This is a genomic window from Chryseobacterium geocarposphaerae, from assembly GCF_002797535.1.
Classification (GTDB): domain Bacteria; phylum Bacteroidota; class Bacteroidia; order Flavobacteriales; family Weeksellaceae; genus Chryseobacterium; species Chryseobacterium geocarposphaerae.
The window spans coordinates 288,358-401,999 of record NZ_PGFD01000003.1; the positions used below are offsets into that span (position 1 = coordinate 288,358).

A 113,642-nucleotide genomic window follows, 5' to 3' on the forward strand; every position below is an offset into this window, starting at 1 on the left:
AGCAACCAGTGAAGAAAGAAGCTCCTGCGCAATCTGCTCCGGCTTCTCAATCTACAACTCCGGTAGCTCCATCTAAATAAAAGATTTCATCTTAATATAAATAAAAAAAGCAACTCTGAATAGAGTTGCTTTTTTTATTTATTATTTTTAACAAAAGAATTCCAATATTCATTTTGATCTTTAACAAACAGACATTCTATAAAAGAATCAAGAGACATCATATATAATACTTCATCTTCAATTTTCTCAAATTCTGAATTAAAAAAATCCCGATCCAGTTTTATATGCGTGCGATCAATAATAAAAATATTGTTGGGATTATAGAAAGGATAATTTGTAATGTCAGAATTGGTTGTTATCAATTTTCTTCCTGATGCTAATACTTCAAAAGTTCTTATTGTCAGACCATCCTGAAATGGCTTATTAATATCAAGTACTGATTTTGCCCGTCTATAATAATCAATAATTTCGTGGTGGCTCAGTGTAGTAAAACTTAATTTTTTATTGTCAAATTGTTTTAGTTCCTTATCTACAATTTTTCTTAATCTAAATGCAATTCTCCCCATTGCATAGTAATAAAAAAAGCACTTTAATTTTAACTTTTCGGCAATAGATCTTACATTTTCGCCCACGATATACCTATCTGTATGTGCACTACCAATAAATATGATATCATAATTAAGATCGGAAATATCAGATGCCAAATGTTTATATTCATTAAGGTAAAATAAGGGTCTGAAACTCAATCCATATCTTAGGGCATCATTTCTCTCGAAAGTAAATTTTTTGTCAAAATATTTTAAATTTGAGATAAGAACCGGATATTCTTTTAGAGGATCAAAATTATAATAGATCATCTCTATTTCAGGGTTCAGCAACCTTACTTTCTCAAGAAAATAAGCGGGAACAGCCTCTCCTTTAATTAAAAGAAAGTAATCATACTTTTTATTTTGAATTTCATCAATAATACTTCGATAATACCTATTAATAATCGATTGATAAATTTTTTTATTGAAACGGATCACTCCTTTTGCAAAGTTGGAATTAGAAGGCCTCTCATCATAGAAATCAACTTCAGCACCTAATTCCGAAAGTCTTTGAGCAATCGCTTTTTCATATTGAAAGAAACGGACAGCCAGAAAAAGAACTTTTTTTCCTTTGATATTTTTCATTTGAAAAAAACTTTGATTTTCATCGCTTTATCAACTAGTTTCACTTTGTATTCAGATTATAGTAAAATTGCCTGCATAACAAAAATAGATATTTAGCCTTATAAAAAAACCTCAACGATAAATATTGTATAGAATTAATATTTTTTAATAAATACATTTCCTTAAGATTTTTTATAAACCCTTTTTCCATTGCTGAAAGATTGGAAGAAAGTCCTGAAACTCCAAATGTTCTTTTCCCTCCTCCTACAAAAACCAAACTTTCATTCAATATATACATCTTATTCTTTAATGAAGCTCTCATCCAATAATTGACATCTTCCGCATGCCTCTGGTTATCATCAAAAAACCCTGTATTTTCAAGAACTTTTCTCTTAAACATGACCGTGGGAGCCAAGATTTCATTCCTCAATAATAGTTTCCTGAATGTGATCTCCGCAAGATTATTTTTTCCTATGCTGTACGGATATAAAATTTCCTTATCATTTCCCTTTGTTGCAAGAAAATCAATATTCAGGCTCGTATTTTTAAAGTAACTAATTTGTTTTTCTGTTTTTTCGGGCATCCACTCATCATCTGCATCCAATAAAGCTATATATTCTCCTTTCGCGATTTTCAAGCCAGAATTTCTGGCGCTAGAAACTCCTTTATTTACCTGATTCAATAATTGAAAGTTCATTTCGGGATTTTGCTCTATATATTCTTCTACCAGGCTTTGGCTGTTATCGGTAGAGCCATCATTAATAACAATGATTTCAAATTCTTTTATACCTAATGTCTGTACTTTAACTGAATTTAAAGCACTTATTATCGTATTTTCAGAATTATATATGGGAATAATTACCGAAACCATTATAAAAGCTTTTATATAATATATTAAACGTTTCCATCATTATATGGCAATCGGTTCATAATAGACCTGCCTAAAGAAATTTCATCAGCATATTCCAGTTCATCGCCTACAGAAATACCTCTTGCAATACTCGAAAAATTCACTTTAAAACTTTTGAATTTCTTATAGATATAATAAGCGGTGGTATCACCTTCCATAGTAGCGCTTAAGGCAAAAATAAGTTCTTTTACAGTTCCTTCATTCAGTTTTCTTTCAATACTCGGAATATTCAACTGATGGGGACCGACTCCTTCCATTGGAGATATTTTTCCTCCCAGAATAAGATATTTCCCTGTGTATTTTCCTGTATTTTCAATGGCAATCACGTCCCGGACATCTTCAACAATGCAGATTGTCTCATCATTACGTTTATCATTACTGCATATCTCACAGATTTCAAAATCAGAAAAGTTGTGACAGTCCTTGCAATATTTTATTTCATTGACAAGATTAATCAGAGAATTACCCAAACTCGTCGCTCTGGAAGGTGGTTGTTTCAATAAATGAAGGGCTAGTCTCAAAGCCGTTTTCCTCCCTATTCCGGGTAACCCGGAGATCTCATCTACTGCCTTCGCTAAAACTTTACTAGGATAATCCATAACTACAAAAATAAAATAAAAAGCCGAGTTTTTATCCCTTATGAAGCTTAAAAATAGATTTCATTTATTATAAAAATTTTATCTTTGACCCGAAATATGAAAAAAATAAACTAAATGGTACTTAACAATCTAAATTATCCATTAGATTTTAAATTTAAAATCACAACTTTAGCCAGTGACTTCAACATTACAGACAAAAACGGAAATTATGTAGCGTATGTCCGTCAGAAAATGTTCAAGCTAAAAGAAGATGTAATTGTTTTTAATGATGAAAGCAAATCAAAGGAACTTTTCAGAATTAAAGCTAATCAATGGATAGACTTTAATGCATCTTACTCTTTAAATGATTTAATCGAGAATAAGAACTTCGGGAGACTGGCAAGAAAAGGAATGCGCTCTCTTTGGAAAGCAAGCTATGATATTTTGGATGCTCATGATCAGCCGAAATTTAAAATTCAGGAAGACAGTGCCTGGGTGAGATTCTGGGATGGTTTTGTAGGAGAAATTCCTATCATAGGAATGTTTACGGGATATTTTCTGAATCCTTCTTACACTGTAACGGGAGTAGATGGGAAAGCTTACTTCAAGCTGAAAAAGATGCCTTCATTCTTCGGAAGAAGATTCCAACTTGACAGACTTATTGACATTGATGACGAGGAAGAAAGCTTAGTTATTCTGTCCCTACTCATGATGATTCTGCTAGAAAGAGCCAGAGGATAATCAAAATATACAATTCACATGAAATATTTTATCATTTTCTTTTCAGCATTCTTATTAGTCGGATGTAAAAAAGATAAAGAAGCTGTTTCTTCCCAAACATCGCGAGATTCTTTAACCATCGTTCAGGATTCTGCTCAAAGTGAAACTTCTTCAGGAACAATTTCTGTAGAAGCATTTCCTTTTCCTGCTGAGATTAAGGAATGTTCATGCTATTTTGCAAAGAACAAAACAGATTTTGAAAACGAAAAATACATCTATGCAGATGATGCCGGAAAAACGGCCTATATGAAACTCAACGGCAAAAGACTGGCTATGAATCTTATTTCTTCCAGCGATATGGAAGCAGATGAAGAACTTAGCAAAGAAATAGAAAGTGGAGACTATAAAATATCTGTAAAAGGTAAAAAAATAAAGAACGAAGAGGCTTTATTATTTCAGGGAACACTGACCATCGAAAAACCAGATGGTACAACAGTTACAATGCCTATTTACGGCGAATGTGGATGCTAAACTGACTTCCGAAAAAATACAAAAGAATGCTTCCGATTTACCGGAAGCATTTTTTATTTCGTAAATTTGAGAAAAATAAATTTCATGGAATTATCTAATATAGAACCGCAGATAATCTGGAAAAACTTCTCCAAATTAAATGCTGTTCCAAGACCTTCAAAAAAAGAGGAAAAAGTAATCGCTTTCATCAAAGAATTTGGTGAAAATCTAGGACTAGAAACTACTGTAGATGAAGTAGGAAACGTAATCATTAAAAAACCTGCCACTTCAGGGATGGAAAACCGTAAATCTGTTGTTTTACAGTCACATTTAGATATGGTTTGCCAGAAGAACAGTGATGTTAACTTCGATTTTGAGACTGAAGGAATTAAAATGGAGATTGACGGCGATTGGGTAAAGGCAAAAGGAACAACTTTAGGAGCAGATAACGGATTGGGAGTTGCTACTATTATGTCGATTCTGGAAAGTTCAGACATTCCTCACCCTGATCTGGAAGCCCTTTTCACTATAGATGAAGAAACCGGAATGACAGGAGCTTTAGGCTTGAAACCGGGCAAATTAACCGGGCAAATCTTATTGAATCTTGATACTGAAGAAGATGATGAGATCGATATCGGTTGCGCAGGAGGAATTGATGTGACGATCACCCAAAACTACGAAACTGAAGCTCCAAACGGACAAATGGTAAGACTTGAAGTAAAAGGATTACAAGGTGGTCATTCAGGAATGGACATTCACAAAGGTTTTGGAAATGCAAATATTATCTTAGGAAGACTTCTTTACAAAGGCTTAGAAAAAGAAAACATCCAATTAATTTCTATTGATGGAGGCGGATTGAGAAATGCAATCCCAAGAGAAGCTGTAGCCATCGTTTCTGTAAGAAATGCTCAGGAATTCATTTTGGAAGTTACAGATCTTAAAAAAGAGATTTTAGAAGAATTTGCGACTATAGAAGCCGGAATTCAAATTAATATTGAAAATACCACATCTTCTGAAAAATCACTTTCCGAAGCAGATTCAAAGAAAATTATCCTGGCATTAAAATCTCTGCACAACGGTGTTTACAGAATGAGCCCCGATGTAAAAGATTTGGTAGAGTCTTCAAACAATGTGGCAAGAGTAGAATTAAAAGGCGGAGCTTTAAAAATTTTAAATCTTTCCCGTTCTTCTGTAGAATCTTCTAAATACTCCGTAGCTGAGCAATTAAAATCTGTTGCAGAATTAGCAGGAATGAATGTAGAATTCAGTGGTTCTTATCCTGGATGGAAACCAAAACCAGGTTCTGAAATCGTTCAGCTGATGGAAAAAATCTATGTTGAAAAATTCAGTGAAAAACCACACGTTGTGGCTTGTCACGCGGGTTTGGAATGTGGAATTATCGGAGCTAACTATCCGGAAATGGAAATGGTAAGTTTCGGACCAACGATCCGAGGAGCACACTCTCCGGATGAAAGAGCTAATATTCCTTCTGCTCAGAAATTCTGGGCATTTACAAAAGATATTTTAGCGAATATTCCTTTAAAATAAGATTTTAACAATTATATTATTAATATCCAAAGTCATTTGATTTTGGATATTTTTAATTTTAACCCTTCATTAAATTACATTCAAAATAATTATGAAAAGTATCACAGTATTTTGCGGTTCAAGTTTCGGTACAGATGATGTTTTTAAAGAACAGGCAACTTTACTTGGACAGACTTTGGCGAAACAAAATATTCAGCTCGTTTATGGCGGTTCAAATACCGGTTTGATGGGAGCTGTTGCAGACGGAGCTTTACAGGAAGGTGGAAAAGTTGTTGGGGTTCTCCCCCTCTTTTTACAATCAAAGGAAATTGCTCACAAACAATTAACCGAGTTGATTCTGGTAGAAACCATGCACGAAAGAAAAACCAAACTGAATGACCTTTGTGATGGTGTGATCGTTCTTCCCGGAGGCTACGGAACCCTGGAAGAGTTTTTCGAAATGATAACCTGGGCACAGCTCGGACTTCATCGCAAGCCAATTGCTGTTTTAAATATTGACGGGTTTTATAATGATTTGATCAAGCTTGTTGGAACCATGGTTGACAAAGGATTTTTAAAGCCAATCAACAGAGACATGTTACTGATCAGCGATACTATTGATGAATTGCTGGAAATGATGAAAAATTATAAGGCTCCGACTGTCGGAAAATGGATTTCAAAAGATGAAGTTTAATATATTTGTATCAGTAATTTTTTCACACACAAAAGAAATATAAAAATGAAAACTATTTTTCTGACTGCAGGACTATTTTTAAGTCAAATAATTTCTGCACAGTACAATTATCCTGTAACCCCTGAAAAAGCAGTTGTAGATGATTATTTTGGCACTAAAATAATCGATAATTACAGATGGCTGGAAGATCTTAAAAACCCTGAAGTAGAAAAGTGGTTTAAATCACAGTCAGATTTTAGCCATAGTATCATAAATAAAATTCCGCATCGTGAAGACCTGTATAAACGTATGAAGGAAGTACAGGAAATGAACGGTGATTCTTTCGACGCGATATTTCAAAGGCAAAACACTTACTTATATACAAAAACCAAGAAAAACGAAAATCTTTCCAAGTTATATTCCAGAGATCTTTCTTCCGGAAAGGAAACATTGATTTTCGATCCTGAAACCCTTGGAAAAGACACCCAGATCACCAATTTCGCTGTTGATTCTAAAGCAAAAAAAATTGCTATTTTATTTTCAAAATCTGGTGGTGAAATTTGTCATTTGAGAATTTTAGACCTTACGACTCACCAACTTTTAAAAGACGAAATCGGCCCTATCTGGAGTGAATTTGGTTTTGAATTCACGCAGGATGATAAAGGAATACTTTACACCAAAATGAGTACTTCCGATCCCAACAGCAATATGCTTTTAAAAGATATGAAAGCCATGCTTCATGTAATCGGGACGGATACAAAAACCGACAAAATATTAGCTTCAAGAGAAGAATATCCGGAGCTGAATGCCTTGACTGAACAATTCACAAGTGTTTATTTCACTGATGACTATAAATATATTGTTCTGAGGTTAAGCTCTGTAAAATCAGAAAGTCCGATTTTTGTTGCCCCCTATTCAGAATTAAAAAATAAAAAGGTAAAATGGCGACAGATCGTAAAACCTTCGGATGATATTACAGATGTATTTATTTCCGGAGACAAGCTTTTCCTGCTTACCCATAAGGATACTCCAAATTACAAAATCACCCTTACCAACCTTTCAAAGCCCGATTTTAGCAATGCTAAAGTGGTGGTTCCGGAGAGTAAAGACAAAGTAATTATCAGTATCCATAATTCTAAAAATTACCTTTACTATTCTTTAGGAGATGGTATCGTGAGAGACAAATATCAGGTAAATATCAATACATTGGAAGGAAAAAAAGTTGATTTTCCAACCGGAGTCAACAGCTCATTATCCCTTAGCCAAAGAGAAAATGATAATATCTATTGTAATAATGTGAACTGGCTGACTCCATTAACCACTTATGAATACAATCCGGAAAAAGGGGATGTCATAAAAAGCAAATACCTTAATTCCGAAACAAATTATCCTGATTACAATGCACTTTACACGGTAAAAGAAGTTGAAGTAAAAAGCCATGACGGTGTAATGGTTCCCCTTTCTATCATTTACCCTAAAAATATAAAAATGGATGGTAATAACCCGGCTTATATTACAGGATACGGAGGTTATGGTTTTTCTTATGAACCTCGCTTTTCAGCCAGGCTTTCTGTATTATTGGAACAGGGCGTTATCCTTGCCGTTGCTCACGTAAGAGGAGGTGGAGAAAAAGGTGAAAAATGGCATCAGGCAGGAATGAAAGCAACAAAACCCAATACCTGGAAAGATTTCATTGCCTGTTCAGAATATCTGGTGAATCAAAAATACACTTCTCCTTCAAAATTAATCGGAAACGGAGTAAGCGCAGGCGGAATTCTTATCGGAAGAGCGATTACGGAAAGACCGGACCTTTATGCTGTAGCTATCCCAGAAGTTGGGTTAACCAATGCTTTAAGAACAGAAATAACAGCGAACGGACCTAACCAAATCCCTGAAATCGGAACATTAAAAAATGAAGAAGATACAAAGCATCTGATTGAAATGGACGCACAAAGCAAAGTAAAAAAAGGAGTAAAATATCCCGCTGTAATTATACGCGTCGGAATGAATGATTCCAGAGTTGCTCCTTGGATGCCTGGTAAATTTGCTGCGGCTCTACAAAACAGTTCTGCTTCCGGTAAACCTGTATTATTGTATGCAAATTATGATAACGGCCATTTCACCAGTGATTATGATGTGATCTTTAAAGAATATGCAGATATTTTTGCCTTTGCATTATGGCAGGTTGGACATCCTAATTTTCAGCCTTCGAAGAATTAAGAATCAATAAAAACCTTCCTGATAGTTTAGGAAGGTTTTTATTTCATTAATTAAGCTTAAAAATAAAAAAATTCGAGTGGGAAATCAAAAAATTGAATTAAAAGAAATTCATAAGGAAAATTGGAAATATATTTTATTTGAATCTATTGACAGAGAGCTTTATATTGAAATTCCATATTCACCTATCAGCTTTTTTCAAGCATCAATATTTATAAAATTAACCAATGAAGAAGTGAGACAGCATTTTGAAGACAACACTTTTCTTATTAAACTTTCGGAAGAGATATCATATCATTTTAATCGCTATATGAGCCGATCTTTAAGTTATTGTGATTTTAAATTGCTATATACAAAAAACTCCTAAAGAAAATCTTCAGGAGCTTTTTGTATCATTTAAAATTAATTTTTTAAGGATAAGGAGCAATTTCCACTTCCAGCCCTTCCATTTCAGGAACGATATGCAACTGACAACCCAATCTGCTGTTGTCTTTTACATGGAACGCTTCTGCTAACATTGCATCTTCTTCTGCTTCCATCTCATTTAGGCCTGGATCATTGATCACGTAAACCTGACAAGAAGCGCACATTGCCATTCCTCCACAAACTCCGATCGTTCCTTCTTCTGCCAATTCATAAGAACGGATAATTTCCATTAAATTCATGGACATATCTGTAGGCGCTACAATATCATGAGTTACACCTTCTCTGTCGGTGATTTTTATATTAATATCTGACATAATTTTGCAAAATTAGTCAATTTTTTTCACAACAGCCTTCTCAGCTTCTTTTCTACTTCCGTCGAAACCGTCTACTCCACTTACCGTTGTATATTTCAACACAAATTTTTTACCCGGATTCAATCTGTTGTAAACACTCTGACACATTAAAGTTGCCTCATGGAAACCGCAAAGAATTAATTTTAGTTTTCCAGGATAAATATTGATATCTCCGATTGCGTAAATCCCATCTATGTTTGTTTGGTAATCTAATGCGTTATTTACAACGATTGCATTTTTCTCGATATTCAATCCCCAGTTTCCAATTTCGCCTAATTTTGGAGTTAAACCGAATAACGGGATAAAGTAATCTGTTTCAATATCATAAGGATCTTGTCCGTCTACAGCAACCGTGATCGCCTCAACTTTTCCATCTCCTTTGATCGCTGTAACTTCAGCCGGAGTGATCAATTTAATTTTCCCCTGATTTTTTAAATCCTGAACTTTTTCTACAGAATCCAAAGCTCCACGGAACTCATTTCTTCTGTGAATCAATGTAACTTCACTCGCAACATTAGATAAGAAGATACTCCAGTCAAGTGCTGAATCTCCTCCGCCTGCAATCACTACTTTTTTATCTCTGAAATGTTCAGGCTCTTTTACGAAATATTCAAGACCTTTTTCCTCGTAATCCGCTACATTTTCAATCGTTGGCTTTCTAGGCTCAAAAGTTCCTAAACCTCCTGCAATAGCAATAGCTTTCGCTCTGTGAACAGTTCCTTTGTTGGTAACCACTTCAAACCACTCATCATCTACTTTAGTATAAGAAACTGCTGTTTCCCCTAATGTAAAGCCTGGCTGAAACTGCTTGATCTGCTCCATCAGGTTATCTACTAATTCTCCTGCGTTTACAGAAGGATATCCCGGAATATCGAAAATAGGTTTTTTAGGATAAAGCTCTGCCAATTGTCCTCCTGGTTGAGGAAGTGCATCAATGATGTGACACTTCATTTTTAATAATCCTGCTTCAAATACAGCAAAAAGCCCCGTTGGTCCTGCTCCTATGATCAATATATCGGTAGTTATCATAATTATAAGATAATTTAATTATACTTGTAGCTGCAAATTTACTAATTTTAATGCGAAGCATATTTAATTCATTCTAAATAAAAAACTGAGATTTGTCAAATACGAAGAAAAACAGACTAAAAATTTGGCAACCTTTTTGTAAATGTCTAACCATGAAGAAAATTTTAAACCTTATTGCAGTATGTATATTCTGTCTGAGTTTTGCTCAGATAGACAATATTGCAAACGGTGAATCCATCACACTTAGAATTCATTACGGGTTTCTGAATGCAGGAAATGCAACTCTTACCACTCAAAAAGTAAACTATAAGGGAGCCCCTCATTTGTATGTAAAAGGCACTGGGCAAACAACCGGAGCTGTAAGAGCTTTCTTCAAAGTAGATGATTTATACGAAAGTTATATCAATATCAACACGGGATTGCCCAGCTTTTATGTAAGAAACGTAAAAGAAGGAAGCTATCGCCAGCATTTTGAAACCACTTTCAATCATGATAATAATACTTTAATCTTAACAGATAAAAAAACGCCTGCAAACGGTTCTAAAGTCCTAAAATCAGTAAAAGGAGTTCAGGATATGCTTTCCTGTTTTTATTATTTAAGAAGTAAAACTCCTGCCGAGTTAAAAACAGGTACCATCATCAATATGAACGTTTGGATTGACGATGAAATGTTTCCTTTTCAGCTGAAAGTAGTTGGTACGGAAAATTTAAAGACAAAATTCGGAACCATTAATTGTTTGAAAATCATCCCATCTGTAAAAAGCGGTAGAGTTTTTAAAGAGAAAGAAGGTGTTACGATGTGGGTCTCTAACGATTACAACCATATTCCAATGTTGCTGAAAGCTGAATTGGCTGTAGGTTCTTTAAAGGCAAGTCTCGATGATTTTAAAAATGTAAAATACCCTTTAAAGTTTGCTAAATAAGATCATCAATTTTGATATAAACGGTTCCGGCTGCCCTTTGGGCAGCCGAAACCGTTTCCAAGCCACATTAAACTGATTTACGCTTCTGATCGAATAAGGTGGAAGCTTTTCATTATTTCTGATTACGAATGTAATACATTTTAAACATCGGTTGTCATGAATATATAAGCCTAAGAACATCATGAAAACCAAATTGCTTTTCACCTTATTATTATTTTCCTGCTTCATGTATTCGCAGAAAAAGGAAGACGACCATATTGTAAGAAAAAAAATACTCATTACAAAAACCTCATCTTCACCAAAAATTGATGGAATTTTGGATGATGCAGTATGGCAGAATGCTCCCATTGCAACCAATTTCATCGAGAGAAATCCTAATAACGGAAAACCACAGGCGGACTCCATAAAAACAGAAGTCAGAATTTTATATGATGATACCGGTATTTATTTCGGAGCACAAATGTATGATCCCACTCCCAATAAAATTGCTAAGGAACTGACGGAAAGAGACGGAATCAACAACGACGATTTTTTTGGTGTGGCACTGAACGGATATAATGATAAACAACAGAGCTTAGAATTTGTGGTGACTGCAGCAGGAGTTCAGTTTGATGCGAAACTCACCACAGACGGCGAAGATGATACCTGGAATTCCATTTGGTACAGCGGTGCAAAAATCAATGAAAAAGGCTGGGCTGTAGAAATAAAGATTCCATATTCAGAACTCAGGTTTCCTAAAAGCAATGTTCAGGAATGGGGAATGAATATATTCAGAAGAATACAGAGAATTAAAGCATCTTATGACTGGAATTTCGTAGACAATGCCAAAAACTCTTATACTCTTTTTGACGGTGTTTTACAGGGAATTGAAAACATCAATCCTCCTACCCGATTGTCTTTTACTCCCTACTTTTCCACCTATGTCAATAGTTTTGACGGTAAAACCACGTCAAGCTTTAACGGTGGAATGGATGTAAAATATGGAATCAACGATGCTTTCACTTTCGATATGACTTTAATTCCCGATTTCGGACAGGCTAATTTTGATAATTCCATTTTAAATCTAACTCCTTTTGAGCAGCAGTTTTCCGAGCAGAGAACTTTCTTTACGGAAGGAACTGAATTATTCAGCAAGGGAGGAATGTTTTATTCGAGAAGAGTTGGAGGAGAACCGTCACGTTATCCCGTAACCAACGACAATGAAGAGGTCACGGAATATCCTGCAAAAGTAAAATTATTTAATGCTTTCAAAATTTCGGGAAGAACGAAAAAAGGACTGGGAATCGGCTTTTTCAATGGAGTCACTCAAAAAATGGAAGCTTCTATTTTTAATCATGAAACCGGGGAAGCCAGAAAAGAAGTGGTAGAACCATGGACGAATTATAATGTATTGGTTTTTGACCAAAGGTTTAACGGAAATTCTTCCGTGTCATTAATTAATACAAATGTTACGAGAGACGGAAATTTCAGGGATGCGAATGCAACAGGACTTCTCTGGGATCTCAACAATAAGAAAAATACGTATAAAACTTTCGGAAGCGTGAAAGGAAGCTGGGTAATGGATGAAGGAACAAAATTCGGAACAAAAGCAGAAACCGGACTGGAAAAAATTGCAGGAAAGCACCGTTTCAGCCTTAATGGAAATCTCACAACCAAAGACTGGGATATTAATGATGTTGGATTTTCAACAAAAACAAACTTCGCGAATTATAATGCCTGGTATGGATACAGAATTTTGCAACCTACCAAAACATTCAACAATATCTATTTAAATTTCAACCTGAATTATTATCATAGATTAGAACCTTTTATCTTCCAGAATTTTATTTTCAATCATAATAATAGTTTTACAGACAAGAGCTTTAGAAATTTCGGTGGCGGAATTGAATATACACCTTTCGGTCAGAATGATATTTACGAACCCCGTACTTTTGGTAGACATCTTAAAGTTCCCGGATATTTTGATTCCTGGGTTTGGTTTGAAAGTGACAGCCGAAAAAAACTGCAGTATAATTTCACGATAGATTATTATGCGTTTGACGAAAAGGGAAGAAATCAGGTATTTACCAATTTAGGACTTCGTTACCGGTTTTCCGATAGATTCAATGTAAACTGGAGTTTTAATCCTAGTTTTAGTAATAATGAAACCGGCTTTGCAGGAAAAAGTGACACCGATATTTTCATCGGAAGAAGACAAAGAAACACCTACGAAAATGCATTGACTTCTAAATATACTTTTAATGAAAAAACAGCGCTTACTTTAACATTCAGACATTATTTTTCTGATGTTACCTACAAACAGTTTTATACTTTAAATCAGGATGGAGGTTTAGCTGAAACTGATCTTTTTAATAAGAATTTAAACGGAACTTACAACGCATGGAATGTTGACCTAAGATTTTCATGGTGGTTCGCTCCGGGAAGTCAGCTGACTTTATTATACAGAAATGCGACTTCAAATTATCTTGAGATGTCCAGGCTAAATGTGACGAAAAACTACGATATGCTTTTTAGCGAACCTACTGTAAATAATTTTTCACTGAAGCTTACTTACTTTTTAGATTATAATCGCGTGAAGAGCTGGACAAAGAAAAAGAATATAAAAAGCTAATAATAGAAGTAATTTTTATGATATAGTTTTTAATTACGTTTTGTTTCTTAGGTCAGTAATTAAAAACAAAGCCTCCGAAAATTTCGGAGGCTCATTTTTTTTCTTCATTTGTGTATTCGATCTTGATTTTTTCTCATCATTTGTGTTTATAGAATCAAAACAGTATCAAATACATTCTTACAATATAATTTTCTTTCTTTATGTTGATACAAAGATAACAACAGCAAAAAAGAAAACCATCACAAACAATGTAGATATATTTCGTATGGCTCGTAGATATTTATCTACAAAACTATTACTGATTGTTTTTTATCAGTTCTATAAGCTCCACGAGGTTTTCAATTTCAAGTTTGTCAAAAATTCTTTTCTTAACCGTACTTACCGTATTTTGCTTAACGTCCAGTTTCCCTGCTATTTCCAGATTTCCCAAGCCTTCAGCATACATTTCGGCAATCTGCAGCTCTCTTTCTGTTAAAGCTGACAAAGGGTTGATCAGCTGAGGATTTTTTATTGAACTCTTTAATAATGCTTGAGTAAGCGGAGAAATGTATTCTCCAAAGTCAAGCATTTTCCGGATGGCCTGTTCTATTTCTTCTTCCTCATTCATTTTACTTAGAAAACCATCCGCTCCCGCATTTAAATATCTAAGTGAATATGTACTTTCATCAATACCCGTAAAAATCAGGATTTTCATTTCCGGTCTCATTTTTTTGAGTTCTTCCAAGATAGAAAGACTATTGCCATCGGGAAAGTGAGCATCAATAATAGCAAGATCTATAGAATTCATTTTAACAGATTCCAAGAGTTGTTGCAGATTGGATGCCTGAAAAATTTCATGCTCTAATTCAAAATCTTCCAACAAAAAAATAATACCCTGCCTTATCAGACTGTGATCGTCTGCCAATAGAAAACGGGTGGTTGTAATATCTGGTGGATTCATGCAGTAAGATTTAGATTAACTGTAAAAACAACCGTCGTGCCTTTCCCCAGTTCGCTGGATACTGATATGTTTCCGTCGTACAATTCAACAATTTCTTTACACAAACTCAATCCAAGACCTGCACCCAAATTTTCAACATCTTCGGATAAAACTCCCTGATAATAAGGTTCAAAAATTTTCTCTATGTCAGAAGGGGAAATTCCACTTCCGGAATCTTTTATTGCAGCAGTTAAAGAAACTATATTTTTATTGATTGGTTGTTCTACCCTTACTGTAACTTTAATCTCTCCATTCTCCGTAAATTTATTTGCATTCCCCAGAATATTCATAAAAACCTGATTGATCTTTCGGTGATCAGAAAAAACAACAAGATCCGGATTGATATTCTCTTCAATAATTAATTTATTATTTCTCGTTTCGATATAAGGTTCAATGGCATTTAAAATGGATGTGATTTCGTTTTTAAGATTAAAAACTACCGGATTCAGCTTATTTTCCACTGCCTGATTTTTAGTATATTCTAAAATCTGGTTAGCCTGAATAAGCAATGCATTGTTGGTGAAACTTATAGATTTAAGGTATTCCTTGATGTTCTTATCATCTGTTTTCTTATTAATTCTGTTAATAAAAAGGTCAATTATTTTTAACGGAGATCGCAGCTCATGGCTCAGCATTCCTAAAATTCTGTTCTTAAAATTCAGGTTTTCCCTTATCTGCTGATTAGCTTCATTCAGTTTCCGTTCATAAATAAATGCGATTCTTGTCAACAACATTATTAAAATTGAAACAATAAACATCAGAATCATCGCCCCGAATATCAGATATTTTCTGACCTGATTATTTTTTGAATTCTGTTTTTCATATTCCTTCTCAAGACTCGATTTAGACTCTTTAATAGCAGATTCATAAATATTCATCAGGCCATTGTTATACATCAGAAGGTTGCTGAACATTTTATAAATTTTATCACGGTCAGTCTTGCTGTCAGTCACATTCACCTGAATTTTTTTCACTTCTCTGGAATAATGATTGTTCACTACATTCATGATACTGTCAAACTCAGATTTCATTAATGAAGATACTGGGGCTTTTCTCTGTTTCAGCGTAACCACAGTACTGTCTTTACGAACTGTTTCCTTGCCGGATATCGCGTCTCCCAATCTTCCAAACAATCCTTTCTTTTTTACAGTGTCGGTATATGTTTTGGTTTCTAAATCAAACTTATCAAAATGATATTCCGGAGTGTATTTCTGTATTTTAAACGAATTATTGGGCTTAAGATTAGATTTAGTAGAAAAATTATAGGTAGAGTCAATCAACACTTTTAATTTTTTGATCTGTAATGAATCTTTTTTCTGTAATGCTAACGTATTTTTTAACTTTACATACTTATTTTCATAATAGCCAATGCTATCCAGATTTTTCCCCAGCTTACTTAATGATGTAAGGTAAGAATTTAAAAAAGTACTGTCATTACTCGTTACATATTTTTGAAGATAATCCTGCGCATTCAGAAGTTCTTTTCTGGAATTATCCGTTAATCCTTCTAATACCCGAACATCCTTTAACTGGTTTTCAATAAAAGCCAGATTTTTCTTATGAATAAACTCATTATAAAAATATCCTGCTATCAGGAGCTGTATCAACAAAATACATATAATAAGCGCATAATGAATTGTTTTCCTTGACTTAACGTTTAACGATTCTACAAGCATTTTTTCCCACTGTTTTTTTGTAAAAATAAAATTAATAAAAAATCCTGTAAATTAAATTTTTACAGGATTTGATTTATTTAAGTTTAATTTTTTTATAATGTTTTAAACTGCTCCAAAGTTCTGATATCATTCTCAAAGAACATTCTGATGTCGCTCATTTGGTAAAGAAGCATTACAATTCTTTCAATACCCATTCCGAAAGCATACCCTGAATATTTATCAGCATCAATGTTTACGTTTTTCAAAACGGCAGGATCTACCATTCCGCAACCCATAATTTCCAGCCAGCCTGTTCCTTTGGTAATTCTGTAATCCGTTTCCGAATTCAGTCCCCAATATACATCAATTTCAGCACTTGGTTCTGTAAAAGGGAAATAAGAAGGTCTCAGTCTGATCCTAGATTTGCCGAAAAGTTCGGTTGTAAAGAACTGAATGGTTTGTTTCAAATCTGCAAAACTTACATTCTCATCAATATATAAACCTTCGATCTGATGGAAAATACAGTGTGAACGTGAAGACACCGCTTCATTTCTGAATACTCTTCCAGGAGATAAGATTCTGATTGGCGGCTGATTTTCTTCCATATAACGGATCTGTACCGAAGAAGTATGCGTTCTCAATAAAATATCAGGGTTCTGTTCGATGAAGAAAGTGTCCTGCATATCTCTTGCCGGGTGATATTCCGGAAGATTCAAGGCTGTAAAGTTATGCCAGTCATCTTCAATTTCGGGTCCGTCCGCTACAGCAAAACCTATAGATTTAAAGATTTCAATAATTCTGTTTTTCACCAAATTGATCGGATGTCTTGAACCCAGATCCAATGGAAAAGCCGGTCTTGTTAAATCTTCTTTTTCAACAATAATAGAGGATGCTGAAGCATTTTTTAAATCCTCCAACTTTACATTCACAGCCTGTTTTAAAGTATTGATCTTCTGTCCGAATTCTTTTTTCTGGTCGTTCGGAACTTCTTTGAATTTTTCAAAAAAATCGTTCAGAATTCCTTTTTTACCATTAAACTTGATTCGGAAGTTTTCAATTTCTTCTTTTGATGTGGTACTGAAGCTGTTTACTTCAACTAGTAATTCTTCTATCTTTTCTATCATTGTTTTACCCTTTCAAAATGTTTTGCAAAAATACGATTTTTCAACGGAATAATTTTCCTTAAACTGTTAAAAAAAATCTGCCACTTTTTGGAGGCAGACTATAATTTTATTTCTCTTAAATAAAAATTTATTTTTTTTCTAAAGCTTTTACATTAATCTGTAGTGTTACCTCATCTTTAATCACCCCGTTTTCAACTGGCGCCTGAAATTTTATCCCAAATTCTTCACGCTGTATATCTTTAGGTTCGGTTGCTATGCTCACTACTCCATCTTTCACGGATACGTTCGCTTTAAAAGCGATAGGTTTGGTAATTCCTTTAATGGTTAAATTGCCATCCAAAAGTGTATTATAATCCCCTTCTGCCAAAGGAGTAATTTTTGTGATTTCATAAGAAGCGGTAGGGAATTTTTCAACTTCAAAAAAATCGCCGCTTTTGAGATGTCCGTTTAATTTTTCCAGCTGATCGGCATCATCTTTTAAATCAACAGACGTTAAAGAATTCATATCTGCTACAAATTTCCCGCTTTCAAGCTTTTCATCTTTTATCGTAACATCTCCGCTTTCAAATTTTATCGTTCCGAAATGACTTGTATTTTCAGATTTTAAAATTTTATACCCTTTCCATTCCACTCTACTGTTCAATGTATCCAGAATAAACTGATGACCATCTTTTGTAGTAGTGATTTCATTACTCTCACTTGCTAATGGTTTTTCTTTGTTACAAGATATAGTAACAGCGGTGATCAAAAAAGTGGGAATTGCCAATAAAAACAGCCTTTTCTTCATTTTCATAAATTTTCTTTACTACAGCTAATATAATAAAAAATCTTTGCTCCCTAAAACATATCATTTCATTACATTTGTAGTATGCTATTAGAAATAAACAATTTATACTTCTCCCATACAAAAGAAAAGCCTCTGTTTCAGAACCTTAATCTGAGATTTGAAGCCGGCAGAATAATTGCTCTGGCCGGGGAAAGCGGATGCGGAAAATCAACATTGTTAAGTTTGATGTATGGCCTTTTGGATTGGGAAAGCGGAGAGATTATTTTTGATGGCAAAAAACTATTTGGTCCTAAAGGAAACCTGGTTCCCGGAGAAGCTGATATGAAGTTTGTTGCTCAGAACTTTGACCTGATGCCTTACGCAACCGTTGCCGAAAATGTAGGAAAATTTATTTCCAATATTAATTTAGCACAAAAGAAAGAAACGGTTGCAGAACTTCTTGAAGTAGTCGGACTTTCTGAATACGCTGATGTTTTACCCAAATACTTAAGTGGAGGGCAGCAGCAAAGAGTTGCCATCGCAAGAGCGCTTTCCGTTTTACCAAAATTATTGATCTTAGATGAACCTTTCAGCAATCTGGATTTCCCCAGAAAAATTGAACTTCGTGAAAAGCTGTTTTCCTATGTAAAACAGAATAATATTTCTTTAATTATTTCTACGCATGAACTTCAGGATATTATTCCCTGGCTGGATCAGATTATTGTGCTCCAAAACGGACGGTTGATCCAAAATGATAGCCCTGAAGAAACATTTAGAAGTCCTTACAATGCCTATGTTGCCAAACTTTTTGGAGAAGTGAATATATTTAATGAAAAAGAAATCTCCGATTTCAGTCTAAAAAAATTCTCTTATTATCCGAAAGAAATCAGTATTTCCGAAAATGGTATTGAGGCAGAAGTTCTAGAAAGCAGATTTGCCGGAAATTACTATTGGAATAAAGTAAAAGCGAAGGATAAAGAAATTATTTTATATACAGATGAAAAGCTGAGCGCTTCTGTCAATATTTCATTTATTTAAACATTGCAACCATCACATTTCCTTCTACTTATACTGTTAAAATTTTAATAAAAAAACTACAAATACAAGAATCGGATTTAAACTTTTCTTACATTTGTAGTTCCACAGCATAAGGAAATTTTTGGTTAATTCTCTTTCTGCCCTAAAGACAAAATTAGCAGTCCTGCAATGAGTCTTTGAAAGATTACACTGTCCAATTCTTTCCTTTTTTTTATGCTTTCTTCACAAATTCTGATTTCAAAGCCATAGCTCCGAAGCCATCAATTTTACAGTCAATATTATGATCGCTGTCTGGTCTTAGACGGATATTTTTCACTTTAGTTCCTGCTTTTACCGGTTTCGGCGCTCCTTTTACCGGAAGATCTTTCATTACGATCACTGAATCTCCGTTTTGCAGTTCATTACCATTAATATCCAGAATTTTATCATCATTTCCGGCTTCTGCAGGATCCCATTCGTGGAAACACTGGCTGCAAACCATCAAACCATCCTGCTCATAGGTAAACTCCGAGCTGCATTTCGGACAAAGTACAGTATCACTCATATTTTTAATTTTTTGCAAAGGTAGGATTTTAAAACGAGTTGTGAGTTTCGCGATACGAGTTTAAACACTGTTCTTAATGAGAATCCCGAAACCAAAAACACAAAACCCGTATCTCAACTTAAATTCGTATTTTTGCAGATTCAAAATAGCAGAACCCAATTTATGGAACTTATTCACAGAAACTTAGCAATCGGAATTCACGATGCTTTACAGGAAACATTTTTCGAGAAAAATAAATATGCCGATAAAGTAATCGAAAGGCTTTTAAAAGCCAACAAAAAATGGGGCAGCCAGGACAGAGCCGTTGTTTCTGAAATTTTCTATAATATCATCCGTTGGAAAAAACGTCTGGAATACTATATGGGTGAAGGAGTAAAACCTAATAATATCTACAAGCTTATCATCGCTTATCTCCTTTGGAGCAAAACCAATTATAAGAAATTTGAAGAATTTGACGGAATCAAAATTGCTGATATTCTAACTAAGCTTAAAAAGAATACTGTTCCTACGAAAGCAATAGAATACTCCATTCCGGATTGGTTGGCTGAAACTTTAGAAAAAGAATTAGGCTCAAGATGGGAAAAAGAAATGCTTGCCTTAAATGAGCAGGCTCCGACTGTATTAAGAGCTAACTCTTTAAGAACAACTACAAAAGAGCTTATTTCAGATCTTTCTGATGAAAATATCGTTTCTTATCCTATCAAAAATTATCCGGACGCGGTTCAGCTTGAAGAGAAAAAGAATGTTTTCCTTACAACAGCTTTCAAAGAAGGATTATTTGAAGTTCAGGACGCTTCTTCGCAAAAGATCGGGTATTTCCTTGATGTAAAAGAAGGACAAAGAGTTGTGGATGCATGCGCAGGTGCAGGCGGAAAAACACTTCACTTAGCTGCTTTAATGCAGAATAAAGGTCAGATCATTGCTTTGGATATCTTCGACTGGAAACTAGCAGAATTGAAACGCCGTGCAAAAAGAGCCGGAGCTCACAACATTGAAACGCGTTTGATTTCTGACAATAAAGTGATCAAAAGACTTCATGAAAAAGCAGACAGATTGCTAATTGACGCTCCATGTTCAGGACTTGGCGTTTTAAAAAGAAATCCGGACAGCAAATGGAAAATTGACCAGGCTTTTATCGACAGAATTAAAGTTGAGCAGCAACAAATTCTTCAGGATTATTCTAAAATGCTAAAAAAAGGAGGAAAGATGGTGTATGCAACCTGTTCTATCCTACCTTCTGAAAACAACTTACAGGTTGACGAATTCATTAAAAATAATCCGAATTTTAAGATGATCAAGGATGAAAAAGTAATGCCAAGTGAAGGCTACGACGGATTCTATATGGCTTTGATCGAAAGAGTTTCTTAAAATAAACGAAATACAATATATAAACTACTCTATTTTTTAGAGTAGTTTTTTTTGTTAATACGTAACATTTCTAAATTTTTTATACTAATTAGGTTATAAGTATAAAATTCACAAAGAATAATCTTCATATCAATTAAAAATTATCTTTGTGAAAATTCCTGTTTTTAATTATGTATCGAAGAATTTTATTAAGTTTTTTCACCTTTTTATGTTGCCTTACTTTAGCGCAGACTTATGAAGTACAGTATATGAGTTCCTACAACGGAAAGACATTAACTGATCAGTCTCCGACATTGGTTTGGGCCAACGAAAAGGAAAATTTCATTTTAAATAATAAAATCCGTGAACAAAAAGCTGATTATCCATTTGAGCTTACTAAAATTGAAAAACCTTCAAATACAATTGTTTCTTATGCTTTTTTAAAACCTAATGAAACGATTTCAGCTTCCGATACAGAATCTGTAGGAAAACAGACTTTTGAATTCACCAATGAAACAAAGAAAATTTTAGGCTATACCTGTAAAAAAGCTGTTACTAAAATCAATTCCAATACCATTGAAGTTTGGTATACCAATGAATTAAAAATCCAAGGTGGACCTTCCACAATAGGACAAAATCTGGGATTTGTTTTAGAAATTGAAAGAAATAAAAACTCTTTGATCACAGCAAATTCCATTAAAAAAGTAAAGAAAACTGATATTAACAATATTATTAAAAGTTCTATTACTTCCACAGATCAATTAGGATATAAAGACCTTCTCTGGAAAAGCAGGTTTACTACTTTAAAAGTTTTTGACAATGAAACCATCAATTTTTCTGACGCTTCAAAGTCTGATAAAAACATAAAACGATTTGCCAACGGAACCATTATTCTTAAAAAGATAAAGTTCCCAAAAATTACTGAAGGTGAAAATATTTTCGTTGAATTAAAACAACAGTCAAACGGCGATGCCTACGACAGGACAGGAACCGTATTTTTTATTTCTCAGGATAAATCTCAATCTTTCTTTGACGGATTAGAGAAAGGAGCAAAAACACTTCCTGTTTATGATAACGGCAATGGGAAACAATATTTCGGAGTCGTTGCTACTGAAAATTATAATCCCGCAGTTGAAATGATGAGATTTTTTACCGCTTTCGGAATCAACAAATTCAATCATATTCAGTTAAAAGATAAAAACTGGCAGACTATCAGTCCTTATCGCCAGGATATTACAGATCTGAAACCTTCTTTATCGGAAAAAGAGTTGTGGATCGGTACATTTATTGGAAATTATGACAAAGGAGGTCACAAAGTGAGTCTGGAAATCACCATTCACAAAAGCGATCAGACGGTTTATAAAAACAATACGGTGATTCCTTTGTTTAATACTTTGAATATTATGGAAATGGCAGGACAGGATTATTCTACCATGTTCAATCAGGATAAAGGGCTATTTGTAGAATTTACTTTGAAAAAAGATTTGAAAAATGCTCAGTTGAGATATATTACAACGGGGCATGGAGGTTGGGAAAACGGTGACGAATTTGTCCCTAAGACTAATTCCATTTTCCTTGACGGTAAAATGACCTATTCTTTTATACCGTGGAGATCAGATTGTGGCTCTTACCGACTCTACAATCCTGCATCAGGAAATTTTGCAGACGGGCTTTCGTCTTCAGATTTAAGCAGATCAAACTGGTGTCCGGGAACGGTTACCAATCCCAACTTTATTCCGCTTGGAGATTTAAAAGCCGGAAAACATACCATTCAGGTAAAAATTCCACAGGGCCCCACAGAAGGAACCAGCTTTAGCTCATGGAATGTTTCAGGAGTTTTGTTAGGAAATGAATAAAAAAACCTTCTTGCAGGAGTCCCTGCAAGAAGGTAAAAACACAAATGATGAAAAAAAATTATTTCGAAGAACAAATAAACAACAAAAAAATATTAAATTAATTATCATAGATTAATTTTTTTTTAGTTTTTATTTCGTAAATATTAACAGCTTTCAATTAAAATTTTTCTTTAAAATAAAACAAAATTTTATTTACGTAGTAAATTTTAAATTTTTTAATTTAAAATTCAATAAAAAATAAATCAATTAAACTTTTTTATTTGTTATTTTTAAACAACCCATTTACATTTGTCACATATAAAAAAAATTAAAAATGTGTGGAATTGTATGCTTGTTTGATGCTAAACAAAAAACTGAAATTTTAAGGCCTCAGGTTCTGGAAATGTCTAAAAAAATCCGCCACAGAGGTCCTGACTGGAGCGGTGTATTTCAAAATGATAAAATAATTTTCTCTCACGAAAGATTAGCGATTGTAGATCCTACTTCCGGGAAACAGCCATTATTTACTAAAGACGGAAAAGTTGTTTTAGCGGTAAACGGAGAAATTTATAATCATCAGGAATTGAAAAAAGAATTTCCTGATTATGAATTTCAAACCCAGTCAGACTGCGAGGTTATACTGGCTCTGTATAGAAAATACGGGAAGGATTTCCTTGAAAAACTCAACGGAATTTTCGCGTTCTCTTTATACGATATCGAAAACGACATTTACCTTATTGCCAGAGATCATATGGGAATCTGCCCGTTGTATCACGGTTGGGATAAAAACGGAAGTTATTATGCCGCTTCAGAATTAAAAGCCCTGGAGGGCGTTTGTAAAACCATCGAAACTTTTCTTCCCGGACACTTTGTATACAGCCAAGACGGAGGTGACCTTCAACAATGGTACAAAAGAGATTGGGAAAGCTTTGATGCTGTAAAAGACAACGAAACTGATATTGCACAATTAAGAAAGGGACTTGAAGATGCGGTCCACAGACAATTGATGAGCGATGTTCCTTATGGAGTTCTACTTTCAGGGGGACTGGATTCTTCTGTAATCTCAGCAATTACTGCAAAATTTGCCCGACAAAGAATTGAAAGCGGAGATACGCAGGAAGCATGGTATCCCAGATTACACAGTTTTGCAGTTGGCTTAGTGGGGTCTCCGGATTTAGCAGCAGCAAAAAAAGCTGCGGAACATATTGGTTCTGTTCATCACGAGGTAAACTTTACCATTCAGGAAGGTTTAGATGCTGTTCGCGATGTGATTTATCACCTAGAAACTTATGATGTTACCACGATAAGGGCATCAACTCCTATGTATCTTCTGGCGAGGGTTATTAAATCTATGGGAATTAAAATGGTGCTTTCAGGAGAAGGTTCTGATGAGTTATTCGGCGGGTATTTATATTTTCATAAGGCTCCGAATGCAAAAGAATTCCACGATGAAACAGTAAGAAAATTGGGAAAACTTCACCTTTATGACTGCTTAAGAGCCAACAAAGCCTTAATGAGCTGGGGAATTGAGGGTCGTGTTCCTTTTCTGGATAAAGAGTTTATGGATATTGCCATGACTATCAATCCTAAAGATAAAATGATTGATACAGCTGAAGGCAAAATTGAAAAATGGGTTCTAAGAAAGGCTTTTGAAGACATTCTTCCTGAATCGATTGTATGGAGACAAAAAGAACAGTTTTCTGATGGAGTGGGCTATTCCTGGATCGACACCTTAAAAGCAGTTGCTGAAAAAGAAGTTTCTGACGAAATGATGATCAATGCAAAATTCAGATTTCCTTTAAACACTCCTCAGAATAAAGAGGAATACCGTTACAGAACGATTTTTGAAGAGCATTTCCCGAGCGAAACAGCTGCCGCAACAGTACCATCTGTTCCATCAGTAGCTTGTTCCACTCCTGTTGCATTGGAATGGGATGAAGCATTCAAGAAAATGAACGATCCTAGCGGAAGGGCCGTAAAAGTACATGAAACATCCTATGACAACTGATGATGAGTTATAAGTTATTAAGTATGAGTTAAATTAACCTAATTTTTGACTTATAAATTTCAGCTTTAGCATAAAAATTTATCAATCCTGTAGCAATACAGGATTTTCTTTTGAATTTACGTTAATAATATTGTCAGATTTTAACCGTTAATCAAAAATAATATCTAATAAATAATTATATTTGGAAATCGAAAAATTCAATTATAAGAAAATGAAAAGAAACATTACTATCTTTTTTGCTTTATTATCCATGAGTTTTGCTTTTGGACAAGGTAAATTTGCCAAATATTTAAACTCAAAGAAACTTGCCTTAGCGTACAAAACCGTAAAGGATAACGAAAAAGATGATTATTATCAACAATATTACTGGTTGGCAAAAGCTGAACAACTTAAAACATATCCACACCTTAAAGATGTAAAACCTGTAGTTTTATATGAGTTTGTAAAAAAAGTAAATCCTCAAAACCCGACTAAGAAACTGGATGCAAGAGGAAAGGAATTGAGAGCTACTGCAGAATTATCTCTTAATCAATACTTCAAAAACAAAAATGTTGAGAACAATTCCGTATTGATGTACAATCTTGAAACTTATGTAGATCCTTCTCAAGGTGAATATTTTACAAAAGTTGACCCTGAAAAGATCAAGGAACTAGTGCCGAAAGAATTATTTGCTTTTAATTCACTAAACAAAAAAACAAAGGAAGAGAAAACATACTACCTTTGGATCGATAAGAAAAAAGATGATTTCAATATTGTAGATATCATTCCTGATGAGAAAGAAGATAAAGCATTCTATACAAGACTAAGACAATATCTTCCAAATTATAAGTTTTCCAAATATGTTCCATCTGTAAAAAAAGGAACAAAAACGGATAAAACAGATGCAGATTATTATTACATCATGCCATTTGAGCAAAATACAGATAATATAGAGTACAAAACAAAAGATTTCAAAACTTTCATATTAAGCCAGTACAGAAAAGCGGGTGATGAATGGAAGGGAGTAGAAAAACCTAGAAAATAAATTAAAAAGTCTTGTGAAATTTCACAAGACTTTTTAATTTTATATAGATTTCTTTATCTAAGTAACTGATCATATCTCCTACCGTATTTTATCAGTATAGTAGATTTTCGCAGTACAAATAGCGGAAGCCCACAATTAAAGGGAAATCTAAATCTTAAAAAATGTCAGACGTAATTTCACAGCCCAATTCAATTAAAAAAATTCTACCGTTGATTCTTGCTACCGCAATTTTCATGCAGATGCTTGACTCAACCATTTTAAATACATCTTTACCCTCCATTGCCAAAGACCTTCAGGAATCTCCGCTCAATATGCAGAATGCCATCATCAGCTATGTTTTGACACTGGCTGTTTTTATGCCTGCAAGCGGATTTTTGGCAGACAGATTCGGAACAAAAAAAGTTTTTATTTTCTCTCTAGTCCTTTTCAGCTTAGGTTCGTTATTTTGTGCTTTGTCGCAAAACCTCACCCACCTTGTTATTTCAAGGGTGATTCAGGGAGTCGGAGGAAGCCTTATGACGCCCGTTGGAAAATTAGCTTTAATTAAAACTTTCGATAAAAACGAATTATTAAAAGCGATGAACTTCGCTATTATTCCGGCACTTATCGGGCCGGTTTTAGGACCTTTGGTTGGCGGATACATGGTAGATTACCTTTCATGGCACTGGATTTTTTTAATCAATATTCCTATTGGAGTTCTGGGAATTGTTTTAGGCCTTAAATTCATGCCTAACTATACTTCCAAAGATGTAGATTTTGATTTAAAAGGTTTTTTAATTTTTGCTGCAGCCTCTCTCCTGCTTTCCATTTCTCTGGAGCTTTTTGGTGATATGCAGAACACGACACCCGTTTTAGTTATTTTTATTCTAGGCTTTCTGTTCATGTATTATTATTACAGACATGCAAAAAGAGACGAAAGTCCTATTTTTCCGCTGAATTTATTCCAGGTGAGAACTTTCCGTGTAGGAATTATTGGAAATCTGGCGACAAGATTAGGAATCAGTTCAGTTCCTCTACTATTGCCGTTAATGATACAGATCGCCTACAAGCAGTCGGCAGTAACTTCGGGATGGATCATTGCACCTATGGCTATCACTGCCATATTCGGAAAATCTTACGTTATTAAAATTTTAGATAAATTCGGCTACAGACAAACCTTAATGACGAATACTTTTATCATCGGAACATTAATCTGTCTACTTGCCATTCCAGATATTAATACTTCCTTATATTGGTTTATTCCGATCATTTCAGTGTTAGGTTTTTTCAATTCTATTCAGTTCACTTCCATGAATACTATTTCCATTGCTGACCTGAGAAATTTCCAGACCAGCAGCGGAAATTCTTTATTATCTGTTAATCAACAGCTAGCCATCGGTTTTGGAATCGCTTTCGGATTAATTGTTCTGAAAATATTCGAAAATACAGACCTTATTAAAGGTGAAATTCACAATGCCTTTCGGTATACTTTTCTTACCGTGGGAATACTTACAATTATTTCAGGATTTATTTTCCGGAGACTCCACATTTCAGATGGAAAAAACATGAAATCCAAAGAGGATTAACGCCTTACACTACTTACCACAGATCAATGCATTTGATTGTTAACTATTCTACCTTTGTTATATAAAAATACAATAATATGGCAACTAAAAAAGTAGAAATGGTAGTAGCTCCAAAACCAGCCCATTTTGTAGGCGACGGTTTTAGAGTTCATAATTTCATCCCCGGAGTAAACGGAATGGATATGAAAAGAATGGACCCTTTCATTATGCTTGATTATAATTCAAAATTTCATTTCAACGGAACTGAAACACCAAGAGGTGTAGGAGTACATCCACACAGAGGTTTTGAAACCGTAACTATAGCTTACCAAGGGAAAGTACAACACCACGACAGTGCTGGTGGTGGCGGAATTATCGGCAAAGGAGATGTACAATGGATGACCGCAGCAAAAGGTGTTCTCCATAAAGAATATCATGAAACGGAATGGGCAAAAGAAGGCGGAATTTTTCAGATGGTTCAGCTTTGGGTCAATCTCCCTTCAACAGATAAAATGAGTGATCCGAAATATCAGTCCATTAAAAACTCTGATATGAAAAAAGTAGATCTTGGTGAAAATGGATTTGTAGAAATTATTGCCGGGACCTATCAAGATCAGCAAGGTCCTGCAACAACTTTCAGCCCGGTACATATGATGAATGCCAAGCTGAAAAAAACAGGAAAAGCAGAGTTTAATTTTCCTGCAAACTTTAATACGGCAGCTTTAGTCATTGAAGGAAGCATTCTTGTAAATGGTGAAGAAAAAGTTAAAACAGATCATTTGGCTTTGTTTAAAAACGAGGGAGAAAGCTTTACCATTGAAGCAACCGAAGATGCTGTAGTTTTAATCATAAGCGGACAGCCGCTGAATGAGCCTATTTATCCTCACGGTCCTTTTGTCATGAATTCCAGAGAGGAGATCATCCAGGCTTTTGAAGATTATAACTTAGGAAAATTCGGTTATCTGGCTGACTAATAAGAATTAAACAAAACTTAAAATCGGTTTATCGCTTTTTTTCTTAACTTTATATGATAGCATTATAAGAATATGGTCATTCTGAAAAAAGTAAAATCCGTTCTTTATATTAAATGTTTATTTCAACCATTAAGAAGTATTAAGGTATTAAGTTAATTAAGAAAAAATCAAAGATTTTTTATGAGCAAAATACTGTAGTGAAAAGCTGCCTTATTATTCTAAAAATCTTAAAACCTCTTAATGGTTCTAATTCATAAAAATAAAATTTTATATAGCTAGGTAATTAAGGTTGAAATTAAATTCATTAAAGATCAGCTTCCAAGCGGATGCCAGAATAACAAAAAGCTTCAAGGCACCATAAACATTAGAAAAATCACTACATTCGTTTAAACAAAATATAAAACCTCATTACACATCATGTCAAACATAGGACTTATCATTGAAGAAAAATCAGCAGATATAGGAAACTTTTTAGTCGGAAGACTTTTGCCTTTCCGTGAGAAAAGAGCAGTCGGACCTTTCGTTTTTATCGATCATATGGGACCTTCGGAATTGAAAGATTATCAGAATCTTGATGTTCCTCCGCATCCTCATATAGGTTTATCCACATTAACTTACCTTCTTGAAGGATCTATTTTTCACAGGGACAGTATTGGAAGTGCTTTAGAAATAAAACCGGGAGCCGTAAACTGGATGACTGCCGGAAAAGGGGTTGTCCATTCAGAAAGAACTCCTGAATATTTAAGACATTCCGATAAAAAACTTCACGGTTTCCAGATCTGGGTAGGACTACCAAAACATCTGGAACAGTCTGAGCCTACTTTTCATCATATTGAAGCTGATGAAATCCCGGTTTGGGAAGAAGACGGAATTCAGTATAAATTGATTGCAGGAGAAGCGTTCGGAAGAAAATCCCCGGTTCCTGTTCACAGCAAGTTATTTTTTATTGAAATTAAAACAAAAGATGCCCAAAAAATCAGCATCGGAAAAGATCTGTATGGAGAAGCGGCAATGTATGTTTTAGACGGAACTGTGACTACGGATGGAAATTCTTACGGTTCAAAGCAATTAATGATCGCTAAAGACACCAAACTATGTGAATTCGAGATGAGCGAAAACGGAACTGTTTATCTTTTCGGAGGAGAACCTTTTGGAGAAGAACGTTTTATATTCTGGAATTTTGTAAATTCAGACAAGGAGGTCATAGATGAAGCAAAAGTAAACTGGCACGATCAAAACCACGAAGCTTTCCCTTTAGTTCCCGGAGATGAAGAAGAATATGTGCCGCTTCCGAAAGCCATTTTAAATAGAAAGCCGTAATCCTGTACTTCATGAAGATGAAAAAAATATTATTACTGCTCCTATTGGCATTGTCCTATTTAAATAATGCCCAAACTGTGTCAGAGCCTAAAAACAACCCCGCAGAATGGTCGAAACGTTATGAACCTTTCAGGATTGCAGGAAATTTATATTACGTAGGAACTTATGATTTAGCATCTTATCTCATCGTTACAGATAAGGGAAATATTCTAATCAATACCGGTCTTGCAGACTCACTTCCAATCATAAAAGATAATATCAAACATCTTGGCTTTCGTTATAAAGACATCAAAATTCTGACATTAACACAAGCTCATTTTGATCATATGGGAGCAATGGCGGAAATTAAAAAAGAAACAGGTGCAAAACTTTACGTAGACTCTAAAGATGCAGAAGAGCTGAAAAGCGGCGGGAAATCAGACTATGAATTAGGGAAATATGGAGTAACTTTCAAACCCGTACAACCAGATTTTCTTTTAAAAAATAATGATAAAATAAAGCTTGGAAATACGACGCTGACTTTACTTCATCATCCCGGACACACTAAAGGTTCCTGCAGCTTTTTATTTGAAACAAAAGATAAAGGTGAAACCTATAAAATTTTAATTGCAAATTTACCTTCAATAATTATTGACAGAAAGTTTTCCGATGTAAAGGATTATCAACATATTCAAAAAGATTATGCGGAAACATTTCAGGCAATGAAGAATATTGATTTTAACTTATGGGTTGCTTCTCATGCAAGCCAGTTTGACCTTCATCAGAAAAGAAAAACAGGAGACCCGTATAATCCAAAATTATTTATGGATAAGGAAAACTACTTTAAAAGATTAAAAGATCTGGAAAATAATTATTTGGAAAAAGTAAAAGAAGATACAGCAAAAAAACAATAAAGAAACACGAGTAATGAAAATATTAGCATTTGCAGGAAGCACGTCTTCCACTTCCATCAACAGAGAACTGGTAAAATTTGTTCTGAAAGATTTTCAGAATGAAGAAATTAATTTGATTGATCTTAATGATTTCGATATGCCTGTTTTTTCTGTAGATCGTGAAAAGAAAGGCTTTCCGGATGAAGCGCACCACTTTTTAAAAGTAATTGAAGAGTGTGATGTAATTATCTGCTCATTGGCGGAACACAACCGGTCTTACAGTGCTGCTTTTAAAAACGTTTTCGACTGGGCATCAAGAATCAATGTAAAAGTTTTCCAGAATAAACCTATGCTTCTGATGTCAACTTCTCCGGGTGGTTATGGTGGCGGAAATATAATGAACACAGCCAAAACATTCTTCCCTCAATTTGGAGCTGATATTAAAGAGACATTTTCTCTTCCGAAGTTCTATGAAAATTTTGATCTGGAGAGCGGAGTCATTAATCCTGAAATGTTGAAAGATTTGAAAACTAAAATTGAAAGCTTTAAAAATCAAATCGGGAACTCATGACAAAAGGAAGACTGGAAGCGTTTAGTGATGGGGTTTTAGCTATTATTATCACGATCATGGTTCTTGAACTGAAAGTGCCTGAAGGAAACAGCTGGAGCGATCTTAAACCTCTTATGCCTAAATTTTTAGCATATATTTTCAGCTTTATTTATGTGGGAATCTATTGGAACAATCATCATCATTTGTTTCAAACGGTAAAGAAAGTCAATGGAAATGTCCTTTGGGCTAATCTCCATCTTCTGTTCTGGCTTTCTTTAATGCCTATTGCCACAGAATGGATCGGAGAAACAGGTTTTGCAGAAAACCCGGTGGCCACCTATGGTATTACCCTGGTTATGTGTGCAGTTGCTTATACGATTCTGGAAAATACAATCATCAAGTCTGATGGTGAAGAATCTAAGCTGAAGGAGGCTATTTCTTCCAAGTTTAAAGAATATGCTTCCATCGTTTTGTATGCACTGGGAATCGTCACTTCATTTTTTTATCCCTATATTGCAATAGGGTTTTATTATCTTACAGCTTTGATGTGGCTGATTCCTGATAAAAGAATTGAAAAATCATTAAACAAAGACTAATATGGATAAGCACGAATATATTAATGGTGACCTTACTGTTATTTGGCAACCCCAGAAATGCATTCACTCCGCAGTGTGTGTGAAAATGTTACCGAAAGTTTACAATCCCAAGGAAAGACCTTGGATAAAAGCAGAAAATGCAACGGTTCAGGAGCTCAAAAATCAAATTGACCATTGTCCTTCCGGAGCATTAAGTTATCAATTCAATACAGAAAAATAATGGCAGTCACCGTAAAAGCAAGTTTAGGAAAAGAAAAATATTATACAGAAGTGGTCGCTGGTGAAAATACACTGATCACTGATGAACCGGTAGATAAAGGCGGACAAAATAAAGGCTTCAACCCATTCGAAATACTGGCAACTTCTTTAGCGAGCTGTACAGCAGCTACTTTGAGAATGTATATCGAAAGAAAAGAATGGAATGTGGAAAAAGTAAATGTGGAGGTAGAGCTGGAAAATTTTCCTTTAACCAAAAGAGCGATTTTCAAAAGAGATATCACCTTTGAAGGAACAGATCTTGATGAGGAACAATTAAAAAGACTTCGTACTATTGCGGACGCCTGTCCCGTCCATAAAATATTAACAAACGAAATAGAAATACTAACCAAAATCTCTTAATATGATTGAAGTAAAGCAAAACAACGACGAAAAACACGGAAATTTTGAAGCATTCATAGACGGGAACCATGCAGGACTGATGACCTACACCTGGGCCGGAGAAGAAAGATTTATTATAGACCACACAGAAGTAGAAGAAGCTTACAACGGAAAAGGTGTTGGGAAGGAAATGCTTCTGGCAGCAGTGGATTTTGCAAGAAAAAACGGGAAAACAATTATTCCGCTTTGTCCTTTTGCAAAAGCTACTTTCCAGAAACACGAGGAGCTTCAGGATGTTTTAGTAAATAAAACTCAAGCACACTAACTATTTTTTAAATATGTTATGATACATAAACCTTTCAGATTACAATCTGAAAGGTTTTTTCTTTTTCAACAGAACAGAAAAAAACTATATTTGCTGAAATTAAACTTTAGCAATATATGTCTCCAATTATATTATTATCCATCATTATCGTCTATTTCGCATTGCTGCTTTGGGTAGCTTACCGTACCGGAAAAGGAAGTGATAATGACAGTTTCTTCATCGGAAACCGTAAAAGTAATTGGATGCTTGTTGCCTTCGGGATGATCGGAACTTCACTTTCGGGCGTGACTTTTGTAAGTGTTCCGGGAGCTGTCGGAAATGATAAGTTTGCTTATTTACAGATTACTTTAGGATATCTGATTGGCTATATTGTAATTGCCTACGTTCTTCTTCCTTTATATTATCGTTTAAAACTAACATCAATTTACGGGTACCTTCAACAGAGGATGGGACAGCTTTCCTACAAATCGGGAGCATGGATTTTCATTGTTTCCAGGTTAGTTGGAGCAACCGCAAGATTATATCTGGTTGTGAACATTCTACAGGTTTCGATTCTTGACAGTTTAGGCGTTCCTTTTATTGTTACCACATTGGTTATTTTAGCAATGATTATCCTTTACACGTATGAAGGGGGTGTAAAAACTATCGTTTGGACAGATACTTTACAGACTTCCTGTATGTTGTTGGGGTTAATCATCTGTACGATTTACATGTTGAATCATTTAGGATTAAATGTTGGGGAGAGTTTTGCAGCCATGAATGAAAAAGGGTATACAAAAATTTTTGATTTTGACCCCAACCAGAAAAGCTTTTTTATTAAACAGATTTTAGCCGGAGCTTTCATTACGATTACCATGACGGGAATCGACCAGGAAATGATGCAGAAAAGCTTATCCGTAACCAAATTAAAAGATTCCCAAAAGAACATGGTAACGCTTGGGTTTATTTTGCTAGGCGTAATTTCCCTTTTCCTTTATATGGGGGGACTTTTACATCTTTACGGGGCACAGGAAAACGTAACGAGCGCAGGAGACCAGTTATTCCCTAATATTGCATTGAATCATATGCCTCCGTTTATCTCCATTATATTTATTATTGCTTTAATTTCAGCATTATTTCCGAGTGCGGACGGTGCCATGACCGCTCTTACCTCTTCTTTGTGCATCGATATTTTCGGAATGAAAGAAAAGAAAGACTGGGATGATAAAAAGAAAGAAAAGTTCAGAAAAAATGTTCACTTATTGGTCGCTTTGTCATTCCTCATTATGGTTATCATTTTTAAAGTAATTAATGATAATTCAATGATCGGGCTTATTCTAAAATTAGCCGGCTTTACTTACGGACCGCTTTTAGGATTGTTCGCTTTTGGTATTTTCACCAAATATAAAGTGAAAGATCAGTTAGTGCCTTTCATCTGTATTGCTGCTCCTGTGATTTCTTTCTTTATCGATAAATATCAGGAAACATTGTTCGGTGAATTTAAGATTGGTTTAGAGCTGTTAATTATTAACGGACTTCTTACTTTCCTGGGATTATGGCTTATTAGAAAAAAATAATTTTAATTTTTGTAAAAGTACGCCTCATCAACGGGCATAAAGCTATAACAATAAAAAATATTTAATATTCTAAAACTCTGGGATTTAATCTCAGAGTTTTTGCATTTCCGTAACCCAGCAAAAAATTGTAAATTCGCGTGCAAATAAATCTTATATAATGAGTAAAAGTATCGAAGAGTTAAAATCTCTTACTACACAAATCAGAAGAGACATTTTAAGAATGGTTCACGCTGTAAATTCTGGTCACCCAGGTGGAAGTTTAGGTTGTACTGAATACTTCACAGCCCTTTACGGAAAGGTAATGAACTATAATCTTCCTTTCACGATGGAAGGTAAAAATGAAGATCATTTCTATCTTTCAAACGGACACATTTCTCCGGTATTCTATTCTACATTGGCCAGATTCAACTTTTTTCCTGTTGAGGAGCTAAGTACTTTCAGAAAATTAGATTCTAGATTGCAAGGTCACCCTACGACTCATGAAGGTCTTCCTGGGATAAGAATCGCTTCTGGTTCCTTAGGACAAGGGCTTTCTGTAGCTCTTGGTGCGGCTCAAGGTAAAAAATTAGACGGAGACAACTCTTTGGTTTACTCTCTACACGGAGATGGTGAATTGCAGGAAGGTCAGATTTGGGAGGCATTGATGTATGCTGCAGCCAAAAAAGTTGACAACATTATTTCTACAATTGATTATAACGGACAGCAGATTGACGGAAGCACAGAAAATGTACTTTCTTTAGGAGATCTTCATGCCAAATTAGAAGCTTTCGGATGGATTGTTCTGGAAGAGAAAAACGGTAACGATCTTGAAGCTGTAATTGCTATTCTTGAAAAAGCAAAAACAGAGACTGGAAAAGGAAAACCTGTAGCCATCATTCTTCATACAGAAATGGGAGCCGGAGTAGATTTCATGATGGGAACTCATGCTTGGCACGGAAAAGCTCCAAATGATGAGCAATTGGATACTGCTTTCAAGCAATTATATTTAGAAGCTCCTGCTGATTATTAATTATAGATGATAAATCATTAACGATAAATGATGATTACCAATCTTTAAACTATCATTAATCACCTATCATTTATCAATTATTAAAAATTTAAGTAAAATGAAATTTACATATACAGAAAAAAAAGATACACGTTCAGGATTCGGAGCCGGATTAGCTGAACTTGCAGATAAAAACCCTAATGTTGTAGCACTTTGTGCAGACCTTATCGGATCTTTGAAAATGGAGAAATTCATTGAGAAAGCTCCTGAAAGATTTTATCAGACAGGTATTGCTGAAGCCAATATGATGGGCCTTGCTGCAGGTCTTAGTATTACAGGAAAAATTCCTTTTACAGGAACTTTTGCGAACTTTTCTACTTCAAGAGTTTACGATCAGATTCGTCAGTCTATCGCTTATTCCGGAAAAAATGTTAAAATCTGTGCTTCTCACGCAGGTCTTACATTAGGAGAAGACGGTGCTACTCACCAGGTTTTGGAAGACATCGGAATGATGAAAATGCTTCCGGGTATGACGGTTATCAATCCTTGTGACTACAACCAGACCAAAGCTGCAACGTTGGCTATTGCTGATTTTGAAGGTCCTGTTTACCTTAGATTCGGAAGACCGGTAGTTCCGGTTTTCATTCCGGAAGATATGCCTTTCGAGATCGGAAAAGGAATTCTTTTACAGGAAGGAACTGATGTAACCATCGTTGCAACAGGCCACTTGGTTTGGGAATCTTTGGTTGCTGCTGATGAGCTTGAAAAAGAAGGAATTTCTTGTGAGGTGATCAACATCCATACAATCAAGCCTCTTGATGAAGAAATTATCTTAAAATCAGTTGAAAAAACAGGTAAAATCGTGACGGCTGAAGAACACAACTACCTTGGTGGTTTAGGAGAATCTATTGCGGGAATGTTAGCCAGAAAAAGACCTACAAGACAGGAATTCGTTGCGGTAAATGATACTTTCGGAGAATCTGCTACCCCAGCTGAACTGATGAAGAAATATAAAATCGACTCCACTGCGGTGAAAGAAGCCGTGAAGAGAATTTTAGACAAATAATTTCTTTTAAAATATATTTGAAAAGCATCCATTTTTGGATGCTTTTTTATTATTTAAACTTTCTAGCCTCTTCTTTTATCGCCAAATCATTAATGCTTGCATACCTTTTTGCCATTAAACCATTTTCATCAAACTCCCAGTTTTCGTTGCCGTAAGCTCGAAACCAATTTCCTTCTTTAGTTTGATATTCGTATTCGAAACGGACCGCAATACGGTTTTCGGTATGTGCCCAATATTCTTTTTTAAGTTTATAATTCAGTTCTCTTTCCCATTTACTACTGAGAAATTTTACGATTTCTTCTCTGCCGTTAACGAACTGATCTCTGTTTCTCCATTCGCTGTCGATGGTGTATGCTTTGGAAACTCTTTCAGGATCCTGACTGTTCCAGGCATCTTCTGCCAATTGGATTTTTTCAAGAGCCGTTTCTAAGGTGAACGGCGGAAGTGGATGTTTCTGTTCCATAATAAGTTAAATTAATTGGGTGATTATTTTTTTTGATGTTTCTATTAATTCATTCGATCTGAAAAGCTGACTTTCAATAATGCTGCTTTCAAATAATAAATAAATATGATCCGCAAGGTCTTTATTCTCAATTAATTGTGAGAAATAATTTCTTACATCTTTTTTATGATTTTGAATAACATTTAAGATTTTTACATTATCAGAAGAAATTTCAGAAAGAATATTCAGAAAGCTACATCCTCGGAAGTCTTCTTTTTGATTCATGTAGATTAAAAAATCGAAAGAAGACATCAGTTTCGATTTTGACTCTTTTTCTTTCGATACAAAACTGTTAAGCTCATTAAACCAGTATTCATGTCTCACATTAAGAAACTCGACGCAAAGGTCTTCTTTGGACTTAAAATACTGATAAAAACTTGCCTTCGCTACATTCGCTTCTGCCACAATCTGATTGATTCCGGTAGAGTTGTAACCTTGTCTGGCAAACAGTTCAAAAGTCGTAGCGATGATTCTTTCTTTGGGTGATGACATGTCGTATTTTTTTAACAAGTCAAAGTTAGATTAAAATTTTTAAAAAAGACAGACTTTTCTGTCTATAATTAATATAGCGAAATATCAATAATTCATTCATAAATAAGTTTTGGCTAAAGCCAATTTGAACGGGCTAAATTGAAAAAGCGGGCTAAAGCCCGCTCCTATTGATATTCTAATATTGTATCGTTATATTTTAATATTTCAATCTTTGAATTTTTAATTCTCTATTTCAATCAAAAACTATTTAAAAAACTTCCATTTAGGAATTATTGCTAACATTCCAAATCCTGTAAAAAGGAAAAGATTGGTAACATCCGTATACAGGAAAGTGGACAGATAGTAATTGTGCATGAAGAAGTGTAAAACTAATAGCACAGGAAATGCAAAAATGCCTATTTTTCGGTAAAAGAACATTAAAATCAGACTTACTGCCATCAAAGCATCAATTGTGAAAATAGCATAGGAATACCAAGCCGGAATATTCAGGGTTTCATGTTGCAGATATTCATCAAGATCGATCCCAAATCCCATTATTGTAAACAACATCAAGGCGGCAAAAGCCAAAATAAATCCCCATCCTTTCTTTGGATTTTCGTCAAAATAGCTATATTCTTCCATAGGTACAAAAATAAAGAACTTATGAGAGATTTCATAAGTTCTTTTATATAATTCGTTTAAAATTTGATTAAATCGAGATTGCGTTGATCAATCTGTTTTTATCGCTTAAGAATTCCTCCATAGAGATCATACTTTCAGTTCTCATTACATCCTGAATATCATCTATTTGATAAATGATTCTTTTCGCATCATCCGTATTCTTAGCTCTTACTTTACAGAAAATATTATATTTCCCTGAAATAACACTAGCTTCAATTACGTTAGGAATTGTTGACAATTCTTTCAGAACTTCCTGAGTTCTGTTAGATTTTGTTAATAAAATCCCGATGAAAGCCGTGAAATGATAGTCTAGCTTTCCGTAATCGATGTTAAGAGATGATCCCAAAATAATACCCGCATCTTCCATTTTTTTCACTCTTACGTGAATTGTTCCAGCAGAAACATCCATCTGTTTTGCAATTTCCGTAAAAGGCATTCTTGTATTTTCTACTAAGAAATCAAGAATTTTCTTGTCTATTTCGTCCAGTTGATAGTTCATATTAGTCTGATTATATTTTCTTTAAAAAACAAATATATTTTTTGCAAATTTAGAAAAAATAATTTAGTAAAAAAAATTATCACAAATATTAACAATAATTAACACGGATGATAAAAATCATTAAAATATTCTAATTATTTACCCTCTGATTTTATAGAATCTGTTTTTATTTCACTTTCAACTTCCTTCTGTTTTTTGTTCTTTTTCTTTTTAAATAAAGAATTAAAACTTTTACTCCAAACGACCCCTACTCCATATGACTGGTTTGCTGAACCATTGGCGTTAAGTCCGGTTCCCATACCTATAGTGTATGGTTTTGAATATCCTCTCAATATTAACGTACCGTCATTTTTCTTAGAAATATCATATTCTATGGAACCTTCTCCTGATAAGAAATTGTTGGTATCGGTATTTTCCGTCTTAGAAAGAGGTATTCCAAGACCTGTCTTTATGTTCACTCTCGGCGAAACTTCAAAGCTTACACCAGCATTGGCTCTGTCCCCTGTATTGGAGTTCTGATCCCCTTTTACGTAGTTCAAGTCAATCTGGAATTCGTTACTCACTGTATTTAATGCAGAACCCAATTGTTTTAAAATCATATTGTACCCGGAGCTTTCAGCAACTCCCGCAAAGTCGACCCCTACTCCTCCCGTAGTCATGTTAAAGCTATTCAGCAAGAGAACGGACCCAAACTGCAATACTTTTTCACCATCCTGGCTTAATTTGCTGTTTAAAGCTTCTTTTACCTGGCTGGAAACATCTAATGCTGTCAATCCAAGTTCAACATCAGGATTGGTCAATGTTTCGGTAATTTTAGCCTGAAGAAGAATCTTAATCGGTTGAAGACCACTCATACTAAGGTATTCCCCGGTATTCGAAACCATTCTCATATAGTTGGCCGTAATATCCAAAGTAGGCTTCATGGCATCTCCGTCCCAACGTATGCTGCTTCCTTTTTCGATCTGGAATGTTTTATTAAGAATCGCCTTAGAAATAAAAGTTCCATTGTCTACCATATAAGCTCCGTTCATAGAAATATTCCCCTGTCTGCTCATCTGGAATTTCAGATTATTCGCAGTTCCTTTTACTGAAATATTTCCGACATCATCTCCCACCAATACGTTTACCGTAGTACCTTTATCGATATCCAAGCTTAAGTCGATATTCATATTGGGTCCGGATTTCTTTTTTTCTTCCAGTACAATTTCCCCTACCTTATTTTCTTTTAAAAATCTCAGCATCTTAAATTCTTCAACATTACTGGTAGAAGCCGAATTAAAGGTAAATGTACTTCCGTTTAATGCTTTAAACGGAGTTCTAGGGCTGGTTTCTATGTCCAATGCCGAAACAGGTCCTGAAATTGTAGCTTCCCCTTGTCCGTACACCCTACCCCAAAACAGATCGTTGTCTTTTTGAGTTGAATTTAGAACCAGAAGATTATTGGCATTAAAGAAGAGGGCGACCTGCATTGAAGATAAAGTTTCAAAACGGATATATCCCGAAACTGTTCCCTGAGAGCTTGTTCTTCCGTCATGAACTTCAATATTATTAAGAATAGCCAACCCTTTGGATAAAGGAATCACCGTATCATCAAAAGAATAATCAACACCGGTAAACAAGAGCTTCAAACCAAAACCTTTTAATGCAATATCTCCACTGTAATCCAAATCGCTCAGCTTCCCACTGATCTTAAGATCTCCCGTTGCTTTTCCCCGCATATTTCCAAAAATAGATTGTACAAACTGCTGTGTAAAGGCCAGATCAAAATCTCTCATTTCAGCTGTAAGATCAATAACAGGAGACGAGGTATTGTTATTTACCGTTCCGGTAACATGTAGATTATTATTTCCGAGCACCCCTGCAGAAGCCACTTTTATATCGACATCATAAACGTTCAGAGAAAAACTGTTGGTTGCAGATATCGTAATGTCTCCCATATCATTTCCATTCATAATGATGTCATCTATCGTCATATCTACAAGCGGCTGCAACGTATTCTTATCCATTCGGATCTTAACACTACCATTAGCCAACCCCTTTATTCCCATAGGGTTTCCTCCGGACTGCATATCCAAGAGCTTCTCTATAGAAAAGTCTTTTACTTCCGCATCGACATAAAAATCTTTCGCCGATTTAAACGTGGATTCATTAATTTGCAGTGAACTGTTATCCGAATAAATTCTCAGATTCCTGATTTCAAAATCTGCTGTTTTTTTCCTGTATGTAATGGTATGATCCAAATTCGGATCTGTATCTATTCTCCAAATTACGTCATTAAATGCAATTTCAGTAGGTTCAAACCTGAATACAAAATCGCCTGCAGCATTCGTAGACTGGTTGAAGTTGATGGCATAACTTTTCAGTTTATTTTCTACATCATCTTCCGGGCTCCCATGTCTGAAGTTGGTGGAAATTCTGAGCAGGGTGTTGTTTTCATTCTTACCGGTTAAGGTAATATCCCGGAGTATATTTTTATTGTATTCTATCTTATTTATTTTGGCATACAGCTGCTGATCAAGATTGGCTGTATTGATCCTCACCATTATGCTATCCACCATGGCACTATCTTTCTTAATACTACCTCTGTCATTAATTTTGTAAGAAGGGTTGGATGCAGCCAGAGCTTTATCTGCTTCTGTTATTTCCTCTACCTTTGTCATTACATATTTAAGAGATGTGGCATCAAGATTTAAGATTAAATTATTGGAATTCCCATCATACTCTCCTTCCACTTTAGCACCTTGTGGTAATTTCAGATCAGGCATAAAATAGCTTACCAAACCTTGCTCCACATCAAAATTCATGGCAAAATTCTGGCCTCTGTATAGTTTTCTCGGCGGCGGACCAACTAAGATTTTACCCAATCCGTTTTCAACCATTCCTGCAAGATCTGCCAGGTTATACTTTCCGGAAATCTTACCGTTCACAGCTCCCGGAGCATTCACATCAATAACCCTCCCTCCATTTTCCAAAAATGTTTTCAGCTTTGCATTAGGAATTTTATAGCGTTGATCAGCGGTTGCAAAATCTATATTATTGGCTTCTACATCAAGATTTAAATCATTAATGGTAGACATTGCCATTTTTCCGGTAACCTGGCCACTCACGATCTGTTTACCGGGTTTATCCGTGAAATAATTCATGTTCAAATAATTCACGTTGGCATCTACATTGGCAAAAATTCTTGAAGTACTGAAATCTATTAAGCCTTTTATTGTTGCTTTAGCCTGTTCGTCATTAACTGTAATTAAACCATTATATTTTTTGTGATCCAGCAAACCATCCAAGTACAGATTATTGATTTCTTTATTCATAATTTCAACACTGGAAATCTGAGATTTTGTACTCAGTCTCATCGTATTGACATCAAAACTTTGTCCGTTGAGATTAAATTTACCCGATATTAATCCTACAGATTTGTTTTTGGTAATCACAGAAGTATTTAAATCTTTTATCTCTGCATATCCCACATATTTTGGCAGAGATGTGCTAAAATCCGTCAATGAGAAGTTTGAGATTTTTGCCTGCCCTATTCCCGTCATCAAATTCCCTGAAGATACATAAACCTGTTTAGGAGTTACTTTTGCTGTACCATTATATTTCACCCTTCCAAAATCATCCGCAAAATTTTTCATTTTTTTGGAAATGAAAGAAGGCATCATTTTTTTCAGCTCTACATAGGTAAAATCAGTAGAAAGATCATTCGTTTCAATTAAGAAATTTCCCTTTAGCAGATGATGCGCTTTGAGTTTTTTGGTAGCAATATTCACCTGAGGATTTCTGATCAGAAAGTTCTTTAATGTAAACTCATTTAAAGGTCCTTCCATATCTCCGGAAAGATTAAATGGAATAAAGTTATCCCAATTCGTCACAAAATAACTGATATCATAACCGTTAAGCTGACTTCCCTGATTGATATTCATCTCCCATTTTACCTTGTTGGTAAAATCAGCCCACGAACCTTTATGAAGATTAAACTTAATGTTCCCCTGCAATAAAGAATGATCTGTATTCAGAGTTAAATCTTTCAGCAGCAGAAAATCTTCTGTCATAGAAAATTCCGTGGAGAAGGTTTCCACAAAATGAGATTTGCCCCATCTTTTGGTAGTAAATGTAAAATTATTGATCTGAGCAGCAATATTGGCACCATTTACTCTTACTTTGGGAGCTCTCAGGTTAACATGAGTTGCAGTAAGCCATTTCCCGGCTTCACCCGGTGAATTTTGATTGATAATAGAAACTTTTGAATCTAAAATTTCCAGTCGGGAATTAAGCTGAAAAGGAGGTTTATTAGGATCTCTTTTTTTTCCACTATCAAATAATTTGGTAAACCGTATAAAATTAGAAATACTGTCTCCCTTGTAAGTAATTACTTTGACATCAGCATTTTTAAGAATAAGCCCGTTAAAACTTAATGAATTGTGCTTCCCGATATTTGTTGCTAAAGAAAACCAGTCCGAATTGGCAATGAATTCTTTGGCTTTTATAAATTCTAATCCTTTATAATCTTTTATTTTTAAACCTTTAATGGTAACATCCCCGAAAAAGTCGACCTCAACGCTTTCTGTAGACATATCGGCTTTGAAATCCCTGTTTACAATCTGTAAAGCCTGATCTGCGGCCCATCTTTTCGTTACGGGAAGATTAATGGCCACAAAAGCCAGAACGACGATCCCAAGAACAAACCAAAATAAGATAAGCAAAAGTCTGGCCCACCAGGAATAGCTTACGACATCTTTTGCAGCCTGCTTTCCGATTTCCTGAGCGGCATCTATAGGGTGTTTTATAGCGTCTGAGGCAAATTCAGAAGCTTCCTTTACGGTCTCCTGAACATTTTCCACAGTTTTTTGTACCTGATTACCTAAGTTTTCAGCTACTGATTTTTTGTTCTCATTGTCGTTATTATTCTCTAACTTTGCCATTATTATGAGCGACTCTATAATTTTAGGTATCGAATCGTCTTGTGACGATACTTCAGCAGCTATTATCAAAGGAAATGCTATTCTTTCTAATATTGCCGCCAATCAGGCAATTCATAAAGAATATGGTGGTGTGGTTCCTGAACTGGCTTCAAGAGCACACCAGCAAAATATCATTCCTGTTGTTGAAAAATCCTTACTCAAAGCAAATATACAACAAAATGCAATCTCTGCCATAGGCTTTACACGTGGCCCCGGACTTTTGGGTTCTCTTCTTGTAGGTACATCTTTTGCTAAATCATTAGCCATGAGTTTAGATGTTCCTTTAATAGAGGTAAACCACCTCCAGGCGCACATTTTAGCCCATTTCATTGAGGATGCAAATCCTATGCCGCCCAAATTTCCGTTTCTGTGTCTTACCGTAAGCGGAGGCCACACAATGATCGTTCTGGTGAAGGATTATTTTGACATGGAAATTATCGGAAAAACAATTGACGATGCTGCCGGAGAAGCTTTTGATAAAATTGGAAAAATATTTGACCTGGATTATCCTGCAGGTCCTATCATCGACAGATTAGCCAAAGAAGGAAATCCGGATGCTTTCCAATTCAATAAACCAAAGCTGGAAAATTACGATTACTCTTTTAGCGGAATTAAAACTTCAGTACTCTACTTCATTCAAAAAGAAGTAAAAAAAGATCCTGATTTTATTAAAAACAACCTTAATGATCTTTGCGCTTCCGTTCAGAAATCCATTATTGAAATTTTGATGAACAAGCTGGAAAAAGCAGCAAAAGATTTAAATATCAAAGAAGTGGCCATTGCAGGCGGAGTTTCTGCTAATTCAGCCTTAAGAAAAGTGATGCAGGACAATCATGAAAAACTGGGCTGGAATATTTATATCCCTAAATTTGAATACACAACCGATAATGCAGCAATGATTGCCATGGTTGCCCAACTGAAATTTGAGAGAGGTGAATTTACAGATTTAAGAACTACGGCTACGGCAAAATATGATTTGTAATGAAGATATTATTAGAAGAGAAAGTACTGGGAAAACATTCTAAAAAGAACTCAAAATATTATTGGATTTTAGAAACCGTTACAGGAAAAAACGAAGCAACAGAATTTGCAATCGACTATTTTCCAGCAAGCTCCGAAACAGGATATATTCAGAATATAAAGGAAGAGGTTTTAGAAAAAATAAATTCAGAGAATGTTTTCAGCTTTGCTTACGAACCTAAAGAAGGAGATTATTTATCCATCAAAAATAATTTAAGAAAAAACGAGTATCTTAATATGATTTTCCTTAATAATACTTGGGTTGAGGAGATTTATATGTGTTCTTACAGAAACTGTGAGGAGGATATCTATGCTACCATAAAAACAGGAGTTGCATTTTTAAGCGAAAATGAGATTTTTTTTTAAATAATAACCTTTTTCTATGAAACTTTTTTTTGGAGAAATTAATAACGAAATTGTAACTATCAATGATGAAGAACAACAGCATATTGTAAAAGTTCTTCGTATGAAAAACGGTGCGGAAATTCATGTAACGGACGGAAACGGAAATCTCGCCTCAGGAAAACTGGTTATTGAAGGGAAAAAAGCAAACATTGAGGTTTCAGAAATAAAAAGAGACTTTCCTGATTTCAGCCCAAAACTTCATATTGTGATTGCTCCGACAAAAAACATTGACCGTATTGAGTTTTTTGTAGAAAAAGCTGTAGAAATGGGGATTTCAGAAATCACCATTCTCCAGACAGAAAAGACTGAACGTAAAAACATTAATATCGACAAGCTCAAAAAACAGGCTATTGCTGCGTCCAAACAAAGTTTAAGATTTCATTTTCCAGTCATCAATGACTCGGTAAAGATTTCGGATTTTCTGAAAAAAATCAATCCGGAAAGCACATTTGTCGCACATTGCCATGAAAATCTGGAGAGAATCAAGCTTAAAGAGATTCCACATTTGGAAAGTATTACTTTTCTCATTGGTCCGGAAGGTGATTTCTCAGAAAAAGAGATTTCCTTTTTAGCAGAGCATAAGATAAAAGCTGTTTCACTAGGAAATCAAAGGTTGAGAACAGAAACTGCAGGAATTTTTGTAGCTGCATGGAATTACAATAAGATGATTTAATTGCTCTCTTTAAATCGTTTTATTGGCACGGTTAATCCAACCTGAAGGGTATTAATCGGAAAATTTTCTGCTTTTAATAATCTGAAATTGTAACCTATACTAAGCTTTCCTCTACTGCCGCCGAATCCTAAATAAGGCATAACACGCGGGATGACCTTCTGAAAATTGGTTTGAAACTGCATTTCAGCTCCCATTGAAATTCCTGCACTGGAACTGACTCCAACTTTAGGAGACATAAAGAAGCCATACCTGTTGTTAATGATAAAATCAGTTCCGGCATAATATACTTTTGATGCTCCGTGATATCCGTCATAGTCGGTGATTCTCCCAAAAACTAATTCGATAATATGCATTTGTGAAGCTCTGAAAGTCTCCGTATTATCTCTGGCATCGCCTGCATAATGATAGCCCACTAATATGGCAGGAGAAATTGTTGTCTTCATTCTTCTGTAAGCCAAAGTATCAAATTTTACCTGGGCAAAGAATACACCTGATGAAATACAAAATAATAGGAAAAACAATCTCGTCATAAAGTTTTTAATTTCAATTATAACTTTTAAAAATTAATATTATTTTCTCTTAAATATTTTTCAAAAATCTGATCACCACTTCTCATTGAATTGACTGCCCATCGAATTTTCATTCTCAGAAGTTTTTCTTCGTTAAGCTTATAATCAATACCTGACCTCATCAGTTTTTGTTTTAATTCATACAAACAGATCGAAGCTGCTACGGAAACGTTAAAACTTCTTGTAAAACCATACATAGGAATCGCTAAGGTCTCATCTGCAAAGTCTAAGATCTCTTGCGAAACACCTTCCATTTCGGTTCCGAAAACCAAGGCAATAGGCTGGGTAATTTCATAATCCGGTAAAAATTTAGCATTATTTTCCAATGATACTGCTACCATTTTGTAACCTCTGTCTTTGATCTTCTGGAAAGACTCCATATTTCGGGGAAGTTTTTCTACTTCAACCCAGGTATCCGCTCCTTTTGTCACTCTTAGATTAGGCTCAAAATTATGTTCTTCCTGCAATGCCACCACTTTATGAAAAGCACAGGCTTCTGTAGATCTGACAATTGCCGCCGCATTTCTAAACTGATACACATCTTCTAAAACCGGTAGTACAAAATCTGAACTTTCAGGAGCAAAATGCTCAATTTTTCTTAATCTTTCTTCCGTTAAAAACTGTTTGAGGTAATCGTATGTTTTTACTAAATCTTCCATTCATTTTCAAATCTTTGCAAATTAACGTAATTTTGAGGAATGAACCCTACAAAGGTCTAAATTCTTAATAAAAGTTACATGAAACGAAAAGTCCTGCTGATATATACCGGTGGAACCATTGGTATGGAAAAAGACTATGAAACAGGGAGTCTCCGAGCTTTCGACTTCGGAAATATTTTTGAAAAAATGCCGGAAATGAAGCTGATGGAATGTGAGGTTTCTCTTCACCCTTTTGCCGAACCGCTGGATTCATCTGATATGGGGCCGAAGGAATGGAGAATGATCGCCAATTACATCCGTGAAAATTATGACGAATATGATGGTTTTCTGGTTCTTCACGGAACCGACACGATGTCTTACACCGCTTCAGCATTAAGTTTTATGCTAAAAGGATTGCGAAAACCAGTGATTTTCACAGGTTCACAGCTTCCTATCGGCGATTTGAGGACTGATGCTAAAGAAAATCTTCTGACGAGCTTATATTATGCCAGTTTGTATGAAAATAATGAAGCGGTCATTCAGGAAGTTGCTATCTATTTTGAATATAAATTATTAAGAGGAAACAGAACCCTGAAATATTCAGCAGAGTTTTTTGATGCATATGCAAGTCCTAACTATCCTATTCTGGGACAATCCGGAGTGCATCTTAATATTATTAAGGAAAATCTTTACCGTTGCGATTCAGGCATAGAGTTTCATGTGGATGAGCATATTTCCGAAGATATTTTATTCTGGAGAATTTTCCCGGGAATGCATTTAAATCATTTTAAGGAAATTCCAAAGATGAAAGTTCTGATTTTACAAGTATTTGGATCCGGAACTATTTTCAGCAATGAAAAAACCCAGGATACCCTGCAGGAAATAAGAAATAAAGGAACTGAAATTGTGGTGGTAAGTCAATGTATTTCCGGAGGTATTTCTTTCGGAAAGTATGAAAACAGCAATGTTTTTTCAAGAATAGGAGCCATCAGCGGAAAAGATATGACGGCAGAATGCGCCATTACCAAAGCAATGCACCTCATTGGCAATCCTGCATACGAGGGAAGCTTTGCCGAGAACTTTACCAAAAGCCTTTGTGGAGAAATTTCTGACTAATCTTTTATTAAAATTTGCAGATTCAATAAAATACTCTATTTTTGCAGTCTCGAATAAAGAAAGGTGTCCGAGTGGTTGAAGGAGCTACCCTGGAAAGGTAGTATACGGGTAACTGTATCGAGGGTTCGAATCCCTTCCTTTCTGCAAAAACCGAAGCTAATTGCTTTCAAAATGGTCAAAAAAGTAAAAACCTGTATTCATGATGATTACAGGTTTTTTTTATTTATAGGTCTTTGCTTATTTTTAAAACACGTAAAAACGGATTTTTGAAAAAGCCATTCACTTTAATTAAGTTCAACATAAGATTCTTTGGCTACCTGCCATCTTTCTGATGAGTATTCCCAAATTAATGTAAAGAATTTAGGAGCCGAATTCCCATTTAATTCCAGATCCCGTGTCATAACAACCATTCCCATATTCCCATCACAAACAGCGTAATGAAACTCTGCTTTGGTAGAAAACGGTGTAGCTTTGGCATCGTTGTTTCCTTTAACAAAACTAACAAGCTGTTCTTTGTTCATAGTATCCACTGTGCCATCTTTACTGACTTTGACAATGAGTAAATTATCTGAATAAATTTGCTGTACGTATGGTACATTAAAATGCGTTGCTTCATAAATAAGTTGCTTTGTTAGTTCAATTAATTTTTTACTATCCATCTTTAAAATTTTAGGAAATGATTTAAACAGCCTCGATGACTATTATTATGCAAAGATGGATATAGTGCTTTTTTAAAAACTTAAACTGGTTTAAGTTTTTATGGTTTTTTTATTTTCAATTTTGCCTTGTTAACAATTATAAACAAAATTAAAATGAAAATTGTAATCATTGGAGGTACCGGACTTATAGGAAGCCAGGTAGCAAACATCCTGAAAAAGGATCATGAAGTAATCGTTGCATCACCCAATACAGGGGTAAACACCATTACCGGCGAAGGCCTTGAGGAAGCTCTTAAAAATGCTAATATTGTTATTGATGTTTCCAACTCACCATCATTTGATGATGAACCGGTAATGAATTTCTTCAAAACTTCAAACCAACATTTACTTCCGGCAGAAAAAAGCGCAGGAATACAACATCACATTGCCCTGTCAGTTGTTGGAACAGATAAATTACAGGAAAGCGGATATTTTCGTGCCAAGCAGGTTCAAGAGAATTTAATTAAAGAATCAGGAGTGCCTTTTACTATTGTACATGCTACTCAATTTTTTGAATTTGCCGGTGGTATTGTAGCTACAAGCACATCGGAAGGAAAAGTAAAACTTTCAAATGCATATATCCAACCTATAGCAAGTGCCGAAGTAGCAGCATTTGTTGCCCAAATAGCAACTGAAAAGCCTGCTAATAAAATTCTTGAAATAGGTGGACCGGAACGGTTCCAATTGGATGAATGGATAAAACAATATATCCTATCAACTCAAAAATCTTTGGAAGTCGAAACGGATGTTAATGCACCCTATTCAGGTGCAATATTGGAAAAGACAACACTTACCCCTAAGAATCCGGTATACTTGGGAACTACCGAATATTTAGCCTGGATTTCCAAACCTGAAAATCAACGATGATATTGATAAATATCTGTTGTTCCGACCTAAAATGTGACAATTAAAATCACAGATCTATTAAAACCTACGATTTAACCAATCAATAGCAATACCGATGTATATAGGTAAATCATATAATATCTTTGAGTTTCTGATATGGACAAAAGGAAAAATTTACACCTTACTCCTTGTAGGTTTTATTCCAGTATGCTTTTATCATATTTTTGGAATAAAATGGGTCGCAATTCCCTGGTCCGTCATTGCAATGTTGGGAACTGCTACTGCATTTATATTAGCCTTCAAAAATAATCTAAGTTATAACCGGTCTCTAGAAGCACAGGAGGTTTGGACCACTATTTTATCAAATAGCCGTTCCTGGGGTTTGGTAAGCCAAGATTATGTAGAGAATAATAATGAAGCCTCAAAAACTCTTATTCATAACCATTTGGCTTGGATTACTGCATTGCGCTATAGTATGAGAGAATACCAAAGCTGGGAAACAACAGATAAAAAACATAACGTACATTATCGTAAACACTTTAAAATTCCTGAACAGCAAACAAACCTTGAAGAGGAGTTGGCTGAATATGTAACACCTGAAGTGCTTGAGAATATTCTTAAGGCCAGAAATATTGCAACCTACATTATGAGTCTGCAAAGTAGAACCCTGAAATCTCTTTATGAAAAACAGGAAATCACAGTGGCACAATTTATTGATATGGAAAAATCAATTAAAGAATTTTACAATCTGCAAGGAAAAAGTGAACATATCAAACATTCACCGTTTCCACGACAGTATAATATTATTAATAATCTTCTGATACAATCATTTTCATTTTTATTGCCATATGGGTTGCTCGCAGATTTTAATAAGCTCAATGATAGTGTTGACGGATTTATGAAAGGAAATATGATCTGGTTAATCATTCCTTTCAGCTGTTTGATTTCCTGGCTATATGCTTCTATAGCGCAAGTAGGTGAAAATACCGAAAATCCATTTGAGGGAGGTGCCAATGATGTTCCAATATCTCAAATTAGTTTTCAAGTGGAAGTTGAATTGAGGGAAATGCTGGGCGAAGCGAGTATGAGAGACCCGAGCATACACGAAAATAATATCATTTTATAAAATTTATGTCAATGTCAAAAAGTATATTAAAAAGTTCCATAGGCAGGAAAATAATAATGGCATTAAGCGGCTTATTCTTGATAAGTTTTCTGATTGTACACGCCTCGGTAAATGCGCTGATTTTCTTTAACGATAAAGGCAAGATATTCACTATTGGAGCACATTTTATGGCTACAAATCCTATAATCCGAACTATTGAAGTTGTTCTGGTTGTCGGCTTTATCATTCATATCGTTCAAGGGTTTACTCTTTGGAAGAAGAACAGAAAAGCCCGGTCGATTCAATATTTTTATAAAGATAACACACCCCGTGTTACATGGTATAGCAAAAGCATGACTCTACTTGGTACTTTGATCTTACTTTTCCTAATTATTCATACACAAAATTTTTGGATTCCTAATCGGATTCATCAGTTTCAATATGATGAAGAGCTTCCCCTATATAAAATGATTATTGAAAAATTTCAAAGCCCTGTTGAGGTAGTAATTTATTTGACAGGATGCTTTTCCCTTGCGTGGCATTTGCTGCACGGATTTCAAAGTGCCTTCCGTTCCATAGGGATTACTCATGAAAAATATACTCCTTTGATTCTTAAATTTTCATATGGATTTGCAATTATAATTCCTTCAACCTTGGCAATAATGCCTGTTTCTATTTATTTTGGATGGATAAAATAGGTAGATGAAAATGAAACAAAAACAGCAAGATCCCTTTTGCAAAAAATCCTGATCAGATGATCAGGATTTTTCGTTTGAAAAATTTCAAACTACAATTTAGTTATTAGTTATATGAATGTTTGGGTTTAAAAATTAATTACAGATTGTTAAGAACTGATCATTCATCTGTACTTTAAATTTGGCTTCAGATTTTAACTTTGAGTACATCATAAGCTCAAATGCCTGAACTTCCTTTAATTTTTGGTCTATAAATTCTGCAATCTGAACTACCGAAAAAATAAAGTCCCTGTATACTGCAATATCAACGGTTTTTCCAAAAACAGGAAGATAAGCTTTAAGAAAAGGAATAGTAGACTGATGCTGATTATAGTTCACACACAATCCGGCCCCATCTCTGAAAGTAATGACTTCTTTGTCATTTATAAAATCAAACACACTGCCAGTATTCTTGATATTCTTTTTGGTAATATGTTTGTTTATTTTATCTAAAATATGCTGTGCATATTCCATCATGGTTATGGTTTTCCATTCAAAAAGGTGATTCATTCCTTTTGAAATATGTTTGTTATTTTGATCGCAATTGGTACAAAATGAAATTCCTATTTTCTCATAATACGGAAAGAAACAGTCTCTGATCTGAATAGATGCATCTGCCTGAAGTTTATCTTTAGCAAAATTGTAGTAAACATAAGGGCTGTACAAATTTACCAACTGCTTCAAATAATCAACTTCAGAGGTGTTATGGTATTCTTCAAACCATTTTTCCAAATTGTTATAGTAATGAGCTTCAAATTCTTTATAGGTAAGATAAAACGGCAGTTCCATAGCTTTGTAATTTTGATACCACAAAACTATTCTGCTAATGCGACAAAACTTGACGTATTAAAATTAATCTAAAAAAATTTACAATTCTTATTTATCGTAGTTCTTCATAATGAATTCAAAGTAGTGAATCATTCTAAGATAGTTTTCAATACTGATATATTCATTGGTACTGTGAATACTTTGCTGTTCAAAACCATTAATCTTAATGGGCATAAACCGATAAATATGGTCACTAACTCTCTGATATTTGTACGCATCTGTACCTCCTACTGTAAGGTAAGGAGTCACTACAGCCTCAGGATAAATTTGTTTCACACCCTCCTGAATCATTTTATAAGCCCGGGTATTTGTTGATGAAACTGCAGAAGCTTCACGGGTATTGTCAATTTCTTCCACTTCCACATCAAAACCATCAGTAGCTTTGGCAATATGCTGCTTAACATCTTTAACGGTATTTCCGGGAAGCAATCTAAAATTAACCACAAATTCCACTTCAGGAGAAAGAACATTCGTTCCGTCACTTCCCTTCATCATCGTAAGTGCTGTAGTCGTTCTTACCAAAGCATTTGTCGTGTTATTTTTTGTAAGCTGTGAGAGTAATACCGGTTTCAGCAGCCATGTATTTGCAATAGCCATTCTGTTTACAAATGGCATTCCACCTCCTATATTATTAAAAAACTCCTGCATTGAAGGGGTAATCATAGGCTTCATCTGATTTTTTTCAAGCCGCTGCATAATGATCGCAGCTTTACCAATTGCACTTTCTGTTGGTGGCATAGAAGAATGTCCCCCCAATCCCTTTACTTTTATTTTGGCTGAAAGAAATCCTTTTTCCGCACATCCCACAACGGCAACATCATTGTTGATTCCTGCGACATTTCCTTTTTCTAAAATGAGACCTCCTTCATCATAAACGGCATCAAATTTTAAACCTAGCTTATTAAAGTGTGCGGCAATCTGCGTGGCTCCTTTTTTCCCTCCAACTTCTTCATCAAAGCCAAAAGCCAGATAAATATCCCTTTCAGGTATTATTTTATTTTCAATGATATTATTTGCAGATTCCATTAAAGAGAAAAGCATCCCTTTCATATCCAGAGTTCCCCTTCCATAAATTTTACCATTGGCGATTGCTCCTGAAAACGGGCCATATTCCCAATCTTTTGCCACTTTTGAAACACGTGGTGCAGGTTTATCATTAAGTTGACTGACATTTTCATTCTTATTGACCACATCCGCATCACCCGGAGGAACAACATCAATATGTGATAAAAATAATATCGGAGCCAAAGAACTATTTTTCCCTTTTATTTTAAATACCAATGCATATGTATTAATTTCATAGTTTTCAGTATTTTGATACACCAAAGGATAAGATTCTTTTAAGTAGTTCTTAAATTTTTCAAACGGGGCATAATCAAAATCACCTAATTCCCCTGTAGAAACTGTAGGTATTCGTATTCCTCCCGACAGATGCTGAACTGCAATATCATTACGTACAGGATTCCAGGCTTTTTCAACAGAAGCTTCATTTTTTTTAAATGGATAAGTGAGGGTTCTTATTATTAGGAAAATAACTAAGATTACAAGTACGGCTAAGAGAAGTAATAGTATTTTTTTCATGATAATCGGTTTGGTAAATAAATATACAAAACCCTTTTCATAATTCATCTATAGAGAAGTAAATTAATATTAATTATCAGCAACTTACACTGATCTTCAAATTATATCCTCATTTTCTTTAATACAACAAAAGAGACCGCCAAATATGACGGTCTCCAAAAATAAAACATTAAGGATTTACAAATCACTTCCAGCCTCCGCCTAAGCTTTTGTAAATATCTACAACTGTACTCAGCTGTTTCTGTTTTGCTTCAACCAGCTCCATTTTTGCATCCAATGCATCTCTCTGGTTCAGAAGAACTTCCAGATAATCCGCTCTTGAATTCCTAAATAACTGATTAGCAATATCTATTGATTTCTCCAAAGCCTGTGTTTCTTCAGACTTCAGTTTATAATACTGATCAATATTTTTCACTTTCGACATCAAATTAGCCACATCCAAATAAGCGTTCAGAATCGTTTTATCATATTCGTACAAAGCCTGAATCTGTTTAGCATCCGCAGTCTGAAAATTAGCTTTAATTGCACTTTTATTAATAAGTGGTCCGGCTAACTCACCTGCTAAATTGTAAGCAATTGATTCCGGCATTTTCACCAGATAAGAAGGTTTAAATGCTTCTAAACCTAATGTTGCCGATATTTCCAATGAAGGATAGAACTCTTTTCTTGCTGCTTCCACATCTAATTTTGATGATTTCAATTCCAATTCTGCTTGTTTGATATCAGGACGGTTGGCCAATAACTGTGACGGAATTCCCGTATACACCGTTTGCGGAATCGTAGTCATAAAATCTTCCTTCGTTCTTACAATCGGTTGTGGAAAACGACCGCAAAGCGCATTGATTTCATTCTCTTTTTCCGTAATTTGCTGACGGATCGTATATTCTGTCGCTTTGGATTTTGCCAGTTCAGCTTCGAATTTTTTTACCGCTAATTCAGTTGCCGCCGCAGCTTCTTTCTGAATTTTTGAAATTTCCAGAGCTTTTTGCTGAAGCTTGATATATTGCTGAATAATATCCAGCTGATTATCCAAAGCAAGCAATTCATAATAATTATCAGCAACTTCTTCGATCAGGTTGGAAAGGACAAAATTCTTTCCTTCCACCGTCGAAAGATAATGTGCCACGGCAGACTCTTTTTCTGTTCTTAATTTTTTCCAGATATCAATTTCCCAGTTGGCCGTCAAACCGCCTTCAAAATTTCCAAGCGGATCCGGCATTTCTTTTCCTGGCTCGATTTCCGTAGTTGCGTCACCTGCTCCTTCACTTGTATAGCGTCCAGATTTTTTTAGTCCTGCCCCCACTCCGGCGGTTACAGTTGGCGTTAATCTTCCTTTTTTAGCTAAAACACCACTTTTTGCGATCTCAATTTCCTGCAAAGTGATCATCAGCTCCTGATTATTCTTTAGTGCAGTTTCTATTAAAGCAACTAAATTCGGATCAGTAAAAAATTGTCTCCAAGGTGTTGTTCCGCTATTATTGTTCGCGTCACCCTGATCTTCCTGACTAAAGCTCTGAGGTACATTTTCCTTTACCTCGTCTTTTATCACGGTCGCCATTGGCGCCTTACAACTTGCTAAAACAAGTGATAAGGCGATGGCTGCTATATATTTATTATAAATCTTCATGTTTGTCATCGTGTTGGTACGGTTCTGTTTGTTCTGTTAAAGGATTTTCTTCTTCATATCTGGCCAATCTGGATTTCTCGGCGATCGTTCCGAAGATGTAATACAATCCAGGAATGATCATTAATCCGAAAATAGTTCCGATCAGCATCCCTCCTGCTGCGGCTGTACCGATGGTTCGGTTACCAATCGCACCCGGTCCGGTAGCCATTACCAAAGGAATCAAACCTGCAATGAACGCAAATGATGTCATCAAAATCGGACGGAAACGGATCGCTGCTCCTTCAATGGCAGCCTGCGCAACCGGAATTCCCTCTTCTGCCTTTTTCTGAACAGCAAATTCTACGATCAATACGGCATTTTTACCCAAAAGACCAATCAACATGACCATGGCTACCTGAGCATAAATATTGTTTTCTAACCCTAATAATTTCAAACATAGGAAAGCTCCGAAAATACCCGTCGGCAATGATAAAATTACCGGCAGCGGAAGAATGAAACTTTCATACTGTGCAGAAAGAATCAGATAAACGAATCCTAAACAGACTAAGAAAATGAAAATCGCTTCGTTTCCACGGCTTACCTCATCCTTGGAAATCCCTGCCCAGTCGATCCCGAAACCTCTCGGAAGTGTTTTATCCGCCACTTCTTTGATGGCTGCAATCGCCTGCCCGGAACTGTACCCCGGAGCAGGAGTTCCACTTACCTCGGAAGAGTTATACATATTATGTCTTGTGATCTCTGATAAACCATACACTTTTTCCAAATGCATGAAGTCCGAATACGGAACCATCTGATCTTTATCGTTTTTCACATACAATTTCAACAAATCCGTCGGTAATGCGCGATATTGAGGACCTGCCTGAACAATTACCTTATAGGGTCTGTCGAAACGGATGAAACTCGTCTCATAGTTGGAACCAATTAAAGTTGATAAATTGTCCATCGCATTTTCGATCGTTACTCCTTTTTGCTCGGCAAGATCGTTATCTACTCTCAGCATATACTGAGGGAAACTCGCAGAATAGAATGTAAATGCAGATCCCAATTCAGGACGTTTTTTCAGTTCCTTTACAAAATCGTTACTTACCTGCTCCATTTTGTGATAATCTCCACTTCCCGCTTTATCCAAAAGACGAAGCTCGAAACCACCTGCAGCACCATAACCCGGAATTGATGGCGGCTGGAAGAATTCTATATTCGCACCGGGAATATTTTTAGCTTTTTCTTCAAGCTTTTCAATGATCTCTGCGGCAGATTCTTTACGATCTTCCCAGCTTTTTAAGTTAATCAGACAAGTACCGGAGTTGGAACCTGTACCTTCCGTCAGGATTTCATAACCTGCTAATGAAGAAACGGACTGTACCCCATCAATATCTTCAGATTCTCTCAATAATTCCTTTGCAATCTGATTGGTTCTTTCTAATGTTGAACCCGGTGGCGTCTGGATAATCGCATAGATCATCCCCTGATCTTCCGCAGGAATAAACCCTGACGGCAATGAATTGCTCAGGAAGAATGTCGCAGCACAGAATGCCAATAATAATGGTAAAGTGATTGTTTTCTTCTTCACCGTTTTATTCAACATTCCTTCATATTTATTCGCACCTTTTGTAAATAGACCGTTGAACTTATCTAAGAAAATAGTAATTGGTGTTCTTTTCTTAGGTTTTCCGTGATTATTTTTCAGAATTAAAGCACATAAAGCCGGAGTCAGTGTCAAAGCTACAACCCCTGAAAGGATAATTGCTGAAGCCATTGTAATGGAGAACTGACGATAGAAAACCCCAACCGGACCGGACATAAATGCAATCGGAATAAATACGGATGCCATTACCAAAGTGATCGCGATAATCGCCCCGCTGATTTCATGCATTGCTTCTTCCGTCGCCTTTAAAGGAGATAAATGTTTCTCTTCCATCTTGGCGTGAACGGCTTCAATGACCACAATCGCGTCATCCACCACAACCCCGATCGCCATTACAAGGGCAAAGAGCGAAATCATGTTTAATGTAATTCCGAAAGCGGACATTACAGCGAATGTTCCTACTAACGAAACCGGAACCGCTAAAGCCGGAATTAGTGTTGAACGCCAGTCTCCCAAGAATAAGAATACCACGATTGCCACCAAAACGAAGGCTTCAAATAACGTGTGAACGACCTTTTCAATCGATGCATCCAGGAATCTTGATACGTCATAACTGATGTCGTAATGCATTCCTTTCGGGAAGGTGGTTTTCTGCAATTCTGCCATCAAAGATTTTACGTTTTTGATAACGTCACTTGCGTTGGAACCGTACGATTGTTTTACCGTTATTGCCGCAGAAGGTTTCCCGTTCAACGTAGAATAAATATCGTACATCGAGGAACCGAATTCGATATCCGCAACATCTTTTAATCTGATAAATTCTCCGTCAGGTTTCGCTTTAAGAATGATATTCCCGTAATCTTTTTCATTATTGAAACGGCCCGGATATTTTAAAATATATTCAAATGACTGCGAACGCTTTCCGGAACTTTCCCCCGTCTTACCAGGAGATGCTTCCAAACTCTGCTGATTCAACGCTTCCATTACTTCGTCTGCCGAAATGCTGTAAGCTGTTAATCTGTCAGGCTTAAGCCAGATACGCATTGCATATTCTCTTGTTCCCAGGATATCCGCAAAACCAACTCCGCTTACCCTTCTCAATTCGGACATCACGTTGATATCTGCATAGTTGAAAAGGAATTTCTGGTCAGCTTTAGGATCATCACTATACAAGTTTATGTACATCAACATGTTAGGCTCTTCACGGGTAATTTTCACCCCTTCACGAACTACCAGTGGTGGCAATTTATTAACCACCGAAGATACACGGTTTTGCACGTTTACGGCTGCCACGTTCGGGTCTGTTCCCAAGTCGAAAACCACCTGAATAGAAGCTTCCCCGTCATTTCCGGCATCGGAAGTCATATATTTCATTCCCGGCACCCCATTTAAACCTCTTTCCAACGGAATAACCACAGATTTGATCAACAATTCGTTGTTGGCTCCCGGATATTCTGCGGTGATGTTTACTTTTGGCGGTGAAATGGACGGAAACTGTGTCACTGGAAGTTTTACCAAAGACAAGACTCCCATAAATACGATAATCAAAGAGATTACGATAGACAGAACAGGTCTGCGAATGAATTTCTTAAACATAAAAATAATATCAATTATTAATGATGAATGATAAATGATGAATTTGAACAGTTTTGATGATCAATGCTCACTTACCAGTTATCGTATTCTACTCTGCTTTTAATTTCAATGATTGAAGAACTTTTTTCGGATCCTGAGCTTTAACTTGAACTTTCTGATCGTCTTTCACTTTTTGAACTCCCTCCAACAAGATTCTGTCACCTGTTGATAATCCAGAACCCACAACATAAACGTCCGGAAGCTCATAAGCCACCTTAATATTTCTGGATTTTGCCACTCCGTTTTTATCCACTACAAAAACATATTTCTGATCCTGAATTTCGTAGGTTGCTTTCTGAGGAATAATTAAAGCGTTTTTCAATGGCAAAGTCATTCTTACCTTTCCTGTTTCTCCGTTTCTCAATAATTTTGCCGGGTTTGGGAACTTAGCTCTGAACGCAATATTTCCTGTTTCACTATCAAATTCCCCTTCAATGGTCTGAACTTCTCCTTTTTGTGGAAAAATATCTCCGTTTGCCATCACCAAGGAAACCTGATTGCTTCCTCTTGATGCTGCATTGGTCTGATAAGAAAGGTATTCCGGTTCTGAAACGTTGAAATACGTATAAACATCATTGTTATCAGAAAGAGAGGTCAGCAAGTCCCCTTCATCTACCAAACTTCCAAGTTTCAAAGGAATTCTGTCGATAATCCCTGAAAACGGAGCTTTAATGTCTGTAAATGATAAGTGTATCTGTGCCAATTTAGCTTCTGCATTTGCCGCATCCAATTTAGCTTTTGCCATTGCTCTTTCGTTTTTGGAAACGATGTTGTTGCTGGCTAATGTACTTGCATTTTTCAGTTCAATCGTAGCCTGGGCAACTTCTGCCTGGGCCTTCAGCAACTCTGCCTGATATAACTTCGGCATTATTCTGAATAATGTCTGACCCTGATGAACAAACTGACCCTCGTCTACGAAAATCTTCTCCAGGAAGCCTTTCTCCTGTGCACGAACTTCGATGTTCTTTACAGATCTGATCTGAGCCACATATTCTTTGTCAATCACCGTATCCATCACTACCGGAGTGGTTACGGGATAAACTGCAGCTTCTTCTTTTTCTTCTTTTTTCTTGTTACAACCTGTGAACAATAAAAGACTGCTTAGCGCAATGCTTGCGACAACTCTTTTAATCATAATTTCTAGAGTTTATGTAAATCGTTAATGTTTTAAATATGAAAATGGTAATAAGAGAATTTGCGGTGTGATGATTACCAACAAAGCACAACGCATGACATTCCTGCTGAAAAACCAGCAGCAACTAAAATTCGAAAAATATAGTTTAAATTCTGATAGAACGGATCAGAATGAATCTTTTCACTGAGGAAAAGTCTGATAAAAAGCCATGAATAGAAGGCTTAAGCTTTTTGAAACTTTTTAACCCAAAAATATATACCAATGTGAAAACACTGGCAAAAACAACCATCGCCTCAAACGTATCAGACAGCTGGAAATCATCTTCAGCAAGTTCTAATGAATAAGCATTGCTTATATCATCTGAGGTCTGCTGTATCGAAAGTTTTTCGTAGGTCTGATTGAGTCGGTTTGCTCTTTTAGGTAAATTATGAGAGGAATGAGTATAGTCATTTCTTAAAGTTTTGACATTGATCTTGCTTTCCACTACGAATAGCAGAAAAAGACTGGTCAAAAAATACACTATATAATTTCTCATAATTTGAAGGCACAAATGTAAGTCTTAGTTTGTATACATTTTGAAACAATTTCATGACAAATGACATATATTAACAATATTTAACTTTCCTTTAAATATGCTGAATAACACCAACTGAATCACAAAGGATAAAATCCCAAAAAAGAGAATTATTATTTTAAATTTGATTTTCAGTATTTTATATTTTAAACCCAATAAAAACGCTTTAAAAACAGAAGAATTTATAAAAAAAACAGAGAATCATAAGATATTTAAAAATTAAAAAATTCAATTATTTTAAAAACAACCACATAATTTATAATAAATTAACAGATTTTATCTAGAAAAGTAATAACTTTGCCAAACAAATCACACCAATGAAACACACAAAAACAAATTATTATGAAAAAAAAGGTTCTATTTTCAATATTCTTCATTCTTGCACTTACCGCCATCTCATGTAAGCATTCTACAAAAGAAAATGAAGTCGTAGCTACAAAACCTTCTGTGGAAATAGCTAAAGACAGTATTACCAGAGCTACTTTTGTAGATGATTTTGGAGATCAGATGGAGGTTATGATCAATCATACTCAAAGCACAGCCAAAGTATTTCTTAATGGGAAAACGTACGAGATAAAAAAAGTTGATGAACTCCCGGAATATACAGCGGCTAATGAAGAGTACCAATATTCTGATATTCATGGAAATGTAACATTTCTAAAAAAGGACGCGGATATGGTTTTGTTTCATTACAAAAAGAATAAGGAAAACGGCCAGACAAAAATGGCTTCTTACTAACAATGACCATTTCAATTTAAAATATATAATATGAAAAATCTACACAACTACATTATTATTTTCATCTTATCAATATTTCTTTTTTCTTGTAATACTGCAAAGCAGTCATCTAAAAATGATATTACAGGAAAAACATGGAAACTTACCGAACTCAATGGAAAGCCTATTCAGCTTAAAAATCCTAAAAACAATCCTTATTTCAAACTTAACACGAGCGATATGAGGTATGAAGGACATGCCGGATGTAATGGTATCGGAGGAACCTTTGAAATAAAGCAGGACATTATGCGTATAAAATTCAACCAGGGAATGTCTACAATGATGGCTTGTGAGGATCTGGAAACTGAACAATTATTTTCAAAAGCTCTGTTAGCCGCAGATAATTATTCTGTGAACGGTAATACCCTTACTCTTAACAAGGCAAGAATGGCTCCTTTGGCGAAGTTTGTTCTTAGCAATTAACACAAAATTCATATATAGTAAAATATCGAGACATTACTGCCTCGATATTTTTTATTTTAGTCTATGAATCTTTCCCGATTCACTTCAGTTGGCAATGGGGAATTATTTTCCATAAAATCATATAATACTTTGGAAAAATAGCATCCATTTAATATTCCTCTTGCTCCCAATCCGTTAAACACAAACATATTTGAATGCTCAGAATGTACTCCTATAATAGGCCTTCTATCTTTTACGGTAGGCCGGAATCCGAAATTCACTTCTTTTATTTCAAAATCATAAGGATAAAACTCAGCTAAACCATTCGTTAATTGCTGTATGGCAGAATCATCTATATGGCTGTGAAGTTGTTCCCGATCATAAGTCCCTCCATAAAAATACAAATCATTTTCTAATGGAAATAAAAAGTGTTTCTTTTTAATCGTAATATTCTGGGCTAAAGCTTTGGACAATTTAACTTTGATATGATGTCCTTTATTCGCATTCACAGGAATATCTGAAAAAAAAGGATTTTCCTTCACTCCCATCCCTTCACAAAAAATAATTTTTTTAAAATTAAGTTCTTTGTAAACAGATTCTCCGGCATTGACTTTGGAATAATCGAATTTTTCTTTGATCAGCTGTGATCTTTTTTCAAGAAAATCAAATATACCCATGAAAAATCCATTAACATTAAGTCGGGCAGATTGGTTTACCTTTCCTGTATTAAAATCGTTTTTTACCCCTTCTATGTGATCAAAATTTTCATCTAAAAAGTTAACCAGGTCTAAATTTTCAGATTTTTTCAGCCATAGCTTCTGTTCATTTTCGTCATGAAAAATTCTGTGGATAGGAGCTTCTATTAAATAATTCTTTCCTGTATAAGTTTCAATCTCCTTTAATGAATCTTTTAAAAAATCTATTTGTTCCTGGGCTTTCCAAAAAGTAGTAAACTTTTTTAAAACTACCGGGTTAATAATGCCTGCAGAGACCTGCGACGCACTTTTTTTTCCTTCAGAGAAAATCACAAAAGATTTATTGTTTTTAATCAATTGATGTGCTAAAAAAACACCTGCATATCCGTCACCAACAATTATATAGTCTACTTTTTTCATATTAAAATCTTCTTAAAGGCCTCGTCTTCTACGTAAGTGCTTCATCATTCCCTTTATAACTAAGGGTACAATTTCAGAATAAAAAAACCTGAGTAAAAATACTCAGGTTTTATATATGAATCAAATGAAATATTAATAATTCCACAATTCGTTTTCCATTTCAAGAATCTGTCCTTTGATTCTATCACTTTCTTCAATTTGTTCTTCAGCATTCCTAGGGACATAATCCTTAATGGTTCCATCTCCTAAACCGCTTGATGACTTATAGATTATAGAAGAGAATCTTCTTGCGTTAATGATATCATCGAAAGACAAATCAGCCGCTGAATTTTTTCTGTTGAAAACGTAATTATTTGCTAAAATATCTCTTGCCTTTGGATAGTATACCCAGAATAGATCTACAAGATCATTAGCTCCTTCCATAAGTTTTCCTTCAGCATCTAGTCTACCGATAGATGTTGGATCTGGTCCCATTGCAGCAATTCCAAGAGGTCTGTATTTCATTTGGCCATCTCTCTTATCAATAAACCACATACCCATGATTTTCAACACTTTAACTTTATCGGTTGTTGTTCTAATATGGTCAATTAGTCTTTTCTTCTCATCTTCAGTAAGTTGTCTTCCTGAATTTAAAATATCAATTGCCTCTTCATCCATTCTTACACTCTCCAATTTTTTCTGAAGAGCTTCCTTGCCTAATTTTGTAGTAAAATTCTCGTCATCATAAACCTCTTCAATTTGGCCATCCATTGCAGCATCTAAAAGAATTTGATAAAGAGATCTAGTATTTTTAGAAAGTAGTCCGTCCGGATTATCATAGTAGAATGGTTGATTAATTTTATCATTCAAATCTATAATTTCCCATACAAACATACTTTTTAATACGTCTTTATCATCTACAAAACCGTACTCTAGTGGCTTTACTTTATTACTAATAACAGTATCTCCCACTTTTCTCATATTTTCAGCTCTCATCTGTCTGAATTCTTCCGGAGAAGAAGCATTTAGAATAGTCTGAGAAAATGCAAACCCAGAAGCTAAAACTAGTAGACTGCTAATATATTTTTTCATAATATGAATTTACAAATTAATCTTATTGAACATTGATAGTTACTGGTGAAATTTCTTTCAATCTTTGATTTCCTAAACCAGTTGCCGTAGCTTGGATATCATAGATTTGTACAACATCACCCGGTCTAAGATTTCTCAATAAACCTTCTGCGGAAGACAATCCACTACCTTGGATCATTGTACCTGCTCTACCTGGTAACTTCAATATGAAGCTATTTACTGTAAATGATACAGGGAAATCAAAATCTGGTAAAGTAGCTGTAACAATCTGATTTGGAATCGAAGTTGCCGGCATAAAATTAACAGCTTTACCTCTAATTTGCCCCTGCGGTCTAGGAATTCCTTTGATTCTGTATTCAAATACTTGAGATACAACTTTACCACTAGGCTCCCTTCCAGAAAGCGTCAGCTGAATAACATTTCCTGATTGTGGAGTAACATTCCATTTACCATTTCCTGTACTCTTAACAATTGCACCACCAGAAGCCGACAATGATAATTTAGCATTATCAGCACCTAAGATAGATCCAGACACTGGGTTTTCTAAACCTCTATACATTACATTCATCTTATCAGCAGAAAGTAATAATCCTTTTTCAAGTTTTACTTCTTGCGGACCTGCGATTACATTATAAGTATGAGTCCAGGTGAAGGGTTGTGCTTTTCCGCTAGCATCAGTTAATGTAATTACACCACCAATTTTATGTTCTCCTAATCCTCCAGTATTTAAAGGAAGGAACCCTTTACCATTTTCCTGTCTGCTAACACCACTGATGTTAATCTTATTACTATTAGAATAGTTACCTAACATTACAACAGCTTCAGCTTTATTACCTGCAACGATATCCGTTGGAGCAGAAACAATAGCTTCATAACTAGTGAATTTGATACTCGCATCTACTTTCTCCTGAAGCATTAATGCCAATGCATCAGACTGTACGTTTCTTGCATCATTCTGGATAATTCCTAAATTAGAAATCGCTGCAATAAGCGGTTGGTGATAGAATTTATTCTGAAACCAAGTTTTTCCGTTCGGAGATTTTCCTTGAGGATATTCTGCAATTAAAGAAGTATTTGCTCTTTCAACCAATTTTGCCAAGTGTTGATCTCTTCCAAATGTATTATTGATATAATTTCTTACATCATCAATTTTAGCTTTTAATGCCAAAGCTTTTTTTGACGGACTGTTTTCGTCTCCTCCGTTGAAGAAGTATTCTGTAGTCGCTTCGTTATTATTCAATGCAGAGAAGTTCTCACTTACATCCATGTCTTTCCCGCTCTCATCTTTATCGTGGAATTCTGAATGTTTTTTAAGTGTAGTTTTTACTTCTTCTGCCTCTTTTACCAAACCGTCAATTTTATCTCTCAATATTTGATATTGTGCCCAAGGTTCTGCATAAGTATCAGGAACCTGCTGAGCTTTAGCCTCAAGTGTCTTTTCGAAGATATCCTTGTTCTTTTGCTCCGTTAGGTTACGGGTTTGGTTAAGAGATATTGTAGAGTCATAAAACGACCTGATAATTTCAACATCAATGTTTAGGGCCATCATCGCGATGAACACCAAATACATTAGGTTGATCATCTTCTGACGTGGAGTCTGTTTTCCTTTTGCCATTCTCTTTTCTTTTGTTTGATTAAATAATTAAAATTTAGAAATGGTTAAGAAATTAAGACTTCATCGCAGTTAACATACCGCCATAAACTCTATTCAAATTATTTAAATTAGACGTTAAGCCTTGTAACTCTTGGTTGAATTTTGCAGATTGTTCAGCAGATTTTTGCATATCTTCAACATATTTGTTTGCAAATTCTGATTGTCTCTTTCCGCTTTCCAACTGCATTGCGTAAAGAGCATTCATACTCTCCATATGTTGAGCAGCTTTATTCAACTGTTCATTATATTTATGAGTAGAAGCAGATACGTCTACTGTTTGGTTGATCTGATCTACAGAGTTTGAAAATTTATCGATTCCTGCTCTTAATCTATCAAATAGTTGAACATCAAGTTTAGCATCCTGTAACATTTTGTCAAGTTTACCAGAAAGCGAGTTTTCAAGTTCTGCTATATGATTATTATTTCTAGTAGAAACATTAGAATGTAACGGGTTAGGATTTGCATGCTTATCTAATAATTCAGGATAAACATTTTCCCAAGCATAAGACTCTTCATTTTTCGGTGGATCGAAGGCAAAAATGATGAAGATGATAGCTTCAGTAATAAGTCCTACTGTAAGAGCAATATTACCATTAATAGGTCCCAGTGTAATGTGAGTAATTTTAAGCCAAGCTCCAAGAATTACAATTGCAGCACCGAATGAATAGAAGAAATTCATCCAAGCATCTTTAGTCTTAAACATATAAGTTAGTTTTTTTTAATGTTAGTGTAAATTAGTTTTATTGGTTTTTATCTGTTTATTTTTCTTGGCTTTACTGCAGCTTCAGGGATATCCTGTACTGTTCTAAATCCAATATAACTTCTTGCAGAATCTTTTCTTTCCCAATCTCTCATACCTGTCATCAACATATACCCTACATCTTTCCAAGAACCTCCTCTTACAGATTTTCTAGTATCTGATTTATCTTTAGTAGATGGGTTAAGCGTAGATGTAAACACTGCAGATGAATTATTGTATCCTGATTCTGTCCATTCAGCTACGTTTCCAGCCATATCATATAAACCGAATCCGTTCTTTTTGAATTTCTTTACAGGAGCAGTGTATGTATAAGTACCTTTTTTCTCATCCTCCATGTAATTACCTCGTTTTGGCTTGAAGTTTGCAAGATAACAACCTCTGTCATCCATTAAATAAGGGCCTCCCCAAGGATAAGCTGCATTTTCTTTTCCTCCTTTTGCAGCATATTCCCATTCAACTTCTGTAGGAAGTCTGAAAATCAAAGGTCTTTGTTTTCTTCTTTTTAAGCTTTCGTTGTAATCAGATTTTAGTTTAGTTCTGAAGTTACAATAGGCTCTTGCCTGATCCCAAGTTACTCCAACTACAGGATAGTCTTTATATGCCTTATGCCAGAAGTATTGTTCAAATAATGGCTCGTTATAAGTAAAGTGGAAATCTTTTACCCAAACTGTTGTATCAGGATAGATTGCAATACTTTCTCTTTTTAAATAATTTGCTCCTCTTTCATTATCAGCAATAGCTGCATCCGTATCTCCCCACTGATAAGTATATTTTAATTTACTTACATCAAGGATTCTTTCGTTTCCTATTCTAGAAGAAGCTGGCAAATACATCGATTCTAAAACCTCTGCATATTCTACATCCGGATACTTTGATGTATTCCAATGCAATGGAATTTTCCAGTCTAATTTCTTACTCGCATCGTAGCTTCCGTCATTTCCGCCACCTTGGCCTTCTATATATTCTTGATATGGTGTTAAGTTGTCTTCTTTTTTAGCTAAGTAAGCATAGTCTCCGATACTAGCTCCTTTACCTTTCCCATCACCTCCTTCACCTGCTGCTTCAGCAAGTAATGTTCTAGCGATAGAGTCTCTTACATAATTAATGAACAGTCTGTATTCTGCATTAGTAGTTTCAGCTTCATCCATGAAGAAAGAAGAAACTGTTGTTGTTTTCAATGGTGCTTTTTCAGCAGAATTTGTTGGATCCTGATCTGCCATACCCGCAATAAACGAGCCGGCAGGAATTGCAACCATACCATAAGGTCTTTCCGCAACAAATGATTTTGCTTTTTCTCTTGGTATCAATTCTCCTTTCGTTCCTGGTTTCCCTACAGAAGAAGTACCACCACCTGAACAAGATACCGACGCTACTGACGCAGACAATAATAAAAGAAATATCCTTTTCATGTTAATTTTTATAATTAAGCCGTAAATATATAATTTTTTTAAGAAACTTTTAAGATTTTTTTTGAAATAACGGAAGAAATCTAAATTTATTTTATTTACACCAAATTTTTATTCCACAGTTACAGATTTTGCAAGGTTTCTTGGCTGGTCTACATTTGCACCTCTATACACTGCAATATAATATGCTAATAACTGTAAAGGTACTGATGCAACAATTGGTGAGAAGCATTCTGATGTTTCAGGAATTTCAATAACATAATCTGCCATTTCACTTACCTGAGTATCTCCTTTATTCACAACAGCAATAATTTTTCCTTTTCTTGCTTTAATTTCCTGAACGTTGCTTACAATTTTATCATAATGTCCCTTCTTAGGAGCAATAATAACGATTGGCATATTTTCATCAATTAAGGCAATCGGACCATGTTTCATTTCTGCTGCAGGATATCCCTCTGCATGAATATAAGAGATTTCTTTTAACTTCAATGCCCCTTCTAATGCTGCAGGATAGTTATATCCTCTTCCTAAATACAGGAAGTTGGTAGCGGTAACAAAATCTTTTGCTATATTTTGAACTAATTCGTGCGTTGAGCTTAGAACATCTTCAATTTTTTTAGGAATAGCATCCAGCTCAGCAATTAAACTCATAAAATCTGCGTTTCCTAAGTTTCCGTTATGTTTACCTAATTTAAATGCTATTAAAGTAAGAATAGTTAACTGTGCAGTAAAAGCTTTTGTTGAAGCAACTCCGATTTCAGGACCTGCATGGGTATATGAACCTGCATCTGTAATTCTTGCAATAGAAGAATCAACAACATTACAAATACCATATATAAATGCTCCTTTTTCCTTAGCCAGTTTTAAAGCGGCCATAGTGTCTGCAGTTTCTCCTGACTGAGAAATTGCAATTACAACATCTTTATCGGTAATAATTGGGTTTCTATATCTGAATTCCGAAGCATATTCTACTTCAACCGGAATTCTCGCATATTCTTCAATTAAATATTCACCGATAAGACCAGCATGCCAAGAAGTACCGCAAGCAATAATGATGATTCTGTTTGCATTTTTAAATCTTTCAATATGGTCCCAGATTCCGGCCATTTTGATAATTCCTTCATCTACAAGAAGTCTCCCTCTCATTGTATCATGGACAGATTTTGGCTGTTCGAAAATTTCTTTCAACATAAAATGTTCGTAACCTCCTTTTTCAATCTGTTCCAAACTTAATTTAAGTTCCTGAATTTCAGGTTTAATTTTAGAATTATCATTAATAGTTCTTATGTCTACTCCATTTTCCAGAGAAATTGTAGCCATATGACCTTCTTCAAGATAAATAGCTTCCTTTGTGAATTCAACAAAAGGAGATGCGTCAGAAGCAATGAAATATTCGTTCTCACCAATACCGATTGCTAAAGGAGACCCTAATCTTCCCACCACTAATACCCCAGGAAAATCCTGATGCATCACAGTTATAGCATACGCACCATATACTTCATTAAGCGCATATCTTACTGCAGTAGGAAAATCCATTTCGGGATTTAAATCCATAAAATACTGAATAAGATTTACTAAAACTTCTGTATCGGTCTCCGATTTGAAGCTAAAACCTTTTTCAATAAGCATTGTTTTAATAGTATCATAGTTTTCAATAATCCCATTATGAACAAGAGCAATTTTATTATTATTTGAAAGGTGAGGGTGGGAATTTCTATCACTAGGAACACCATGTGTAGCCCAACGAGTATGCCCCATACCTATTTTAGCAGTACCTTTCAATGCTTCAGAGATCTTTACTAAATCATCTACTTTCCCTTTAGTTTTCTCAACTTCAAATTTATCATTCCCATCTTCTAAGACAATTCCAGCACTGTCATACCCTCTATATTCTAATCTTCTAAGACCGTTGATAACAATATCATACGCATCCTGAAATCCTGTATATCCTACTATTCCGCACATATTTTTCTCGTGTTTTTATATGTATTTTATTTTTTGCTGTGAACAACTAAAAGTTGTATTTTATTTTTATTAGACGGATCATTACCAATAAATACTGCTCTATCTGCCGAGAAAGCTCTGTTTGAATATTTGTATCCCGCATAAGATCCTGATGTTGTATTAATAAAACTTGCTAAGTCAATCTTAAAATATTTATTTGTATTATCAACACCAGTTTCAACAATATCCTTCAATGATTTTGTAATCGTAAAATCATAATATGCAGGATTCTTATCAATGTCATATATTTTATACGGAGAAAAATTTATAGATCCACTTAAGTTTAACAAATCTGTCGTAAAAGCTGTTGTCTCTTTTCCATTACTATCCACATCTTTTTGAACAATAGTAAAATCGATTGGCTTCGTATACTTATTATTGTAGTTCGCATAATTTATATTCCAAGATGGATCTGTATAGATTCTGATTCTAGCACCAATAATAGCTTTTTTATTATTTTGATAGAATTGTTTCAGTTCATTGATAGTTGCTGCCGGAATCTTAATACCTATTGAAGGTCCTCCCATTCCCTGAGTAAATAATCTAGCATCTCCATTTATTTTATCTCCAATAACAGAGTTATCAAACTGTGTCGATCTATTGTATTCATAGTGCCCAATATGTGCATTGGCCGATCCCATAGTAAACTTATAAGTTGTTTGAGGCCTCGTTGTTGTACCATTTTCCGTTTTATCATTTTTATAATACATGATCATCTCTATGTCATCCGGATTAAACTGAAACAGATATCCATCACTTTCAACAACAGAGAGTTTTATCCCCTTAAAATATCTAATAAAGTTAGAAGCATCTTTAAGATCCGAAGAACTGGCTTTATCCACAATTTTAGTCTGGAAAAAACCAGCACTTAAAGGAATTCTAATTCCCACCGCTGAAGATGTGTATAATGAGCTAGCATCAGAATCTTTTGTGATTGTTACTGAATTCACATTTCCATTAAATATTTTGCTTCCTAGTTCTAATGGAGCGTCATAGATGGTATTAGAATAAGCAATATCATTTTGTCCATTTAAAAAATCTCCAACTTCATTTACCTTAATTGTAAATTGTGGCACCGCTCCATTAATTTTAGCCTTTCCATATTTGTAAACAGGATAAGTATTTACCACTTTTTTAGCCGCAACATTTCCATCTGGATAAATATAATCTTCATTTGTCGTAGTGGTAAGTGAATCTGTAGCATACGTTGGTTTTACCACTAATACAACAGAGTCAACTACAGGATTTGCTCCAAAGTCCGGGCTATAAGACGGTAAACGTACTTGAGTGAAATAAGATGCTCTTTGCATTCCGAACTGACTTTCCGTAAAAGCACCTAATACAGCTTTTCTTGTAGAATTATAAACTTCATACATAGCAGATGCATCACTACGAATACTGTCATTGTTATCAATATTATAAGCAATGACATCACGAGAAGTTTCTTCTCCCTGAGCTGCATCATTTAAAAATAATTGTTCTCCCAAAGCATCTGTTTCAGGTTCACAATTGTATAATAATACACTTCCAAAAATCGCCATAAATAAAATGGCGAAAGTTCTTTTAATAGTATAAGTCATTAAAATGTGTTTTTTAATAAAGTTGATTGATAGAATCTACATCAAGATACTCAGATTTTGATGTACCAGTTTCATTAAAAGCCTTATCTAGTTCTTCGTTTAAGAATTCATCTCCTTTAACAATTGAATCTACATAGTTCATGCTTTCAATTACAACATTCTGAATGGTTGGATTTTCCAATGCCTTTAATCCTGAAATATTATCAAATTTAAGCTTATCTTCAATATTACCACTCAAAGCAGCATCTTTCTCATTGTATAAAGAAAGAACTATTTTAGCATCTTTAAAGTATGCATCAGTTTCGTAATATGTTTTAAGATAAATAGGAACAAAAGAAGACATCCATCCGTTTAAGTGAATAACATCCGGAACCCAGTTTAATTTTTTAATGGTTTCTATAACTCCTCTTGCAAAAAAGATTGCTCTCTCATCATTGTCATCGAAAGGATTTCCTTCATCATCAAAATAATATTGCTTTCTTTTAAAATATTCTTCATTATCTATAAAATACACCTGAAGTCTTTCTCCTGGAAGAGAAGCTACCTTAATGATAAGAGGCTGATCTAAATCATTGATAATAATATTCATTCCTGAAAGACGAATAACCTCATGAAGCTGAAACTTCCTTTCACTTATTTGTCCAAATCGTGGCATAAAAACTCTCACATCATTTCCTTCCTGGTGCATCTTAAGTGCCATTTTGTTTACCACTGTTGCTAAATTTGTATCTTCCTGATAAGGGTACATTTCTGTGGTAATGTACAGTATCTTTTGATTCGGCATAAACTTCTATCTAATTTTTGTAAAAATGCTTTAATGTGCAAAATTACAAAAAAACATCCAACATTATTTTAATTAACATTTTTTTACGATAATTCCCTTTTTCAGATTATCGAAAACAACAGTAATATATGATATTTTTAGTATTTTTGAAATACTATTATAGCGAACTATGGAAGTTTTAAAAAATAAGAAAACACTTCAGGATTTCATTGAAAGACAGAAGGAAATGGGAAAAAGAATAGGTTTTGCTCCAACAATGGGTGCGCTGCACAACGGGCACCTTTCCCTTTATGAAGAAGCAAGAAAAGAAAATGACCTTGTCATTTCTTCAATTTTTGTAAATCCCACTCAATTTAACAATCCTGAAGACCTTGAAAAATATCCACGAGATATAGACCGAGATATTTTGATCCTACAGAATTCAGGACTCATAGATGCTGTTTACATTCCTGAAGTATCTGATATTTATCCAGAAAAGACAGAAAGCCAACATTATGATTTCGACGGACTGGAAAACGAAATGGAAGGAAGATCCCGGCCAGGGCACTTTGACGGAGTCGGAACCGTTGTAGAAGAGCTTTTCAAACAAATACAGCCCGACAATGCTTATTTTGGCGAAAAAGACTTTCAACAGTTAGCCATTATCAAAAAATTGGTTGAAAAGAAAAAGCTTCCCATTAAAATAAAAGGAGTACCCATTTACAGAGCGAGTAATGGTTTAGCATTAAGCTCAAGAAATCAAAGACTGCACGAAGACAGAAAAGAAGCTGCAAAAATCATTTATGAAACATTAAAACAGGTAAATAACTGGTTCAAAGAAATAACAATATCCGAAATCAAAGAAAAGGTACAGGACATTTTTGATCATCAGCAAGGTATGAAACTTGAGTATTTTTTAATTGCAGATGAAGAAACTTTACAAGAAACGGATACTTTTCAAAAAGGGCGAAGCTTCAGAGCTTTTATAGTCGTTATTGTAGATGGTGTGAGGTTAATTGACAATATGCACCTCTCTTAAATATTATAATTTATTTCCAATATATGATAGGCATCACTTTTAGTGATGCTTTTTTATATCTTACTTAAACAATAGTTTACATTTATCAAATATAAAAAAAATCAAAGGCTTCTTACGAAGCCTTTGAAACACCAAATCACAAAATATTAATATGAAAAAAATTTACTTTTCAGTAAACTTGTGACCCGGCTGGGATTCGAACCCAGGACCCATACATTAAAAGTGTATTGCTCTACCAGCTGAGCTACCGAGTCGGTCACTTCATCTACAAATTACATTTCAAAATGCTTTTTGTTTTTTAGCGGTGCAAAGATACGATATTTTTTGTCTTTGCAAAATTTATTTTAAAAAATCAAAGGCTTCTTACGAAGCCTTTGAAACACCAAATCACAAAATATTAATATGAAAAAAATTTACTTTTCAGTAAACTTGTGACCCGGCTGGGATTCGAACCCAGGACCCATACATTAAAAGTGTATTGCTCTACCAGCTGAGCTACCGAGTCGGCCACAATTGTATGATAAATATAAAAATAATTCTAATAAATCACACCAATTATTTCAATTTTCTGCAGTGTGCCTGCGACTGGACTCGAACCAGCACATCCTTAGGAAACCACCCCCTCAAGATGGCGTGTCTACCAATTTCACCACGCAGGCAATAAATTACAAAATCAGTAATTTTCTTGCTAGTGACCCGGCTGGGATTCGAACCCAGGACCCATACATTAAAAGTGTATTGCTCTACCAGCTGAGCTACCGAGTCGGCCACTTTATTATCGATTAACACTATGATAATGTCCCTCGTTTTCAGTGGTGCAAAGATATGAGTTTTTTCTTTATCTCAAAACTTTTTCGCAAATTTGTTTAAAAAAAATTCATGATAATTTCACTTGTTGGATACATGGGAAGTGGCAAATCTCACATTTCCAAAATATTAAGCGAAAAACTCAATTTTAAATTAATTGATCTTGATAAAGAAATTTCCAGACGCAACAAATTAACAATTCCTGAAATCTTCGAAAAAAAGGGAGAAATCTACTTTAGAAAGCTGGAAAGAGAAACTTTGGAAGAGATACTGGCTTCACAGGAGAATGTGATTTTAAGCCTTGGTGGAGGAACTCCGGTTTACTATAATAATATGGAAATTATTAATCATAACTCGAAAAGTGTTTTTTTGAGAGCTTCTGTCGGGACTTTATCCGAAAGACTTCTGAAACAAAAAGAAAAACGTCCTTTGATTGCAAATATTTCTGATGAAAACCTTCCTGAGTTTATTGCTAAACATTTATTTGAAAGAAATGAATTTTACAATAAAGCGCAGGCCAGTGTAATTACGGATAACAGGACTCCTGAAGACATTGTGGATGAAATCATAGAAAAGCTCTATCTCTAGAGCTTTTTTTAATCTTCATTTTCAGAATCATCATCTCCGGTCTCACCAAAGAACTCATCCCAGTCTGTAAAATCTGTTGCAACATCATTTTCTACATAGTCATCCATATCACGTCGGTCTTTCTTCGTAGGCCTTCCCTCTCCTTTAATCCGGTAATAATCCTGAGACATTTTACGCATTTTTAATAGTTCATACTGCTCTTTATCTGTCACATCTTTTATATGTAAAGGCACTAATTTGGCCCCGATTCTACTTTTAGGAATCTGGATTACTTTAATTTTATAGTCAATCTGATTTTTACGGATCTTGATTACATCCCCTTCCTTCACCTCTTTAGAAGACTTCACTACCGACTCACCAATAGAAACTCTGTTTTTTTTAATCTCCTCAGTAGCAATGGTTCTGGTCTTATAAAAGCGAATGCTCCATAAAAATTTATCTATTCTCATATTTTTTTATACTTTTGTCGTTATATTATTTGTAAAGTAATTAAAAGTTTTTTTAATAATGAAAAAAATATTTTTATATATCCTTGCAGGCTCTCTTTGTTTTTCTGCTTGTAAAAAAGATGATGAAGTAGAAACTTTTGTAGAACCTGAAGACATTAATGTAAGAAATTCTTATGATCAGCAGGCTATTCAAAAATTTATGAATGACAATTACTTGGACAGTCAAGGAAATATAAAAGCATTCAGCAGTACAGACGCAAGTGATGATAATGAGAAAAAATTATCTGACCTAAGCCCTCAAACACTTCCTTCAGGTGTTATTTATATTGTAAGAAACGGAGCTCAGCCTTCACCAGGTGTTGCTATAGAGACAAACTCTAGTGCTAGTAATGCTACTCAAATCAAAACTATGATAAGAGCTAACTATTATATTGCCACAGATACTGACGGAAATATTAAGTTCTCAACAGCAGGTACCCTTTTAAACACTATTGACGGAAATGGTTCTCCACTCACTGACCCTATTTTTTATTATGTGAAAAAATCGGTTCTAGATGCTGCAACAACAGACGCCGCAAAACAAAGAAAATACTATGAAATCGAAGGTTTTCAAGAAGGCTTGAAACAATTCAATGGATTTGAAAACACAGCAAATGGAGCTCCATATAACTTGCAAGGTGTAATTATAGTACCTTCAAAAGCTGCATTTGCAAGAGATAGTAATTACTACGGGCTTCAAAATGCGTGTTTAGTATTTAACTTTCAAATCTACGATGCCAAAACAAGGCCCGCAGATCAACAATAAAAAAAGCGCTTCAAATTGAAGCGCTTTTTTATTATCTATTTTTCTAAACCCTTGCTTTTTGTTTTACATTTCCTAAAATATCCGGGAAATACAAGTCCGCTAAGTGATCAAATTCATCACCTCTCATAAACATGGTAGCATCAACTTCTTCATAAGAGTTTCTACCTGCCGCTGCAATCAGTTCATTACAGGTATGAAGGGTATTTTTATGGAAGTGATATACTCTTTCCGCTTTATCCGTTACATCAAGCCCTTTAATTAACATTTTATCCTGTGTAGCAACACCTGTCGGGCAATTATTGGAATTACATCTCAATGCCTGAATACAACCTAAAGAGAACATAAACCCTCTCGCATTATTACACATATCTGCACCCATGGCAATGGCTCTCAAAATATCAAGACTCGTTAAAACTTTCCCACTTGCTATGACCCTTAATTTATCCCTTAAATTATAGTTCTTAAGTGTTCTGTTCACAAAAATCAAAGCGGGCTCTAAAGGCATTCCCACTCCATCTGAAAATTCTGGTGGTGCAGCTCCGGTACCTCCTTCTGCTCCGTCAATTGTTATAAAATCAGGATAAATCTTCAGTACATTCATCTGAACACAGATATCCTCAAATTCTTTAGTATCACCAATACAAAGCTTAAATCCCACAGGTTTACCTCCTGAAAGTTCTCTCAACTGCTGCACGAATCTCAACAGGCCCGCTGCATCAGAAAAAGCACTATGAGAAGGCGGGGAAATTACTGTGACTCCGGGTGTGACATGACGGATCTTTGCAATTTCAGGTGTATTTTTAACTCCCGGTAAAACTCCGCCATGGCCAGGTTTTGCTCCTTGAGATAATTTTATTTCAACCATTTTTACATTAGGCATGGTTGAATATTTTTTAAATAATTCAGGATTAAATTTCCCCTCTTCATCACGGCATCCGAAATACCCCGTTCCGATTTGCCAGCAAAGATCTCCTCCTTCAAGATGATGTGGAGAAATCCCTCCTTCACCTGTATTATGATAGAAGTTACCTTTTTTTGCGCCTCTATTCAGCGAAATCTGAGCTCTGTCGCTCAATGCTCCGAAACTCATCGCAGAAATATTAAATAATGAAGCATGATACGGTTGTGTACATTGTTCTCCTCCTACCCAAACCCTTGGAAGTTCTTCTTTGGGAGATTTAGCATAAATGGAATGTTTAATTCCTTCATATTTTCGATGATTGACTTCAAGCTGTGTTCCGAAAGCCACAGTATCACTTAAGTTTTTAGCTCGTCTGTATACCGCAGAACGCTGATTTCTAGGAAATGGTTTTCCATCAGTTTCCCTTTCTATAAAATATTGCTGCATTTCAGGTGAAATACTTTCAAAAAAGTACCGAAAATATCCCAAAACCGGAAAGTTCCTTAGAATGGCATGTTTTGACTGGTAAGCATTATAAACTCCCAATGCATAAATTGCGGATAACAGCGTCGGTATCCAATAGTGCGCTCTTATTAGTATTGCAACAATCCATGTAGCAACAACTAATACAATCCCCCAAGATAAAAACTTATCTCTCATGAATGTAATATTTAAAGTTAAAAATAAATTTAGTGGAAATTTCGCAAAGCGACTAAGCTTTTGCTAAAAAACTTTCGTAAGAAGATTGCACAGAAACCGTGCCATCTGACAGGATTTTTTCTAAATTTAAGAATTCGATTTGATTCACAGAAGCTTGGTCAAAGTCTTTTTGGACTCTCACATAGTTTTCTGTGAAACCGAACATTTTACCGTCCTTATTCTCATGCTCCCAAAGAACCGGAAGCGTTTTTCCAAGCTGGGTCTGATAAAATGCCATTTTTTTCTTCTCAGATAAAATTCTCAACATTTTATTTCTTTTTTTTCTCTCAGGAATAGGAACCACCCCTTCCATTTCTGCAGCCTCTGTATTTTCTCTTTCAGAATAGGTAAATACATGAAGATAAGTAATCGGAAGTTCATTCAGGAAATTATAGGTTTCCATAAATCTTTCTTCGGTCTCACCCGGGAAACCAACAATTACATCTACACCAATAGCTGCATGGGGCATTACCTCACGGATTTTGTTTACTCTATCACTATAAAGTTTCGTCAGATAACGGCGCTTCATTTTTTTCAATAAATCATCACTTCCTGATTGCAGCGGAATGTGAAAATGCGGAACAAAGCTTTTACTTTTGGCAACCAGCTCAATACTTTCATCCTTCAAAAGATTAGGTTCGATGGAAGAAATACGAATTCTTTCGATACCATCGACCTGATCTAATTCTGAGATGAGATCTAAAAAGGTATGTTCGTGTCTTTTATTTCCGAATTCACCTTTACCGTAATCACCTATATTTACACCGGTAAGAACAATTTCTTTAATGTCTTTTGCTGCGATTTCTTTCGCATTCTTTAAAACATTTTCGATGGTGTCCGAACGGGAAATCCCTCTTGCCAAAGGAATGGTACAATACGTGCATTTGTAATCACAGCCATCCTGAACTTTTAGGAATGCTCTGGTTCTGTCTCCGATAGAATAACTTCCGATAAAGAAATCGGTTTCCTCAATTTCGCAGGAATGAACAATACCCTCACTTTCAGATTTTTCCAAATCGTAAAGATAACTTAAGATGTTGAATTTTTCTTTAGCTCCTAAAACCAGATCAACACCTTCAATCTGTGAAATTTCTTCGGGTTTCAACTGTGCATAACATCCGACAATGACAACCAACCCTTCAGGATTAGCTTTCATGGCTCTTTTCACGTGGAGCTTACATTCACGATCAGCGTTTTCAGTTACTGAACAAGTATTGATTACATAAACATTTGCCTTTTCATCAAAGCTCACCTTTTCATAACCTGCATCTGTTAATTGACGGGCAATAGTAGATGTCTCCGCAAAATTTAATTTGCAGCCAAGGGTGTGAAATGCGGCAGTTCTTTGAAAAGTTGACATTTATGTACTCCTGATTTTTGTGGATGCAAAGATAGTAATTTTAATATGATTTTTAAATTGATTCAGTCTATTGCTTAAATTCATCTCGAACCTCGGGACTGTTTTGATAACAAACGGGTGAAGAATTTGGATCTGCATCATTTTCGGAAAATTTATTTTTCATTTCAGCATTAAATTCCTGAGATTTGTTTCTGGCGATAGAAAGTGTTTTCCAATCATTATTTTTCATCATTTTTGAAATATATACGATTTGTCCGATATGATAAGGATAATGGGCCAGTTGACGAAAAACAGCATCAATCACAGAATGTGCTTCGCCTCTTATATAAATGGTGGAATATAAATTTTCATCATTAATCTGATTTAATGCATTAAAAAGACATTCCCAACCTTTTTCCCAATATTCTACTACTTCTCTTTTTGTTTTGAAGGTATTTACAAATTCCTCGTCACGGTTTCGCCAAGCTTTTTCTCCATCCTCTGTCAAGAAATTCGTCCATCTGGACAGCATATTTCCTGCAATATGCTTTACAATAATAGCAACTGAATTGCTTTCTTCATTGAACTGCCAAAAGATCTGCTCATCGGAAAGCTGTTCAAACGACTTATCGCCAAGCATTTTATAATATTCAAAACGTTTTATAAATAAATCTTTCATAAGTAATAGTTTAACTCACTAATCTAAGGTTTCTCCAATAAAAAACCGCCACTTTCGTGACGGCTTTGTTATTTCAGGTTCATTTATTTTCTGTTTTTTACCATTACCCATCCTGTATATTTGACAGGAGTATGCTGTTTGCTTGGTTCATTCCAGGTTATAGAATACCAGTAATTACCTGTTGGAATCGGTTTATTTCCGGCAGTTCCGTCCCATTTATAATTATTAAATTTATTTGCCTGGAAAACTTTGTTTCCATATCTGTCATAAATATTAAATACCAGATTTTCTTTATTGGCCAATGCAGAATAATCAATAACATCATTGATTCCGTCTCCATTTGGTGTGATGGCATTAATTAAATTAGGAACAACAATGGCTACATCTACAGGTGCACAATTATAAGCATCTTTTACATAGATGGTATGATCACCTCTTTTAACATTAGTAAAAACATTAGAATCCTGCCACTGAATATTATCCATTGAATATTTGTATGGTGCAGTACCTCCTGTAACATTTATCGTAACGGTCGTGTTAGAAATATCAATGCTTACGACTACAGGTTCCTCAGAAGCATGCACTTTTACTGTCTGCATAGCAATACATTCACCTTTTTTCAGTTTCACCCAATACGTTCCCACACTTACGTCTGTAATAGCCTGTGTAGTTGCTCCCGTGCTCCATTCATATCCGTCAAATCCGGCTCCTGCATCCAGAGTGGTTTTGTCTTCGATACAAATTGTCTTATCTTTTAGAACTGACGAATAAGTAGCTGGAATTATGGAGAGTGTTATTTTAGCAATACCATAACAACCATTGCCATCTATTACTTTTATGTATGCTGCTCCCTCTGCTGAAATATACGCTGAAGGAGTCAGTATTTCATTAGTCCCGTTAATTGCATTGGCTACTGAGCTATAGTATTTTTTAGTAACTCCGCTTTGTGATGTTACCGATACTGTTGTCAGATTAAAAATAGCTATTTTAGGATTCTCTTCTGATGCGCAAGCTCTTAAAGAAGCATCATTCACAATTACTTCAGGATAAAATTTAAGTGTAATAACCGCTGTAGTAGAACATCCTTGTGAAGTTTTTATCGACGCATACACCACCCCTTCCGCAGACAAATATTGACTCGGATTTGAAATTTGCCCTGTTCCTGCATTTAAGTCAGCCATTGTCGGGTAATATTTAATCGTCACACCCGATCCGCTGTAAACATTGGCACTCGTCAAATCAAACAGCCCTTTTCCTAATTTATAATTATTACAAGCATATAACGTAACATTATTTCCTGTAATCCCTCCCAATTTAAATTTGAATTTACCAATCTGCCTACAAAAATTGATCGGATTATTAGGATTCGAAGGATCTAAATAATGTATACTATAATAATAAATAGTAGTAGTATTTACTGTTATAGGTGTTAAAATAGGGTTTGTTCCGGCAAGTGCATCATTTTGAGTTGTATGATACGTAATTACAAAATTAGGATTTCCATTCAGAATTCCAGCAGTCAGGGTACTAAAATCAAAAACAGCAGGATTTGCACAAATTAAGATTTCTCTCGGATCATTTGGATTTGCAGCAGGAATTCCTGGTGGAGTAAACGGATGCGGCTGCAAAACAGGGTCTGTAAAAGGAGATGCCAATGTTGCCGTTCCGCCCCAGGTTAAAGAAAACGGAGCAACCGTACTGCTTCCTGCTCCCACCCAGTTGTCGATATAAAGATAATAAGTTTGCCCGGCTATAACATCCATATACATACAATAAGGTGTCGGCGAACCTCCTGCTGCACTGGTAAGTGTACTGGTCATATTTAATCCTGTGTTGGCACCTACCCCAATTACCGTAGCTGCATTACAACGTATTGGAGATCCCAAGTTTCCGCAGCTTGCATTAGGTCCGTAGATGGCCCAGTCATAATCTGCTCCCGGATCATTGGGAACCAGATCAAAAGTAAGTGTTCCGCTGGTAGCAATAGTAAGTTTGTACCATATTGAATTGTGCTCACCCGTAGTTAAACAACCGCCTAAATTTTCGTTAACAGCACCAATTCCTGTCGGACTATATGTAATACTCGAATTTCCGCAGACTGACAATGCAGTAGAGCAATCCGCCTGAGCAAAATAAACTTGTGATAATAATAAAAGAAATAATAGTAAAGTTTTTTTCATTATCAATTGGTTATTAAATTTTAAAAGTACCTCAAATATAACAATTTAAATGAATAACAACAAAAGACAAAGAAAATAAAAGATTTAGTTATAAAAACAAATAATAATTAAATTTATAAAAACGATTAAGCGAAAATTATTTTATACTCGTAATATTACCACACATGTTTTCAAGGTGAAAAATTTTATGAAAAGGGCTCTTCACTTCATTCAAATGCTCTTTATCCTGAATGAAAGTATATCGAGAGGCCAGAGAATTCATATCTGAAACAATCACCAGCCAACATTCGTCAACACTGCTGTCGTAATAAGGAAATTTTTCATTTTTCTTTTCAATCAGCTCTAAAATCTTTTCGGAACAAAGCTCATCAAACAAGCTCATATTGTACTCATGGGTTATGAAAACATTTCTCCGGTGAAAAGATTTTCGCACACTTTTTACAACGCCAAATGGCTTACCTTTTTTTATACTTTTATAAATATTCTGAATAATTTCTTCCTGATGTTCCAGAGAATCCAGCTTAATGTGAGGATAGAATTCTAAAAAATAAACACCACGATACTTCGTAGTGTCTTCTTGTTCCAATAATATTTCTGTTTGACGGAAAATCTTATTTAAGCTGCTTTCAACCTTCTTCATTTCAAGGTGGTTGATTACCTCAGTAAGCTCTATCCCGATCTTCTTGTCGTTTAGTTTAGCGATAAAATCCGGACTCTCACAGGTAAGATTTTCAAACTGCACTTCCGGGAAATGGTGCATAAACGAATTCAGCAATAAAATCTCGGCTTTCTTTTTATACTTTTCACGATCATGCAGCGGAGACTCATCTATTTTACGATGATACTTCTCTATCGGCTTTTTTTTCAAATGTCGATTCAGATAATATAAGCTCAGATTTTTAATTAAATCTTCATCAGAAAATGCCTTTTTCATGTGCTTATTATTTTATTGTTATGGAACACATAAAACTTCTGGTTTTAGCTCTTGAAGTTTTGATTATCAAAAATTTACACTTAAAGATAAGCAAAAAAACAATTCAAAAACTGCTTTTTAAAATAATTTCTCTTATAATTAATATATAGTTTACTTTCATAATTAATACCTTTGCCCCTTCAATTATAAAACTGTGATTTATGGATTTTAAAAATTTTAAAATACCCTACAGCGTCAATTCCCAATATTCTAAAAAAGTTGCCTATTTTTCAATGGAATTTGCCATTGAGCAGGTATTAAAAATATATTCAGGAGGTCTCGGATTTTTAGCAGGTTCTCACATGAGAAGTGCCTACAATTTGAAACAGGATCTTATAGGAATCGGTATCCTTTGGAAATTTGGTTACTATGATCAGGCAAGAAATCATGATCAGACGTTACAACCGACATGGACAAGAAAAATGTACAGCTTTCTTGAAGATACCGGAATAAAATTTCAAATTGAAATACACAGTGCTCCGGTTTGGGTAAAAGTCTGGTATCTGGATCCGGAAATTTTCAATACGGCTCCTATGTTTTTCTTGTCAACAGATGTTCCGGAGAACGATCATATTTCAAAAACAATTTGTCATAAACTCTATGATGCCAATGAATCGACAAAATTGGCTCAATACATTTTGCTCGGTAAAGGAGGGGCAAGATTGCTGGACGAAATGAATATCGAAAGAGATATTTATCACCTCAACGAAGCTCATGGGCTTCCTGCCGCATTTCATTTGCTGAAAAAATATAATGGGGATTTAAGTAAAGTAAAAGAGAAATTAGTTTTCACCACTCATACTCCGGAAGAAGCAGGAAATGAAAAGCACAATCTGAAATTATGTTACGATATGTCATATTTTTCAGGCTTGAGTATGGAAGAAGTGAAAAAGATCGAAGGTTCTGATGATGACCGTTTCAACCATTCACTCTGTGCTTTGAAAATGGCAAAAATTGCCAATGGTGTTTCACAGCTTCATGGTGTCGTTTCAAGAGCCATGTGGAGCAAATATCCCGGAATTTGCGGAATTACATCCATTACCAATGCTCAGGAATTCAAATATTGGGCAGATAAACCGCTTTACAATTCAAAAGATGAAAATGATGAGACTGTTTTCGATTACAGGAAAAAACACCTGAAGAAAAGATTATTCAAAATCGTAGCAGATCAAACAGGAAATTTATTCAATCCCAATATATTCACTATTGTCTGGGCTAGAAGATTTGCGGGGTACAAACGTGCCGATTTGTTATTGCATGACAAAGAAAGATTGTACAGACTATTGAATCACCCTAAATATCCAATTCAGATTATTTGGGCAGGAAAGCCTTATCCTATGGATTACTCTGCAATTTCTACCTTTAATTCATTGGTTGAAGAGAGTAAAAACCACAAAAATATGGCTGTACTTACAGGATACGAACTTTCATTAAGCAAATCTTTAAAACAAGGCTCAGATCTTTGGCTAAACAATCCAAGAGTTCCGAGAGAAGCTTCAGGAACTTCGGGAATGACCGCGGCAATGAACGGTTCCGTTAACTTATCTACAGACGATGGATGGATTCCTGAATTTGCAAAACATGGCGAAAATTCATTTGTCGTTCCTAAAGCAGATTACCAAAATATGAGTGTTTACGAACAGGATACTTATGATTTGAACAAATTATACGAAATTCTGGAAAACGAAATCCTTCCTACTTATTATGAAAAGCCTAATACGTGGAGAAAGATCCAGCACAATGCGATGAATGATGTGAAGGACCGATTCAACAGCGATAGAATGGCAGATGAATATTATAAAGTTTTATATAATTACGAAGGTTGATTCTCCTTCATTAAAAAATAAAAATCGGTTTGATATTCTCAAACCGATTTTTATTTAGGTTAATCTTATTTCTTTTTTGAAGGCACTTTTAAACCTTTTTCTCTCGCTTCAGAAATACCTATGGCTACAGCCTGTTTTCTGCTTGTCACTTTTTTTCCGGAAGAAGATTTCAGTTTTCCTTCCTTAAATTCGTGCATTACCTTTCCTACTTTGTCCTGAGCTTTTTCTGAATATTTTGTCTTGCTCATGATTTTTCTTTTTAAGATTTAGGCAGGGCTACCCCTATTTCATAAACGCGTGCATGCTTCAAATACTTTGAACGCTCCCGTGAAGTTACCGATTCAAAATGATTATTTTTAAGCACTACAATCGGATCTTCCGTATTTTCAATTTCAAAATTAGCTAAATATCTTTCGTCCGGAGGGGACTGTAATAGTTTTGCTTTGATTTTCTGCAGTTCATCTGCATATTTTCTGAATCCCGGATCTGATGAATGGATAAATTTATATTCATCACCCGCATCTACATAATAATGAAGCTTTTTCTCAATCAAATTGGCCTCATTACAAATATCGGGATTGTCATTTCCATCTTTAAAACCTACTTCCACCAATGTCCCTCCCTTTTTCTGTGCACATTGTTCAGCATCATCATAACTGGAAAATCCCGTATATATGATTTGATCATCCAAGACATATCGGTTCAGTTTCTGGTTAAATGCATTCGTTTCCATAATTATTATTGATTTGATTATATATTGATTATATTCAATTTTGTTGCCAAAACCCTTGTTTAATTTGCTTTTTTCAGCATTTATAAAATTATTATATTTGAAATCTTTAAAATTGGAAATGAAAAAATTCTTATTAACGCTTACAGTGGCGGCTGCATTTCAAAGCTTAACTGCACAGGAAATTACTTTAGATAAAATATATTCAGGATATTACCGAGGAAAGGGCATTGCCGGGATCACGTCTATGAAAAACGGTGAAAATTATCTGGTGATCGAACAAGGCGGAATCGCTAAATACTCTTATAAAACTTCTCAAAAAGAAGGAAACATTGTAGACGGAAATTTTGAAAGCTATGAGTTTTCAGAAGATGAGTCTAAAATTTTATTATTAAAAGAAAGTCAGCCGATCTACAGACATTCATTCTTAGGAACGTTTGATGTAAAAGATTTAAAATCAGGAAAAACAATTTCCCTAAACAACGGAAAGCCGGTTCAGGAGCCAAGGTTTTCTCCGGATGCGACAAAAGTAGCTTTCATTGTTGATAATAATATTTTTTATCAGGATTTAAATTCGGGAAAAATCACTCAGGTTACAGAACACGGCGTTAAAAATAAAATCCTGAATGGTCTTGCAGACTGGGTATATGAAGAAGAATTCGGACATGCGAGATTATATGAGTGGACTAAGAACTCGAACGCAATAGTTTTTGTAAAATCTGATGAAAGCCAGGTTCCGGAAATTTATATTCCGATTTATGGAAAAACACTGTACCCAAGCGAAATGCGCTATAAATATCCGAAAGCAGGAGAAAAAAATTCTGTAGTTTCCGCTCACATTTACCTTTTAGACGGTGGTAAAAAATCAAAAATCAATCTTGACAATTTTAAGAATTATTATATTCCAAATGTTATTCAGACGGCAAAACCGGACGAAATTGTATTGATCACTTCTGAAAGAACACAAAATGCTTCAGATATTTTAAAGGTAAATACAAAAACGGGAGAAGTGAAAAAACTTTTCACAGAGACCGATGAGAAATGGATTGATACAGATAATGTAACGCTAGAGTTCCTAGACGATAACAGTTTCCTTTGGGGATCCGAAAGAGACGGAAACCGTCATTTGTATTGGTACGACCAAGACGGAAAACTGAAAAAACAGATCACAAAAGGAAATTGGGAAGTTACCGATTATTACGGCTATAACCCAAAATCTAAAGAAATCTACATCCAGACTACGGAGAAAGGGAGCATCAACAAAGTGGTTTCTAAAGTCAATATTGAAAACGGGAAAAGCCAGCTGATCTCAAATGCAGCAGGAAATAACTCTGCAAACTTCAGTAAAAACTACAATTACTTCATTGAAACTTCTTCTACCGCTGCAAAACCTTACACATTCGTTCTTAAAGACGGAAGTGGTAAAGTGGTAAAAGAGCTTCAGAATAATGATGCTCAGCTGCAAAAACTAAAGACCGATAATTTTGTTGAAAAGGAATTCATCACCATTCCAAATGAAGCAGGAGATCAGATGAATGCATGGATCATTAAACCTAAAAACTTTGATAAAAACAAGAAATACCCATTATTCATGTTCCAATATTCAGGACCGGGCTCTCAGCAGGTTTCAAATTCCTGGGATAACGGAAACGGAATCTGGTTTGAAATGTTAGCGCAAAAAGGCTATATCATAGCTTGTGTTGATGGACGTGGAACAGGCTACAAAGGTGCTAAATTCAAGAAAGTAACGTACATGAATTTAGGTAAATATGAAATTGAAGACCAGATTGCTGCTGCAAAATGGTTTGGAAACCAATCCTATATTGATAAATCAAGAATCGGAATCTTCGGCTGGAGCTTTGGTGGATATATGGCAAGTTTGGCAATGACTAAAGGAGCAGATGTTTTCAAAATAGGAATTGCAGTGGCACCTGTAACCAACTGGAGATACTATGATTCTGTGTATACCGAAAGATTTCTAAGAACACCACAGGAAAATCCTGATGGATACGACAAAAATTCTCCTACTGAATATGCGAATTTATTAAAAGGAAAATTCTTATTAATCCACGGAACTGCCGATGATAATGTACATTTCCAAAATTCTATGGAGTTCTCGGAGGCTTTAATTCAAAATAAAAAACAGTTTGAATTCATGGCTTACCCTGATAAAAACCACGGAATTTACGGCGGACAGACAAGACCGCAATTATATCAAAAAATGACCGATTTTATTTTAGAAAACCTTTAAAATCATCATTAATAATAACAAAATCCGACTTCAGATGAGTCGGATTTTTTATTTTAAATTTATACTTTTAACTCAACAAAAAAAATGATGCATAAACTATTAATCACTTCTTTCCTACTTTGTTTTCTGCATATTTTCGGACAGAATGAAAACATGGATTTTCTTCTTTATAAAAATGTCCTGGAAAAATCTGATTCCTTATTCACTATTGGAAAAATCTCAGAAATTGATTCTAAAATGGTGATGGATCTTGCTAAGAAATCAGATCACGAATACCCTTTAAAATATTTTGAAAACTCACTGCAGCTTTTTAAAGATTCTAAGTACAATGAGAGTGCTTTTTTGTATTATTTAGGGAAAATGAGAACCACAGATTTCAATAATCACGGTAACGGACATTTTCAACCTTCAACGGATGATAATGTAATTTTAGAAGAAGGACTTTTTATATATATGGCTCTGGACGCAGATAATTTTATGAAGGTTTTAAAAATGGCTAAAGATTTTTACCATACAAATGATTATCTCTACATCAGTAAAAACAAAGGATACCAAAAAGTAAAAAGCCCGGAAATGTATAGCGAACTTATAACTGCAATAGAAAACAATAAGTCCAAAGTCCAACAGGAACTTTCATTACAACGGGATGAAATGAAAAAACATATTCTGGAATACCTGCAATACATTAAATCTAATTAGCTTTTCATTCATTCTTAGTTATCCAACTTTTCAGGAAATCATTTATTAATTTCATTAATCATTTCACGAAATTTTAATTCATTTTATCAATTAAAATTAAAATCCTATTTTTGGAAAATTTGAAATTTGAAAATATGAAGACTAAACATCCTAAAGGGTTGCCTTTCCTCTTCTTTACTGAAATGTGGGAACGTTTCGGGTATTACTTAATTCTCGGAATTTTTGTATTGTATGTTATTGAACCAACTGGCGCAAAAGGAGGACTTGGACTTCCTGACAAAACTGCAGACGATATTTTCGGGACTTATATCGCTTTAACTTACCTAACTCCTTTCATTGGCGGCTTTTTAGCTGACAGAGTCTTAGGCTATATCAAATCGATCTATTTAGGAGGAATTCTAATGGCAGCCGGATATATTGGGATGGGTGTTTTCAAAGATTTGACATTATTTTATTCTTCATTAGCATTAATTATCATCGGAAACGGTTTCTTTAAGCCAACTATTTCTACATTGCTTGGAAATTTATACTCCGAAGAACCTTATAAAGCCAATAAAGACTCCGGATACAATATTTTTTACATGGGAATCAATATCGGAGCGTTTATCTGTAACATTATTGCGGCATTTATGCGGAATAAATTCGGTTGGGGTGAAGCATTTATCACGGCCGGAGTCGGAATGTTGATTGGTATGGTAATTTTTACGATTGGTAGAAAACATTATATCCATGCAGCTCAGATGAAGCCTGTTCAGGAGGGAGATACAAAGCTTTCTGAAATTTTAATTAAAGTTTTTTTACCTGCAATCATTTTTGGAGTTATAGGATGGTGTTACATTCCTTATAATGAATTAATTAATTCTGGTAGTCTTCTTGAAATCTTCACCAGTACTTCAAATATTTTTGGGAGTAATAATACAGACGCTTTCATTTTTGCCTGCATTCCTGTTATTTATTTTTATGCATCTCTTTATTTTAAAGCAAAACCAGAGGAAAAATCATCCATCGGAGCTTTGCTATCTGTTTTCATGATCAGTATGTTCTTCTGGGCAGTTTTCAAACAGAACGGAACGGCTCTGACAAGATGGGCGAATTATTATACAGACAGAAGCGTTCCTGCTTCAATGGAAAAGCCTTTGGAAAGTATTTATATGGTTGATGGAAAAAGCTACGAAGACAAAGAAGTTCCTGTGTATGATGATCAATTTCAGTCACAAAAAGATAAAGATGGAAATACAATAAAAGTACAGGGAAAAGATGTTTATTTTAAAAATATCTCACCTGAAAAACGTGCTGAGTTAGAGAAAAATCCGGAAGCTAAAACTTATTTATACAACACCGAATTATTTCAATCCATCAATCCGTTTTGGGTAATTGTTTTAACTCCTGTTGTCGTAGGATTCTGGGCATTATTAAGAAGAAAAGGAAAAGAGCCTTTAACTCCCACAAAAATAGTTTTAGGACTTTTCATTTCAGGATTATCCTGTTTGGTAATGGTTTTAGCAGTTTGGGCTGGAGATAACGGAGCTATAAAAGTTTCTCCATGGTGGTTAGTTGCAAGTTACGGAGTGATCACAGTCGGAGAACTGTGTCTTTCTCCAATGGGATTATCATTCGTTTCCAAACTTTCCCCTGCAAGAATTACCGCTTTGATGATGGGAGGTTTCTTCCTGGCAAACTCTGTCGGAAACAAACTCTCAGGAATTTTGGCAAGTACATGGTACAACTATGACAATAAAATGAATTATTTCCTGGTAAACTTTGCTTTATTGATATTTGCTACACTTTTAGGGCTTTCCATGCTAAAAAGATTAAACAGAATTATGAAAGAAAAAGGGCATTAATCCTTACTTACAATAAAGAAAATAAAGCTGCAGATTGATTCTGCAGCTTTTTTATTTAAATATAAAATTAAAACCTTGTCGAAAACACAAAAAAAACTATATTTGTCAGTCTTAACAAAAATTAACAATAAAATATGGATAATATTGAAGCATTAAATCCGAAAGCGGATGAATTTGTAGAGAATAAAGGTTCCAGACATCCAAAAGGATTATGGGTTCTTTTTGGAACCGAAATGTGGGAGCGTTTCAATTTTTACGGGATGAGAGCTCTTTTAACGCTCTTCATGGTAAATTCCTTATTGATAAAAGAAGCTGATGCAGCAATCATCTATGGTGGATTTTTAGCTTTGTGTTATCTTACCCCGCTTTTGGGAGGTTTCATTGCTGATAAATATATCGGAAACAGAAACGCAATTCTGATCGGAGGATCCTTAATGGCCATTGGTCAGTTCTTACTTTTCATAAGTGCTTCAACTTTCTCAGGAAGTCTTGATAGTGCAAAATTGTTTATGTGGCTTGCACTTTTCATTATTATTTTCGGTAACGGATTCTTCAAACCGAATATTTCTTCAATGGTGGGAAGTCTTTATCCTAAGCAAGAAAAATCAAAACTGGATTCTGCTTTCACGATTTTCTATATGGGGATTAACATTGGGGCATTTTTAGGTCAGTTTATCTGTCCATACGTAGGAGACGTAAAAGATGCGACAACAGGAGTAAGAGATATTTTTGCTTTCAAATGGGGATTCTTAGCCGCTTCAATTGCTATGGTAATTGGAACAGTAACATTCTTTATCCTTAAAAACAAGTATGTTGTAACACCGGAAGGAAGACCTATCGGAGGACTACCAAAACATAATACAAGTGCAGATTTTGAAGAAGGTGAAACACAGACTGCAAAATTCTCTGGAACAGCGTTGGGAATTACAGGATTTATTTTTGTTGTTCTTTTCTTTGCTTTCAGATATTTACTTGTAGGTGAAATTGGATTCAAAGCGGTAGAAATGGGGCAATTAATCAAAGGAATTATTTATCCTTTCATCTATGCAGCCGGTATTTCTTTAGCATTCCTTATCATGTCTTCTGCTGAAAACAAAGTTGAAAAACAAAGAATCTGGGTAATTTATATTGTGTCATTCTTTATTATTTTCTTCTGGGCAGCTTTCGAGCAGGCAGGATCTTCATTAACGTTTATTGCAGACAACCAAACAGACAGAAATATTTTCGGATGGAATATGCCTCCTTCAATGGTTCAGATTTTCAACGGAATCTTCGTTGTATTATTAGCTGTTCCTTTCAGTTTATGTTGGGATAAATTAAGAGCAAAAGGAAAAGAGCCGGTTTCTCCGATGAAGCAGGCAATTGGTTTGGCTTTGATCGCTTTAAGTTATTTCATCATTGCACACAATGTAAAAGATCTTGGAAACTCAGGATTATTAGCTATCAAATGGTTAATGTTATTATATTTCATCCAGACTTGTGGTGAGCTTTGCTTATCTCCAATCGGATTATCATTGGTAGGAAAATTAGCTCCAAAAAGATTTGCTTCATTATTATATGGTGTATTCTTTATTTCCAATGCCGCTGGTTATGCATTGGCAGGTTCATTGGGAGCATTGATTCCGGCTACGGGTGATAAATTTAAAAAAGCACAGGAAATCGGAGTAAACCTTCAGGATGTTCTAGATAAAAAAGTTACTTTAAATGCTAATCAGGTTGCTGCTTTTGAAAAGGCCCAGTTACCGTTAGAAAACCCGACTTTTGCAGGTTTTGAAATCCACAACTTATTCGAATTCTTTATGGTATTCGTAGTTCTTTGTGGTATTGCTGCTGTAATCCTGGCTTTAATTTCACCAATATTAAAGAAAATGATGCACGGTGTGAACTAATCCGCATCAATAAAATACAACTAAAACCTCTGCTAAGTCAGAGGTTTTTTTTATTTTCGTGTGTTCTTTATCAAAAATTATAATTGTTGGCACATTGTTTCAATAATTCACTGATAAATCTTTAATTAAACTTAATCATATATAATTATGAGCAAAACTCTAGAAGAAATACAAAATTTTGAAGGGAAATACCCTAAGCAAATCTGGAGCCTTTTCTTCTCTGAAATGTGGGAACGTTTCTGTTTCTACGGAATGAGAGGAATGTTGGTTTTCTTTATGATCTCCCAACTCGATTTTCATGAAAAAGAAGCGAATCTTCAATACGGAGCCACACAGGCTTTCGTATATGCTTTTACTTTCGTTGGCGGACTTTTCGCCGATAAAATCCTGGGTTTCAGAAAATCTCTTTTCTGGGGTGGACTCTTAATGATTATAGGAAGTTTAATTCTGGCAGCAGATCCTCATAAATTTTTCTTCCTGGGAATTGCATTTACTGTAGTAGGAACAGGTTTCTTTAAACCTAATATTTCTTCTATGGTCGGGCAGCTTTACAAACCAAATGATTCAAGGGCAGATGCAGGATTTTCACTTTTCTACGCAGGAATTAACCTTGGAGCGTTACTTGGCGGATATTTATGTATTGCCATCGGAAAAGGAGAACTTTTTACCAGCATTATTCCTGAGGAATTAAGATGGCACTTAGCATTCGGATTTGCAGCTGTTGTAATGGTAATAAGTTTGATAAACTTCGTTTTCACTCAAAGAAGCTTAGGAACAATCGGGCTTCAACCGGGGCATCCTGACAATGAAGTAAAATCTGCTCCTATTCCAAAATGGAAAGAATACGGAACGTATGTTTTATCATTAATTTTCATTCCGATCATTTTGAAAATGGTCGAAAAAACAGAATACACGGATTATTTCATGTGGACAGTCGGGCCATTAACTTTGATCTATTTGTTCTATGAAATGACAAAAGTAACGGCTTCTGAACGTAAAAAACTTTGGGCTGCTTTAGTTTTCATTTTATTCTCAATTTTATTCTGGGGAATTTATGAGCAAAGTGGAGGTTCATTAAGCATTTTTGCTGCCAAAAACTTAAACAAAGACCTTCTTGGCTTAGATCCGAATGGAGTAAACAATTCCGGAGGAGCTTTCTTCATTATTTTTCTTGCCCCGCTAATCGGATTACTTTGGATTTGGCTGAATAAAAGAAAGATTGAACCTAATACCATAATTAAATTCGGTTTAGGGTTTGTTTTCTTAGGGTTGGGATATTATATTTTATTTGCCACTAGACTTTTTGCAGATCTTCAGGGAATTACTTCTTTGAATTTCTTCACCATTGCTTTATTAGTGATTACTTTGGGAGAACTTTGCCTCTCTCCTATCGGTTTATCTATTATGACGAAACTTTCCACAAAAAATCTTCAGGGAATGATGATGGGAATGTGGTTTTTGGCTTCAGCTTACGGACAGTATGTTGCAGGAATTATTGGAGCAGGCTTAGCCACTGCAAAAGAAGGTTCTACCAACTATGATGCTTTGATCACTTATACTGATGGATATAAACAATTGGGATTATATGCCGTAATTGCCGGAGTGGTATTAATTTTGATTTCCCCATTCGTGAAAAAATTAATGCAAGATGTAAAATAGAAATAAGTAAATACTTATTTTTACTTTAAATACCAAATTATGAAGAAAATTATAAGTATAATCTGCTTGTTTCTGTTGAGTTTCAACTTTGCACAGGTAAAATGGATCACAATTGAAGAGGCCTTAAAAGCTCAGAAAGAAAATCCTAAAAAAATATTGATCGATTTTTACGCAGAGTGGTGTGGTCCGTGTAAGATCATGGATAAAAAAACCTACGGGCATCAGATTATAGCTGATATTATCAATGAAAATTATTATCCCGTTAAATTTAATGCAGAAGAAAAAAAATCGCTTGAAATTTTTGGCAGAACATTTTCAAATCCGAATACTGAAGTAAAAAAAGGAAGAAATTCTTTGCACGAATTTACCCAATATATGAATGTAGGTGCTGTTCCAAGTACCGTATTTCTGGATGAAAACGGAGGACCAATCACTATTTTGCAAGGTGAATTGTCTGCTAAAGAACTGGAACCTTATTTAGAATTTATTTCAAAGGATATGTTCAAAAAAATCCGATCGCGAGAACAATGGGAAGATTATCAGAAAAAATTTAAATCTAAAATAAAAGATTAATTATGATTTCAAGGTTTAAAGTTTAATCTTAAAAAATATTATAGAGACTTTCAATTTTTTTGGAAGTCTTTTTTATTTTACCGAAATTCGGACCTTTATTTTTCCATTCAAAATCGAAGCACTCATTTCGAAACCTGAAAAATGAATCTTGAAACTTCCATAGAATATGTAAAAGGGATCGGTCCTGAAAAAGCCAAACTCATCAAAAATGTGTTAGGACTTTCAACCGTAGAAGATCTGCTGAACTTCTACCCTCTTCGTTATCTGGATAAAAGTAAAGTTCACAAAATATCCCAGCTTAACAACGTGAATACAGATGTTCAGCTGAAAGGAAAGATTACAAGCATTCAGGAAATACAAGCTGGAAAAACCAAAAGGCTGTCTGCAAAATTTAATGATGATACCGGCTCTATGGATCTGGTCTGGTTTCAGTATTCTAAATGGCTGAAAGAACAGATTCCGGTGAATAAGGAAATTTATATTTTCGGAAAGATCAATGTTTTTAATAATCAATTTTCAATGCCACATCCCGAAATTGAGATTGAAGAAAAAAAAGAAGCAGAGAATCGTTTAAAACCAATTTATCCAAGTTCTGAAAAGCTTACCAAAAGAGGCTTAAATCAGAAATTCTTTCAGACTATTCTAAGAAATATCTGCAAAGGAATTCCCAGTCTGATTGAAGAAAATATGCCTGAATATATGATGAAACATTTTAAGTTTTTGTCAAGACAGCATACGTATCTCAATATTCATTTTCCAAAAGATATAGAACACTTTGAAAAAGCCAATTACAGACTGAAGTTTGAAGAGTCTTTCTTTTTCCAGCTAGGGTACGCCTTAAAGAAACTCCATCATAAAACACAGTCACACGGTAATCCTTTCCCTATTGTAGGAGATTTTTTTACCGGGTTCTATGAAAATAATCTTCCGTTCGAACTTACCGGAGCCCAAAAAAGAGTATTGAAAGAAATTCGTCAGGATATGAAAAAACCGATCCAGATGAACAGGCTTTTGCAGGGTGATGTAGGTTCAGGAAAGACAATGGTTGCTTTATTAACCATGTTGATAGCTATGGATAACGGTTTCCAGAGCTGCATGATGGCTCCTACGGAAATTCTCGCTCAACAGCATTATAATGGTATTAAAGATCTCCTGACCGGAACCGGTATAAACGTCCGTCTTCTGACAGGCTCTACCAAGGCTTCTGAAAGAAAAGTTATTCATGAACAGCTTGAAAACGGAGAACTTTCTATTTTAGTGGGAACTCACGCCGTTTTGGAAGACAAAGTAAAGTTCAAGAATCTGGGATTGGCCATTATTGATGAACAGCACAGATTTGGAGTTGCCCAGCGCGCAAAACTTTGGGCTAAAAATAAAATTCCACCGCACATTCTGGTGATGACCGCCACACCTATTCCCAGAACACTGGCCATGAGCTTTTATTCAGATCTTGATGTGTCCGTAATCGACGAAATGCCGGTTGGAAGAAAACCAATTATCACAGCTCACAGGCGCGAAAAAGACAGAGCTTATGTTTATAATTTCTGCAGGGAGGAAATTCAAAAAGGGCGACAGGTATATTTTGTGTATCCATTAATTGAAGAATCTGAAACTTTAGATTATAAAAATCTAATGGTGGGACTGGAAAATGTAATGGATAATTTTCCAAAGTATAATGTGACCATGCTTCACGGAAAAATGAAACCGGATGAAAAAGACGCTGCCATGAGCTATTTTGCCTCAGGAAAAGCAGAAATCATGGTAGCGACAACAGTAATTGAAGTTGGGGTAAATGTTCCGAACGCATCCGTAATGGTTATTGAAAGCGCTGAAAGGTTTGGTTTATCACAGCTTCATCAATTGCGTGGTCGTGTTGGTCGCGGTGCAGAGCAAAGCTATTGTATTCTGATGACTTCTGATAAATTATCTTCTGACAGCAGAACGCGTATCAAAACCATGACGGAAACCAACGATGGTTTTAAAATCTCTGAAGTCGACATGAAACTTCGTGGGCCGGGAGATATTCTCGGAACCCAGCAAAGTGGTGTGGTAGATTTTAAAAGACTGGATCTGATTGAAGATTCGGCCATCATAAAACTGACCAAAAAAACCGTTGATAAAATTCTTGAGACAGATCCTCTCCTGGCTCGATCTGATAACCAATTGATCAAAAATTATTATTTAAGATATTACCGGGGAAAGAACAAATGGAGTAAAATTTCATAAAAAAAGTCGTGAAAAAAATTTTTCCACGACTTTTAAAAACTGTTATTAAGAAGAAATTGAAAGGCAAAATAAAAAACAAAATGAATTGAGTTTCCAAATATTATTATAAAAACCAACTATTTGAGTTAAGAGAAGATTCTTTTAACTGTTTGAGTTTTCATGATTGTACCGTTTTATTTAAAGATCTTCTACGCTTAAATTGAAAACTGTAACAATTCATTTTGTTTAACTAACGTTTTATTTAAGATTCAAGAGAGATAATAGTAACTTCTCTAGCATTATGCCTTTTATATAGTTTATTTGTGTTATTAATTTCTATTACAAAATTGACATATCCGCAGAAAAAAAAATTACATTATTATGATTATTTTTTACAAAATTATCACGTTAATGTGAAAATTTTGTAATGTATATTTTAAATAATCTTTATCCCATTTTCATAATAAAATTGCTCCTGTTCAGTCCAGAAGTCTGATATTGCCATATCATTGTAATAATTTCCGAAACCATTTTTTTAAGCTTACTATAGTCATCATTTAATTTCAAAAAGATATTCGCGCCGGAAATAAGAATTTTTTCTATTTCACTCTCCTCCAACTCATTGGAATAAACAACAAATATTGCCGAGCTATACCTTATATCATCTATTCTTTCTCTGATAAGCAGAAAATCGGTAGCCTGAATATCCTGATAATTTATAAAAACAACATCAGGAACACCATACATGGCTTTGTTTAAATATTGGCTTAAGTCTTCATCACTATAAAAATCCGTACATCTTATCTTTATTTTATGTTCTTGAAGTATTTTTCTTAAAAGAATAAGACTGTGTACGTTGGAGTCCAATAATGTGGCATTCAAAAACTCCTTATTCATACTAAACTTCTTATACTGAGTTCTATCTCTTTTTCTTTAAGACTTTTTCTTTTACTGATAATCTTTAAAAACAGAGAAGGGGTAAGACCTGTAATATTTTTAAACTGGCTGCTTAAATGAGCAACACTTGAATAATTAAGTCTTAACGAAATTTCTGTTAGACTGTATTTATTGCTTATCATCAATTCTTTAGCATATTCAATCTTTTGGATGATAATGAAGTTTTCAATAGAATTATAGGTAATTTCAGAAAAAAGATTGGATAAATATCCATAGCTGTGATTCAGCTTTTCTGAAATATAAATAGAAGCCTTCACAGAAATATTATTTTCCGAAAAAACAAGCTCTACAATTGCATCTTTTATTTTCTGCACCAGAGCTATCTTTTGGCTTTCAATAACCTCAATACCGTAATCTTGAAGTTTTTTCTTAAAAACCGTGTGCTGTTCCTGGGTGAAATCTTCATAAAACTCAACTTCTCCAAAATCGAGCATCCGATACTTCACTCCGTATTCTTTTAATTTTTCATCCAACACTTTCCTGCAGAGAGCATTGAAATCGAACTTAACATACATTTTCATCCTAACTTAAGTGTGTTTATATTCTAAGTAAATATACACATTATTTCAATAAAAAGTGATATAGGAAAATAAAAAAATTCCTGTATGATTTTGATACAGGAATTAAACACTAAGGATGAAAAAAAATATACTTACTAAAAGCTAAAAATGCTCATAACAAAGTATATGTACATTATATTTATATGCGACTTGATACCTGCAAATATGCCAAGATAATTAAATTCACATATTATAGAATTATAGCAAAATGTTATATAATTTTTAGTTCTTTAAGACATTTTCCATTAGAAAGTCATCCATAACAAAGCCGTTACCGATATCAAAAACCCCTTCATCATAAATTTTGTAGCCCTGTGACTCATAAAAATTTCTTGCTGAATTATGTTTATTTACGTTCAGGATAATCCTTTTATCTCCGTATTCGGAAACTTTATCATTTAAAAATAGCAGAGCCTTTTTACCCAATCCTTTGCCTTTGCTTTCAGGGACAAGATAAATCCTGTGAAGCTTTGTAGTTTTTTCTTCGTAGCTGTTTTCGTATCCTATAAAGCCCTCGTAGGAATCTTCATCTTTAATTAAAAAATAATGATAATCAGGATTTTGTAAATGATCGGCTATTTCTTCTTTAGAATACATTGTGTTCAGCATATATTCCATCTGCTCATCAGAAAGTATTTCTGCATAAGCATTTTCCCAGGATCTTCTTGCCAACTCCTGGATTAAAGGAATATCACTTTCTGTAGCTTTTATAAATTCCATTATAGTTAAATTTTATTAGTAAAAAAGGTGAAAAGCATTAAAACTTTTCACCTTATATGTTTATAGTAACTAAAAAATGTTACTGAAAATCTATTAAATATTTGCCATTTCAGCTTTAATCTTCGCATGAAGACCTTCTGAAGCAGGGACTAATGGAAGTCTTAAATAGTTTTTGATAATTCCCATTTCTGCCAAAATTACTTTAATTCCGCAAGGGTTTCCTTCTGCAAAAATCAATCTTGTGATTTCAACCAATTTATTGTGAATCTCATAAGCTTCATCCACTTTTCTATCAAAAGCCAGCTGAACCATTGTAGAAAATTCTTTTGGATAAGCCTGTCCGATTACAGAAATCACTCCGTTTCCACCTGCTAAAGTTACAGGAAGCGTATATTCATCATCTCCGGAAACTAAATTAAATCCTTCAGGTTTCTTTCTTAAAATATCAAAATACTGAAGAATGTTTGGTGCCGCTTCTTTGATTAAAAATAAATTCGGGAATTCTTTTGCCAAACGTAGTGTTGTTTCTGCTTCAATATTTTGTCCTGTTCTTGAAGGAACATTGTAAATAATAATGTTCTTTCCTGTAGAAGCAAGCGCTTTATAATGCTGATAAAGTCCTTCCTGATTAGGTTTGTTGTAATATGGAGATACAGAAAGTACGGCTTCAAATGCAGAAAGATCTGCTTCTTCAATCTGTTTCTTGACCTCAAGAGTATTATTTCCGCCAATTCCTAGCACCAAAGGAACGCGTTTATTATTAACCTTAATGATATGCTCAATTACCTGTTTCTTCTCTTCAGCAGAAAGCGTTGCAGCTTCGGCTGTAGTCCCCAAAACAACTAAATAATTGGTTCCGTTTTCGATGTTGTAGTCGACTAATTTTGTTAAACTATCAAAATCTACGGATAAATCTTCATTAAAGGGTGTTACCAATGCAACACCTACTCCTTTTAAAATGCTCATCTGTTAGAATTATTTTTGTCAAATTTAATCATTTACGCTAAGAATTTATAATAAATAATAATGTTTTATTCTACATATAATTATATTTGCATATACTAAAAGAGATTATGAAAAATAAATTCATATTACTAGAAATTGCTTTGGTAACACTATCCGCTTGTAAGACGGCTTCTTCGGCCTCTTCTGTACAGCTTGTGGAGGTGAAAACCCAGAAAAACATTTCTATTAATAATGAGCTAAAGAATGATGATGAGTTTGTAAAAATTATTGAACCTTATAAGCAGAAACTGGATAAGGAGATGAATCAGAAAATCTCCCATACCAATATAGATCTTACCAAGCAAGGGGATAACAGTAATTTGGGTAATCTTTTAGCAGACTATACATTCGATGGGGCTAATGAGTGGGCGAAGAAAAATCTTCAGAAAAATGTCGACGCGGCGCTGATCAATATCGGGGGCATCCGTACAACGATCGGTAAAGGCGATATCTTGCTGAAAAGTGTATTTGAAGTAATGCCTTTCGAAAATGAGGTAATCATTGTAAAAATGAAAGGAGCAGATTTACAGGGTCTTTATGATTATTATGCCAAAACTCAGGTGAATAATCCTGTTTCCCATTTATACATTGAAACCAATAACGGGCAATTAACCAAAACTTTAATCAACGGAAAGGCAGTAAACCCAACTCAGGATTACTATATTGCTACATCAGATTATCTGGCTTTGGGTGGTGACAACATGAAATTCTTTGCTAAAGGAGAATCTATCCCGACAGGAATTAAGTTAAGAGATCTTTTTATTGATTATTTTAAGAAAACTCCTGAAGTTGTAGTAAACAATGATGTTCGTTTAAATTTTATCGGTAAGAAATAATGGATAGAAAAAGTTTTTTAAAAGCAATAGGTGGCGGAACTTTAGCAATGGCTTTAGCTCCCAATATGATGATGGCGGAAGAATTCAATATTCTTGACTTAAAATCCGCAAACAAACTGACCATTCTTCATACCAACGATCAGCACAGCAGAATAGAGCCTTTTGATGCAAGCTATACTAAAAATCCTAATCAGGGAGGTTTTGCAAGAAGGGCTAGCTTAATTCAGCAAATCAGAAGTCAGGAAAGCAATCTTTTACTTTTGGATTCCGGAGATATTTTTCAGGGAACTCCTTATTTCAACTTTTTCGGAGGTGAACTGGAGTTTAAACTAATGTCCATGATGAAGTACGACGCTTCAACAATGGGGAATCATGATTTTGATAACGGTTTAGATGGATTTTTAAAGGTTTTACCTAATGCAAAGTTCCCTTTTATCTGTTCAAATTATGATTTTAAGAATACTGTTCTGGACGGAAAAACTTCCCAATACAAGATTTTTAATAAAAACGGAATTAAGGTCGGACTTTTCGGGGTAGGAATTCAATTGGACGGATTAGTGGGTAAAAAGCAATATGGAGAAACGGTGTATTCAGATCCTATTGATGTGGCTCAACATTATTCCAATTTCCTAAAAAATGAACAAAAATGTGATCTGGTAATCTGTCTTTCGCACATCGGCTACGATTACAAAGACGAGCCCAATAAAGTAAGCGATAAAATCTTAGCTGCCCAAACTGAGAATATTGATATTATTTTGGGTGGTCATACTCATACTTTCTTACCGGAACCACAAACTTTTACCAACAGAGCGGGTAAAAACGTTCTGGTAAACCAGGTTGGATGGGCAGGTCTTCTATTGGGGAGAATAGATTTCTTTTTCGATTCAAATAAAAACGTAAAACATATTTCCTGGAATAATCAGGTAATTGACAGCAGCATAATAGCATAACATGAAAAAACTTTTAATTTCTCTTGGCGTTTTAGCTTCTCTGCATTTTATCAATGCACAAAACATTACTTCAAAAAAGTGGCAGGACATATTTTCTTATAATAATGTACTGGCTATGAAAGAGGATAATGGAAAAATAATAGCTGCAACAGAAAACGGAATTTTTTATTATAATATTTCAACAGGAGAAATTAATAAGCTGTCTAAAGCTAACGGACTTCATGAAGTTAAAATTTCAGCTTTCGATTACAATCCTCAGACAAAAATAGGATTAGTAGGGTATCAAAATGGCTCATTAGATGTCATTGATCCGAATGGAATCACTTATGTTGTTGATATCCCTATTGCAACAGGCTATAATGGGAGTAAGAAAATCAACCATATATCGATTACGGGAGACAAAGCCGTTGTTTCTGTAGGATATGGAGTTTCTATTTTTGATCTTAAAAAGAAAGAATTCGGAGATTCTGCATTTTTCGTTTCAGGAGGGGTTTATCAGGCAAGTAATGAAGCTACAATTTTAAATAATAAAGTATATTCAGTAACAAATAACGGACTTAAAACCCACGATTTAAATACAACGTTTCCTGTATTTTCAACCTGGACAACAGAAATCCCGGGAGCTTTTACGGATATTGATTCTGAGTCTACCGTAGCATTTTCTTCATCTACCAACGTACAATTACTCATTAATAATACATTCACTACTCTTCCTCAAACATTCACCAATATACAGGATGTTGTTGTGAACGGAGATAATATCGTTGTTGCAGATATTCAAAATGTTTATAGTTATAGTCTTACAGGAGGTTTGATCGGAAATGTTTCCATAGGAGAAGAATGTAATACCGCAACGCGTATCAATTCAAAAATTTACACAGGGACCAAACTTTCGGGGATAAAAAATGAAGAACGCAATACTTTCAAACCGGACGGACCGTATTTTAATGACTCATATAAAATAAGAATATTCAATGAGAACCAACTTTTGGTTTCAAGTGGCGCAAGGATAGATGGTTTTAACGGTGCCGCTGATAATCCAAAAAATCCAGGATTTTATTATTTTGATGGGATGCAGTGGATTTATCCTTCATATTTTAAATCCGGAACCATGAAGTTTAATGTTTTGGATGCTATTTTTGATCAAACGAATAATACCGACCTATTTTTTACAAATTACAATGTCAGTACCGGACATGGGATTTATAAACTTAAGTACAATTCAACCTTAAAAGACTTCGATTTTACAAAATACTATGATCTGGATGAACCAAGTATCTGGCTTAGACGTCCCGTAGGATTTGCTTATGACGATCTTAATAATCTTTTTGCGACTATCGGGTTTTCTACAGCTCAGGGTACTTCTGCAGCTATTTCATATTATGATAAAGCCACGGATCAGTTTTTAGTGAAAAATTTTGATATAACAAGTAGCGCAGTTCAGCAACCTCTTTTCTATCAGGGACTGTTTTGGATTCCTTTACCAAGATCAAATGATTTCATGGTTTATGACTATAAAAAAACACCTGATTTAACAGATGATGTAAAGTATATTATTAACAATTCTCATGGGTTGCCTAGTAATTCAGGAGGTACACTCTCTGTAGCTATTGACAAATCCGGAGATGCATGGATTGGTACCGATGCAGGATTAAGAATTTTACCTAATGCTGCTGCTGAAGTAAAAAGCAATCCTCAGGTAGAACCTATAGTAATAGAACAAGCCGGTATAGCAGAAGAACTTTTCAAAGATTCTCAAATTTTACAAATAGAAGTTGATGCCGGAAATCAAAAGTGGATTTCTATAGATGGTGGTGGTGTATATTATCTTTCAGCTAACGGAGAGCAGACCATTAAACACTTCACTAAAGAAAATTCCCCGCTTCCGACAAACAGCGTAACCGATATAAAAGTTGACAAAAAAACCGGAAAAGTTTATTTTGTTACCTACGATGGGATTGTCACTTATCAAGGAGATGTAGGAGATGTAACTTCCAACTTCGGAAATGTATTAGTATATCCGAATCCAGTTGTCTATTCCAACTTTAAGGGGAAAGTTACGATTAAAGGATTGGCAGAAAAAACAAATATCAGAATTACGGATGCAGCCGGAAATATTGTTCATTCAGCAGTAGCCAGAGCTGGATATTACGAATGGGATCTTAATAACCAGCGCGGGACAAGAGTAGCTTCCGGAATTTATTTTGTGTTAATGACTAATGAAGACGGCTCAGATAAAGCTACTGCAAAAATAGCCGTGGTTAATTAATGAATTCACAGGACGGATTTTTACTTTCTTACCTAAAATACGGAGAAAATGATGCCATCATTCATGCATTTACAGAAAATGATGGCTTTCAAAGTTATTTCTTAAAGGGAATTTACAATAAAAAGAGCAAAAAGAAAGCGTTTCTTCTTCCTTTAAATAAACTCAACTTTGTAACTCATATTGCAAAAGGTAATGGCATTCCTACGATTTCAAAATTCGAATTGAATGAGTTTTATGATTTCTATGAGGATATTAATGCCAATACCGTTGTATTTTTTATTTCAGATTTTTTACATCAGATTTTAAGAATTGAAAATAAAAACGCTTCAATATTTACTGGGATTGATGAATTTCTTCAGGAGCTTAATCTCAAGAATTATCAATCCCATTTAATTTTTTTGATTAAAATATTAAAAGTACAGGGAGTAGCCCCTCTCGTTAATGAAGGTAAATATCTGAACCCTGAAACAGGAGTTTTTACTTTTGAAATGGCTCATCATCTTTTTGACGAATACAATTCCCAGGTTTGGAAAAATGTTCTTTCTTCAGAAAATCCTTATAATATCAAGATACCTTCTAAGATCCGCAGAAATATTCTGGACAGTATTTTAGTTTACTATCATTACCATTTCGCAGATTTCAAAACACCCGGTTCCCTGGAAATTATCCAGCAGATTTTTGAATAAAAGCAATATTATTTTATGTGCTTTTGGGTGACTTTACATTTTCTGGACTTTCAGTTTCCGATTCAGCAATTTCTTTTTTAGAAAATCTCGGCTGAAGAATTTTTGCGATCAACCCGGTCCATCCCGTTTGATGGGAAGCTCCTACTCCACGGCCGCTATCTCCGTGAAAATATTCGTAAAACAAAATATAGTCTTTAAAATCAGGATCCGTCTGGAACCTTTGATACTGACCATTAACAGGACGATTACCGTTTTCGTCTTTCAAAAATATTTTAGATAATCTTCTGCTTAATGCGTCTGCGATCTCGTCCAGATTTGAATAATTTCCGCTTCCGGTAGGATATTCTACCAAAAAATCAGGGCTATAGTAAAAGAAGAACCTTTGGAGGCTTTCAATGATTAAAAAATTTATCGGAAACCAGATCGGACCTCTCCAGTTACTGTTTCCTCCAAAAAGCCCGCTGTCACTTTCCGCAGGAGTATATTTTACGGTATAATCAGTTTCATTTAATTTTAAGGTATAGGCATTTTCTTCATATTCTTTAGACAACGCACGGACTCCGTAATCACTTAAAAATTCTTTCGGATTCAGCATTCTGGAAAGCAGTCTTTTTAAACGATGGCCACGTAAAAGCGACAGCAAATGTTTGGAATCCTGACCTTTCACTTCCCATCGTGAAACTAAAGAGGCTAATTCGGGTTTATTGTCAAGCACCCATTTCATTCTTTTCTTGAAATTAGGAAGGTTTTCTATCATCTCATCATCAATCACCTCAACGGCAAACATGGGAATAAGCCCAACTATTGTTCTCAATCTTAAGTACATGTGGCTTCCTTCACTTGATGAAAGGGCATCATAGAAAAATTCGTCTTCTTCATCCCAGAGACTGAAATTTTCTTCCCCCATATTATCCAGAGAATTTGCAATAGAAAGAAAGTGCTCGAAAAATTTCATTGCCATCTCTTCATAGACATTATTATAAAGTGCCAACTCAAGAGCAATTCTCATCATATTCAGGGCAAACATTGCCATCCAGCTTGTTCCGTCGGCCTGCTCCAGCTGTTCTCCATTGGGAAGAGTGGTATTTCTGTCAAAAACGCCAATATTATCCAGTCCTAAAAAACCGCCTTCAAAAATATTATTCCCATTGTTGTCTTTTTTATTAACCCACCAGGTAAAATTTAAAAGCAACTTCTGAAAAGCACTTTCAAGGAATGCAATATCTGCTTTTCCCTGTAAATATTCATCTATTTTAAAAACCCTGAAAACAGCCCATGCATGAACCGGCGGATTTACATCACTTAGATTCCATTCATAGGCAGGAAGCTGTCCGTTCGGATGCATATACCATTCAAAAAGAAAAAGCTTTAGCTGATGTTTCGAAAATTCCGGATCTATCAGAGAAAAGCTTATCGTATGGAAAGCAAGATCCCAAGTCGCATACCATGGATATTCCCATTTATCCGGCATGGAAATAATATGTTCATTATTGAGATGTTTCCAGTCCTGATTTCTTATTTTTTCCCGGGAAGCAGGAGGTTTCATTTCTGCAGGATCACCTTTCAGCCATTTTTCAACATTATAGTGATAAAACATTTTGTTCCAGAGCATTCCCGCAAAAGCCTGCCTTTGTACCAGCTTTTCATCCTCCGATTGTATTCCTTTCTGAATTTCAGAATAAAATTCATCTGCTTCCTGCTGTCTGGAATTAAAAACTGCATCAAAGTCTTTAAAAGGTTGTTCCAGATCTTTATCGGTAAGCCTGAATTCAAAAATCTTCGTTTCTTTAGCTTTAAAACTTTCATCGATAAAAAAAGAATTTTTAGTTCCTGCATTCTGAGGGTTAATAGATTCCGTGTTTCCGGTGATTACAAAATCGTTGATTCCGTCTTTACAATATTTATATTCATTTGGAGATTGATAAAGTCTTGAATTATTGGTTTCATTATCACAAAACAAAATTTTTAAAGATTGCTTTGCATAAATATTTTTTATTTCCAGGTCTCTATGATTAACCTTAACAGACAATGCTTCTCCGGCCGTCAATTGAGGCTTATAATCATCGTACCCCCACTTCCAGGTATTCCGGAACCAAGCTGTCGGCAGAATAATGAGAGGTGCTTCTTTTTCTGATTTATTGACAACAGTAAGTCTGATTAAAATATCATTCTGACTTTCTTTGGCATATTCAATAAAAACATCGAAATATTCATTCTGATCAAAGATTCCGGTATCTATTAATTCGTATTCAGGTTCGTTTTTGCTTCTTGCAGCATTTGTCCGGATAAGATCTTCATACGGAAAAGGATTCTGAGGATATTTATACAACATCTTCATATACGAATGCGTAGGCGTAGAATCCAGATAATAAAAATATTCTTTTACATCTTCTCCATGATTTCCCTGGCCATTGGTTAAGCCAAAGAAACGTTCTTTTATCATTCTGTCTTTCTTATTCCAAAAACCTATTGAAAAAACAAGTTTCTGCAGATCATCACAAATTCCGCAAATTCCTTCCTCTCCCCACCTATATGCTTTTGCTTCTGCGGTATCGTGATTAGTATAATTCCATGCATCACCGTCTGCACTGTAATCTTCACGCACAACTCCCCATTCCCTGTTGCTTACATAAGGACCCCATTTTTTCCATGAGATATCTGAAAGCCTTTGCTTTTCTTTCATAGCTTTTTAAATAAATGATAAATTCAGGATATTAAAAAATTACAGGATTCCCAACTATTCAAAATTTTTATCCTCCTGTCGAGAAACTTTCAAAAGTGGTCATCCCGCCATCAATAAAAATACTGCTTCCTGTAATATAATCTGAAAGGTCACTTGCCAAAAATGCCGCCAGATTTCCTATATCTTCAGGCTGCCCGATTCTATTATACGGGATTAAGGTAAGCAAAGAATTCAAAGCCTCTTTGGTATTCCATGCATTAGTATTGATTGGCGTCTGGATCGCTCCCGGGCAAATGGAATTCACCCTGATTTTAGCGGCTCCATATTCCTGAGCCAATGTCTGCATCAGCATCTTTATCGCTCCTTTACTTGAAGCGTAATTGGCATGTCCTGCCCAAGGAATGATCTCATGTACGGAACTGATATGAATAATTTTTCCACAGGCTACAGAACGCGAAGGGTCAATTCCGCGGCGAAGAAACTCTTTAATAGCTTCTCTGGCGCATAGAAACTGACCGGTTAGATTAACTCCCATAACAGCATTCCATTGATCGATAGTCATTTCGGTAAATTTTGCATCTTTCTGAATTCCTGCATTATTGATGAGAATATCCACCGTTCCTAACTCTGAAACAATATCCTGGAACATTTTAACCACCTGATCTTCTTTGGAAACATCACATTGGTAAATAATTCCATTTCCACCGGCATCTATAATTTCCTTGAGAACAATATTTGCCTGTTTCATTGACCCTTCAAATGGATAATTCACAACAACTGTGGCACCTGCAGATGCTAAAGATTTTGCCACTCCGGCTCCAATTCCGCTACTGGCCCCTGTAATGACTGCGACTTGATTTTTAAGAGAAATTTCCATTTTTAATTTGTATTTTACTTAAAATTAAGGGAAATAATCAAGCCAAAATAAAAAAAACAGGAATTAAAATTTTCTTAAAGCTTTTTATACATCAGATATTGCGGGCCGCTTCTTCCTTCTCTCATCTTTCCATCATATGAATATCCTGTCTTCAGATAGATTTCATAAGCAAGCCTATTATTCTGATTCACCGCAAGAACGATTTCATCACAGGTACTGAAATGTTTTTTTACAAATTCATCTGTTACTAACATTGCTGACTTCCCAATCCCTTTTCCTTGAAATTCAGGATTGATTGATAATGACCGGAGTAAAACGGAATTAGGATTATCGGTAATATCAAATTTATCTGCTCCAAAGTCCAAGACTAAAAAGCCCGCTACCTTTTCATCATCAAAAATGGAAACCGGAAATGCCAAGTCATCCCCTCTTTCTTTTATTCTTTCTAATGCCTGCTCTGCAGTAGATGTATAAAGGCTTTGTTTTTCATCCAAAACATAACGAAGTCCGGCCAAATCCTCAGGAAGAAAAAATTTTAAATGAACCATTCAGAATTAATTAGTGATGATAAATATCTTGATACATTACTCCTGCTCTGATTTCAACAGGAAGTTTATTTTCCTCCGGAACAATCGGGCAGTTGTAATCATACGCATTGTAGGCACAATAAGGATGATAAGACTGGTTAAAATCTAAAATAATCGAGTCTCCTGCCGGTATTTTCAAATCTAAATACTTTCCGCCTCCATATGTTTCTTTTCCATTGGTAGCATCCCGAAAAGGAAGAAAAAGATGGTCTTTGTATTTTTCCATTTTCATAAGATCTAAACTCTGATACACTGTAAGTGTATAAGGTTTCCCGTCAAGTTCAAATGTCGCTTTTCCGAATTCCTGATAAGATTTCGTCTTTCCTGAAGATGTCGGAAAATCAAAGGGTACAGGATTTTCTGTTTTAACAAATTTTGCTTTGACTCTGTATTTCAAATCTACCGGAAAGAAAGGATGTTTTTTAAAGTGCGTGAAGTTATCTCCTCTCAAAGGAGTCTCTTTAGGATTTAAATATTCTTCATTCAGCTCCTTTTGAAATTTTTTTATTTCTTTAATTTCTTTTGCTTCCTGTTTTAAAATTGTTTTGGCAGTTACATTCTTTTGAGAAAAGCTAAAGATAGGAAGCAGTAAAAGTAGAAATACAAGATATGGCTTCATTGTTATTCGGAGATTTTAATTTTATAGATATCAGACGAATTTCTTTTAATGGATTGTACAAAAAAACCTCCTTCTTCCAGAATAACTTCCCGAAAATCGAAACTTTTACAATCTTTGGGAAGTCCGGAGAAGACAAGAGTAAACCAAAAGTCTTTCATAAAGGGAACCGGCGTCCAGTTGGGATATATTGAAATATTTTCCGTATGGATCAGGTGACTTTTATGGTCAGAATTGTTATCAAAAAGGTAAGTGGATCTCCAGATCCGGATAAGATTTCCCAGAAACGGTGATGCAGGAAAGCAGCAGTGAACAATAACCTGCTTTTCCTCTTCTACTTTCGTTTGAAGGGATTCCAGAATTTCTTTTTCTATAATAGGTTTTACTATTGTTTCAGCCACGTTTATTTATAAGTCATGAGTAATAGATAATGAGTTATTGTTACATTACCCATTATCTATTCTGTTTGTTATTTAATATTCTAATTCAAGCTTCTCTTTAGAATAACTTCTTACTTTTTCTGTAAGCTCAGGATGCTCCGCTAGTTTTTGTCCATAAGAGGGAATCATTTCTAACAATTTTTCTTTCCATTCCCCCTCAAGCTTTTCAGGGAAGCATTTTTCAAGAACCTGTAGCATAGCATATACTGCGGTAGAAGCCCCCGGAGAAGCTCCTAATAATGAAGCGATAGTTCCGGTTTTGTTAACGACAACTTCTGTCCCAAATTCCAGTTTTCCGCCTTCTTTTTCGTCTTTTTTTATGATCTGTACTCTTTGTCCGGCAACTTTCAATTCCCAGTCCTCTTCTTTGGCATCTTTTATAAATTCTCTCAGATGCTGCATTCTTTGCGCTTTGGTCATTGCCACCTGCTGAATCAGATACTTTGTTAAAGGAATATTATGCCACCAAGCTCCAAATAGAGATCTTAAGTTCTTCGTATTGACACTTTCAGGTAAATCAAGATAGCTTCCTTCTTTCAAAAATTTGGTAGAAAATCCTGCAAAAGGGCCAAAAAGAAGCGCTTTTTCACCATCAATAATTCTTAAATCCAAGTGGGGAACTGACATTGGCGGAGCATCTACTGTTGCCTGAGTGTAGACCTTTGCCTGATGTTTTTTTACCAGTTCCTGATTGTGAGAAACCAGCCATTGCCCGGAAACCGGAAAACCTCCGTATCCTTCGCTTTCTTTAATGTCTGAACTGTCAAGCAACGGTAAAGCATACCCTCCTGCTCCGATAAATACAAAATCTGCAACAACTTCCTGCTTGTGACTGTGAATTCTATCCTTTACCTTCATTTCCCATTTTCCGTCATTTCTGGGATCAATATCTTTTACTTCATGGTATAAGAATACTTCCACATTGGAATCTTCCAATAAATGTCTTCCCATTTTTCTTGTCAAAGTTCCGAAATTTACATCGGTACCCAAATCCATCTTGGTTGCAGCCAATACTTCAGATCCGTTTCTTTTGCTCATGACTAAAGGAATCCATTCTTTTAGCTTCTCATGATCGGTAGAAAATTCCATTCCCTGAAATAAAACCGATTCTGATAATTTTTCATGACGTTTTCTAAGATATTCGGCATCTTTTTCACCAAATACCAGACTCATATGCGGACAAGAATTGATAAAGTCTTTAGGATCTTTGATATATCCTTTATTTACTAAATATGACCAAAACTGTTTTGAAATTTCAAACTGCTCGGCAATACTTTCAGCTTTTGAAATATCTATTGAGCCGTCTTCTTTTTCGGGGGTATAATTAAGCTCACAAAAAGCAGAATGTCCTGTTCCTGCATTGTTCCACGCTGCGGTACTTTCCTTTGCAAACCTTCCTAATCTCTCAAAAATTGCAATCTCCAGATTAGGATCAAATTCGTGAAGTAATGTTGCTAAAGTGGCACTCATAATTCCGCCACCTATCAGTACAACGTCATATTTGGGTTTCGGTGTTCTGCTAATAAGCGATTGTGACATAATTTCAAATTTATATCAAATTTCGGGAAAACTTCTTAAAATAGATTTCATTTTAGCATCTTATTTTTACCGTTTTCAACATTTTTTTTCTCGGAAGGAAATACAATGGAAAATATCAATTGATTGAAATTGAATCTATAAATAAAAAGCACCGACAAAATTGCCGGCGCTTTTTAATATTTTTATAATTGTTTTTAATTCAGCTTTGTAGTCAACTTTTTGAACTGTTTTTCCGCATTTTTTCCTTCATACAGAATTCCGTACACTGTATCAACGATTGGAAGCTTTAAGCCTTTTTCTTTTGAAGTTTTATAAATAGAATCTGCGGCATAATACCCTTCCGCTACCATGTTCATCGACTGAATTGCCGATTTCACGGTATAGCCTTTTCCAATAAGGTTTCCTAAGTTTCTGTTTCTTGAGAATAAAGAGTAAGCCGTTACCAATAAATCTCCTAAATAAGCGCTTTCGTTAACGTCTCGTGGTGCTTCATAGATTGCTTCCAGGAATGTTTCCATTTCTCGGATAGCATTAGAAACAAAAACAGCGGTAAAGTTATCTCCATATCCTAATCCGCTTGCAATCCCAGCTCCGATCGCAAAAATATTCTTCAGAATTGCACTGTATTCATTTCCTAAAATATCTTTACTGGAATGAACTTTAATAAAATCCGAATTAAAAATACTTACCAGTTTTTCTGAAATTTCATCCTCTACTGTGGCAATGGTAAGATAAGAAAGTCTTTCCATTGCAACTTCCTCTGCATGACAAGGTCCTGCAATAACTGCCTGATTCCTGAAACCTATTTTAAATTCATCTCTCAGATAATGAGCCACTACATCATTTACTTTAGGGATGATCCCTTTAATTGCTGAAACAAAGATCTTGTCTGTGTATTCACAACTCATTTTATCCATAGTATCTGAAAGATAAATGGAAGGTGTTGCTAAAACAATAATATCACAGGCAGAAACCAGTTCATTGATATCTGTTGTAAGCTTTAGATTCTTAAGATTAAAATTTACTGCGGTAAGATAAGTCGGATTATGTCCGCGAAGTTCGATGGCTCCTTTCACAAACTCATTTCTTACACACCAATGCACTACTTTGCAGTTTTCCACAAGCATTTTTACAATTGCCGTTGCAAAACTTCCGCTTCCTACAACGCCTACAGAAATATCATTTTTATTCTTTTTGGAACTCGAAGATTCTGATGTTATTTTCTTTTTTGCCATAATTGATTGTGAACTGCAAATATATTAAAACCTAGATTGCATAAGAGTTTTAATCACATGATAAAAGCCATTTTTAGATAAAATTAACACTTGTACACAATTAAATATCTAATTAAACGTTAAATAGATAAAAAACTAAATTTTTACTACAAATATTCTTAAAAAATTATTTTTAATTAAATTTGCAACCTTAAAACCGTTTTAAATACTAAGAAAAGAAAAAATGAAGAGATTTCTAAGCAGCAAAAAGAACGTAAACTTCGTCTTAGGCGGACTTTTATTAGTAGTTTTTGCACAAGGTATATTCATTGCAAAGTTATTTTCTGAAAAGGATAATAAAAACTATGAAGTAAATCTTGTAAAAATAAACACTGAAAGAGACAGTGTAGATTATCTGAAAATGAAAACTGATCTTGCATTAGTAGATCAAACTGTAAACGAACTGAATTCCTTCTTAAAATCAAAGGACATCAGCAATGGAAAACTGACAGTTCTGAGCCAAGATAGCATTTCTAACTCCGTATATCTTGCAAAACAGGCCAACCGATACAGCCAATATTTAATGGATCTTCAAAACAAACTGATGCAGGTTCCTCTGGGAATGCCTACAGACGGATATATTTCATCCAATTTCGGTGTCAGAAAAAATCCTATTCCTTTCAAAACAGTATATGCATCTGTAAAACCTAATGTTACAGCACCTGCTGTGGCTTCTGCACCTGCCCCTGAAGTAAAAGCAGAACCTGTAGAAAAAATCGTTGAAGTAACCGATAGCTACGGAAATAAAAGAGAGATAAAAGTAATGGTAACTCCTAAAGCATCTTCAACTGTTGCTGCCAACTCAACTTCCGGAAAATCTCCTGCTGCAACAACTTCTAAGATTACTACAGAAAAAAACAATCCTCCTGCTGAAGCAGATCAAATGCAATTCCATAAAGGACTGGATATTGCCGTTGCGTTTGGTTCCGACGTAAGAGCAGCTGCTGCAGGAACTGTAATTTTCTCAGGTCAGAAAGGCGGTTACGGAAATTGCGTAATTGTATCTCACGGAAATGGTTTGGCTACCCTCTACGGACATCTGTCTCAGCTTATTGCCAAGGTGAATGATAAAGTAAAAGTGGGAGAAGTTATTGCGAAGTCTGGAAATTCCGGGCGTTCCACTGGGCCGCATCTTCATTATGAAGTACATAAAAACAATACTCCGGTCAATCCGAAGTTGTTTATGAATCTATAAATCATTTAATGGTTAAAAATTTTCGGGGCGGCACCAAAGGTGCCGCCCCGAAAATTCATTATAACATAATAATACTACGTCCAAAACCGTAAAGTAGGTACTCTATTATTTTCTATGATATTAGAAGGTTCTCTCTTTTTATTTATTCTATGTGTTTTTCAGAATTAGAAAACCTACCGCTTAATTATCCAACAAAGGCGTTTCTATAATACGTCAAGATTTGTCGCATTGCTACAATACCTTTGTTTCAGGATTTAGGAATAGATGAATGCACTAAAAAAGCTGTTGAATTTCAGAAATACTTCATTGTAAATCTAAATAGTGTGAAGTAAAAGTGATATTTTTACAACGTTTTTAAATTAATAACAGTAAACTTAAACATAATACGGGATGAAAAAACTCTATATCGGTGCATACTTCCTATGCACAGTTCTGAGCGTTTCGGCTCAGGAAGTCCTATGGCAGACAGACATCAAATCCACCACTCAGGATTTTCTAAGCCAGGTGACTCCAACCGTAGATCTTCAGTACTTAATTACCGGAAGCTCCATTCAGTCTAAAA

102 protein-coding genes and 5 tRNA genes (1 of these 107 running past the window's edge) are annotated in these 113,642 nt (G+C 35.1%); 52 read left to right on the forward strand and 55 right to left on the reverse strand.

The features are described 5' to 3' along the window. Positions 1–80, forward strand: partial view of a preprotein translocase subunit SecG gene (secG, locus tag CLV73_RS17310; protein ID WP_100378128.1) — the final stretch only. Its footprint begins 259 nt before the window's first position; only the last 80 of its 339 coding nucleotides appear in the window; the start codon falls outside the window, past its left edge; it ends in the stop codon at positions 78–80. A gap of 54 nt (positions 81–134) precedes the next feature. Here the strand turns inward: secG and CLV73_RS17315 are convergent, their stop codons facing one another. Genes CLV73_RS17315 through recR form a run of 3 tightly spaced genes read right to left on the reverse strand, consistent with a single transcriptional unit; the run spans position 135 to position 2,660 of the window. Beyond that, entirely contained in the window at positions 135–1,172 is a 1,038-nt protein-coding gene (locus CLV73_RS17315) for a CgeB family protein (protein WP_100378129.1), read from the reverse strand. 40 nt (positions 1,173–1,212) lie between these two features. Further along, the gene (locus CLV73_RS17320) at positions 1,213–2,022 is read right to left on the reverse strand and encodes a glycosyltransferase family 2 protein (protein ID WP_100378130.1); all 810 of its coding nucleotides are present in this window, start codon (positions 2,020–2,022) and stop codon (positions 1,213–1,215) included. A gap of 23 nt (positions 2,023–2,045) precedes the next feature. Next, complete coding sequence (recR, locus tag CLV73_RS17325; protein ID WP_100378131.1) at positions 2,046–2,660, reverse strand: recombination mediator RecR; 615 nt, start codon at positions 2,658–2,660, stop codon at positions 2,046–2,048. A gap of 114 nt (positions 2,661–2,774) precedes the next feature. Here recR and CLV73_RS17330 point away from each other — a divergent pair, with 114 nt between their 5' ends. The 6 genes from CLV73_RS17330 (at position 2,775) to CLV73_RS17355 (ending at position 8,653) form a co-directional block, all read left to right on the forward strand. Continuing rightward, positions 2,775–3,380, forward strand: coding sequence for an LURP-one-related/scramblase family protein (locus CLV73_RS17330; RefSeq protein ID WP_100378132.1), 606 nt, complete (start codon positions 2,775–2,777; stop codon positions 3,378–3,380). An 18-nt stretch (positions 3,381–3,398) separates the two neighbouring features. Continuing rightward, complete coding sequence (locus CLV73_RS17335) at positions 3,399–3,890, forward strand: hypothetical protein (protein ID WP_100378133.1); 492 nt, start codon at positions 3,399–3,401, stop codon at positions 3,888–3,890. Positions 3,891–3,974: 84 nt separating this feature from the next. Further along, positions 3,975–5,417, forward strand: a complete 1,443-nt coding sequence (locus CLV73_RS17340) for an aminoacyl-histidine dipeptidase (protein ID WP_100378134.1) — start codon at positions 3,975–3,977, stop codon at positions 5,415–5,417. Between the two features lie 91 nt (positions 5,418–5,508). Continuing rightward, positions 5,509–6,090, forward strand: coding sequence for an LOG family protein (locus tag CLV73_RS17345; protein WP_100378135.1), 582 nt, complete (start codon positions 5,509–5,511; stop codon positions 6,088–6,090). 45 nt (positions 6,091–6,135) lie between these two features. Beyond that, positions 6,136–8,289, forward strand: coding sequence for a prolyl oligopeptidase family serine peptidase (locus CLV73_RS17350; protein WP_100378136.1), 2,154 nt, complete (start codon positions 6,136–6,138; stop codon positions 8,287–8,289). A 76-nt stretch (positions 8,290–8,365) separates the two neighbouring features. After that, a complete protein-coding gene (locus tag CLV73_RS17355) occupies positions 8,366–8,653 on the forward strand; it encodes a hypothetical protein (RefSeq protein ID WP_100378137.1) in 288 nt (95 codons plus the stop codon). Positions 8,654–8,696: 43 nt separating this feature from the next. Here CLV73_RS17355 and CLV73_RS17360 read toward each other — a convergent pair whose 3' ends face one another. Continuing rightward, entirely contained in the window at positions 8,697–9,026 is a 330-nt protein-coding gene (locus tag CLV73_RS17360) for a 2Fe-2S iron-sulfur cluster-binding family protein (RefSeq protein ID WP_100378138.1), read from the reverse strand. A 12-nt stretch (positions 9,027–9,038) separates the two neighbouring features. After that, positions 9,039–10,094 (reverse strand): NAD(P)/FAD-dependent oxidoreductase, encoded by a 1,056-nt coding sequence (locus CLV73_RS17365; protein ID WP_100378139.1) that lies wholly within the window; start codon positions 10,092–10,094, stop codon positions 9,039–9,041. Positions 10,095–10,246: 152 nt separating this feature from the next. Here CLV73_RS17365 and CLV73_RS17370 point away from each other — a divergent pair, with 152 nt between their 5' ends. Beyond that, on the forward strand, positions 10,247–11,017 hold the full coding sequence (locus CLV73_RS17370) for a DUF3108 domain-containing protein (RefSeq protein ID WP_100378140.1): 771 nt from the start codon (positions 10,247–10,249) through the stop codon (positions 11,015–11,017). Positions 11,018–11,198: 181 nt separating this feature from the next. After that, complete coding sequence (locus CLV73_RS17380) at positions 11,199–13,628, forward strand: DUF5916 domain-containing protein (RefSeq protein WP_100378142.1); 2,430 nt, start codon at positions 11,199–11,201, stop codon at positions 13,626–13,628. A 295-nt stretch (positions 13,629–13,923) separates the two neighbouring features. On the opposite strand, the gene CLV73_RS17385 is transcribed toward CLV73_RS17380, so the two are convergent. The 4 genes from CLV73_RS17385 to CLV73_RS17400 all read right to left on the reverse strand — a co-directional run bounded on the left by CLV73_RS17385 (position 13,924) and on the right by CLV73_RS17400 (position 18,173). Then, positions 13,924–14,568 carry a response regulator gene (locus CLV73_RS17385; protein ID WP_100378143.1) on the reverse strand — a complete coding sequence of 215 codons (645 nt, stop codon included), beginning with the start codon at positions 14,566–14,568 and terminating at the stop codon, positions 13,924–13,926. Continuing rightward, positions 14,565–16,283 carry a sensor histidine kinase gene (locus CLV73_RS17390; RefSeq protein WP_100378144.1) on the reverse strand — a complete coding sequence of 573 codons (1,719 nt, stop codon included), beginning with the start codon at positions 16,281–16,283 and terminating at the stop codon, positions 14,565–14,567. Before CLV73_RS17390 ends, CLV73_RS17385 begins: the two co-directional genes overlap by 4 nt. Positions 16,284–16,375: 92 nt before the next feature. Next, on the reverse strand, positions 16,376–17,386 hold the full coding sequence (pheS, locus tag CLV73_RS17395) for a phenylalanine--tRNA ligase subunit alpha (protein WP_100378145.1): 1,011 nt from the start codon (positions 17,384–17,386) through the stop codon (positions 16,376–16,378). Positions 17,387–17,513: 127 nt separating this feature from the next. Then, positions 17,514–18,173, reverse strand: a complete 660-nt coding sequence (locus CLV73_RS17400; protein ID WP_100378245.1) for a YceI family protein — start codon at positions 18,171–18,173, stop codon at positions 17,514–17,516. 81 nt (positions 18,174–18,254) lie between these two features. On the opposite strand from CLV73_RS17400, the gene CLV73_RS17405 reads away from it, so the two are divergent. Next, positions 18,255–19,190 carry a sulfate/molybdate ABC transporter ATP-binding protein gene (locus CLV73_RS17405; protein WP_100378146.1) on the forward strand — a complete coding sequence of 312 codons (936 nt, stop codon included), beginning with the start codon at positions 18,255–18,257 and terminating at the stop codon, positions 19,188–19,190. Between the two features lie 211 nt (positions 19,191–19,401). Here CLV73_RS17405 and CLV73_RS17410 read toward each other — a convergent pair whose 3' ends face one another. Continuing rightward, the gene (locus CLV73_RS17410) at positions 19,402–19,734 is read right to left on the reverse strand and encodes a zinc ribbon domain-containing protein YjdM (RefSeq protein WP_039364616.1); all 333 of its coding nucleotides are present in this window, start codon (positions 19,732–19,734) and stop codon (positions 19,402–19,404) included. Between the two features lie 162 nt (positions 19,735–19,896). Here CLV73_RS17410 and CLV73_RS17415 point away from each other — a divergent pair, with 162 nt between their 5' ends. The 16 genes from CLV73_RS17415 (at position 19,897) to CLV73_RS17490 (ending at position 36,336) form a co-directional block, all read left to right on the forward strand. Further along, a complete protein-coding gene (locus CLV73_RS17415; RefSeq protein WP_100378147.1) occupies positions 19,897–21,102 on the forward strand; it encodes an RsmB/NOP family class I SAM-dependent RNA methyltransferase in 1,206 nt (401 codons plus the stop codon). 170 nt (positions 21,103–21,272) lie between these two features. Next, a complete protein-coding gene (locus tag CLV73_RS17420; RefSeq protein ID WP_100378148.1) occupies positions 21,273–22,937 on the forward strand; it encodes a GLPGLI family protein in 1,665 nt (554 codons plus the stop codon). A 313-nt stretch (positions 22,938–23,250) separates the two neighbouring features. Beyond that, complete coding sequence (asnB, locus tag CLV73_RS17425; protein ID WP_100378149.1) at positions 23,251–24,924, forward strand: asparagine synthase B; 1,674 nt, start codon at positions 23,251–23,253, stop codon at positions 24,922–24,924. A gap of 211 nt (positions 24,925–25,135) precedes the next feature. Beyond that, positions 25,136–25,948: a hypothetical protein gene (locus CLV73_RS17430; RefSeq protein WP_100378150.1), complete on the forward strand. Its 813-nt coding sequence runs from the start codon at positions 25,136–25,138 to the stop codon at positions 25,946–25,948. A 161-nt stretch (positions 25,949–26,109) separates the two neighbouring features. After that, positions 26,110–27,513, forward strand: coding sequence for an MFS transporter (locus tag CLV73_RS17435; RefSeq protein ID WP_100378151.1), 1,404 nt, complete (start codon positions 26,110–26,112; stop codon positions 27,511–27,513). 77 nt (positions 27,514–27,590) lie between these two features. Further along, positions 27,591–28,466, forward strand: coding sequence for a pirin family protein (locus tag CLV73_RS17440; RefSeq protein ID WP_100378152.1), 876 nt, complete (start codon positions 27,591–27,593; stop codon positions 28,464–28,466). A gap of 417 nt (positions 28,467–28,883) precedes the next feature. Continuing rightward, the gene (locus CLV73_RS17445; protein ID WP_100378153.1) at positions 28,884–29,786 is read left to right on the forward strand and encodes a pirin family protein; all 903 of its coding nucleotides are present in this window, start codon (positions 28,884–28,886) and stop codon (positions 29,784–29,786) included. 17 nt (positions 29,787–29,803) lie between these two features. Beyond that, complete coding sequence (gene bla, locus CLV73_RS17450; RefSeq protein ID WP_100378246.1) at positions 29,804–30,679, forward strand: subclass B3 metallo-beta-lactamase; 876 nt, start codon at positions 29,804–29,806, stop codon at positions 30,677–30,679. Between the two features lie 13 nt (positions 30,680–30,692). After that, on the forward strand, positions 30,693–31,229 hold the full coding sequence (locus CLV73_RS17455) for an NADPH-dependent FMN reductase (RefSeq protein ID WP_100378154.1): 537 nt from the start codon (positions 30,693–30,695) through the stop codon (positions 31,227–31,229). Further along, positions 31,226–31,804 carry a TMEM175 family protein gene (locus CLV73_RS17460; RefSeq protein ID WP_100378155.1) on the forward strand — a complete coding sequence of 193 codons (579 nt, stop codon included), beginning with the start codon at positions 31,226–31,228 and terminating at the stop codon, positions 31,802–31,804. The genes CLV73_RS17455 and CLV73_RS17460 overlap by 4 nt, the downstream gene beginning before the upstream one ends. A gap of 1 nt (position 31,805) precedes the next feature. Next, complete coding sequence (locus CLV73_RS17465) at positions 31,806–32,024, forward strand: (4Fe-4S)-binding protein (RefSeq protein WP_100378156.1); 219 nt, start codon at positions 31,806–31,808, stop codon at positions 32,022–32,024. Further along, on the forward strand, positions 32,024–32,422 hold the full coding sequence (locus CLV73_RS17470; protein WP_100378157.1) for an OsmC family protein: 399 nt from the start codon (positions 32,024–32,026) through the stop codon (positions 32,420–32,422). Before CLV73_RS17465 ends, CLV73_RS17470 begins: the two co-directional genes overlap by 1 nt. Before the next feature lies 1 nt (position 32,423). Next, positions 32,424–32,726 (forward strand): GNAT family N-acetyltransferase, encoded by a 303-nt coding sequence (locus CLV73_RS17475; protein WP_185116790.1) that lies wholly within the window; start codon positions 32,424–32,426, stop codon positions 32,724–32,726. A 116-nt stretch (positions 32,727–32,842) separates the two neighbouring features. Next, a complete protein-coding gene (locus CLV73_RS17480) occupies positions 32,843–34,282 on the forward strand; it encodes a sodium:solute symporter (protein ID WP_100378158.1) in 1,440 nt (479 codons plus the stop codon). A gap of 157 nt (positions 34,283–34,439) precedes the next feature. Beyond that, positions 34,440–35,291: a transketolase gene (locus tag CLV73_RS17485; RefSeq protein WP_100378159.1), complete on the forward strand. Its 852-nt coding sequence runs from the start codon at positions 34,440–34,442 to the stop codon at positions 35,289–35,291. Between the two features lie 97 nt (positions 35,292–35,388). Further along, on the forward strand, positions 35,389–36,336 hold the full coding sequence (locus tag CLV73_RS17490) for a transketolase family protein (protein WP_100378160.1): 948 nt from the start codon (positions 35,389–35,391) through the stop codon (positions 36,334–36,336). Positions 36,337–36,385: 49 nt separating this feature from the next. On the opposite strand, the gene CLV73_RS17495 is transcribed toward CLV73_RS17490, so the two are convergent. The 5 genes from CLV73_RS17495 to CLV73_RS17515 form a co-directional block, all read right to left on the reverse strand. Then, on the reverse strand, positions 36,386–36,799 hold the full coding sequence (locus tag CLV73_RS17495; protein ID WP_185116791.1) for a nuclear transport factor 2 family protein: 414 nt from the start codon (positions 36,797–36,799) through the stop codon (positions 36,386–36,388). A gap of 6 nt (positions 36,800–36,805) precedes the next feature. Beyond that, positions 36,806–37,330, reverse strand: a complete 525-nt coding sequence (locus tag CLV73_RS17500; protein ID WP_100378162.1) for a TetR/AcrR family transcriptional regulator — start codon at positions 37,328–37,330, stop codon at positions 36,806–36,808. Between the two features lie 243 nt (positions 37,331–37,573). After that, a complete protein-coding gene (locus CLV73_RS17505; RefSeq protein ID WP_100378163.1) occupies positions 37,574–37,951 on the reverse strand; it encodes a hypothetical protein in 378 nt (125 codons plus the stop codon). 67 nt (positions 37,952–38,018) lie between these two features. Next, positions 38,019–38,489: an Lrp/AsnC family transcriptional regulator gene (locus CLV73_RS17510; protein WP_065400659.1), complete on the reverse strand. Its 471-nt coding sequence runs from the start codon at positions 38,487–38,489 to the stop codon at positions 38,019–38,021. Between the two features lie 134 nt (positions 38,490–38,623). After that, the gene (locus CLV73_RS17515) at positions 38,624–43,411 is read right to left on the reverse strand and encodes a translocation/assembly module TamB domain-containing protein (protein ID WP_100378164.1); all 4,788 of its coding nucleotides are present in this window, start codon (positions 43,409–43,411) and stop codon (positions 38,624–38,626) included. A gap of 4 nt (positions 43,412–43,415) precedes the next feature. On the opposite strand from CLV73_RS17515, the gene tsaD reads away from it, so the two are divergent. The 3 genes from tsaD to CLV73_RS17530 are packed head-to-tail and all read left to right on the forward strand — an operon-like array spanning position 43,416 to position 45,548. Next, the gene (gene tsaD, locus CLV73_RS17520; protein ID WP_100378165.1) at positions 43,416–44,432 is read left to right on the forward strand and encodes a tRNA (adenosine(37)-N6)-threonylcarbamoyltransferase complex transferase subunit TsaD; all 1,017 of its coding nucleotides are present in this window, start codon (positions 43,416–43,418) and stop codon (positions 44,430–44,432) included. Further along, positions 44,432–44,836 carry a hypothetical protein gene (locus tag CLV73_RS17525; protein ID WP_100378166.1) on the forward strand — a complete coding sequence of 135 codons (405 nt, stop codon included), beginning with the start codon at positions 44,432–44,434 and terminating at the stop codon, positions 44,834–44,836. Before tsaD ends, CLV73_RS17525 begins: the two co-directional genes overlap by 1 nt. Positions 44,837–44,852: 16 nt before the next feature. Then, a complete protein-coding gene (locus tag CLV73_RS17530; protein ID WP_100378167.1) occupies positions 44,853–45,548 on the forward strand; it encodes an RsmE family RNA methyltransferase in 696 nt (231 codons plus the stop codon). Here the strand turns inward: CLV73_RS17530 and CLV73_RS17535 are convergent. Both CLV73_RS17535 and CLV73_RS17540 read right to left on the reverse strand, forming a co-directional pair. Then, positions 45,545–46,078 (reverse strand): hypothetical protein, encoded by a 534-nt coding sequence (locus CLV73_RS17535; protein ID WP_100378168.1) that lies wholly within the window; start codon positions 46,076–46,078, stop codon positions 45,545–45,547. The genes CLV73_RS17530 and CLV73_RS17535 overlap by 4 nt on opposite strands. 26 nt (positions 46,079–46,104) lie before the next feature. Continuing rightward, positions 46,105–46,776 carry a TrmH family RNA methyltransferase gene (locus CLV73_RS17540; RefSeq protein ID WP_100378169.1) on the reverse strand — a complete coding sequence of 224 codons (672 nt, stop codon included), beginning with the start codon at positions 46,774–46,776 and terminating at the stop codon, positions 46,105–46,107. Between the two features lie 78 nt (positions 46,777–46,854). On the opposite strand from CLV73_RS17540, the gene CLV73_RS17545 reads away from it, so the two are divergent. Both CLV73_RS17545 and CLV73_RS17550 read left to right on the forward strand, forming a co-directional pair. After that, the gene (locus CLV73_RS17545) at positions 46,855–47,871 is read left to right on the forward strand and encodes an asparaginase (RefSeq protein ID WP_100378170.1); all 1,017 of its coding nucleotides are present in this window, start codon (positions 46,855–46,857) and stop codon (positions 47,869–47,871) included. Between the two features lie 57 nt (positions 47,872–47,928). Next, positions 47,929–48,015, forward strand: a tRNA-Ser gene (locus CLV73_RS17550). Between the two features lie 140 nt (positions 48,016–48,155). Here CLV73_RS17550 and CLV73_RS17555 read toward each other — a convergent pair. Further along, positions 48,156–48,530 carry a hypothetical protein gene (locus CLV73_RS17555; RefSeq protein ID WP_100378171.1) on the reverse strand — a complete coding sequence of 125 codons (375 nt, stop codon included), beginning with the start codon at positions 48,528–48,530 and terminating at the stop codon, positions 48,156–48,158. Positions 48,531–48,683: 153 nt separating this feature from the next. On the opposite strand from CLV73_RS17555, the gene CLV73_RS17560 reads away from it, so the two are divergent. The 3 genes from CLV73_RS17560 (at position 48,684) to CLV73_RS17570 (ending at position 51,218) form a co-directional block, all read left to right on the forward strand. Further along, positions 48,684–49,436, forward strand: a complete 753-nt coding sequence (locus tag CLV73_RS17560) for an SDR family oxidoreductase (RefSeq protein WP_100378172.1) — start codon at positions 48,684–48,686, stop codon at positions 49,434–49,436. Positions 49,437–49,530: 94 nt separating this feature from the next. Continuing rightward, complete coding sequence (locus CLV73_RS17565) at positions 49,531–50,541, forward strand: bestrophin family protein (protein WP_100378173.1); 1,011 nt, start codon at positions 49,531–49,533, stop codon at positions 50,539–50,541. A gap of 11 nt (positions 50,542–50,552) precedes the next feature. Next, positions 50,553–51,218, forward strand: coding sequence for a succinate dehydrogenase cytochrome b subunit (locus tag CLV73_RS17570; protein WP_228424436.1), 666 nt, complete (start codon positions 50,553–50,555; stop codon positions 51,216–51,218). Between the two features lie 132 nt (positions 51,219–51,350). Here the strand turns inward: CLV73_RS17570 and CLV73_RS17575 are convergent, their stop codons facing one another. The 6 genes from CLV73_RS17575 to CLV73_RS17600 all read right to left on the reverse strand — a co-directional run bounded on the left by CLV73_RS17575 (position 51,351) and on the right by CLV73_RS17600 (position 60,180). Beyond that, positions 51,351–52,043 carry a hypothetical protein gene (locus CLV73_RS17575; protein ID WP_100378175.1) on the reverse strand — a complete coding sequence of 231 codons (693 nt, stop codon included), beginning with the start codon at positions 52,041–52,043 and terminating at the stop codon, positions 51,351–51,353. Positions 52,044–52,130: 87 nt separating this feature from the next. Beyond that, the gene (locus CLV73_RS17580; protein ID WP_100378248.1) at positions 52,131–53,663 is read right to left on the reverse strand and encodes a M20/M25/M40 family metallo-hydrolase; all 1,533 of its coding nucleotides are present in this window, start codon (positions 53,661–53,663) and stop codon (positions 52,131–52,133) included. Positions 53,664–53,847: 184 nt separating this feature from the next. Then, positions 53,848–55,290, reverse strand: a complete 1,443-nt coding sequence (locus CLV73_RS17585) for a TolC family protein (protein WP_169925778.1) — start codon at positions 55,288–55,290, stop codon at positions 53,848–53,850. Further along, positions 55,277–58,471 carry an efflux RND transporter permease subunit gene (locus CLV73_RS17590; RefSeq protein WP_100378177.1) on the reverse strand — a complete coding sequence of 1,065 codons (3,195 nt, stop codon included), beginning with the start codon at positions 58,469–58,471 and terminating at the stop codon, positions 55,277–55,279. Before CLV73_RS17590 ends, CLV73_RS17585 begins: the two co-directional genes overlap by 14 nt. Before the next feature lie 88 nt (positions 58,472–58,559). Beyond that, positions 58,560–59,642 (reverse strand): efflux RND transporter periplasmic adaptor subunit, encoded by a 1,083-nt coding sequence (locus CLV73_RS17595; RefSeq protein WP_100378249.1) that lies wholly within the window; start codon positions 59,640–59,642, stop codon positions 58,560–58,562. A gap of 148 nt (positions 59,643–59,790) precedes the next feature. Then, positions 59,791–60,180: a hypothetical protein gene (locus tag CLV73_RS17600; protein WP_100378178.1), complete on the reverse strand. Its 390-nt coding sequence runs from the start codon at positions 60,178–60,180 to the stop codon at positions 59,791–59,793. 381 nt (positions 60,181–60,561) lie between these two features. On the opposite strand from CLV73_RS17600, the gene CLV73_RS17605 reads away from it, so the two are divergent. Together CLV73_RS17605 and CLV73_RS17610 are read left to right on the forward strand one after the other, a co-directional pair. Beyond that, a complete protein-coding gene (locus CLV73_RS17605) occupies positions 60,562–60,957 on the forward strand; it encodes a hypothetical protein (RefSeq protein WP_100378179.1) in 396 nt (131 codons plus the stop codon). Between the two features lie 30 nt (positions 60,958–60,987). Beyond that, positions 60,988–61,419: an META domain-containing protein gene (locus tag CLV73_RS17610; RefSeq protein WP_100378180.1), complete on the forward strand. Its 432-nt coding sequence runs from the start codon at positions 60,988–60,990 to the stop codon at positions 61,417–61,419. Between the two features lie 56 nt (positions 61,420–61,475). Here the strand turns inward: CLV73_RS17610 and CLV73_RS17615 are convergent, their stop codons facing one another. The 8 genes from CLV73_RS17615 to CLV73_RS17650 form a co-directional block, all read right to left on the reverse strand. Continuing rightward, a complete protein-coding gene (locus tag CLV73_RS17615) occupies positions 61,476–62,513 on the reverse strand; it encodes an NAD(P)/FAD-dependent oxidoreductase (protein ID WP_100378181.1) in 1,038 nt (345 codons plus the stop codon). 132 nt (positions 62,514–62,645) lie between these two features. Beyond that, entirely contained in the window at positions 62,646–63,584 is a 939-nt protein-coding gene (porN, locus tag CLV73_RS17620) for a type IX secretion system ring subunit PorN/GldN (RefSeq protein ID WP_100378182.1), read from the reverse strand. Between the two features lie 22 nt (positions 63,585–63,606). Beyond that, on the reverse strand, positions 63,607–65,199 hold the full coding sequence (porM, locus tag CLV73_RS17625) for a type IX secretion system motor protein PorM/GldM (RefSeq protein ID WP_100378183.1): 1,593 nt from the start codon (positions 65,197–65,199) through the stop codon (positions 63,607–63,609). Between the two features lie 52 nt (positions 65,200–65,251). Next, the gene (gene porL / locus CLV73_RS17630; RefSeq protein WP_100378184.1) at positions 65,252–65,941 is read right to left on the reverse strand and encodes a type IX secretion system motor protein PorL/GldL; all 690 of its coding nucleotides are present in this window, start codon (positions 65,939–65,941) and stop codon (positions 65,252–65,254) included. Positions 65,942–65,988: 47 nt separating this feature from the next. Continuing rightward, a complete protein-coding gene (gene porK / locus CLV73_RS17635) occupies positions 65,989–67,407 on the reverse strand; it encodes a T9SS ring complex lipoprotein PorK/GldK (protein ID WP_100378185.1) in 1,419 nt (472 codons plus the stop codon). Positions 67,408–67,515: 108 nt separating this feature from the next. After that, entirely contained in the window at positions 67,516–69,369 is a 1,854-nt protein-coding gene (gene glmS / locus CLV73_RS17640; RefSeq protein WP_100378186.1) for a glutamine--fructose-6-phosphate transaminase (isomerizing), read from the reverse strand. Between the two features lie 26 nt (positions 69,370–69,395). Beyond that, the gene (locus CLV73_RS17645; protein WP_100378187.1) at positions 69,396–70,988 is read right to left on the reverse strand and encodes a DUF4270 family protein; all 1,593 of its coding nucleotides are present in this window, start codon (positions 70,986–70,988) and stop codon (positions 69,396–69,398) included. A gap of 13 nt (positions 70,989–71,001) precedes the next feature. Then, positions 71,002–71,772: a glycogen/starch synthase gene (locus CLV73_RS17650; RefSeq protein WP_100378188.1), complete on the reverse strand. Its 771-nt coding sequence runs from the start codon at positions 71,770–71,772 to the stop codon at positions 71,002–71,004. A 169-nt stretch (positions 71,773–71,941) separates the two neighbouring features. On the opposite strand from CLV73_RS17650, the gene panC reads away from it, so the two are divergent. Next, positions 71,942–72,790: a pantoate--beta-alanine ligase gene (gene panC, locus CLV73_RS17655; RefSeq protein ID WP_100378189.1), complete on the forward strand. Its 849-nt coding sequence runs from the start codon at positions 71,942–71,944 to the stop codon at positions 72,788–72,790. Positions 72,791–72,971: 181 nt separating this feature from the next. On the opposite strand, the gene CLV73_RS17660 is transcribed toward panC, so the two are convergent. From CLV73_RS17660 to CLV73_RS17675, 4 genes are all read right to left on the reverse strand, one after another. Continuing rightward, positions 72,972–73,044, reverse strand: a tRNA-Lys gene (locus tag CLV73_RS17660). 178 nt (positions 73,045–73,222) lie between these two features. Then, positions 73,223–73,295, reverse strand: a tRNA-Lys gene (locus CLV73_RS17665). Positions 73,296–73,366: 71 nt separating this feature from the next. After that, positions 73,367–73,449, reverse strand: a tRNA-Leu gene (locus CLV73_RS17670). Between the two features lie 33 nt (positions 73,450–73,482). Beyond that, a tRNA-Lys gene (locus CLV73_RS17675) sits at positions 73,483–73,555 on the reverse strand. Between the two features lie 114 nt (positions 73,556–73,669). Between CLV73_RS17675 and CLV73_RS17680 the strand changes: the two genes are divergently transcribed. Beyond that, complete coding sequence (locus tag CLV73_RS17680) at positions 73,670–74,185, forward strand: shikimate kinase (protein ID WP_100378190.1); 516 nt, start codon at positions 73,670–73,672, stop codon at positions 74,183–74,185. A gap of 8 nt (positions 74,186–74,193) precedes the next feature. On the opposite strand, the gene CLV73_RS17685 is transcribed toward CLV73_RS17680, so the two are convergent. Then, on the reverse strand, positions 74,194–74,634 hold the full coding sequence (locus CLV73_RS17685) for an RNA-binding S4 domain-containing protein (RefSeq protein WP_100378191.1): 441 nt from the start codon (positions 74,632–74,634) through the stop codon (positions 74,194–74,196). A 58-nt stretch (positions 74,635–74,692) separates the two neighbouring features. On the opposite strand from CLV73_RS17685, the gene CLV73_RS17690 reads away from it, so the two are divergent. Continuing rightward, positions 74,693–75,439, forward strand: coding sequence for a hypothetical protein (locus CLV73_RS17690; RefSeq protein WP_100378192.1), 747 nt, complete (start codon positions 74,693–74,695; stop codon positions 75,437–75,439). Between the two features lie 43 nt (positions 75,440–75,482). On the opposite strand, the gene CLV73_RS17695 is transcribed toward CLV73_RS17690, so the two are convergent. The 5 genes from CLV73_RS17695 to CLV73_RS17715 form a co-directional block, all read right to left on the reverse strand. Beyond that, entirely contained in the window at positions 75,483–77,000 is a 1,518-nt protein-coding gene (locus CLV73_RS17695) for an FMN-binding glutamate synthase family protein (protein WP_100378193.1), read from the reverse strand. Positions 77,001–77,052: 52 nt separating this feature from the next. Then, entirely contained in the window at positions 77,053–78,399 is a 1,347-nt protein-coding gene (gene mtaB / locus CLV73_RS17700; RefSeq protein ID WP_100378194.1) for a tRNA (N(6)-L-threonylcarbamoyladenosine(37)-C(2))-methylthiotransferase MtaB, read from the reverse strand. A gap of 67 nt (positions 78,400–78,466) precedes the next feature. Then, the gene (locus CLV73_RS17705) at positions 78,467–79,057 is read right to left on the reverse strand and encodes a DUF1572 domain-containing protein (protein ID WP_100378195.1); all 591 of its coding nucleotides are present in this window, start codon (positions 79,055–79,057) and stop codon (positions 78,467–78,469) included. 83 nt (positions 79,058–79,140) lie between these two features. Next, positions 79,141–81,237 (reverse strand): gliding motility-associated C-terminal domain-containing protein, encoded by a 2,097-nt coding sequence (locus tag CLV73_RS17710; RefSeq protein WP_100378196.1) that lies wholly within the window; start codon positions 81,235–81,237, stop codon positions 79,141–79,143. Positions 81,238–81,373: 136 nt separating this feature from the next. Then, positions 81,374–82,171: a hypothetical protein gene (locus CLV73_RS17715; protein ID WP_100378197.1), complete on the reverse strand. Its 798-nt coding sequence runs from the start codon at positions 82,169–82,171 to the stop codon at positions 81,374–81,376. Positions 82,172–82,371: 200 nt separating this feature from the next. On the opposite strand from CLV73_RS17715, the gene glgP reads away from it, so the two are divergent. After that, complete coding sequence (glgP, locus tag CLV73_RS17720) at positions 82,372–84,036, forward strand: alpha-glucan family phosphorylase (protein WP_100378198.1); 1,665 nt, start codon at positions 82,372–82,374, stop codon at positions 84,034–84,036. A gap of 65 nt (positions 84,037–84,101) precedes the next feature. Here glgP and CLV73_RS17725 read toward each other — a convergent pair whose 3' ends face one another. Together CLV73_RS17725 and CLV73_RS17730 are read right to left on the reverse strand one after the other, a co-directional pair. After that, a complete protein-coding gene (locus CLV73_RS17725; protein WP_100378199.1) occupies positions 84,102–84,284 on the reverse strand; it encodes a DUF6496 domain-containing protein in 183 nt (60 codons plus the stop codon). Between the two features lie 11 nt (positions 84,285–84,295). Further along, on the reverse strand, positions 84,296–84,769 hold the full coding sequence (locus CLV73_RS17730) for a hypothetical protein (protein WP_100378200.1): 474 nt from the start codon (positions 84,767–84,769) through the stop codon (positions 84,296–84,298). A gap of 118 nt (positions 84,770–84,887) precedes the next feature. Here CLV73_RS17730 and CLV73_RS17735 point away from each other — a divergent pair, with 118 nt between their 5' ends. The 7 genes from CLV73_RS17735 to recG all read left to right on the forward strand — a co-directional run bounded on the left by CLV73_RS17735 (position 84,888) and on the right by recG (position 95,907). Then, positions 84,888–87,017, forward strand: coding sequence for a S9 family peptidase (locus CLV73_RS17735; protein ID WP_100378250.1), 2,130 nt, complete (start codon positions 84,888–84,890; stop codon positions 87,015–87,017). An 84-nt stretch (positions 87,018–87,101) separates the two neighbouring features. After that, complete coding sequence (locus CLV73_RS17740) at positions 87,102–87,716, forward strand: hypothetical protein (protein WP_100378201.1); 615 nt, start codon at positions 87,102–87,104, stop codon at positions 87,714–87,716. Positions 87,717–87,850: 134 nt separating this feature from the next. Next, entirely contained in the window at positions 87,851–89,560 is a 1,710-nt protein-coding gene (locus CLV73_RS17745) for a peptide MFS transporter (protein WP_100378202.1), read from the forward strand. A gap of 134 nt (positions 89,561–89,694) precedes the next feature. Further along, complete coding sequence (locus tag CLV73_RS17750; protein ID WP_100378203.1) at positions 89,695–91,449, forward strand: peptide MFS transporter; 1,755 nt, start codon at positions 89,695–89,697, stop codon at positions 91,447–91,449. Positions 91,450–91,596: 147 nt separating this feature from the next. Further along, positions 91,597–93,108, forward strand: a complete 1,512-nt coding sequence (locus tag CLV73_RS17755; protein WP_100378204.1) for a peptide MFS transporter — start codon at positions 91,597–91,599, stop codon at positions 93,106–93,108. A 39-nt stretch (positions 93,109–93,147) separates the two neighbouring features. Next, entirely contained in the window at positions 93,148–93,681 is a 534-nt protein-coding gene (locus CLV73_RS17760; RefSeq protein ID WP_100378205.1) for a thioredoxin family protein, read from the forward strand. Between the two features lie 141 nt (positions 93,682–93,822). Continuing rightward, entirely contained in the window at positions 93,823–95,907 is a 2,085-nt protein-coding gene (recG, locus tag CLV73_RS17765; protein ID WP_100378206.1) for an ATP-dependent DNA helicase RecG, read from the forward strand. A gap of 426 nt (positions 95,908–96,333) precedes the next feature. On the opposite strand, the gene CLV73_RS17770 is transcribed toward recG, so the two are convergent. From CLV73_RS17770 to dapA, 4 genes are all read right to left on the reverse strand, one after another. Then, a complete protein-coding gene (locus tag CLV73_RS17770; protein WP_100378207.1) occupies positions 96,334–96,783 on the reverse strand; it encodes a type 1 periplasmic-binding domain-containing protein in 450 nt (149 codons plus the stop codon). Next, on the reverse strand, positions 96,780–97,364 hold the full coding sequence (locus tag CLV73_RS17775; RefSeq protein ID WP_100378208.1) for a helix-turn-helix domain-containing protein: 585 nt from the start codon (positions 97,362–97,364) through the stop codon (positions 96,780–96,782). Before CLV73_RS17775 ends, CLV73_RS17770 begins: the two co-directional genes overlap by 4 nt. Positions 97,365–97,625: 261 nt before the next feature. Further along, positions 97,626–98,123 (reverse strand): GNAT family N-acetyltransferase, encoded by a 498-nt coding sequence (locus tag CLV73_RS17780; RefSeq protein WP_100378209.1) that lies wholly within the window; start codon positions 98,121–98,123, stop codon positions 97,626–97,628. Positions 98,124–98,216: 93 nt separating this feature from the next. After that, entirely contained in the window at positions 98,217–99,089 is an 873-nt protein-coding gene (dapA, locus tag CLV73_RS17785; protein ID WP_100378210.1) for a 4-hydroxy-tetrahydrodipicolinate synthase, read from the reverse strand. A gap of 107 nt (positions 99,090–99,196) precedes the next feature. Between dapA and CLV73_RS17790 the strand changes: the two genes are divergently transcribed. The 4 genes from CLV73_RS17790 to recO are packed head-to-tail and all read left to right on the forward strand — an operon-like array spanning position 99,197 to position 103,869. After that, positions 99,197–99,964: a 5'-nucleotidase C-terminal domain-containing protein gene (locus CLV73_RS17790; RefSeq protein ID WP_100378211.1), complete on the forward strand. Its 768-nt coding sequence runs from the start codon at positions 99,197–99,199 to the stop codon at positions 99,962–99,964. Continuing rightward, entirely contained in the window at positions 99,964–100,914 is a 951-nt protein-coding gene (locus CLV73_RS17795) for a bifunctional metallophosphatase/5'-nucleotidase (protein WP_100378212.1), read from the forward strand. The genes CLV73_RS17790 and CLV73_RS17795 overlap by 1 nt, the downstream gene beginning before the upstream one ends. A 1-nt stretch (position 100,915) precedes the next feature. Then, entirely contained in the window at positions 100,916–103,183 is a 2,268-nt protein-coding gene (gene porZ / locus CLV73_RS17800; RefSeq protein WP_185116793.1) for a type IX secretion system anionic LPS delivery protein PorZ, read from the forward strand. Beyond that, entirely contained in the window at positions 103,183–103,869 is a 687-nt protein-coding gene (gene recO / locus CLV73_RS17805) for a DNA repair protein RecO (protein WP_100378213.1), read from the forward strand. Before porZ ends, recO begins: the two co-directional genes overlap by 1 nt. A gap of 13 nt (positions 103,870–103,882) precedes the next feature. On the opposite strand, the gene CLV73_RS17810 is transcribed toward recO, so the two are convergent. The 7 genes from CLV73_RS17810 to CLV73_RS17840 all read right to left on the reverse strand — a co-directional run bounded on the left by CLV73_RS17810 (position 103,883) and on the right by CLV73_RS17840 (position 111,846). Next, positions 103,883–106,552 carry an MGH1-like glycoside hydrolase domain-containing protein gene (locus CLV73_RS17810; protein WP_100378214.1) on the reverse strand — a complete coding sequence of 890 codons (2,670 nt, stop codon included), beginning with the start codon at positions 106,550–106,552 and terminating at the stop codon, positions 103,883–103,885. Positions 106,553–106,619: 67 nt separating this feature from the next. After that, complete coding sequence (locus tag CLV73_RS17815; RefSeq protein ID WP_100378215.1) at positions 106,620–107,429, reverse strand: glucose 1-dehydrogenase; 810 nt, start codon at positions 107,427–107,429, stop codon at positions 106,620–106,622. A 74-nt stretch (positions 107,430–107,503) separates the two neighbouring features. After that, a complete protein-coding gene (locus CLV73_RS17820) occupies positions 107,504–107,977 on the reverse strand; it encodes a GNAT family N-acetyltransferase (RefSeq protein WP_100378216.1) in 474 nt (157 codons plus the stop codon). Positions 107,978–107,987: 10 nt separating this feature from the next. Further along, on the reverse strand, positions 107,988–108,635 hold the full coding sequence (locus CLV73_RS17825; RefSeq protein WP_100378217.1) for a DUF1684 domain-containing protein: 648 nt from the start codon (positions 108,633–108,635) through the stop codon (positions 107,988–107,990). A 2-nt stretch (positions 108,636–108,637) separates the two neighbouring features. After that, positions 108,638–109,033, reverse strand: coding sequence for a hypothetical protein (locus CLV73_RS17830; protein ID WP_100378218.1), 396 nt, complete (start codon positions 109,031–109,033; stop codon positions 108,638–108,640). A gap of 72 nt (positions 109,034–109,105) precedes the next feature. Further along, positions 109,106–110,611 (reverse strand): malate dehydrogenase (quinone), encoded by a 1,506-nt coding sequence (gene mqo, locus CLV73_RS17835; protein WP_100378219.1) that lies wholly within the window; start codon positions 110,609–110,611, stop codon positions 109,106–109,108. 194 nt (positions 110,612–110,805) lie between these two features. Then, positions 110,806–111,846, reverse strand: a complete 1,041-nt coding sequence (locus CLV73_RS17840; protein ID WP_100378220.1) for an NAD(P)H-dependent glycerol-3-phosphate dehydrogenase — start codon at positions 111,844–111,846, stop codon at positions 110,806–110,808. Between the two features lie 223 nt (positions 111,847–112,069). Here CLV73_RS17840 and CLV73_RS17845 point away from each other — a divergent pair, with 223 nt between their 5' ends. After that, complete coding sequence (locus CLV73_RS17845; RefSeq protein WP_100378221.1) at positions 112,070–113,080, forward strand: M23 family metallopeptidase; 1,011 nt, start codon at positions 112,070–112,072, stop codon at positions 113,078–113,080. Positions 113,081–113,642: the final 562 nt, after the last annotated feature.

Bases quoted from the DNA above. Each gene is read 5' to 3' on its own strand.
- CLV73_RS17315 (WP_100378129.1), bottom strand. From the start codon at position 1,172: ATGAAAAATATCAAAGGAAAAAAAGTTCTTTTTCTGGCTGTCCGTTTC.
- CLV73_RS17320 (WP_100378130.1), bottom strand. From the start codon at position 2,022: ATGGTTTCGGTAATTATTCCCATATATAATTCTGAAAATACGATAATA.
- recR (WP_100378131.1), bottom strand. From the start codon at position 2,660: ATGGATTATCCTAGTAAAGTTTTAGCGAAGGCAGTAGATGAGATCTCC.
- CLV73_RS17330 (WP_100378132.1), top strand. From the start codon at position 2,775: ATGGTACTTAACAATCTAAATTATCCATTAGATTTTAAATTTAAAATC.
- CLV73_RS17335 (WP_100378133.1), top strand. From the start codon at position 3,399: ATGAAATATTTTATCATTTTCTTTTCAGCATTCTTATTAGTCGGATGT.
- CLV73_RS17340 (WP_100378134.1), top strand. From the start codon at position 3,975: ATGGAATTATCTAATATAGAACCGCAGATAATCTGGAAAAACTTCTCC.
- CLV73_RS17345 (WP_100378135.1), top strand. From the start codon at position 5,509: ATGAAAAGTATCACAGTATTTTGCGGTTCAAGTTTCGGTACAGATGAT.
- CLV73_RS17350 (WP_100378136.1), top strand. From the start codon at position 6,136: ATGAAAACTATTTTTCTGACTGCAGGACTATTTTTAAGTCAAATAATT.
- CLV73_RS17360 (WP_100378138.1), bottom strand. From the start codon at position 9,026: ATGTCAGATATTAATATAAAAATCACCGACAGAGAAGGTGTAACTCAT.
- CLV73_RS17365 (WP_100378139.1), bottom strand. From the start codon at position 10,094: ATGATAACTACCGATATATTGATCATAGGAGCAGGACCAACGGGGCTT.
- CLV73_RS17370 (WP_100378140.1), top strand. From the start codon at position 10,247: ATGAAGAAAATTTTAAACCTTATTGCAGTATGTATATTCTGTCTGAGT.
- CLV73_RS17380 (WP_100378142.1), top strand. From the start codon at position 11,199: ATGAAAACCAAATTGCTTTTCACCTTATTATTATTTTCCTGCTTCATG.
- CLV73_RS17385 (WP_100378143.1), bottom strand. From the start codon at position 14,568: ATGAATCCACCAGATATTACAACCACCCGTTTTCTATTGGCAGACGAT.
- CLV73_RS17390 (WP_100378144.1), bottom strand. From the start codon at position 16,283: ATGCTTGTAGAATCGTTAAACGTTAAGTCAAGGAAAACAATTCATTAT.
- pheS (WP_100378145.1), bottom strand. From the start codon at position 17,386: ATGATAGAAAAGATAGAAGAATTACTAGTTGAAGTAAACAGCTTCAGT.
- CLV73_RS17400 (WP_100378245.1), bottom strand. From the start codon at position 18,173: ATGAAGAAAAGGCTGTTTTTATTGGCAATTCCCACTTTTTTGATCACC.
- CLV73_RS17405 (WP_100378146.1), top strand. From the start codon at position 18,255: ATGCTATTAGAAATAAACAATTTATACTTCTCCCATACAAAAGAAAAG.
- CLV73_RS17410 (WP_039364616.1), bottom strand. From the start codon at position 19,734: ATGAGTGATACTGTACTTTGTCCGAAATGCAGCTCGGAGTTTACCTAT.
- CLV73_RS17415 (WP_100378147.1), top strand. From the start codon at position 19,897: ATGGAACTTATTCACAGAAACTTAGCAATCGGAATTCACGATGCTTTA.
- CLV73_RS17420 (WP_100378148.1), top strand. From the start codon at position 21,273: ATGTATCGAAGAATTTTATTAAGTTTTTTCACCTTTTTATGTTGCCTT.
- asnB (WP_100378149.1), top strand. From the start codon at position 23,251: ATGTGTGGAATTGTATGCTTGTTTGATGCTAAACAAAAAACTGAAATT.
- CLV73_RS17430 (WP_100378150.1), top strand. From the start codon at position 25,136: ATGAAAAGAAACATTACTATCTTTTTTGCTTTATTATCCATGAGTTTT.
- CLV73_RS17435 (WP_100378151.1), top strand. From the start codon at position 26,110: ATGTCAGACGTAATTTCACAGCCCAATTCAATTAAAAAAATTCTACCG.
- CLV73_RS17440 (WP_100378152.1), top strand. From the start codon at position 27,591: ATGGCAACTAAAAAAGTAGAAATGGTAGTAGCTCCAAAACCAGCCCAT.
- CLV73_RS17445 (WP_100378153.1), top strand. From the start codon at position 28,884: ATGTCAAACATAGGACTTATCATTGAAGAAAAATCAGCAGATATAGGA.
- bla (WP_100378246.1), top strand. From the start codon at position 29,804: ATGAAAAAAATATTATTACTGCTCCTATTGGCATTGTCCTATTTAAAT.
- CLV73_RS17455 (WP_100378154.1), top strand. From the start codon at position 30,693: ATGAAAATATTAGCATTTGCAGGAAGCACGTCTTCCACTTCCATCAAC.
- CLV73_RS17460 (WP_100378155.1), top strand. From the start codon at position 31,226: ATGACAAAAGGAAGACTGGAAGCGTTTAGTGATGGGGTTTTAGCTATT.
- CLV73_RS17465 (WP_100378156.1), top strand. From the start codon at position 31,806: ATGGATAAGCACGAATATATTAATGGTGACCTTACTGTTATTTGGCAA.
- CLV73_RS17470 (WP_100378157.1), top strand. From the start codon at position 32,024: ATGGCAGTCACCGTAAAAGCAAGTTTAGGAAAAGAAAAATATTATACA.
- CLV73_RS17475 (WP_185116790.1), top strand. From the start codon at position 32,424: ATGATTGAAGTAAAGCAAAACAACGACGAAAAACACGGAAATTTTGAA.
- CLV73_RS17480 (WP_100378158.1), top strand. From the start codon at position 32,843: ATGTCTCCAATTATATTATTATCCATCATTATCGTCTATTTCGCATTG.
- CLV73_RS17485 (WP_100378159.1), top strand. From the start codon at position 34,440: ATGAGTAAAAGTATCGAAGAGTTAAAATCTCTTACTACACAAATCAGA.
- CLV73_RS17490 (WP_100378160.1), top strand. From the start codon at position 35,389: ATGAAATTTACATATACAGAAAAAAAAGATACACGTTCAGGATTCGGA.
- CLV73_RS17495 (WP_185116791.1), bottom strand. From the start codon at position 36,799: ATGGAACAGAAACATCCACTTCCGCCGTTCACCTTAGAAACGGCTCTT.
- CLV73_RS17500 (WP_100378162.1), bottom strand. From the start codon at position 37,330: ATGTCATCACCCAAAGAAAGAATCATCGCTACGACTTTTGAACTGTTT.
- CLV73_RS17505 (WP_100378163.1), bottom strand. From the start codon at position 37,951: ATGGAAGAATATAGCTATTTTGACGAAAATCCAAAGAAAGGATGGGGA.
- CLV73_RS17510 (WP_065400659.1), bottom strand. From the start codon at position 38,489: ATGAACTATCAACTGGACGAAATAGACAAGAAAATTCTTGATTTCTTA.
- CLV73_RS17515 (WP_100378164.1), bottom strand. From the start codon at position 43,411: ATGGCAAAGTTAGAGAATAATAACGACAATGAGAACAAAAAATCAGTA.
- tsaD (WP_100378165.1), top strand. From the start codon at position 43,416: ATGAGCGACTCTATAATTTTAGGTATCGAATCGTCTTGTGACGATACT.
- CLV73_RS17525 (WP_100378166.1), top strand. From the start codon at position 44,432: ATGAAGATATTATTAGAAGAGAAAGTACTGGGAAAACATTCTAAAAAG.
- CLV73_RS17530 (WP_100378167.1), top strand. From the start codon at position 44,853: ATGAAACTTTTTTTTGGAGAAATTAATAACGAAATTGTAACTATCAAT.
- CLV73_RS17535 (WP_100378168.1), bottom strand. From the start codon at position 46,078: ATGACGAGATTGTTTTTCCTATTATTTTGTATTTCATCAGGTGTATTC.
- CLV73_RS17540 (WP_100378169.1), bottom strand. From the start codon at position 46,776: ATGGAAGATTTAGTAAAAACATACGATTACCTCAAACAGTTTTTAACG.
- CLV73_RS17545 (WP_100378170.1), top strand. From the start codon at position 46,855: ATGAAACGAAAAGTCCTGCTGATATATACCGGTGGAACCATTGGTATG.
- CLV73_RS17555 (WP_100378171.1), bottom strand. From the start codon at position 48,530: ATGGATAGTAAAAAATTAATTGAACTAACAAAGCAACTTATTTATGAA.
- CLV73_RS17560 (WP_100378172.1), top strand. From the start codon at position 48,684: ATGAAAATTGTAATCATTGGAGGTACCGGACTTATAGGAAGCCAGGTA.
- CLV73_RS17565 (WP_100378173.1), top strand. From the start codon at position 49,531: ATGTATATAGGTAAATCATATAATATCTTTGAGTTTCTGATATGGACA.
- CLV73_RS17570 (WP_228424436.1), top strand. From the start codon at position 50,553: ATGTCAAAAAGTATATTAAAAAGTTCCATAGGCAGGAAAATAATAATG.
- CLV73_RS17575 (WP_100378175.1), bottom strand. From the start codon at position 52,043: ATGGAACTGCCGTTTTATCTTACCTATAAAGAATTTGAAGCTCATTAC.
- CLV73_RS17580 (WP_100378248.1), bottom strand. From the start codon at position 53,663: ATGAAAAAAATACTATTACTTCTCTTAGCCGTACTTGTAATCTTAGTT.
- CLV73_RS17585 (WP_169925778.1), bottom strand. From the start codon at position 55,290: ATGAAGATTTATAATAAATATATAGCAGCCATCGCCTTATCACTTGTT.
- CLV73_RS17590 (WP_100378177.1), bottom strand. From the start codon at position 58,471: ATGTTTAAGAAATTCATTCGCAGACCTGTTCTGTCTATCGTAATCTCT.
- CLV73_RS17600 (WP_100378178.1), bottom strand. From the start codon at position 60,180: ATGAGAAATTATATAGTGTATTTTTTGACCAGTCTTTTTCTGCTATTC.
- CLV73_RS17605 (WP_100378179.1), top strand. From the start codon at position 60,562: ATGAAAAAAAAGGTTCTATTTTCAATATTCTTCATTCTTGCACTTACC.
- CLV73_RS17610 (WP_100378180.1), top strand. From the start codon at position 60,988: ATGAAAAATCTACACAACTACATTATTATTTTCATCTTATCAATATTT.
- CLV73_RS17615 (WP_100378181.1), bottom strand. From the start codon at position 62,513: ATGAAAAAAGTAGACTATATAATTGTTGGTGACGGATATGCAGGTGTT.
- porN (WP_100378182.1), bottom strand. From the start codon at position 63,584: ATGAAAAAATATATTAGCAGTCTACTAGTTTTAGCTTCTGGGTTTGCA.
- porM (WP_100378183.1), bottom strand. From the start codon at position 65,199: ATGGCAAAAGGAAAACAGACTCCACGTCAGAAGATGATCAACCTAATG.
- porL (WP_100378184.1), bottom strand. From the start codon at position 65,941: ATGTTTAAGACTAAAGATGCTTGGATGAATTTCTTCTATTCATTCGGT.
- porK (WP_100378185.1), bottom strand. From the start codon at position 67,407: ATGAAAAGGATATTTCTTTTATTATTGTCTGCGTCAGTAGCGTCGGTA.
- glmS (WP_100378186.1), bottom strand. From the start codon at position 69,369: ATGTGCGGAATAGTAGGATATACAGGATTTCAGGATGCGTATGATATT.
- CLV73_RS17645 (WP_100378187.1), bottom strand. From the start codon at position 70,988: ATGACTTATACTATTAAAAGAACTTTCGCCATTTTATTTATGGCGATT.
- CLV73_RS17650 (WP_100378188.1), bottom strand. From the start codon at position 71,772: ATGCCGAATCAAAAGATACTGTACATTACCACAGAAATGTACCCTTAT.
- panC (WP_100378189.1), top strand. From the start codon at position 71,942: ATGGAAGTTTTAAAAAATAAGAAAACACTTCAGGATTTCATTGAAAGA.
- CLV73_RS17680 (WP_100378190.1), top strand. From the start codon at position 73,670: ATGATAATTTCACTTGTTGGATACATGGGAAGTGGCAAATCTCACATT.
- CLV73_RS17685 (WP_100378191.1), bottom strand. From the start codon at position 74,634: ATGAGAATAGATAAATTTTTATGGAGCATTCGCTTTTATAAGACCAGA.
- CLV73_RS17690 (WP_100378192.1), top strand. From the start codon at position 74,693: ATGAAAAAAATATTTTTATATATCCTTGCAGGCTCTCTTTGTTTTTCT.
- CLV73_RS17695 (WP_100378193.1), bottom strand. From the start codon at position 77,000: ATGAGAGATAAGTTTTTATCTTGGGGGATTGTATTAGTTGTTGCTACA.
- mtaB (WP_100378194.1), bottom strand. From the start codon at position 78,399: ATGTCAACTTTTCAAAGAACTGCCGCATTTCACACCCTTGGCTGCAAA.
- CLV73_RS17705 (WP_100378195.1), bottom strand. From the start codon at position 79,057: ATGAAAGATTTATTTATAAAACGTTTTGAATATTATAAAATGCTTGGC.
- CLV73_RS17710 (WP_100378196.1), bottom strand. From the start codon at position 81,237: ATGAAAAAAACTTTACTATTATTTCTTTTATTATTATCACAAGTTTAT.
- CLV73_RS17715 (WP_100378197.1), bottom strand. From the start codon at position 82,171: ATGAAAAAGGCATTTTCTGATGAAGATTTAATTAAAAATCTGAGCTTA.
- glgP (WP_100378198.1), top strand. From the start codon at position 82,372: ATGGATTTTAAAAATTTTAAAATACCCTACAGCGTCAATTCCCAATAT.
- CLV73_RS17725 (WP_100378199.1), bottom strand. From the start codon at position 84,284: ATGAGCAAGACAAAATATTCAGAAAAAGCTCAGGACAAAGTAGGAAAG.
- CLV73_RS17730 (WP_100378200.1), bottom strand. From the start codon at position 84,769: ATGGAAACGAATGCATTTAACCAGAAACTGAACCGATATGTCTTGGAT.
- CLV73_RS17735 (WP_100378250.1), top strand. From the start codon at position 84,888: ATGAAAAAATTCTTATTAACGCTTACAGTGGCGGCTGCATTTCAAAGC.
- CLV73_RS17740 (WP_100378201.1), top strand. From the start codon at position 87,102: ATGATGCATAAACTATTAATCACTTCTTTCCTACTTTGTTTTCTGCAT.
- CLV73_RS17745 (WP_100378202.1), top strand. From the start codon at position 87,851: ATGAAGACTAAACATCCTAAAGGGTTGCCTTTCCTCTTCTTTACTGAA.
- CLV73_RS17750 (WP_100378203.1), top strand. From the start codon at position 89,695: ATGGATAATATTGAAGCATTAAATCCGAAAGCGGATGAATTTGTAGAG.
- CLV73_RS17755 (WP_100378204.1), top strand. From the start codon at position 91,597: ATGAGCAAAACTCTAGAAGAAATACAAAATTTTGAAGGGAAATACCCT.
- CLV73_RS17760 (WP_100378205.1), top strand. From the start codon at position 93,148: ATGAAGAAAATTATAAGTATAATCTGCTTGTTTCTGTTGAGTTTCAAC.
- recG (WP_100378206.1), top strand. From the start codon at position 93,823: ATGAATCTTGAAACTTCCATAGAATATGTAAAAGGGATCGGTCCTGAA.
- CLV73_RS17770 (WP_100378207.1), bottom strand. From the start codon at position 96,783: ATGAATAAGGAGTTTTTGAATGCCACATTATTGGACTCCAACGTACAC.
- CLV73_RS17775 (WP_100378208.1), bottom strand. From the start codon at position 97,364: ATGAAAATGTATGTTAAGTTCGATTTCAATGCTCTCTGCAGGAAAGTG.
- CLV73_RS17780 (WP_100378209.1), bottom strand. From the start codon at position 98,123: ATGGAATTTATAAAAGCTACAGAAAGTGATATTCCTTTAATCCAGGAG.
- dapA (WP_100378210.1), bottom strand. From the start codon at position 99,089: ATGAGCATTTTAAAAGGAGTAGGTGTTGCATTGGTAACACCCTTTAAT.
- CLV73_RS17790 (WP_100378211.1), top strand. From the start codon at position 99,197: ATGAAAAATAAATTCATATTACTAGAAATTGCTTTGGTAACACTATCC.
- CLV73_RS17795 (WP_100378212.1), top strand. From the start codon at position 99,964: ATGGATAGAAAAAGTTTTTTAAAAGCAATAGGTGGCGGAACTTTAGCA.
- porZ (WP_185116793.1), top strand. From the start codon at position 100,916: ATGAAAAAACTTTTAATTTCTCTTGGCGTTTTAGCTTCTCTGCATTTT.
- recO (WP_100378213.1), top strand. From the start codon at position 103,183: ATGAATTCACAGGACGGATTTTTACTTTCTTACCTAAAATACGGAGAA.
- CLV73_RS17810 (WP_100378214.1), bottom strand. From the start codon at position 106,552: ATGAAAGAAAAGCAAAGGCTTTCAGATATCTCATGGAAAAAATGGGGT.
- CLV73_RS17815 (WP_100378215.1), bottom strand. From the start codon at position 107,429: ATGGAAATTTCTCTTAAAAATCAAGTCGCAGTCATTACAGGGGCCAGT.
- CLV73_RS17820 (WP_100378216.1), bottom strand. From the start codon at position 107,977: ATGGTTCATTTAAAATTTTTTCTTCCTGAGGATTTGGCCGGACTTCGT.
- CLV73_RS17825 (WP_100378217.1), bottom strand. From the start codon at position 108,635: ATGAAGCCATATCTTGTATTTCTACTTTTACTGCTTCCTATCTTTAGC.
- mqo (WP_100378219.1), bottom strand. From the start codon at position 110,611: ATGTCACAATCGCTTATTAGCAGAACACCGAAACCCAAATATGACGTT.
- CLV73_RS17840 (WP_100378220.1), bottom strand. From the start codon at position 111,846: ATGGCAAAAAAGAAAATAACATCAGAATCTTCGAGTTCCAAAAAGAAT.
- CLV73_RS17845 (WP_100378221.1), top strand. From the start codon at position 112,070: ATGAAGAGATTTCTAAGCAGCAAAAAGAACGTAAACTTCGTCTTAGGC.